Origin of the sequence: Streptomyces sp. NBC_01233 (assembly GCF_035989305.1) — a bacterium.
Lineage (GTDB): Bacteria > Actinomycetota > Actinomycetes > Streptomycetales > Streptomycetaceae > Streptomyces.
Genome location: NZ_CP108514.1, coordinates 1,463,271 through 1,578,613, shown reverse-complemented (window position 1 = coordinate 1,578,613; position 115,343 = coordinate 1,463,271). Strand labels below are relative to the sequence as shown.

The following is a 115,343-nucleotide window of genomic DNA, read 5'->3' as shown; positions in this document are numbered from 1 at the left end:
GCGGACTGGAACAGTGGTTCCGACCTTGATGAGGAAGAGGGTCTGCCTGCGCAGGAGGACCTCGACGCTGTTTATGAAGTAGCGGTGGGGAAGGTTCTGGTCGCCGATCCGCGTCTGGTCGAGACGGCGCGCTGGGCGCTCAAGGCCCTGTTCGTCTACATCACCTTGCGTACTGACGCGATGGTTGACGTCAGTGCGGTGTTCTTCCCGTCGGGCACGCGCAATACGGATGAGCTGCTGAACAGTCTGCTCGATCCCAAGGGCGATGCCGACCCCGGGCTTCTCTTCACTGCCTTCTCCTGGGCGGCTTTCCAGCATCGCTCGTCGCCTCACACGGTGAGTGCGTTGTGGGCGTCGGATCCCGGGCTGAATCCGGAGGGCGTGCCGCTGGCGCCCGCAGGCAGAGAGCCGGCGGATGTCATGGCGTGGCTGTTGCGCGTCTACAAGGCCTTGGAAATGGAGGATCCCGATCCGCTGGCATTCCGGGATTTCCTGATGGGCGTGATGCTCAGGGACAAGCGGATGAGCATGGTGGAGGCGTTCGGGGCGGCGCAGCAGGCGGGTGTGCGGGATCCGGCGGAGCCCGATGTCCGTGAGGCGGACACGGTCGCCCTCCACAGCTGGGCCGACCACGCATTCGACCCGGAGAAGCGCGCGGCGCGTCTGCGGCTCCCGGCCGGTTTCAACAAGGGGGACCTGAGTTTGCCGCACCGTGTGCGGTACGCGTTGTCGACCGGGTGGCTCACTGAGCGCCTCACGGGCGGTCCCGTCCTGGCGGAGATCGCGGCGCTGACCCGTGTTCTGGGACCGGTCGGGCGCTACGCGCAGTTCGGTGATCCGACGGCCATGACGACGGATTCACTCGGCCGGGTGGCTGCGCGGCGGGATGCTTTGCGGGCGTGGGTGTTGCGGCACGGGCACCCGTTCATCCTGCGCAACGTGCGCGTGGAGCATGTGCCTGCCCTGTATCTGGCGGCTGGTGTGGATGGGGTGTTGCTGCGGGGTGAGCTGGATGAGGGTGTGGCGGCGCTGTATCCGTTGGTGCGGTCGGTGCTGGGTGAGGCGTTCGGGTCGGGGGATGTGCGTGCTGGGGTGCCGCTGATCCTGCGGCGGCGGGGGATCGAGTACCTCGTCGTCGATCTCGTCGAGCTGCTGTTGCGGGCGGAGGCGGTTCCTGCCGTCGCGCCTGACCGGCGGGTGCTGCTGGCCGGGATAGCGGGCCGGGCGGCTGATGTGGTGCTGGGCAGGGGTGAGGGGCTGCTCGGTGAGCTGGTGCGGCACCGGGAGATGGCGGTGGAGGCGGTCGAGCTGCTGCCGGCGGTTCTGGGGCCGGTGTGGTGGGTGGGTTCCGGGGGTCAGACGGTGTCCGGGGTTCCTGCTCTGCACCGGGCGGGCACGAGCCGGGATGCGGTGCTGCGGGAAGCGGCCGATGCCGGTGCCGGTGCCGTTGCTGGTGGTGTGGATGGTCTGGTGCTGTATGAGGTCCGGGATTCCACGGCGCGTGATGTGGCGGTGTTCGCGCCGGATCCCGGTGCCCGGCCGGCGTTGTTCGCGCGGGCGACGGAGTTGCGGGAGGTGTCGCGTGGGGTGGTGTTCGACGCGGCTACGGGTCAGCGGTACACGCATGTGGTCCTTGCCGAGGTTCCCGCTCCGCTCCCGGTCCGCGAGTGGGACCGGGAGATCATCACCCGTGCCGCTACCCGCCCTGGCACCGACCAGGTCGTCGGAGCCAACGCCATGCCGCTATCACAGCAGCATGCGCTGTACAACCGTACGGCCGAGATCTTCTTCGACATACGCCACTACGATGGAATTGACGGCTCAAAACGGGTCGTCGCCCCCTCTATCCCGGTCCCGTGGAACGGATCGGGTGACGGCTTCGTCCTGAGTTCCCATACGCTGGAGGCGATGTTCTTTCCGCTCGGCTCCCGGCGTGGCTTTCGCAGCGCGACGGGCGGGGAGGTCGGCGATCACCTGCGAGAGCTCCTCAAGCGCTACCGGCCGGGAGAGAAGGGGCTCGCCCTGGTCCTCTTCGCGTGTCGGCCGGGCCAGTGGCTTCCTGGGTTTGACGCGCTGGGCCAGACGGTGGCGGACGCCAATCCGCGCCAGGTCGTGTGGGCACCGAACGTCGTCAGCAACGAATTCGAAGTGGGCACCGCCGGTGGAGTGGGATTGGGGCTGAAGCACCAATCGGGTGATCCGGAGCCGCGTTGGGTGCGGTTCACGGGGCGCGGGCCGGAGGCGATTGCCGCGGCGGCCCGGGCGGCGGATGCCGTCTTCGGTGGGCGGCCGGGGCGTTACGATGTGTTCTTCGGCTCGCAGCGGTGGCAGGAGCTGACCCGGCAGTACGAGGACGCCCTGGGCCGCGCGCTGGCCCGCACCCCGGCGCTGGTCGAGGGCGGGCGTTCCCTCCTTCAGAAGCTGTATGAGAGCTATCTGGAGGAGACGGGGGACCCGGGCCGGGCCCTGCGGATGCTGCTGCCCCAGGCAGACATGTCCGTGCGCGGCGAGGGAGTGTGGAGGGCGCACTACCTCCAGCCGGGGGCCGAGGCCACGCTGCTGCAGGTCGTCATGGTCCTGGCCGGAAGCCTGGACGGTGTCACACCGGCCACATTGAGAGACAAGAACAGTCCCCGATTCCATGAGCTGGGGACCCGGGGATTCCTCGCCGTCGCGGATCCGGCCTTGCCGATCGCGATCGTGAACGGGCTGAAGAAGCGCCTCGTTCTCACCGACCGGGACGTGTGGATCCTGCGAGCGGTGCTGATGGCCGGCCTACTCCCGGACAACCGCTATTCCCTCTACGACCTGTTCGAGGCGTCAGTAGACTCGGCCAGGGGCCTGGAGCTGTCACTGCTGTACGGGGACGCGGTGAACCTGTATGAGCGGACCGAGCAGTTCGTTCGCCCCAACGGGTTGCCGTGGACCCCGGAGCATCCGTTCGTTGATCTGCCTCACCGCACCGCGTATCTCGAGCTGGCGGGTTCGCTTACCGGGGGCCGTGCCGGGGTGGAGGTTTCCGGGAGTGTCGCGCATCGGGCTCATGTGCTGGCGCTTCATGTGGTCAGTGGTCCTGATGGTGCGTTCCTGGCTGCTGGTGGTGGTCCTGCGGGGCAGGTGCGGGAGCTTGTGCGTTCGGTGGTGCGTGCGGCGGACGGTGGGGGCGGGTTCCCGTCGCTGCTGATGCGTGACGGGGCTTTCGCCGCTCTGGCGGGTGCGCATGGTGGTGTGGCGCCGGGGTCGCGTGCTGCTTCGCGTGCTGCTTTGGTGGAGCGGGCTGGTGAGCTGGCGCAGGTCGTGCTGGGGGAGGCCGCGGCGCACCGGGCGATGGCGTTGGAGGCGCTGGCCGCGTTGCCTCCCGCCGATGGTGCTGCGGGGTCGGTGTGGGTGGCGATGGCCGGTCCGGCCGGGCCGGTGGGGAGTCTGGTGGTCGCCGGGCTCCAGGCCGGCACGCGGGATCAGCGGCAGGCGATGCGGGAGGTTGCGGCACTGCCCGGTGGGCGGCGGATGCTGGTGGAGGTGGAGGTGGGGTCCTCGCCGTCGCTGCGGGACATCTCCCGCTACGCGCAGCAGCCCGAGACGTCCCCGCACTTGTTCGCCGGGCAGACCGTGCTGACGGTCAGCGACTGGCAGGAACGCCAGGACGAGGCCGGTCCCTACACCCACGTGAAGGCGACTGAGGCCGGCCCGCAGGCTGAGCCCGACGAGGCGGACTGGAACAGTGGTTCCGACCTTGACGAGGAAGAGGGGCTGCCTTCGCAGGAGGACCTCGACGCTGTTTACGAGGCCGCGGTGGGGAAGGTTCTGATCGCCGACCCGCGTCTGGCCGGCACGGCGCGCCAGGCGCTCAAGGCCCTGTTCACCTACATCACCTCGCGTACTGACGCGACGGTTGAGGTCAGTGCGGTGTTCTTCCCGCCGGACACGCCCAACACAGATGATCTGCTGAAGAAGCTGATGGATCCCGAGGGCGATGCCGACCCCAGGGCCGTCTTCGTTGCTTTCGCCATGGCGGCTTACGCGCATCCCTCGTCGCTGAGTGCGTTGTGGGCTGCGGATCCCGGGTTGAATCCGGGGGGCGTGCCGCTGGCGCCTGCCAGTAGAGAGCCGGCGGATGTCATGGCGTGGCTGTTGCGCGTCTACAAGGCCTTGGAAGTGGAGGAGTCAAATCCGCTGGGATTCCGGGATTTCCTGATGGGCGTGATGCTCGGGGACAAGCGGATGAGCATGGTGGAGGCGTTCGGGGCGGCGCAGCAGGCGGGTGTGCGGGCTCCGGCGGAGCCCGATGTCCGTGAGGCGGACACGGTCGCCCTCCACAGCTGGGCCGACCACGCATTCGACCCGGAGGGGCGCTCGGCGCGTCTGCGGCTCCCGGCCGGTTTCAACAAGGGTGACCTGAGTCTGCCGCACCGTGTGCGGTACGCGTTGTCGACCGGGTGGCTCACTCCGCAGCTCACGGGCGGTCCCGTGCTGGCGGAGATCGCGGAGCTGACCGCTGTTCCGGGACCGGTCGGGCGCTACGCGCAGTTCGGTGATCCGACGGCTACGACGCCTGTGCGGCGGGATGCGTTGCGGGCGTGGGCGTTGCGGCACGGGCACCCGTACATCCTGCGCAGCGTGCGCGTGGAGCATGTGCCTGCCCTGTATCTGGCGGCTGGTGTGGATGGGGTGTTGCTGCGGGGTGAGCTGGATGAGGGTGTGGCGGCGCTGTATCCGCTGGTGCGGTCGGTGCTGGGTGAGGCGTTCGGGTCGGGGGATGTGCGTGCTGGGGTGCCGCTGATCCTGCGGCGGCGTGGCATCGAGGAGCTGCTGTCGCGGGCGGAGGCGGTTCCTGCCGTCGCGCCTGACCGGCGGGTGCTGCTGGCGGGGCTGGCGGGCGGGGCGGCTGATGTGGTGCTGGGCGGGGGTGAGGGGCTGCTCGGTGAGCTGGTGCGGCACCGGGAGATGGCGGTGGAGGCGGTCGAGCTGCTGCCGGCCGTTCTGGGGCCGGTGTGGTGGGTGGGTTCCGGGGGTCAGAGCGTGTCCGGGGTTCCTGCTCTGCACCGGGCGGGCACGAGCCGGGATGCGGTGCTGCGGGAAGCGGCCGTTGCCGGTGCCGTTGCCGTTGCTGGTGGTGTGGATGGTCTGGTGCTGTATGAGGTCCGGGATTCCACGGCGCGTGATGTGGCGGTGTTCGCACCGGATCCCGCTGCCCGGCCGGCGTTGTTCGCGCAGGCGACGGAGTTGCGGGAGGTGTCGCGTGGGGTGGTGTTCGACGCGGCTACCGGTCAGCGGTACACGCATGTGGTCCTTGCCGAGGTTCCCGCTCCGCTCCCGGTCCGCGAGTGGGACCGGGAGATCATCACCCATGCCACTGCCCGCCCTGGCACCGACCGCGTCATCGGAGCCGACGCCACGTCGCCGTCACAGCGGCATGTGCTGCTCCACCGTACGGTCGAGGTCTTCTTCGACATACGCCACTACGATAGAAATGACGGCTCAAACCGGGTCGTCACCCCCTCTATTCCACTCCCGTGGAACGGATCGGGTGACGGCTTCGCCTTCAGTTCCCATACGTCGCAGGCGATGTTCTTTGCGCTCGGCTCCCGGCGTGGCCTTCGCAGGGTGACGGGCGGGGAGGTCGGCGATCACCTGGGAGAGCTCCTCAGACGCTACCGGCCGGGAGAGCAGGGGCTCGCCCTGGTCCTCTTCGCGTGCCGGCCGGGCGAGTCGCTCCCCGGGTTTGACGCGCTGGGCCAGACGGTGGCGGACGCGAATCCGCGCCACGTTGTGTGGGCACCGAACGTCGTCAGCAGCACATTCGGTGTGGGCGCCGCTGGAGTGGGAGTGGGCCTGAAGCACCAATCGGGTGATCCGGAGCCGCGTTGGGTGCGGTTCACGGGGCGCGGGCCGGAGGCGATTGCCGCGGCGGCTCGGGAGGCGGATGCCGTCTTCGGTGGGCGGCCGGGGCGTTACGATGTGTTCTTCGGCTCGCAGCGGTGGGAGGAGCTGACCCGGCAGTACGAGGACGCCCTGGGCCGGGCGCTGGCCCGCAATCCGTTGCTGGTCGAGGGCGGGCGTGTCCTCCTGCAGGGTTTGTATGGGAGCTATCTGGAGGAGACGGGGGACCCGGGCCGGGCCCTGCGGATGTTGATGCCCGCGGCGGACATGTCTGAGGGCCGCGAGGAGGAGTGGAGGGCGCACTACCTCCAGCCGGGGTCCGGGGCCACGCTGGAGGAGATTGTCAGTGCCCTGGCCGGAAGCCTCGGTGGGGGCACATCGGCCAAACCGAGAGACAAGGAAACTCCCCGATTCCACGAGCTGCGGGCCCGGGGGTTCCTCGCCGTCGGGGACCCGGCCTTGGCGATCGCGATCGTGAATGGGCTGAAGAAGCGCCTCGTTCTCACCGACCTGCACATGCGGATCCTGCAAGACGTGCTGATGGCAGGCCTGCTCCCGGACAACCGCTATTCCCTCTACGACCTGTTCGAGGCGTCAGTAAGCTCCCAAACGGCCAGGGGCTTGGAGCTGTCGCTGCAGTACGGGGACGCGGTGAACCTGTATGAGCGGACCAAGCAGCTCCTCCGCCTCGACCGGTGGCCGTGGAGCCTGGAGCATCCGTTCGTTGATCTGCCTCACCGCACCGCGTATCTCGAGCTGGCCGGGTCGCTTACCGGGGGCCGTGCTCGGGTGAAGGTTTCCGGGGGTCTTCAGCATCGGTCTCATGCGTTGGCGCTTTATGTGGTCAGTGGTCCTGATGGTCCCCTTCTGGCCGCTGACGGTGGCCCTGCTGATCAGGTGCGGGAGCTTGTGCGTTCGGTGGTGCGTGCGGCGGACGGTGGGGGCGGGTTCCCGTCGCTGCTGATGCGTGACGGGGCTTTCGCCGCTCTGGCGGGTGCGCATGGTCGTACGGCGCCGGGGTCGCGTGCTGCTTCGCGGGCTGCTTTGGTCGAGCGGGCCGGCGAGCTGGCGCAGGCCGTGCTGGGGGAGGCCGCGGCGCACCGGGCGATGGCTTTGGAGGCGCTGGCCTCGTTGCCTCCCACCGCGGCCGCCGCGGCCGCCGCGGGGTCGGTGTGGGTGGCGATGGCCGGTCCGGGCGAGCGGGTGGGGAGTCTGGTGGTCGCCGGGCTTCAGGCCGGCACGCGGGATCAGCGGCTGGCGATGCGGGAGGTTGCGGCACTGCCCGGTGGGCGGCGGATGCTGGTGGAGGTGGAGGCGGAGTCCTCGCTGTCGCTGCGGGACATCTCCCGCTACGCGCAGCGGCCCAAGACGTCCCCGCACTTGTTCGCCGGGCAGACCGTGCTGACGGTCAGCGACTGGCAGGAACGCCAGGACGAGGCCGGTCCCTACACCCATGTGAAGGCGACTGAGGCCGGCCCGCAGGCTGAGCCCGAGGAAGCGGACTGGAACAGTGGTTCCGACATCGATGAGGAAGAGGGTCTGCCTGCGCAGGAGGACCTCGACGCTGTTTATGAAGTAGCGGTGGGGAAGGTTCTGACCGCCGACCCGCGTCTGGCCGGCACGGCGCGCCAGGCGCTCAAGGCCCTGTTCACCTACATCACCTCGCGTACTGACGCGACGGTTGAGGTCAGTGCGGTGTTCTTCCCGCCGGGCACGCGCAATACAGATGAGCTGCTGAAGAAGCTGCTCGATCCCGAGGGCGATGCCGACCCCAGGGTCGTCCGCGCTGCTTTCGCCGTGGCGGCTTACGGGCATCCCTCGTCGCCTCACACGCTGAGTGCGTTGTGGGCTGCGGATCCCGGGCTGAATCCGGGGGGCGTGCCGCTGGCGCCCGCCAGCAGAGAGCCGGCGGCTGCCATGGCGTGGCTGTTGCGTGTCTACAAGGCCTTGGAAATGGAGGAGCCCGATCCGCTGGCATTCCGGGATTTCCTGATGGGCGGGATGCTCAGGGACAAGCGGATGAGCATGGTGGAGGCGTTCGGGGCGGCGCAGCAGGTGGGTGTGCGGGATCCGGCGGAGCCCGATGTCCGTGAGGCGGACACGGTCGCCCTCCACAGCTGGGCCGACCACGCATTCGACCCGGAGGAGCGCGCGGCGAGTGTGCGGCTCCCGGCCGGTTTCGACAAGGGTGATCTGAGTTTGCCGCACCGTGTGCGGTACGCGTTGTCGACCGGGTGGCTCACTGCGCGCCTCACGGGCGGTCCCGTGCTGGCGGAGATCGCGGCGCTGACCCGTGTTCTGGGACCGGTCGGGCGCTACGCGCAGTTCGGTGCCCTGGCGGCTACGACGGCGGATGCGGTCGGCCGGGTGGCTGTGCGGCGGGATGCTCTGCGGGCGTGGGTGTTGCGGCACGGGCACCCGTACATCCTGAGCAATGTGCGCGTGGAGCATGTGCCTGCTTTGTATCTGGCGGCTGGTGTGGATGGGGTGTTGCTGCGGGCTGGACTGGATGAGGGTGTGGCGGCGCTGTCTGCGTTGGTGCGGTCGGTGCTGGGTGAGGCGTTCGGGTCGGGGGATGTGCGTGCTGGGGTGCCGCTGATCCTGCGGCGGCGGGGGATTGAGGAGCTGCTGTCGCGGGCGGAGGCGGTTCCTGCCGTCGGGCTGGACCGGGGGGTGGTGCTGGCCGGGCTGGCGGGCCGGGCGGCTGATGTGGTGCTGGGCGGGGGTGAGGGGCTGCTCGGTGAGCTGGTGCGGCACCGGGAGATGGCGGTGGAGGCGGTCGAGCTGCTGCCGGCGGTTCTGGGGCCGGTGTGGTGGGTGGGTTCCCAGGGTCAGAGCGTGTCCGGGGTTCCTGCTCTGCACCGGGCGGGCACGAGCCGGGATGCGGTGCTGCGGGAAGCGGCCGTTGCCGGTGCCGGTGCCGTTGCCGGTGCCGTTGCTGGTGGTGTGGATGGTCTGGTGCTGTATGAGGTCCGGGATTCCACGGCGCGTGATGTGGCGGTGTTCGCGCCGGATCCCGGTGCCCGGCCGGCGTTGTTCGCGCAGGCGACGGAGTTGCGGGAGGTGTCGCGTGGGGTGGTGTTCGACGCGGCTACCGGTCAGCGGTACACGCATGTGGTCCTTGCCGAGGTTCCCGCTCCGCTCCCGGTCCGCGAGTGGGACCGGGAGATCATCACCCGCGCCGCTACCCGCCCTGGCACCGACCGCGTCATCGGCGCCGACGCCATGTCACCGTCACAGCAGCATGTGCGGTTCCACCGCACGGCCGAGGTCTTCTTCGACATACGGCAGTATGAGCTATTTGAAGGGTCAAACCGTCTCGCCGTTCCTTCTGTTCCGCTCCCGTGGAACGAAGCGGGTGACGGCTTCGTCCTCATTTCCCATGCGACCGCTGGGATGTATTTTGCGCTCGGCTCCCGGCGTGGCCTTCGCAGCGCGACGGGCGGGGAGGTCGGCCATTACCTGCGAGAGCTCCTCAAGCGTTACCGGACCGGGGAGGAGGGGCTGCCTCTGGTCCTCTTGGCGTGCCGGCCGGGCGAGTGGCTTCCCGGGTTTGACGCGCTGGGCCAGACGGTGGCGGACGCGAATCCGCGCCACGTTGTGTGGGCATCGAACGTCGTCAGCAGCACATTCGGTGTGGGCGCCGCTGGAGTGGGAGTGGGCCTGAAGCACGAATCGGGTGATCCGGAGCCGCGTTGGGTGCGGTTCACGGGGCGCGGGCCGGAGGCCATTGCCGTGGCGGGGCGGGCGGTGGATGCCGTCTTCGGTGGGCGGCCGGGGCGTTACGACGTGTTCTTCGGCTCGCAGCGGTGGCAGGAGCTGACCCGGCAGTACGAGGACGCCCTGGGCCGGGCGCTGGCCCGCACCCCGTCGGTGGTCGAGGGCGGGCGTGTCCTCCTGAAGAGTTTGTACGAGAGCTACCTGGAGGAGACGGGGGACCCGGGCCGGGCCCTGCGGATGTTGCTGCCCGCGGCGGACATGTCTGAGGGCCGCGAGGAGGAGTGGAGGGCGCACTTCCTCCAGCCGGGGTCCGGGGCCACGCTGGAGGAGTTCGTCAGTGCCCTGGCGGGAAGCCTGGGCGGGGTCACATCGGTCAAACCGAGAGACAAGAACAGTGCCCGATTCCACGAGCTGCGGGCCCGGGGATTCCTCGCCGTCGCGGACCCGGCCTTGCCGCGCACGATCGTGGACGGGATGAAGAAGCGCCTCGTTCTCACCGACGTGCACATGCAGTTCCTGCGAGACGTGCTGATGGCCGGCCTGCTCCCGGACAACCGCTACTCCCTCTACGACCTGTTCGAGGCGTCAGTAGACTCGGTCGGGGGCTTGGAGCTGTCGCTGCAGTACGGGGACGCGGTGAACCTGTATGAGCGGACTGAGCAGCTCCTCCGCCCCGACCTGTTGCCGTGGACCCCGGAGCATCCGTTCGTTGATCTGCCTCACCGCACCGCGTATCTCGAGTTGGCGGGGTCGCTCACCGGGGGCCGTGCCGGGGTGGAGGTTTCCGGGAGTGTCGCGCATCGGTCTCATGCGTTGGCGCTTTATGTGGTCAGTGGTCCTGATGGTGCGTTCCTGGCTGCTGGTGGTGGTCCTGCTGATCAGGTGCGGGAGCTTGAGCGTGTGGTGGTGCGTGCGGCGGACGGTGGGGGCGGGTTCCCGTCGCTGCTGATGCGTGACGAGGCTTTCGCCGCTCTGGCGGGTGCGCATGGTGGTGTGGCGCCGGGGTCGCGTGCTGCTTCGCGGGCTGCTTTGGTGGAGCGGGCTGGTGAGCTGGCGCAGGGCCTGCTGGGGGAGGCCGCGGCGCACCGGGCGATGGCGTTGGAGGCGCTGGCCGCGTTGCCTCCCGCCGATGGCGCTGCGGGGTCGGTGTGGGTGGCGATGGCCGGTCCGGGCGAGCGGGTGGGGAGTCTGGTGGTCGCCGGGCTTCAGGCGGGAACGCGGGATCAGCGGCTGGCGATGCGGGAGGTTGCGGCACTGCCCGGTGGGCGGCGGATGCTGGTGGAGGTGGAGGTGGGGTCCTCGCCGTCGCTGCGGGACATCTCCCGCTACGCGCAGCGGCCCGAGACGTTCCCGTACCTGTTCGCGGGGCAGACCGTGCTGACGGTCAGTGACTGGCAGGAACGCCAGGACGAGAGTGGTCCCTACACCCATGTGAAGGCGGCCGAGGCCGGCCCGCAGGCTGAGCCCGAGGAGGCGGACTGGAACAGTGGTTCCGACCTTGACGAGGAAGAGGGTCTGCCTGCGCAGGAGGACCTCGACGCTGTTTACGAGGCCGCGGTGGGGAAGGTTCTGATTGCCGACCCGCGTCTGGCCGGCACGGCGCGCTGGGCGCTCAAGGCCCTGTTCACCTACATCACCTCGCGTACTGACGCGACGGTTGAGGTCAGTGCGGTGTTCTTCCCGCCGGGCACGCGCAACACAGATGAGCTGCTGGGCAAGCTGATGGATCCCGAGGGCGATGCCGACCTCGAGCTCGTCCTCACTGCTTTCTCCTGGGCGGCTTTCGCGCATCCCTCGTCGCCTCACACGCTGAGTGCGTTGTGGGCTGCGGATCCCGGGCTGAATCCGGGGGGCGTGCCGCTGGCGCCCGCCGGCAGAGAACCGGCTGCCGTCATGGCGTGGCTGTTGCGCGTCTACAAGGCCTTGGACGTGGCGGTGTCCGATCCGCTGGGATTCCGGGATGTCCTGATGGGCGTGATGCTCAGGGGCAAGCGGATGAGCATGGTGGAGGCGTTCGGGGCGGCGCAGCAGGCGGGTGTGCGGGATCCGGCGGAGCCCGATGTCCGTGAGGCGGACACGGTCACCCTCCACAGCTGGGCCGACCACGCACTCAACCCGGAGAAGCGCGCGGCGGGTCTGCGGCTCCCGGCCGGCTTCAACAATGAAGACCTGAGTTTGCCGCACCGTGTGCGGTACGCGCTGTCGACCGGGTGGCTCACTCCGCAGCTCACGGGCGGTCCCGTCCTGGCGGAGATCGCGGCGCTGACCCGTGTTCCGGGACCGGTCGGGCGCTACGCGCAGTTCGGTAATCCGACGGCCGCGACGGCGGATTCACTTGGCCGGGTGGCTGCGCGGCGGGATGCTTTGCGGGCGTGGGTGTTGCGGCACGGGCACCCGTACATCCTGCGCAACGTGCGCGTGGAGCATGTGCCTGCCTTGTATCTGGCGGCTGGTGTGGATGGGGTGTTGCTGCGGGGTGAGCTGGATGAGGGTGTGGCGGCGCTGTCTGCGTTGGTGCGGTCGGTGCTGGGTGAGGCGTTCGGGTCGGGGGATGTGCGTGCTGGGGTGCCGCTGATCCTGCGGCGGCGGGGGATTGAGGAGCTGCTGTCGCGGGCGGAGGCGGTTCCTGTCGCCGCGCCTGACCGGCGGGTGCTGCTGGCCGGGCTGGCGGGCCGGGCGGCTGATGTGGTGCTGGGCGGGGGTGAGGGGCTGCTCGGTGAGCTGGTGCGGCACCGGGAGATGGCGGTGGAGGCGGTCGAGCTGCTGCCGGCGGTTCTGGGGCCGGTGTGGTGGGTGGGTTCCGGGGGTCAGACGGTGTCCGGGGTTCCTGCTCTGCACCGGGCGGGCACGAGCCGGGATGCGGTGCTGCGGGAAGCGGCCGTTGCCGGTGCCGTTGCTGGTGGTGTGGATGGTCTGGTGCTGTATGAGGTCCGGGATTCCACGGCGCGTGATGTGGCGGTGTTCGCACCGGATCCCGGTGCCCGGCCGGCGTTGTTCGCGCAGGCGACGGAGTTGCGGGAGGTGTCGCGTGGGGTGGTGTTCGACGCGGCTACCGGTCAGCGGTACACGCATGTGGTCCTTGCCGAGGTTCCCGCTCCGCTCCCGGTCCGCGAGTGGGACCGGGAGATCATCACCCGTGCCACTGCCCGCCCTGGCACCGACCGCGTCATCGGAGCCGACGCCCTGCCACCGACAGAGGTGGATGTGCGGTACGGCCCCAGGGTCGAGACGTTCTTCGACCAGCGGAAGTATGAGGTATACGACGGGCTAAACCGGACCGTCGCCCCCTCTGTTCCGCTCCCGTGGAAGGGATCGGGTGACGGCTTCGTCCTGAATGCGCATGCGACCGCTGGGATGTACTTCAGACTCGGCTCCCGGCGTGGCCTTCGCAATGTGACGGGCGGGGAAGCCGGCGATCTCCTGCGAGTGTTCCTCGAGCGCTACCGGCCGGGAGAGAAGGGGCTCACCCTGGTCCTCTTCGCGTGCCAGTCGGGTCAGCGGCTTCCCGGGTTTGACGCGCTGGGCCAGACGGTGGCGGACGCCAATCCGCGCCACGTCGTGTGGGCACCGAACACCCTCGGCACGCTATCCGTTCTCCCTGGCGGTAGGTTGAGACTGGGGCTGAAGCACGAATCGGGTGATCCGGAGCCGCGTTGGGAGCGGTTCACGGGGCGGGGGCCGGAGGCGATTGCTGCGGCGGCCCGGGCGGCGGATGCCGTCTTCGGTGGGCGGCCGGGGCGTTACGATGTGTTCTTCGGCTCGCAGCGGTGGCAGGAGCTGACCCGGCAGTACGAGGACGCCCTGGGCCGCGCGCTGGCCCGCACCCCGTCGGTGGTCCAGTACGGGCGTTCCCTCCTTCAGAAGCTGTATGGGAGCTATCTGGAGGAGACGGGGGACCCGAGCCGGGCCCTGCAGATGTTGCTGCCCCATGCGGATCTGTCCAAGCACGGAGAGGGGGCGTGGAGGGCGCACTACCTCCAGCCGGGGGCCGAGGCCACGCTGCTGCAGGTCGTCATTGCCCTGGCCGGAAGCCTGGGCGGGGTCACATTGGTCACACCGAGAGACATGAACAGTCCCCGATCCCATGAGCTGCGGGCCCGGGGGTTCCTCGCCGTCGGGGACCCGGCCTTGGCGATCGCGATCGTGAACGGGCTGAAGAAGCGCCTCGTTCTCACCGACCGGGACGTGCGGGTCCTGCGAACCGTGCTGATGGCCGGCCTGCTCCCGGACAACAACCGCTATTCCCTCTACGACCTGTTCGAGGCGTCTGTGGGCTCCGAAACGGCCCAGGGCTTGGAGCTGTCGCTGCTGTACGGGGACGCGGTGAACCTGTATGAGCGGACTGAGCAGCTCCTCCGCCCCGACCTGTTGCCGTGGAGCCCGGAGTATCCGTTCGTTGATCTGCCTCACCGCACCGCCTACCTGGAGTTGGCGGGGTCGCTCACCGGGGGCCGTGCCGGGGTGGAGGTTTCCGGGGGTGTCGCGCATCGGGCTCATGTGCTGGCGCTTCATGTGGTCAGTGGTCCTGATGGTGCGTTCCTGGCTGCTGGTGGTGGTCCTGCGGGGCAGGTGCGGGAGCTTGAGCGTGTGGTGGTGCGTGCGGCGGACGGTGGGGGCGGGTTCCCGTCGCTGCTGATGCGTGACGGGGCTTTCGCCGCTCTGGCGGGTGCGCATGGTGGTGTGGCGCCGGGGTCGCGTGCTGCTTCGCGTGCTGCTTTGGTGGAGCGGGCTGGTGAGCTGGCGCAGGGCCTGCTGGGGGAGGCCGCGGCGCACCGGGCGATGGCGTTGGAGGCGCTGGCCGCGTTGCCTCCCGCCGATGGTGCTGCGGGGTCGGTGTGGGTGGCGATGGCCGGTCCGGGCGAGCGGGTGGGGAGTCTGGTGGTCGCCGGGCTTCAGGCGGGAACGCGGGATCAGCGGCTGGCGATGCGGGAGGTTGCGGCACTGCCCGGTGGGCGGCGGATGCTGGTGGAGGTGGAGGTGGAGGTGGGGTCCTCGCCGTCGCTGCGGGACATCTCCCGCTACGCGCAGCGGCCCGAGACGTCCCCGCACTTGTTCGCGGGGCAGACCGTGCTGACGGTCAGTGACTGGCAGGAACGCCGGGATGAGAGTGGTCCCTACACTCATGTGAAGGCGGCCGAGGCCGGCCCGCAGGCCGAGCCTGAGGAAGCGGACTGGAACAGTGGTTCCGACCTTGATGAGGAAGAGGGTCTGCCTGCGCAGGAGGACCTCGACGCTGTTTATGAAGTAGCGGTGGGGAAGGTTCTGGTCGCCGATCCGCGTCTGGTCGAGACGGCGCGCCAAGCACTCAAGGCCCTGTTCGTCTACATCACCTTGCGTACTGACGCGATGGTTGACGTCAGTGCGGTCTTCTTCCCGCCGGGCACGCGCAATACGGATGAGCTGCTGAACAGTCTGCTCGACCCCGAGGGCGATGCCGACCCCGGGCTCGTCTTCACTGCCTTCTCCTGGGCGGCTTTCCAGCATCGCTCGTCGCCTCATACGGTGAGTGCGTTGTGGGCTGCGGATCCCGGGCTGAATCCGGGGGGCGTGCCGCTGGCGCCCGCAGGCAGAGAGCCGGCGGATGTCATGGCCTGGCTGTTGCGCGTCTACGAGGTCTTGGAAATGGAGGAGCCCGATCCGCTGGGATTCCGGGATTTCCTGATGGGCGTGATGCTCAGGGGCAAGCGGATGAGCATGGTGGAGGTGTTCGGGGCGGCGCAGCAGGTGGGTGTGCGGGATCGGGCGGAGCCCGATGTCCGTGAGGCGGACACGGTCGCCCTCCACAGCTGGGTCGACCACGCATTCGACCCGGTGGAGCGTTCGGCGAGTGTGCGGCTCCCGGCCGGTTTCGACAAGGGTGATCTGAGTCTGCCGCACCGTGTGCGGTATGCGTTGTCGACCGGGTGGCTCACTGAGCGCCTCACGGGCGCTCCCGCGCTGGCGGAGATCGCGGCGCTGACCCGTGTTCCGGGACCGGTCGGGCGCTACGCGCAGTTCGGTGCCCTGGCGGCCATGACGGCGGATTCACTTGGCCGGGTGGCTGTGCGGCGGGATGCGTTGCGGGCGTGGGTGTTGCGGCACGGGCATCCGTTCATCCTGCGCAACGTGCGCGTGGAGCATGTGCCTGCTTTGTATCTGGCGGCTGGTGTGGATGGGGTGTTGCTGCGGGGTGAGCTGGATGAGGGTGTGGCGGCGCTGTATCCGTTGGTGCGGTCGGTGCTGGGTGAGGCGTTCGGGTCGGGGGATGTGCGTGCTGGGGTGCCGCTGATCCTGCGGCGGCGTGGCATCGAGGAGCTGCTGTCGCGGGCGGAGGTAGTTCCTGCCGTCGCGCCTGACCGGGGGGTGGTGCTGGCGGGGCTGGCGGGCCGGGCGGCTGATGTGGTGCTGGGCGGGGGTGAGGGGCTGCTCGGTGAGCTGGTGCGGCACCGGGAGATGGCGGTGGAGGCGGTCGAGCTGCTGCCGGCCGTTCTGGGGCCGGTGTGGTGGGTGGGTTCCCAGGGCCAGAGCGTGTCCGGGGTTCCTGCTCTGCACCGGGCGGGCACGAGCCGGGATGCGGTGCTGCGGGAAGCGGCCGATGCCAGCGCCGTTGCTGGTGGTGTGGATGGTCTGGTGCTGTATGAGGTCCGGGATTCCACGGCGCGTGATGTGGCGGTGTTCGCGCCGGATCCCGGTGCCCGGCCGGCGTTGTTCGCGCGGGCGACGGAGTTGCGGGAGGTGTCGCGTGGGGTGGTGTTCGACGCGGCTACCGGTCAGCGGTACACGCATGTGGTCCTTGCCGAGGTTCCCGCTCCGCTCCCGGTCCGCGAGTGGGACCGGGAGATCATCACCCGCGCGGCCACCCGCCCTGGCACCGACCGCGTCGTCGGAGCCAACGCCATGTCGCCGTCACAGCGGCATGTGCGGCACCACCGCACGGCCGAGATCTTCTTCGACATACGCCACTACGATAGAAGGGATGACTCAGACTGGGTCGTCGCCTCCTCTATCCCGGTCCCGTGGAACGGATCGGGTGACGGCTTCGTCCTGAGTTCCCATGTGTCGCAGGCGATGTTCTTTCCGCTCGGTTCCCGGCGTGGCCTTCGCAGGGTGACGGGCGGGGAGGTCGGCGATCACCTGCGAGAGCTCCTCAGACGCTACCGGCCGGGAGAGAAGGGGCTCGCCCTGGTCCTCTTCGCGTGCCGGCCGGGCCAGTCGCTTCCCGGGTTTGACGCGCTGGGCCAGACGGTGGCGGACGCCAATCCGCGCCACCTGGTGTGGGCACCTAACGTCATCAGCAGCGGATACGGTGTGGGCACCGCCGATGGGGTCGCATTGGGTCTGGTGCACGAATCGGGTGATCCGGAGCCGCGTTGGGTGCGGTTCACGGGGCGCGGGCCGGAGGCGATTGCCGCGGCGGCTCGGGAGGCGGATGCCGTCTTCGGTGGGCGGCCGGGGCGTTACGATGTGTTCTTCGGCTCGCAGCGGTGGCAGGAGCTGACCCGGCAGTACGAGGACGCCCTGGGCCGCGCGCTGGCCCGCAACCAGGCGGTGGTCGAGGACGCGCGTGTCCTCCTGCAGGGTTTGTATGAAAGCTACCTGGAGGAGACGGGGGACCCGGGCCAGGCCCTGCAGATGCTGCTGCCCGCGGCGGACATGTCTGAGGGCCGCGAGGAGGAGTGGAGGGCGCACTTCCTCCAGCCGGGGTCCGGGGCCACGCTGGAGGAGTTCGTCAGTGCCCTGGCCGGAAGCCTGGGCGGTGTCACAACGGTCAAACCGAGAGACAAGAACAGCCCCCGATTCCATGCGCTGCGGACCCGGGGATTCCTCGCCGTCGCGGACCCGGCCTTGCCGCGCACGATCGTGGACGGGATGAAGGAGCGCATCCTTCTCAACGACGAGGAAGTGCGGATCCTGCGAGCGGTGCTGATGGCCGGCCTGCTCCCGGACAACCGCTACTCCCTCTACGACCTGTTCGAGGCGTCAGTGGGCTCCGAAACGGCCCAGGGCTTGGAGATGTCGCTGCTGTACGGGGACGCGGTGAACCTGTACGAGCGGACGGAGGCGTTCCTCCGCTCCAACGGGTTGCCGTGGAGCCTGGAGCATCCGTTCGTCGATCTGCCTCACCGCAGCGCGTATCTCGAGTTGGCGGGTTCGCTTACCGGGGGCCGTGGCGGGGTGGAGGTTTCCGGGGGTCTTGAGCATCGGGCTCATGTGCTGGCGCTTTATGTGGTCAGTGGTCCTGATGGTGCGTTCCTGGCTGCTGGTGGTGGTCCTGCGGGGCAGGTGCGGGAGCTTGTGCGTTCGGTGGTGCGTGCGGCGGACGGTGGGGGCGGGTTCCCGTCGCTGCTGATGCGTGACGGGGCTTTCGCCGCTCTGGCGGGTGCGCATGGTGGTGTGGCGCCGGGGTCGCGTGCTGCTTCGCGTGCTGCTTTGGTGGAGCGGGCTGGTGAGCTGGCGCAGGGCCTGCTGGGGGAGGCCGCGGCGCACCGGGCGATGGCGTTGGAGGCGCTGGCCGCGTTGCCTCCCGCCGATGGTGCTGCGGGGTCGGTGTGGGTGGCGATGGCCGGTCCGGCCGGGCCGGTGGGGAGTCTGGTGGTCGCCGGGCTTCAGGCGGGAACGCGGGATCAGCGGCTGGCGATGCGGGAGGTTGCGGCACTGCCCGGTGGGCGGCGGATGCTGGTGGAGGTGGAGGTGGAGGTGGGGTCCTCGCCGTCGCTGCGGGACATCTCCCGCTACGCGCAGCGGCCCGAGACGTCCCCGCACTTGTTCGCGGGGCAGACCGTGCTGACGGTCAGTGACTGGCAGGAACGCCGGGATGAGAGTGGTCCCTACACTCATGTGAAGGCGGCCGAGGCCGGCCCGCAGGCCGAGCCTGAGGAAGCGGACTGGAACAGTGGCTCCGACCTTGATGAGGAAGAGGGGCTGCCTTCGCAGGAGGACCTCGACGCTGTTTACGAAGTAGCGGTGGGGAAGGTTCTGATTGCCGACCCGCGTCTGGCCGGCACGGCGCGCCAGGCACTCAAGGCCCTGTTCACCTACATCACCTCGCGTACTGACGCGACGGTTGAGGTCAGTGCGGTGTTCTTCCCGCCGGACACGCGCAATACAGATGATCTGCTGGCGAAGCTGATGGATCCCGAGGGGGATGCCGACCCCGGGCTCGTCTTCGCTGCTTTCTCCTGGGCGGCTTTCGCGCATCGCTCGTCGCCTCACACGCTGAGTGCGTTGTGGGCTTCGGATCCCGGGCTGAATCCGGGGGGCGTGCCGCTGGCGCCCGCCAGCAGAGAACCGGCGGATGTCATGGCCTGGCTGTTGCGCGTCTACAAGGCCTTGGAAATGGCGGAGCCCGATCCGCTGGGATTCCGGGATTTCCTGATGGGCGTGATGCTCAGGGACAAGCGGATGAGCATGGTGGAGGCGTTCGGGGCGGCGCAGCAGGCGGGTGTGCGGGATCCGGCGGAGCCCGATGTCCGTGAGGCGGACACGGTCGCCCTCCACAGCTGGGCCGACCACGCATTCGACCCGGAGGAGCGCGCGGCGAGTGTGCGGCTCCCGGCCGGCTTCAACAAGGAAGAACTGAGTTTGCCGCACCGTGTGCGGTATGCGTTGTCGACCGGGTGGCTCACTCCGCAGCTCACGGGCGCTCCCGTGCTGGCGGAGATCGCTGAGCTGACCGCTGTTCCGGGACCGGTCGGGCGCTACGCGCAGTTCGGTGCCCTGGCGGCCATGACGGCGGATTCACTTGGCCGGGTGGCTGCGCGGCGGGATGCTTTGCGGGCGTGGGTGTTGCGGCACGGGCACCCGTACATCTTGAGCAACGTGCGCGTGGAGCATGTGCCTGCTCTGTATCTGGCGGCTGGTGTGGATGGGGTGTTGCTGCGGGCTGGACTGGATGAGGGTGTGGCGGCGCTGTATCCGCTGGTGCGGTCGGTGCTGGGTGAGGCGTTCGGATCGGGGGATGTGCGTGCTGGGGTGCCGCTGATCCTGCGGCGGCGTGGCATCGAGGAGCTGCTGTCGCGGGCGGAGGCGGTTCCTGCCGCGGCGCCTGACCGGGGGGTGGTGCTGGCGGGGCTGGCGGGCCGGGCGGCTGATGTGGTGCTGGGCAGGGGTGAGGGGCTGCTCGGTGAGCTGGTGCGGCACCGGGAGATGGCGGTGGAGGCGGTCGAGCTGCTGCCGGCCGTTCTGGGGCCGGTGTGGTGGGTGGGTTCCGGGGGTCAGAGCGTGTCCGGGGTTCCTGCTCTGCACCGGGCGGGCACGAGCCGGGATGCGGTGCTGCGGGAAGCGGCCGTTGCCGTTGCCGGTGCCGTTGCTGGTGGTGTGGATGGTCTGGTGCTGTATGAGGTCCGGGATTCCACGGCGCGTGATGTGGCGGTGTTCGCACCGGATCCCGGTGCCCGGCCGGCGTTGTTCGCGCAGGCGACGGAGTTGCGGGAGGTGTCGCGTGGGGTGGTGTTCGACGCGGCTACCGGTCAGCGGTACACGCATGTGGTCCTTGCCGAGGTTCCCGCTCCGCTCCCGGTCCGCGAGTGGGACCGGGAGATCATCACCCATGCCACTACCCGCCCTGGCACCGACCGCGTCATCGGAGCCGACGCCCTGCCACCGACAGATGTGGATGTGCGGTACGGCCCCAGGGTCGAGACGTTCTTCGACCAGCGGAAGTATGAGGTATACGACGGGCTAAACCGGACCGTCGCCCCCTCTGTTCCGCTCCCGTGGAAGGGATCGGGTGACGGCTTCGTCCTGAATGCGCATGCGACCGCTGGGATGTACTTTCCGCTCGGTTCCCGGCGTGGCCTTCGCAGGGTGACGGGCGGGGAGGTCGGCGATCACCTGGGAGAGCTCCTCAGACGCTACCGGCCGGGAGAGAAGGGGCTCGCCCTGGTCCTCTTCGCGTGCCGGCCGGGTCAGCGGCTTCCCGGGTTTGACGCGCTGGGCCAGACGGTGGCGGACGCCAATCCGCGCCAGGTCGTGTGGGCACCGAGCACCGTCAGCACGGTAACCGTTTATTCGCGGGGTAGGTTGAGGCTGGGGCTGAGGCACGAATCGGGTGATCCGGAGCCGCGTTGGGAGCGGTTCACGGGGCGGGGGCCGGAGGCGATTGCCGCGGCGGCCCGGGCGGCGGACGCCGTCTTCGGTGGGCAGCCGGGGCGTTACGACGTGTTCTTCGGCTCGCAGCGGTGGCAGGAGCTGACCCGGCAGTACGAGGACGCCCTGGGCCGCGCGCTGGCCCGCAACCCGTCGCTGGTCGAGTACGGGCGTTCCCTCCTTCAGAAGCTGTATGAGAGCTACCTGGAGGAGACGGGGGACCCGGGCCGGGCCCTGCGGATGCTGCTGCCCCACGTGGACATGTCCGTGCGCGGCGAGGGAGTGTGGAGGGCGCACTACCTTCAGCCGGGGTCCGGGGCCACGCTGCTGCAGGTCGTCATGGTCCTGGCTGCAAGCCTCGGTGGGGGCACATCGGTCAAACCGAGAGACAAGGAAACTCCCCGATTCCACGAGCTGCGGGCCCGGGGATTCCTCGCCGTCGGGGACCCGGTCTTGGCGATCGCGATCGTGAACGGGCTGAAGAAGCGCCTCGTTCTCACCGACCTGCACATGCGGGTCCTGCAAGACGTGCTGATGGCCGGCCTGCTCCCGGACAACCGCTACTCCCTCTACGACCTGTTCGAGGCGTCAGTGGGCTCCCAAACGGCCCAGGGCTTGGATCTGTCGCTGCTGTACGGGGACGCGGTGAACCTGTACGAGCGGACCGAGCAGTTCGTTCGCCCCAACGGGTTGCCGTGGACCCCGGAGCATCCGTTCGTTGATCTGCCCCACCGCACCGCCTACCTGGAGTTGGCGGGGTCGCTCACCGGGGGCCGTGCCGGGGTGGAGGTTTCCGGGGGTGTCGCGTATCGGGCTCATGTGCTGGCGCTTCATGTGGTCAGTGGTCCTGATGGTGCGTTCCTGGCTGCTGGTGGTGGTCCTGCGGGGCAGGTGCGGGAGCTTGTGCGTTCGGTGGTGCGTGCGGCGGACGGTGGGGGCGGGTTCCCGTCGCTGCTGATGCGTGACGGGGCTTTCGCCGCTCTGGCGGGTGCGCATGGTGGTGTGGCGCCGGGGTCGCGTGCTGCTTCGCGTGCTGCTTTGGTGGAGCGGGCTGGTGAGCTGGCGCAGGTCGTGCTGGGGGAGGCCGCGGCGCACCGGGCGATGGCGTTGGAGGCGCTGGCCGCGTTGCCTCCCGCCGATGGTGCTGCGGGGTCGGTGTGGGTGGCGATGGCCGGTCCGGCCGGGCCGGTGGGGAGTCTGGTGGTCGCCGGGCTCCAGGCCGGCACGCGGGATCAGCGGCAGGCGATGCGGGAGGTTGCGGCACTGCCCGGTGGGCGGCGGATGCTGGTGGAGGTGGAGGCGGGGTCCTCGCCGTCGCTGCGGGACATCTCCCGCTACGCGCAGCAGCCCGAGACGTCCCCGTACCTGTTCGCCGGGCAGACCGTGCTGACGGTCAGCGACTGGCAGGAACGCCAGGACGAGAGTGGTCCCTACACCCATGTGAAGGCGGCCGAGGCCGGCCCGCAGGCCGAGCCTGAGGAAGCGGACTGGAACAGTGGCTCCGACCTTGATGAGGAAGAGGGTCTGCCTGCGCAGGAGGACCTCGACGCTGTTTACGAGGCCGCGGTGGGGAAGGTTCTGATCGCCGACCCGCGTCTGGCCGGCACGGCGCGCCAGGCACTCAAGGCCCTGTACCTCTATATCGCCTTGCGTACTGACGCGATGGTTGACGTCAGTGCGGTGTTCTTCCCGTCGGGCACGCGCAATACGGATGAGCTGCTGAACAGTCTGCTCGATCCCAAGGGCGATGCCGACCCCGGGCTTCTCTTCACTGCCTTCTCCTGGGCGGCTTTCCAGCATCGCTCGTCGCCTCACACGGTGAGTGCGTTGTGGGCGTCGGATCCCGGGCTGAATCCGGGGGGCGTGCCGCTGGCGCCCGCCGGCAGAGAGCCGGCTGCCGTCATGGCGTGGCTGCTGCGTGTCTACAAGGCCTTGGAAATGGAGGTGTCCGATCCGCTGGGATTCCGGGATTTCCTGATGGGCGTGATGCTCAGGGACAAGCGGATGAGCATGGTGGAGGCGTTCGGGGCGGCGCAGCAGGTGGGTGTGCGGGATCCGGCGGAGCCCGATGTCCGTGAGGCGGACACGGTCGCCCTCCACAGCTGGGCCGACCACGCATTCGACCCGGAGGGGCGCTTGGCGCGTCTGCGGCTCCCGGCGGGCTTCGACAGCGGTGAGCTGAGCCTGTCGCACCGTGTGCGGTATGCGTTGTCGACCGGGTGGCTCACTCCGCGCCTCACGGGCGGTCCCGTGCTGGCGGAGATCGCTGAGCTGACCGGTGTTCCGGGACCGGTTGGGCGCTACGCGCAGTTCGGTGGTCTGGGGGCTACGACGGCGGATTCACTTGGCCGGGTGGCTGTGCGGCGGGATGCGTTGTGGGCGTGGGTGTTGCGGCACGGGCATCCATTCATCCTGCGGAACGTGCGCGTGGAGCATGTGCCTGCTTTGTATCTGGCGGCTGGTGTGGATGGGGTGTTGCTGCGGGCTGGGCTGGATGGGGGTGTGGCGGCGCTGTCTGCGTTGGTGCGGTCGGTGCTGGGTGAGGCGTTCGGGTCGGGGGATGTGCGTGCTGGGGTGCCGCTGATCCTGCGGCGGCGGGGGATTGAGGAGCTGCTGTCGCGGGCGGAGGCGGTTCCTGTCGCGGCGCCTGACCGGGGGGTGGTGCTGGCGGGGCTGGCGGGCGGGGCGGCTGAGCTGGTGCTGGGCGGGGGTGAGGGGCTGCTCGGTGAGCTGGTGCGGCACCGGGAGATGGCGGTGGAGGCGGTCGAGCTGCTGCCGGCGGTTCTGGGGCCGGTGTGGTGGGTGGGTTCCGGGGGTCAGACGGTGTCCGGGGTTCCTGCTTTGCACCGGGCGGGCACGAGCCGGGATGCGGTGCTGCGGGAAGCGGCCGTTGCCGGTGCCGTTGCCGGTGCCGGTGCCGGTGCCGTTGCTGGTGGTGTGGATGGTCTGGTGCTGTATGAGGTCCGGGATTCCACGGCGCGTGATGTGGCGGTGTTCGCGCCGGATCCCGGTGCCCGGCCGGCGTTGTTCGCGCGGGCGACGGAGTTGCGGGAGGTGTCGCGTGGGGTGGTGTTCGACGCGGCTACGGGTCAGCGGTACACGCATGTGGTCCTTGCCGAGGTTCCCGCTCCGCTGCCGGTCCGCGAGTGGGACCGGGAGATCATCACCCGTGCCACTGCCCGCCCTGGCACCGACCGCGTCATCGGAGCCGACGCCCTGCCACCGACAGAGATGGATGTGCGGTACAGCCCCAGGGTCGAGACGTTCTTCGACCAGCGGGAGTATGAGGTATACGACGGGCTAAACCGCCTCGTCGCCCCCTCTGTTCCGCTCCCGTGGAAGGGATCGGGTGACGGCTTCGTCCTGAATGCGCATGCGACCGCTGGGATGTACTTCGACCTCGGCTCCGGGCGTGGCCTTCGCAGGGTGACGGGCGGGGAGGTCGGCCGTTACCTGCGAGTGTTCCTCGAGCGCTACCGGCCGGGAGAGCGGGGGCTCACCCTGGTCCTCTTCGCGTGCCAGCCGGGTCAGCGGCTTCCCGGGTTTGACGCGCTGGGCCAGACGGTGGCGGACGCCAATCCGCGCCACGTCGTGTGGGCACCGAGCACCCTCGGCACGATATCCCTTGATTCGCGCGGTAGGTTGAGGCTGGGGCTGACGCACGAATCGGGTGATCCGGAGCCGCGTTGGGTGCGGTTCACGGGGCGCGGGCCGGAGGCGATTGCCGCGGCGGCCCGGGCGGCGGATGCCGTCTTCGGTGGACGGCCGGGGCGTTACGATGTGTTCTTCGGCTCGCAGCGGTGGCAGGAGCTGACCCGGCAGTACGAGGACGCCCTGGGCCGCGCGCTGGCCCGCACCCCGTCGCTGGTCCAGTACGGGCGTGTCCTCCTAAAGGGGCTGTACAAGAGCTACCTGGCGGAGACGGGGGACCCGAGCCGGGCCCTGCAGATGCTGCTGCCCCATGCGGATCTGTCCAAGCACGGAGAGGGGGCGTGGAGGGCGCACTACCTCCAGCCGGGGGCCGAGGCCACGCTGCTGCAGGTCGTCATTGCCCTGGCCGGAAGCCTGGGCGGGGTCACATCGATAACACCGAGAGACAAGAACACTCCCCGATCCCATGAGCTGCGGACCCGGGGATTCCTCGCCGTCGCGGACCCGGCCTTGGCGATCGCGATCGTGAACGGGCTGAAGAAGCGCCTCGTTCTCACCGACCGGGACGTGCGGTCCCTGCGAACCGTGCTGATGGCCGGCCTGCTCCCGGACAACCGCTATTCCCTCTACGACCTGTTCGAGGCGTCTGTGGGCTCCCAAACGGCCCAGGGCTTGGATCTGTCGCTGCAGTACGGGGACGCGGTGAACCTGTATGAGCGGACCGAGCAGTTCCTCCGCCCCAACGGGTTGCCGTGGAGCCCGGAGCATGTTGTTGATCTGCCTCACCGCACCGCGTATCTCGAGCTGGCGGGGTCGCTCACCGGGGGCCGTGCCGGGGTGGAGGTTTCCGGGGGTGTCGCGTATCGGGCTTATGCGCTGGCGCTTCATGTGGTCAGTGGTCCTGATGGTCCCCTTCTGGCCGCTGAGGGCGGCCTCGCCGGGCAGGTGCGGGAGCTTGTGCGTTCGGTGGTGCGTGCGGCGGACGGTGGGGGCGGGTTCCCGTCGCTGCTGATGCGCGACGGGGCCTTCGCCGCTCTGGCGGGTGCGCATGCTGGTACGGCGCCGGGGTCGCGTGCGGGGTCGCGGGCTGCTTTGGTGGAGCGGGCCGGCCAGCTGGCGCAGGCTGTGCTGCGGGAGGCTGCGGCGCACCGGGCGATGGCGTTGGAGGCGCTGGCCTCGTTGCCCCCCGCCGAGGCTGCCGGGGCGGCCGGGGGGCCGGTGTGGGTGGCGATGGCTGGTCCGGGCGAGCGGGTGGGGAGTCTGGTGGTCGCCGGGCTTCAGGCCGGCACGCGGGATCAGCAGCAGGCGATGCGGGAGGTTGCGGCACTGCCCCGTGGGCGGCGGATGCTGGTGGAGGTGGAGGCGGGGTCCTCGCCGTCGCTGCGGGACATCTCCCGCTACGCGCAGCAGCCCGAGACGTCCCCGCACTTGTTCGCCGGGCAGACCGTGCTGACGGTCAGTGACTGGCAGGAACGCCAGGACGAGAGTGGTCCCTACACCCATGTGAAGGCGGCCGAGGCCGGCCCGCAGGCCGAGCCCGACGAAGCGGACTGGAACAGCGGTTCCGATTCGGAGGCCGACGACTCGACGGAGCCGTTCCTCTCACCCGCGGACGAAGAGTCCATGCTGACGGACATGAGCCGTACGTACGACGGTTCACTTGCCTTTGTCATAGCCAGGGATGCCAGTCTCGTCGCTCCAGCGCGGGCCTTCCTTGGCGGCCTGTCGGTGATCCTCTCCCAGGGGCATGAACGTGAGGACGTCGAGGAAGCTTTCTTCAGGTCGGGAACCGAGGAGAATCCCGAAGAGGCATTCCACCTCCTGACCGACGAGGAGGCCGACGCCACCACGCTGGACCGGGTTGTCACCGCCATCGTCGAGGCCGCATACGCGAACACCGGCTCGCCGCTCACCCTTGCCCGGTTGTGGGCCGACGATCCCGGTCTCAATGGTCATGGGTTGCCCGTCCGGCCGACGGGAGACACCCTCGGCGCGGCAGTGGAGTGGCTACTGCGTGTCCACCGGGCCCTTGACGTCGCCAAGTCGCCACCGATGGCCTTCCGGGACGCACTGATGGCCTGGTCGCTTTCCCGGGGGATGGCGCTGCCGGAGTTCCTCCAGGCGGCGCAGCGCGCGGGAGTACGGGATGCGGCGGAGCCCGATGCCGACGCGGACCCGGCGGTCCTGTACAGCTGGGCCGACCACGCCCTGAAGGGCCGGCTCGACAGCCCCCTCCTGCCCGACGACTTCGACGTAGACGATCTCGCGCTGCCGCACCGTCGCCTGTACGGGTGGTACACGGCCTGGATGAAGGACCTCATCGGAGGCGCAGACGGTCCGGACAACGTGATCATCCTGCGGTCGATCGCCGACCTCGCCGACGTACCCGGCAGTCGTGGTGACTACCGCCAGTTCACTCTGACCGGCGAGGAGGTATTCACCGAGGAGAACGACAGGACGCGCATCGAACGGCGAGAGGCGCTCTGGTCCTGGCTGTTGCGCCACGGGGACTCCGTGTTCCTGCAGAACGTGCACATCGAGCACGTTCCGGCTTTGTTCCTGGTGACGGGCCCGGATGCTCCGTTGCTGCGGGTTTCTTCGGAGGCGGGGCCGGCGGAGCTGGCCTCAGCGGTGTGGTCGGCGGCGGTCACGGCCTTGGCGAGTGAGGATGTAGGGGCGACGCTGCCGCTGCTCCTGCGTCGGCACGCGATGACCGGTGACCGCCTGGCCGAGGTACTTGGTGCGCCCGGCTCCGGCCCGGACCGGGGACTGGGAGAGCTGGCGGCCGCGATCGCCGCGCGGTTGGTTCCGAATGTCGAGGTGTTCCGGGAGGATCTGCGTCGGCATCGGGAGATGGCGCTTGAGGCGGTGGAGTTGCTGCCTGCGGTTTTGGCCCCGGTGTACTGGACGGGGCCCGCTGGGCAGTCGGTCCTGGAGGTTTCCGCGCTGCATTCCGCGACCACGAGCAAGGAGGTGGCGCTGCGGGAGGTGTCGGGCATCGGTCCGGGCCGGCCCGTGCTGTACGAGGTCCGGGAGGCGACGGCGCGTGATGTTGCCGTGTTCGCCGCGGAGCCGGGTGGTCGCCCGGCGTTGTTCCCGTACCCGACGCGGCTGCGGGAGATATCGCGCGAGGAGGTCCTGGACGCGGCGAGCGGACGGTGGCACACGCATGTCGTGCTCGCCGAGCTGCCGCGGCCGCTGCCGAAGGATGCCTGGGATCAAGAGATCATCACTCGGAATCTGATCCATCCCTCTACGGGCCGAATCATCGGCGTCACCGCACAGAGCGATTCCGAGGCTTTCCCTTTCGTGAACGCCAGCAGGCGGTTCTTCGACCGGAACGAGTACTCGGTGTGGGACGGCAGCGAGCGCGGGACGCTACCCGTCCCCTACGGGACCGCAGAGGAGGAGTTCCTATGGGTTTCCCACGGTCACAGGAACTCCCTGGCCGCCATCACCGGGTCCCGGAGGGGCGACCGGGCAGCGACCGGCGGGGAGGTCGGACGGTTCCTGCGCAACATGGTTCCGGTGTTGCGGCCCGGCGAGCCCCTGCAACTCGTTGTCATGGCCTGCTATGCGGGGCAGAGTCTTCCCGGTATCAACCCCTGGGCGCAGACCGTGGCCAACGAGAGTCGGCGGAGGACTATCGCTGCGCCTGTAAAGACTGGTTACCTCTCCCGCGATGGCGTGATGAAAACGCTGCTCTTCGACCAGTCCGGCAGGCCCGAGCCTCGCTGGCTGACGTTCGTTCCCCAGGAGAGGGCTGAGGCCGAGGCGGCCGTGCGTGCATGGGGACGCTCTTTCGCGGGGGCGCCGTACCGCTTCGCCGCGCTCTTCGGCTCGGACGACTGGGACGCGCGGATCCGTGCGCACGAGCATGCCTTGGGCCGGGCGCTCGCAGCCGATCCGCAGCTCATCGCTTCGGCGACGCAATTGGTTCGTCGCCTCATCGACGCTCAGATCGAACTGCGCGATCACGATCACGATCACGATCACGAGCACGAGCACGAGCACGAGCACGAGCACGAGCACGACGACGAGGGCGCGGAGAGCGTCTTCTTCGTGGCGGACGGTGATACGGGCGAAGCGGAGACGCAACTCGGCCGGCTGCTCGACGAGAACACGGTTGCGTTCTTGCCGGGTTACGCGCAGGCCCTGCTCGGTGCGATGGCCGGTGACATCGAGCACGAGCCGTCCGGTGAGGAAGACGTGGTCGAGCTTGAGAAGCGTGGCTTCCTCACCGTCAGTGCCCCCGACCGAGTGAGCAATGTACTGGACCGCGTAAAGTCGGCCTTGAACCTGTCCGCGCGTCAGATGGACGAACTGCGGCTGATCATGCTGGGCGGACTGCTGTACGGCAACGAGTACGGTTTGTACGACCTCGTGCAGGCAATCGTGGAGGCCGACGCCGCGTACGGCGCGGAGCGCTGGCTGCCGAGTGGCGATGCCGTCCACCTGTACGCGTGGGTTCGGATGGTGCTGCGGTCACGCGGCCTGCCGGAGGTAGCAGACGATCGCGCGTGGGAGCTGCCGCACCACGGTGCCTACCTCGACCGTCTGCGGTGGTTCACTCCCGAGGTGAGCGGGGACGGTGCTGTTCCCGATGGTGTCTGGCAGGCGCTGGCTCGGGGGGAGGCCGCGCTTGCGGCCGACGGTCCCACGCCGAAGCCGCGGTCTGGCGACACGGCTGCGCCGCTCGGCAGCTGGCGTGCACGGCAGCTCGCTCTCACCGCGTGGCACGAGCGCCACGGAGGTTCGGCGCTGGACGGGCTGCACCCCGCCCATGCTGCGGCCCTGTATCTCCTCCGCGGCCCCGACGGACCGTTCATCGCGAGCGGGGGACGGGGGGAGGAGCTGATCACGGCGGTGCGGTCGGCCGCCGCCGGCATGGGGCGGTATCCGGCTCTGCTGATGCGCGATGACGGCTTCGCCGAGCTGGCCCGCTCCCTCGACCAGGCTCCGCCCACCGGGCGACCCGTCCTGTTGAGTCAATTGTTCAACCGTGCCAATGGCCTCCTGCCGGACCTGCAGAGCGAGGTGCCGATGCACCGGGCGATGGCTGTAGAGGCGCTGGAGGCATTGCCTGAGCCGGCCTTGGGCGGCCCTCCGGTATGGCTGACGCTGCTTGTGCCCGGCGTGCTGGCGGATACGGAGCCGGCGAGGCAACCGAACGGCTTCGGCTCCTTCGTGGTGCCGGCCTTGACCGCGGCCACGCAGCACGCTCGTGTCGCGGCGACCGACCTCCTCGCCGCGGCCACCGAGTCCGGGGCCGGACCGGAGGCCTACCGGGTGCAGGCCGAGGTGGTGGCGTCCCGCCACCGTGATGTGTCGCTGTTCGCTCCGGACCCCTCCCGGGGGGAGGCCGTATTCCCCGAAGGGACCGTCCTGAAGGTCCTCGACCGCGAGGTCCGCGAGGATTTCCACGGGCCCTACGTGCACCTGCGCGTGACCGACCCGGAGGTGGACGCGCCGGGGAGCCCCGATGACCGTCCGGACCAGGGACCGGCGGAACCGGAGGAGCAGGACTGGAACTCCGGCTGGGAGGAAGACGAGCCGGACCTGCCGTCGCTGGATGACCAGAGCCTGGTATACGAAAGAGCAGTGGGCCACGTCCTGAGCGGCGACCCGCACCTGTTGGGACTGGCGCGCAATGCTGTCGCGGGCCTGGAATCCTTCTTGACGGGAGCCGTGGGAGGAACGGCCCCTGTGAGCCAGGCCTTCTTCCCGACCGGTACGGACAGCGACACCGAAACCGACCTGCGGAGACTGATCGACAGCCCTAACACGCAGATGCGTGCCCTCGTGCAGGCGTTCTCCAGCGCCGCGTACTCCCATCCCTCCTCGCCCTACACGCTGGGCGCCGTCTGGGCGGCCCACCCCGCGCTGCGTCCGCAGGGCGTGCCGCTCGCCCCCGCTGCTGCCGAGCCCGGGGCCGTCGTGGAGTGGCTGCTGCGTGCCTATCGGGCCCTGAACCTGGCCGACTCCGACTCACTGCAGTTCCGCAATGTCCTCATGGGTGTCATGCTCGGCCAGAACAGCATGACCTTCCGGCAGGTGTTGCAGGCGGCGCAGCGGGCAGGGGTGTGGGACCCGGCGGAACCGGACGCCCGAGAGGCGGAAACGGTCGCGCTCCACAGCTGGATCGACCACGCGCTGAATCCGGTGGAGCGCTCGCGCACAGCGCGGCTGCCGTGGGGCTTCGAGGCGGGCGAGCTCACGTTGCCGGACCGTCGGCGGTACGCGTTGCTCAGCGACTGGCTCACGCCGGAGTTCACCGGTGGCGAGGCCGTGCTGTGGTCGATCGCCATGCTGACCGGAGCACCGGGAAGCACCGAGTACGACGCGGTCCGGCGACAGCCCACCGTCGCCGTGCCGGCGGTGGAGACGCGGTGGGACGCGTTGCGCGCCTGGATAGTGCGCCATGGACACCCGGTCGTATTGCGGAACGTGCAGACCGAGCATCTCCCGGCCCTGTATCTGGCGGCGGGACCGGACGGGGCACTGCTGCGGGCACCGTTGGACCAGGGCCCGCAGGTGCTGGAGCCAGTGGTCAGGACGGTGGTGGCACGGGCGTTTGCCTCCAGCGACGTACTGGCGGAGCTTCCGCTGTACGCGCAGCGGCCGTCCGACGTGGCAGGTCTGGTGATGCAGGCCCAGGCGGTCGGAGCGGCCGATCCCGGTCGGCCGGCGCGGCTGACCGCGCTGGCCAACCGGACGGCGGACCTTCTGCTGGTCCAGGCCGAGCGGCTGCACCGGGAGGTGATCCGGCACCGGGAGATGGCACTGGAAGCGGTCGAGCTGCTGCCCGCCCTGCTGGCCTCCGTGTGGTGGGCCACCCGCGATGACCGGCCCGTCAGGGCGGTGCCCGCACTCCACCCGGCCCGTACAAGCAGGGAAGCGGTCCTGCGCGAGGCGGCCGCCGACGGTGAGCCGGGTGCTCTGGTGGTCTATGAGGTCAGGGAGTCGACAGCGCGCGACGTCGCCGTCTTCGCCGCGACCCCGGCGTCCGGACCCGCGCTCTTCCCCCGGCCGACCGGTTTGCGCGAGGTGTCGCGTGAGGAGGCTCTCGATGTCGCGACCGGCCAGCGGTACACGCACGTCGTCCTTTCCGAGCTGCCCGAACCATTGCCGGCCGGTGCATGGGACCGGGAGATCGTCACTCGCGCCGTCACCCGTCCCGGGACCGACCGCGTTATTGGCGTCGAGGCCATGGCACCGTCCCTCGAACCCGCCCGGACCAGGCGAGTCGTCGAGACCTTCTTCGACGCCAGGACCTACGAGGTGGTCGACCAGCGGTTCCCCCGGAGCAGCGGAGCCCGTGCTCTTCCCTGGGACGGATCGGGCGACGGCTTCGTCCTGAGCGCTCGCACGGGTCAAGGCATGTACTTCTCCGTCGGATCCGGCAGAGGACGACGCATGGTGACGGGCAGGGAACTCGGCCGTCACCTGCGGGTGCTGCTCGAACACTTCCGTCCCGGGGAGCAGCTCGCTCTGGTCCTCGACGCACCACGGTCAGGCCGGGTGCTTCCCGGCTTGGCCCCCCTCGCGCAATCGGTGGCGGCCGCGAACCCGCGCCAGACCGTGTGGGCGCCGAACTCCGGCAGCTCCACGACGATCCAGTCCGACGGCACCGTTGGACTGAGCCTCGAGAACCACTCTGCCGAGCCGGCGCCGCGGTGGCTGTCGTTCACGGCCCCTGACAGGGCTGCCGTCGACGCGGCCGCGCGGGACGCGGAAGCCGTCTTCGGGGGGGCTTCGGGGCGGTACGCCGCCCTTTACGGCACCGCGCGCTGGGAGGAGCTGGCCCGGGCGTACGAGGACGCCCTCGGCCGGACCCTGTCCGGCAACCGACGACTGGTCAGGCAGGCTCGTGCCCTCGTTCGACGGCTCTACGAGAGCTACTTGGCGGCGGAGCCGAACGACCCCGACCTGGCGCTGCGCAAACTGCTGCCGACGGCGGACCCGGCCACCCTCGACCACGCGGGCATACGAGCCCACCTCTTCGACCCGGGGTCCGCGGTCTCGCTCCGGGAGCTCGTGACCGTCCTGGCGGACAGCCTCGCCCCGGGCTTGTGGGCGCAGCTGCGAAACGAGAACAGCGGGGCCTCCAGGAACCTGCGCACACGCGGCCTCCTGGCCATCAGGAATCCCGGGCTGCCCCGTGAGATCGTGAGGGCTTTGAAGGAGCACATCAACCTGACCGAGACGGGTCTGGAGGTCGTGCGGGCCGTACTGATGGGAGGCTTGCTCCCGGACAACCTCTATTCCCTCTATGACCTGTTCGATGCCCTGCTGCCCCTCGATCCGGGTGCGGGACTGGAAATCTCCCTCCAGTACGGCGACGCTGCGAACCTCTACGGATACGTCCACCGGCTCCTGCTGCCCTACCAGCTGTGGCGGACACGCCAGGACCCGCCCGTGCTCCCGCCCCATCACACCGCCTACACCGACCTGGTCGCCCCACTGTTCCCCGGCCGCCCCCAGTCGGCGTACGCCCTGGCCCTGTCGTTGCTGAGCGGGCCGGACGCACCTTTCCTCACCGCTTCCTACGCCGGTGCCGAACACGACCGGGAAGTCGTCCGTGCGGTTCTGGCTGCGCTGGACGGTGCGGGCCGCCGCTTCCCCGTCCTGCTGATGCGCGATCCGGCTTTCGCCGAACTGGTCGACGAGTTCGCCACCGCAGCCGAGGACGTGCGCCCGGCCTTGCGGCGAGCGTTGCTCACCCGGGCCGGTCAGCTGCTCGGCGACCTGCGCCGGGAGACCCCGGCGCACCGGGCGATGGCCCTTGAGGCGCTGTCCCAGCTGGCGGCCGCGCCCGCCGGCGAGGTCGTGTGGCTGACCATGTCCGGGCCGGCGCAGCGCGTGGCCACACTGCTGGTGCCCGAGCTGTACGCCGGCACGTGGGACCGGGCACAGGCACTGCGCGATCTTGTGGGTGCAACCGCCGGAGGCGAGGGCGTGCTGCGGCTGCTGGTCGAGGTGGAGACCTCGACGGCGTACCGCGACGTGTCGGAGTTCTCGTCGGATCCCGGCCGCGGGGAGGGGCGGTTCGCGCGACCGGAGACCCTTCGCGTCCTGGACTGGCAGGAGCGGCGGGACGAGGCGGGCGGCCGGTACGTGCACGTGCGCGCCACCGCTGCCGGGACGGAAGTACAGCCGGACGAGGGTGCGGGGCAGGCGGGGGCGGCATCGCGGAACGAGCCCCTGAGCGCCCCTGTCGCGTTGACCCGCCCGCGGCTGCTCCTGCTGGGGCTGCCGCAGACGCCGATCATGGACGACGCGGCTGTGTACGGCAGTGCCCGGTGGGAGGAGCTCACCGGCCAGTACGAGGCGGCCGTCGCGCAACTCCTTGGGCAGGGAACCGAGGTAGTGGCCCAGGCACGCGCCGCGGTGGCCCGCCTCTACACGTACCTGTCCCGGAAGCACGGGGAGAGCGCCGCCCGCGGAGCCTTCTTCGACCCGGCTCCGGCCCGCTCCGGAGCCGCGGCGGCCATGCGTCGGCTGCTGGACCCCGGCGCTGGCGCGACCCTCGACGAAATGATGACCGCCTTCGCTAACGCGGCCTACGCGAACTCCACCGACACCTACACCCTGAGCCGTTTGTGGCGCGACCGCCCCGAGGGCGGCGCGGACCGCGGTGTCAGCCGCTTCTTCACCGCCTCACGGCACACACTGCGCGGTGTGGTGGCCGGCCACGCGCGGCCGGATGTGATGCCGAGGTCGGCCATCCCGGGGCCCCATCCCGAAGTGCGGACCATCCGGCTGCCCGAAGAGGGGGCGGAAGCCGGTTCGACGTCCACTACGCGTGGACTGCGGCGGAGGCCCGGGGGCGTCGACTCCGTGGAATGGCTGGTCCGGGTCTATCGGTGGCTGAACGTACCGGGCAGGGACGCCGGGCGTTTCCGCGACGCGTTGATCGCCGCCGGCCACTCCATGGTCGACGTCCTAGAAGCGTTCCAGCGCGTCGCGGGCGCGCGGTCCGTCGGGGAGCCCGATCCCGCCACGGCCGACGGCATGCAGGTGTACCAGTGGGCGGCAACCGTGCTGGTGCCTGACGGCCGGGCCACCGGCTCCTTGCCGGCACCGGGGCCGGACGAACGCCTGTGGCCGCCGCATCTGCGCCGTTACGCCGAGCTGATGGGCGAACTGGCACCCGCTACCCGCCTGCCGGGCGAGACACCGCACGAGCTGGCGCTGCGGCTGCTTGACGGGGCCGACCCGGTGCTGGCGGAGCGGCTGGGCGAGGAGTCGCCGTTGCACCGCGCGGTGGTGACGGAGGCGTTGGAGGCGCTTCCCCTGGTGGGCGGACCTGTCTGGTGGGTGGAGCGGACGCCGGGGAACCCGGCTTCCGTCGTGACGGTAGGACGTTTCCACCGTGCGGTCACGGACCCCGAAACCACCCTGCAACAGGCATTCACGCTCTCCCGGTCCGCCATCGGCCTGGCCGAGCGCGAGGGCAGCCACCCCGTGCTGTACGAGGTGGAAGGCTCCTCAGGACGCGACCTCTCCGCCGTCGGCGAGGCAGGTGCCGTTCGCTACGTGCGGCCGACGAGGTTCCGCGTGGTCTCCAGGGCCATCGCGGTAACGCAGTACGGCCAGTCGTATGTCCTCGTGAAACTCCGGGAGAGCGGCGGGACCCCGGTTTCGGCATGGTCGCGTGACGACGTAAACAACCGCGTGTCCGGTCTGGACGGGCGGTACACCGGTGAGTCCGCCCATGCCGCGCAGACGCCGCCGCAGGGGTCCGGGGCGGAGCCGGCGCGCACGCCGGCACCCGGCCGGGCGGTGCCGGTGGCGGAGCCCGACGAGGAGGACTGGAACAGCGGCTCGGACGAGGAACCCGCGGGTGATTATGACGCCGTGACCCGAGACGCTTGGATGCTCTCCAGCCGGTTCCTCGACGGCCTGCGCTTGGACCCGGGCCGTTCGGGACCGGTCCAAGACGCAGCGCGTTCCGAATCCCGCCCGGTGCCCGTACGGGAGGGTGTGGCACGGCACTTCGAGCCCTTGATACCGGCCCTGGGGGACGCGGCTGTCTACGGGAGTGCCCGGTGGGAGGAGATCACAGACGAGTATGAGGTTGCCGTCGCCGAGCTCCTGGGCGAGGACGCGAGGGTGGTGGCGGAGGCCCGGGCAGCGGTGGCCCGCCTTTACGCCTACCTGTCGGGGCAGCACGGGCAGAGGGCTGCCCGGCGGGCCTTCTTCGTCCCGGCTCCGGCGCACGGCGCTGAGGTGGCGGCGATGGAGCGGCTTCTGGATCCGGGCGCGGACGCCACCTTGGACGAGCTGATGACCGCCTTCGGCAACGCTGCCTACGTCAACCCCGAAGGCACCCACACCCTGAGCCGCCTTTGGCGCGACGGCTCCAGGGGCGCATGGCGCGGTGCCAGCCGCTTCTTCACGGCTTCGCGGGACATGCTGCGCCGCGCGTCGGCGGGCGTCACAGGTAACACACGACTGAACAACGCAGAGGCGGCCAACCCCGGTCCGTATCGGGGGAAGGTGTCCGCTCCACTCGTCAGGGAAGGTCTCGAGCTGCCGTTCCTGTCTGGTATGAGGGGGCTGCGCTGGGGGCGTGGTCGCGCCGATTCTGTGGAGTGGCTGCTCCGGGTCCACCAGTGGTTGAACGTGCCGGGTGGGGATGTGCTGCGGTTCCGTGAGGCGCTGATGGCCACCAGTGGTCACTCTCTGGCCGAGGTCCTCGCGGCGTCTCACCGTGCGGGTGTGTACAGCGTTACCGATCCTGATCCCGGTACGGTGGACGGCACGGGGTTGTACCGCTGGGCGGGGACGGTGCTGGCGCCGGTCGGCCGGGTCACCGGTTCAGGGGGCCCGAGCCGTCCGGCGAGCCAGTCGGGTTACGTTCAGCGTGTCGGTCCGGGCATGGGGGTCTCTGCCGTTTCCTCCCGGCGGCCCTCGATGGAGTCCAGGCTCCGGACACCCGTGCGGGGGAGCAGTGTTCGGCGTGCGGGGGCCGTGATTCCCTGGCCGGCGCTGGGTACGGACGAGCGGTTGTGGCCGCCGCACCTGCGTGTGTACGCGGAACTGCTCGGTGAGCTGGTGCCCACCACACGCCTGTTGGGGTCGGGTCCGGTCGATGCCGCGCGGGCCGGGGAGCTGGGCGGCCGGTCCACGCTGCCGCGTGAGACGCCGCATGGGCTGGCCCTGAGGCTTCTTGGCGGGGGTGCCGAGGTGCTCACGGACCGGCTGCGTGATGAGTCGCCGTTGCACCGTGCGGTGGCGACGGAGGCGTTGGAGGCGCTTGCGGAGGTGGCGGGGCCCGTCTGGTGGGTCGGGCAGGAGTCGGGGGATCCGGTCCTGGGGCGTCCCGGGGGGCTGGTGGTGGAGGTGGGGCGGTTCCACCGGGCGACCACGGACCGGGACGCCGCCGTGCGCGGGGCGCTCACGCTCGCGAGGTCCGGCGCGGGGTCCGGCGGGGGCGTGGGTGAGGCGCGCTATCCGGTGCTGTACGAGGTGGAACGTTCCTCGGGCCGTGACCTTTCCGACTTCGACGGGGAGGGGGTCGTGCGTTACCCGGGGCCGGTGGAGTTCCGTGTGGTGTCGTGGGCGACGGAGACGGCCGGGAGCGGGCACAGTTACGTGCTCGCGAGGATTCGGGAGGTCCCGGTGGCCGGGCGGATCCCGGTTTCGGCGTGGGCGCGTGATGACGTCAGCAGCCGCGCGCCCAGCATGGACGGCCGGCAGATCGGCGAATACACCCACGCCGCCCGGCTACTGGTGCCCGAACCCCGTGCGGAATCGGCGCACGTCCCGGCGCAGGCGCCCGATTCCGCGCCGCACTCCGCCGAGGGCACCGCGCGAGCCACCATCACGGCCAATGCCGCCCTGACGGTTGTCGTCGAGGATCTCGGCATCGATCCGGCAGAGCCGTCCGCCCTCGCCTCGACAGCCTCCGTAGGCGGCAGCCCCGCCCCGGCCGACGGCGCGCGGTCGGGGGTGGTGAGGCCCGGTTCGTGGCGGTTGCCGTCCTACTTGGAGGAGATGCGGGCCGCGGGTACGGCCCGTTTGACGGCGCCGACCGGTATGCGGTGGATCGCCGATGAGGTCCGGGCGCTGACCGCGAACGGGTCTCCCGACGCGATCCTGGACGCGATCACCGCTGGCCCGGAGGTGTTCCTGGGGCACGGGAAGCCGTTCCAGGTGCGGGGGGGCGACGGCTGGTACGACGTCACCGTCACCATGGGCCGTGACCCCCAGGAGCCCCGGACGCTGATCACCGCCGCTGACCTCGGTGGCCGGGCCGGCGATCACAACCGCGTGAAGCGGGCCACCGAGGCGGCCAGCGCGTTCGGCAGCAGCTCCACCCGGGGCGTGGGCCTGCGCTACGCGGGCATGCTTCTCCTCCCCACCGACAATCCGTTCTTCCTCGCCGGTGCCATGGCCAACGTCAACGTCCCCGTCCGCCAGTGGTCCACACGGACGGACCGGTCGCTGGCCGTCGCAGAGGGCCGGATCCTGGTCTCTCAGAACGGCCTGGTCGCGGTACCCCGCCAGGTGATGTGGCAGCTGCGCGTCCAGAAGGCCGGTGTACGGCACCCGCTGATGCGCGAGGGCCAGGGCTCGGTCGTGGCGCATGTCGCGATCGAGGAACTCGTGCCCGTCGGAGTGACGGCACGGCCGCCGCGGATGACCCCTCTCACTCCCGCTGTCGCGGCCCGTCTCAAGGTGGCCCTGTCACTCACACCGCTGTCCGCCGACACGGGGAGCCCGTACCCGGGCAACGGCAGCCTGTTCGGAGCGATCCAGAGCCAGGTCCACCCCTCCGTCATCAGCCATGGCGCACCGGGACGGACAGTGGCGTACGAGGCAGCCTCCTCCGAGAACTTCGTCCGGGACCTGCCGCGCATGCTGGCGGACTGGGTCCCCTCGCAGGACATGGCGAGCGCCCACGACACGATCACCGGTGGTTACCGCATGAGGGCAACCATCACCGCCGTTGCGCCCCTCACCCGGCTCGGTGGCGGAGCGGGAACGACCCCTGCGGCTTCGGCCGCCGACGGTCCCGCCGCCGTGGCAGGCCCCCTCTTCGAGGACAGCGCCGCCGTACCCCGGCCCCTGGTGAGCGGCTCCGACCTTCGGGGCATGGCACCCTTCCACGAGTCGGCCCTAGGCCGTACGACGCAGGTCACGAAGAGCGGTGGATGGGGCATCGCGGTCGGCCCGGGTATCGCCATCGGAGTCATGGCGGGCGGCCCGAGGGCGCGGGTGTTCCTGCAGCCGGGCCTGGAATCGAGCTGGAGCCGGTCAGCGGCATCGGGCACCCAGACCGTCGCCGTCCAGGGCAGCGAGATCCTGGCACCCCAGGTGTCCTACCAGGCCCGCGTCAGGGTCGAGGTGAGCGGCATGGGCCCGCGTCCTCGCACTCGCCCCGGCTCGGGAAACCGGCCGAGCGAGGCGGAGGTCACCGTCTGGTTCCACATGAGTGCGCAGGAGGCGGCCCATCTGGGTCTGCCGCTGCCCGAAGGCATGACCCCCTCACCACTGTTCGATCACCCCGGCTTCGACCGGGTTCTGCCCGCGGGCCCGTTGGGGAGCAGCGCGAGGCTCGTCGGGCTGGACACCAGCCAGCTCGTGGCGGCCATCGAGGGCCGGTTCCGAGAATTGCCTGCGCTGGCGGGTTACCTTCCGGGCTTCGACGCCTCCGACCAGCGGTCCACCTGGATGGCCCCCAAGGCGGACGAAACCCGCATGCGGGAGAACTATCGCGCATTGACGACCACGCTCTCCGCAGTCAACCTGATGACCCGTAAGCAGAAACTGCTCACCTCCGGCGTCGCGGTCAGGCTGCGCCGTAAGCACTGGAACGACACGGAACACCTCCTGGTCCGTGTCACGGGCCGGCTGCGCGACGACATCGCGTACCGCGGTGACATCAAGGACTGGTCGGTCCTGATGGTGTCGGGCCTGAACACCGACGTCCAGGGAGCGGCCGCGAGCCAGATGGGCGCCTCCCTCCGGGCCCGGTTCAGCGTCAAACCCGTTCCCGGCCACCTTTACCTCGCAGCCACCGGTGCCCTCGGTGCCTACAGCATGCGCGAATCGCAGTCGGCTCTGACAGCGAACCGTATGACGGGCACGACCATTGCCGGTCAGGACCCCGTGAGCGTGTTCGAGTCGGTGCTCGTCTTCGACGTGGAGATCACTTCCGTCCGGCGGCCGCGGCAGTGGCAGCGCATGGCCGTTCCGGGCGCCCCGGGCCGGGAGACCCCGGTGTCCACCGTCCATCTGGACACCACCGCCTCGCCGGAGGCCCTGTCCCTCGCGGCCGTACCCGTCATGCTGACAGCACCGACCGCGCTGACGCTCAAGCAGCCGGCGGCCGCTGCCGGGCTCGTCCGCGAGCGGCAGCTCCCGATCCCCATCGCGGTCCTCCCGGCGCGCGGTATCGCTGACATGTACGAGACCCGGTGGGCGGCCCGGCCGCAGGAGAGCAGGGTCACCGACTGGCTGTGGATGGAGGACACAGGAGCCGACCAGGCCGTGGTGGACATGGCCCGGGAACTGCTGACCGAGGCGGCGGGAGGCGACAGCGCGCTCGGCGTACCGGAGCTGGATCCTGGCATCCTCGTCGAGGACGCTTTCAGCCCCGAGGCCGTCGAGGCCGCTTTCCCGCTCGCCACCCGCAACGTCTGGGTGGTCGACGGGCTGCGCTTCGAGCGCAGGCTGGGCAGTATCCGCGGGGCGGTCGGCGTCCGCTTCCACGCGGTGCACCCCACCGTCGTGCACGTCACCGGCGGCAAGAAGGAGGCCGGTGGCAAGGAGAGCGCGGTGACGACACCGCCGCTCGACCAGGTGTACGCAGGTGGACACCGTGCGGGCTCGGCACGCGGAGGCGGGTTCACGCTCTCCGGCGGAGGGTTCGTGGGCGGCGCGGGCGTCGCGATGCCGACCCTGTGGATGTTCGGGGGGCTGGCGGCCGGCGCGGCTCGTGGCTGGTCACGGGCCTCCTCGTACGGCATCGGCGGCAGCATCGAACGCACGACCGCCTCCGTCAAGGGTGACCGAATGTTCCTGGTCCGGGCCGATCTCGATGTCCTGATGGTGGCCGAGGCCTCGCTGCGTGACGGCACCCCGTCGGTCGCCTGGGGGGGACGCAGGGTACCCGGTGCCATGTCCGCTTGGCTCTCCGAGGCCCAGGTGCGGGAGCTCGGCCTGGACGCACGACCGGACGCGCTGCTCAACACGTCGGCCACTACCTCCGCCCCGGATCCGGTGGCCCGGTTGCGCCCGCCGCACGGGGGCCCGCTGGGCTTCGGCCGGATCGCGCACGTGCCGGACTTCAGCCGGCTGCTGTCGGGCCTGCGGACACGGCTGGCGACTCTGGGCGGCAGGGACCACACGCCACTGCTGCCCGCACAACTCGTCGCGGACCGCTACCGCAACACGCAGCGGCTCACCAACCTGCTGAACACGATCGGAGGCCAGTCGAGGCTTGCCAGTGCCCTGGACGGTGGCAGCACCGTCACCCTTTACGGGAGGAACGGCAGCCCGGCTTACGTCGTCAGGTTCTCGGTGACCCGTGGCGAAGGCACCTTCGATGGCCGCCCGGACGATCGCCCGACCATGGAGCTCACGCAGAGCGCCACCCAAGAGGAGACGCTGGTCCGTGGGGCGAGCAGTGTCAAGCAGGGAGGAGCGTTCGCCCTGCCCGTCATCATTCTCAACGGTGAGGACGGCTACAGCGGTGGCTCACCGGCCCCGTTCGTCTCCGCCGGAGCGGAGACGAATCGGACGAACAGGCAGGCACTGAAACGGAAGTACGAGAACTCGGTTCGCGTCGGTGTCTCCTCCGACGTCGAAATGGTCCGCCTTCGTTACCCGGTGCAGGCGAGGCTGGAGGTGTTCAAGGCGGGCTTGGGGGTGGACTTGACGCCGGATGCGGTTGTCGAACTCGATGCTCCTGAGCAGGGGGAGGACGATCGCTATCTGCTCCAGGACATGCTGGAGTCCGACTTGCACGCGCTCACCCGCGTTCGGGCGGGTCGGGTCCCGGCCGCATCGCTCTGGCTTCCGATGAGCCGCTCGCAAGCTCTTGAGGACTGGCAGGGGCAAGGCATCCGACTGCCGGCCGAGGCCCAGGTCGACAGCAGCAGCGGTACCCCGCTGCTCCGTTCAGCTCTGCGGCAGTTGGCCGTGGGTCTGGGAACGAGGGCAGAGGTCAATACCGTCGGGACGAGTGCGTCGGAGGCGGTCGAGGGACTGTTCTCCACCGAGTGGACGACCGCGGCACTGCCCGGGCTCATCGCAGGCCAGCGGCTGCCCGACCTGTTCGTTTCCGGGCTGCTGATCGACGACGACGTGAGTGTCCGCCTGTACTCCCGCTTCACCAACGGGGAAGTTCTCGGGCCCGTCGACCGGATGGAGTTCGAGATCGTCGGCGGAGCCGGTACGGACGTACCGACGCTCGTCGAGAGCAGTTTCGGGACAGGTACCTCCGACGGGGAGTCGGGCGGCCCCTCGGCCTTCGGCGGGGGCTGGCTTCGCTACCGGGAACCGGACGTGCACGATCAGCAGAACAGTGGCGGGCCGATCCTTGGCGGTGCTGTTGGTCTGGGTTCGGGGGTTGGGTCGGGGCATAGTCCGCTTTCGCGGTTGAACACTGTTGCTGTGCTGGTCCAGTTTGATGTGGATCTGCGGTTGGAGGCGGGCCGTAGTCCGCGGCTTGGTGTCGGGTCGGGGGAGGTTCGGGGCACGGTCGAGGTTCCGCTGCCGGTTCCGGTGGTGGTCCGTATGGATCTGCGCTCGGCGGCCGCGATGGTGCGCTCCGGTGCGTTGCGGGATTCCGGGAACCGGCTTGGGCTGGGCCGGCCGGCACTGGCTCCGGCGCCGGGGTGGCCGGTGTCGGCTGTGATGCACGTGGTGCGTGATGTGAAGGGGAAGGTCCTGGGTGAGGCGTCGTTCAGCCCGGGGGAGTTCGCGCGCCGTGAGCCGGCTTTGCGGCAGGCGGCCGGGGCCGGCACGTATGTGGAGTGGAGCCGCGGTGCGGATGGCCGCCTCGTGTCCCGGCTGGTGCCGATGCCGCTGGAGTCACGTACGCGTTTCCTTCTGGCGGGGAACGGGGACAGTGATCATTTGGCCGTGGCCCTCGCCGATGGAGGAACAAGGCTTTTGCGGGGGGCGGATGTCGCGGGTGCGGTCATGGGCCGGCCGCACCTGGCGACGCTTTCCTCCGGGACGGTCATCGTGCTGCTCCAGCGTGGCACGGGAGCGGCGGATTCCGCGGTCGGTCGTTTGGTCAGTGATGCCACGGGTCTTGCGGTCATCCAGCCGCGTTGGGGGGCGGCCGCTACCGCGGCGGAGGGTGCTCAGAGCGGTTACGTGCATCTTCTTGAGGCTCCTGACGGGACGCCGGGCGGCTGGCTCGTCCATCATCCCGGCGGACGTACGCAGTCCCACATTCCGGATGCTGTGCCGGTGGTGGACTGGACGGCCCCTGGCTACCCGGCGCCCGTGTTCCACCTCGGCGCCTCCGCCTCCGCCTCCGCCTCCGCCTCCGCCTCCGCCTCCGCTTCCGTTTCCGTTTCCGCTTCCGCGGTGGTCCGTCCGTCTGCGGGGCTGGTCAACGGCCCGGTTGCAGGGGGTTTCGGGGAGCAGGGTCCGCAGCTGCGTGTTCTGGCGGACGGTGGCGGGAGGGCGTTTGTCTGGACGGTGTTCGGGGAGAGGGATTTCGGGCTGCGGGAGAAGGCGTATCGGCGTCTGCGGGAGGTGTCGCACTACGAGCAGTGGAGCGTCGCGCCGTCGGGTGAGGCTGTGGCGGTGAGGGTCGCGATGCCCGCCGGGGGGAGTGGCACCGCGTTCTTCGCGATGCACGGCCGGACGGCGGACGCCCTGGTCTCCGGGCTTTCCGTCGACGGCCCCGTCCGCCCGGAGTGGGCGTGGGCGAGGGATCTTGTGGACGGCGGGCTGGCAGCCGCGGGCTTCCACACCCTCATGTTCATCGCGTGTGCTCCGGATTTCCCCGTCGGCCGTCCGGCCGCGATGGACGCATCTTTGCGGCGGCTCGCTGAGCGTAGTGGCCTGACGGTCTTGCGGCCGCAGGGCCGCATCGCAGTCGTCCCCCCCGCGACCGCGACTTCGACCGGCGGGTCACCGGGTGTTTTGGATCTTCCTGTCGTTCACGTTCTGGAAGATGTCCGGGGGCGGGCCACGGGATGGACGGTGGTACGTCCGGGGCGGCGGCCGGAGGCGTCGCCCGTTGCGCTGCCCGCGTCCCCGGGCTCGGTGAGGTTCGCGTCGTTCTATGCGGACCGGCGGTGGCGGGCGTTGAGCTTCGAGTACGAGCAGGCGCTGGCGGAGGAGGCTGCGGGGGGTGATTCGGCCGAGGTCGTGAGCGGGGCGATCATGGGCCTGCTCGATGTTCTGACGCGGATCCATGGTGCGGACGGGGCGAATGCGGCCTTCTTCCCCGGGGGAGGCCGTGTGCCGCAGGGCGCGTGGTCCGTGCGGGAGTTCATCGGCTCCGAGCCGGGTGCGGCTGCGCTGATGGACGCGTTCGCGCGGGCGGTGTACTCGGATGCGCCCACGTCGCTGGTGTCGACTGTGCCGGGCCTGATCACCAGGCCGGCGGTGGTTTCGCCGGGCGGGGACGGCGGGCTGTACCGGTTGGCGCATGACGCGCGCGGGTTCCGTTATGCGGGGGGCAGGCGGGGGCCGGCGCTGGCGCTGATGGAGGCCTACCGGGCTTTGGGGGCGGATGCGGAGCAACAGCTTCGTTTCCGGGGGGCGGTTGTGGCCTGGGCGGTGCGCTCGGGTGTCCAGTCCCTGTCCGAGGTGCTGGCCGACGGTCAGAGCGCTGGTGTGGGCACGGCCGATGACGCGCTGACGACCGCGTTGGCGACGGACGGATCACGCCTGCACCAGTGGGCCGGACAGCACTTCGCCCCGGCCCGGACACTCCCGCACCACCGCCTGTACGCCGAGCGGTACGGCATCAACGGCGGGCGCGTGGTAGGGGACACGGCCGGCAACCACACGGCAATGGCTTCGGTGCTGGCGGGAAGCGGGTCGGCCGACGCGGTCGGCATCTCCTCCCGGCTTGTCATCCCCGCGTGGAAGACCGAGGCCCGACGCGAGCTACAGGCGCCGTACCTGACGGCGGTGAACGGGTACGTCTCTCCGGACGACCGTTTGTTCCACGCTTTCCTGCAGGCGAGCCGTCTGGGGGACCGGAACGGTGAGTGGCTGATGAGAGCCGCGATCCGGCACCTGGCGATGGAGCGGGGCCAAGGGATCTCGAACGGCGTTCCGGAATCACTGCTGACCGATCCCGACTTCAGGGCGCTGGCCGCTGACCTCGTACACCTCTTGAGCGGGCCGCCGACAGACGAACTCAGGGCGGGCATTGACCGGGCGTTGGCCGTGGTCACGGACCGTGTCCGTGCCTGGATGTCCGCACAGGCCGACCTCGCGGCCGAGGCGCTCGACCTGCTGGCGCCTTCTCAAGGTGTGAATGAGCGGACCAGTGACCGTCGCGTGTTCGTCACGATGGAGGCGATGCCGTCGCGTCCGTCTGCGGAGTTCGTCAACGTTTACGGTTTCGCTGGTCTGGTTCGGTCGGTACGTGGTCAGGACCGGAGGTCGCGGCGGCCGCAGAGCCTTGTCATCGAGCGGATTGTCGGGAGTGGTGGCATGCTGCCGACGCCTGAGTCCCGTCGTGTTCGGAGTGTCTCCGGGGACTGGGTTGTGCGTTTCGGGGGGAATGAGGTGCGTTTGCGTGAGGTGGCTGGTCTCGGCAAGCGTCTGGTTGAGGGTGTCGTGCACGCTGTGCTGTATTCGGCGCCTGAGTTGTTTGACACGGCGACCGGTCGTGAACTGGGCCTTGACCCGCAGGCGATGCTGCCTGAGAACGTTGAGGCGGTGCTGGCGTGGGTGGGCCGCTCGGTCACCGAGCCGGACATCCCGGCGGGGGCGTCCCTCCTGGAGTCCAGGCGGTCGCTCACTTTGAAGGAGCTTTTCGAGGCCGGTGTCGAGCCGAGTGTGGTCGTCCGTACCCAGGCCGCTCTCCAGGGGGGTGCGGTCACGGTCAGGGATGCGAGGCTGGGCCGGGCTGACCAGGCGCGTCTCCTGCTGGGCCGGGAGGACAGGCGGGACGGTCTGGTGAGTGAGCTCGCGGCGGACCTGATGGGCCGCAAGCTGGGGTTCCGCGTCGCCCTTGCGGAACTGGAGGACGCTTCTTCGGTGCGGCACCTGGGGGGTGCGGGGGGGCCCACTGTGCTGCTGGTCCTCCAGGACGGGCGCTACATGGTGGGTTTGATTCCGCCTGTGGGCGTCGCTGATCCCGCTGGTCTGGAGGAGGGGCCTTTGCGGGTGACCGCGGTGTCCGCGCCGCCGCGTCCGATGGAGGTGCTGGGCGACGTGCCTCCCGGGACGGAGCCGGATCCGGGGGGTCGGGAGAGGTTCGCCGGGGTGGGGTCGGCGGATCTGGGCGGGGTGCTGGGCCGGCGTGAGGTGTTCACGGATGGCACTGCCCGGCCCCGGCGGCTGGTGACTGATTACACGCTGACGTCGCCGTTCGTTGGGGGGCCGGATGTGCCCGATGCCCGGAAGCTGGCCGAGGCGCCGTCTGTGTACCGTCTGTCCAGCCGGACGGGTGTGGCCCCGGGCCAGGAGGCTGGCGATGTCTTCCCGCGGTTCGTGGCGATGCGTCCGGTGGAGGTGCAGGAGCATCCCGTGCTGGCGGTTGCGGGGGACGGGAACCTGGCTCTGGCCGTCCATGGGGGGCAGAACCGGGAGTTCTTCGCGACGGAGGAGGTGGTGGCCGACGCTCACAGGCACCTCGGCCTGACCGGCGCGAAGCTCACGCTGAAGGTTGATCACTCGACGTATGCCGAGTTCGCGCATGACGGTGTGCTGAAGCGTCTGTACAGGGTCACGCCTGAGATACGGGGTGAGAAGAGTTCCCTGACGCGTGACTTCTCCGCGAAGATCCTGGGCGGTCAGCACCAGAACCTGGTGCTGCACGACGCCCGGCCCCTCGCGGAGGGGGGTACCGCGGCCACCGCCGCGCCTCTGGCCCATTTCGGTCACGACAAGGAGATCTCCGGGCCCGCCTACCTGGCGCAGGGGCTGGTGGAGGCCTTCCACGCACCCGAAGGCCGGCGGGACGTCCTTGGAGTGGAGTGGGGCCGCGCTCTTCTGGACAATGTCTGGAACTCTGTTGAGCAGGACTGGCCTGCCGTGGGCAGGGAGTACGGGCAGGCCCTGTTCCGTGCCAAGCATGATCTGCAGGCCGCGTGGCGCTGGTGGGAGCTGATCCAGAAGATCGGTGTCAACGAGTCGGCCATCGCCCAGAAGCCCGGTGACGGCTATGTCGTCCAGGCGCTCGCGCATGCGGTGACCGATAATGTCCGCCTCTACGACGAGGACTACGCGCACGGCACCGGTCCGGACACGCCCGCGGTCCAGCAGACGGCCGGCTACCACTTCGCGCCGGTCGTGGCAGGCGACGAGAACCACCACATCGCCCTGCAGATGTTCACCTCACGAAAAAACTTCAACCAGGACATGCGCGACGCCGTCGAGGCCAACCTGGCGCACTATCCCCCCTCCGAACTCGACCGGTGGGAAGCCCCCGCGGCCCCTGCAGACCCCGCGGCCCCCGCGGCCCCCGCGGTCCCGGCGGCTCCGGCGGTCCCGGCGGCTCCGGCGGTCCCGGCGGCTCCGGCGGTCCCGGCGGTCCCGGCGGATCCCAAGCGCGCCACGCGTACGCACCTGGCCAAGACGCTGCGGCTGATCCATACCCTGCGTGGGAAGATCGCCGCTCTGGACGCGGACCCGTCGGCGCAGGCCGATCCGGTCGCGGCCAGGGACGCCCTGGTGGCGCAGGAAGCACGGACGATGACTGCGGCGATCGCGCACATGAGCAAGCTGTCCGTGGACACGTACGGCGATCCGAACGAGGGCTGGTTCTTCACCATGCACGGGCGGAGCCCGGGGGAAAGCTTCTTCGACACGTGGGCCGGCCCGGACGACTCGGTGTTCGCCAACCCCATGGTCGTCCTGGTCAAGGGCGGTCACAACGACGCCAAGATGGAGGGAACGGCCATGCCCGGCGCACCACAGGGCCTGAGCGACTTCCATCGTGAGCGCCTGGGCAAGATCGCGGAGGAGATCGCCAAGGTCGGCCTCTGGCGGATCGCCCAGGGCATACGGCCCCCGGCGATCCGGTTCACCGCCCGGATCCACGAGGAGGAGGACCTGCGGACCGCCGCCGAGCGGATCGACACCGTGCTGGGAGCCTTCCAGGAGGCCCTCGCCACGAGTCTCGCCCGGCGCCAGAACCTGGACCCGCTGCCCGGCAACACCGCCGTGGAAACCCGCCACTTCGAGCTGGTACGGGACTTCGCACTGCGCCCCGAGCGCGAGGCGTGGCAGGGCAGCACCGACGGATCACTGGACTCGGGGTACGAGCTCGCGAGCTCGACGGACGGGACGCTTGACACGGTCCTCTCCCTGACCATCGAGCAGCTGAGCACGCTCGCCGTCGACATCGGCGTGCACAAGCCGAAGAACCAGCTCTTCCGCCAGCGCGACCCGCAGGCCGTCACCCCCCGCGAAGCCCTCCAGACGAAGGAGACCGTGTACTTCGTGCGTGACGCCCTGGGCGGCAGCGGTCTTCCCGACAAGCGGCTGCTGACCGCGGGCAGGCAGCTCCAGGCACTGCTGCACCGGGAGTTCGACCAGAACGGGGCCCCACGGCCCGAACACCTCAACCCCCTGATCCACCGCGTTTTCGGCCTCGCGCCCGACACGCCGGTGTCCCAGGCACACCGCTCAGAACTCTTCGAGCTGGCCGCACAGGCCAAGATCAAGCGTGTCGGCCTCACCACGGACCGACTACGGCAGATCCACGACCGGACGGCGTCACCCCTGGCGGGCCTGGCCCCCATCCCCATGCATCCACTGATCCGCCAGGAGACCACGAGACTGCAAGCACCCGGACTCCGAGTACAGACCCAACACGACTACGGAGTAGCGATGCTGGGCCGACTGTCCACTGCTCCGTCGTTGGCACCCACCTACAACCGCGTCCACTCCATACTGGACCAGTACGCCGCTCCCTCCCTTGTAGAGCAAGAGGCGGAGACTCCCTCGCCTGACCGGGACAGCACATCGCTGTCCCAGACCTACGATCCGAGGGCCCTGGATGCGCAGCGACGCCCAGCGGTGGACGACGGCCCCCCGGATGCCATGGCTCTCATTGCCCGACTGCGGGAGCAGGCGAACCTAGTCGACGAGTGGACGGCTGCCTACATAGGCCGAGACGTAGAGGCGAACCGAGAGCTGCACCGGGTGGTGGAAGCTGTACAGCTGCGGGCGACGGAGACCCAAATGGCAGCCGTCGCCGGCCTTGGCTTCCGAGACGGCCTGAACGAGGACTTCGGCACCCTCTTCAGCGCGCTGGAGATGGGATTGCTGAGTGATCTCCTGGGACCCTTCACACCACCCCAGGTCCTTCGGAGCGGAACCCCCTCCGGAGCCCGCCCGCCCGCCGTGGGCGCCGGAGGGCGCGGCGCCGACGCGATGGCCTGGGCGTTCAACGTCCGTCCCTCCCTCGACAGTGTTCCCCTCACGGCAGGCACGGCCTACTCGCTGATGCGGTACGCCGTCGAAATGCGCCGCCAGTGGGGGATCGAGCCCGACCTCGATCTCTTGCAGCTTGCACTGATCGGGTCCCGCCCCGAGGCGACGGACGAGATCCTCCGCGGCACACGGGTCCTGTTCGACGAACTGGCCGTGGGCCACGGGACCTGGTGAACGGATTCATCGAATTGCTACACGAGGGCAGTTACCCCAGCCGTCCGGATTCGCTACGATGGCATTCGGTGGGGCGTCTGTGCGCAGCCGGGCCGGTACGGTCCCGTCTCCACACACGCTCAGCAGATCGGCCACGGACGGCACTCCGGTGGCCCCAGATCCTTCAGCGTGCCCGCGAGCCGCGGGATCGGTCTATTCCCCCACCTTCACCCCTTCACCTCCTGCGCCATCATGCGTGCGCTCTCGTGTGCGGCGCACGGCATTCCCTATCGAGTGAGGACGACGTATGAGTAACAAGACCGCCGACGAGTGGACAGACGAGGAGAGCGAGGTCGAGCAGGGGAGTGCCGTGGCCTCTGAGGCCGGCGACGGCGGTGAACCCGTAGCCGGGGCGACGGACGACATGCCGCCCATCCCGGATGAGATCCGGGAGGCGGGCCGACTTGCCCCCGACCACTGGCTCGGCATGGTCGATCCGACCTGGAAGGGGGAGGGGGAACCGCCGGAGTGGGCGATGGTGGGACGATGGCGCTCCGGCCTGAACGGCGAGATCGAGGAGTGGCAGGACAACCCCGAGTACAAGCCGTCTCCCCGGGCCTTGGGGTGGCCTGATCCGGAGGACGAGGTGGACGAGGCCATCCAACTCGCCGCGACCGGTTACGGACCCGGCGAGGCAGTGACCGAGGCGCTTGTCGACCGTCAGGTGGCGGTCCTGGTGGCGCCCGGAGGCGGCCCGCTCGTCGCCACGACGCCCAACGGGGACGCCGCCGTACCGGTGTTCACCTCACCCGTGTACCTGCACACCGCTGGTCGACTCGCCTTCGAATTGGTCGATGTCCAGGAATTGGTGGGGAGGATCGAGGCAGGGAACCTGCTGTACCTGAACCCCTCGGGACCAGTGAGCATGACTCTGGAACTCGACGTTCTACGTGAAGCCGTCGACCAGGCTGCCAATCCGGCGGCCGCCGCGACGCCGATGGTCACGGTCAGTGCCGACCAGCAGCCGCAGCCGTCCGTGACAGCGGCCATGGTCGATCTCGATCTCGACCGCGCGAGCGCCACGACTGAGGAGCGATGATGGCAAGGCATGAAAGACCAGACGAGGGTACGCCGGGGATGCCCTCCGAGGGCGGGGTGCGCAGAGCGGTGGCCTTGTCCGCCGCCAGTGCCGCGCCGGCCCTGCCCGACCCGGTGACCGCTGACCCTGCCGAGAGGCGGCCCGTGCCGGTAGCCTCCGTGGAGTCCGCGGCCGAGTCCGAGACCGAGCTTGTCGCACGGGTGGCCGCGTCCTCGGCCGCCCAGGAGAGTGCGGCCGAGAGGTCAGCCGCAGAGGGAAGGACCGCCGCCCAGGGGGCGGAGGAGTCGGAGGCCGAGTCGGTGGCCTTGTCGGCGGCCGCAGGGGCGGTAGGCGGGGCTGCCCCGCCCGATGATGAGGAGTCGTCCCCGGGGAATCCCAAGAAGCCCCTTCTGGCCGCGGCGGGCATCGCCGGAGCCATACTCCTGGCCGTTCCCCTGCTGATCTTCGTCACTGACGACGACGGCGAGGACCGTACAGACCGCGTCGCGCACGCAGCCGACTCGTTCGCCGTCGAGGATACCGAGCCGCCGTCGGGGACCTACGCCCCTGCCAAGCCCAAGTCCGTACCACCGCCCACGCCGACGGCTGCGGGCAGTCCCCAGCCGGAGGCAGCCGCGGGGGTCCCCGCGCCGCCGAACGACCCCGCCCCCCAGGAGCAGCAACCGCCGGCCGCGCCGCCGCAAACCCAGCCGCAGCAGGAGAGTCCCGCTCGGGAACAGGCGCGCAAGCCTGCGGAGTCGAGCCTCGTGGTACCTGTCTACGCTCTCACCAGCCCGGACTCGGGCAAGTGCCTCCAGGCCGCCGCCGCGCAGGTGGGCTCGCCTCTGATCATCTGGACGTGCGGCAACTCCGCGGCACAGAAGTGGGCTTTCCACAGCGACAAGACGCTGCGCAACGGCTCGCTGTGCGTCCAGCTCGCGAACGGCTCCATCGCGAACGGCACCTCCTTCGTGCTTGCCAAGTGCACCGGTTCTCCCGAGCAGCAATTCCACCTCAATCTCACCGAGGACCTGGTCGCCATGAAAGCCGGCAACAAGTGCGCCGACGTGTTCGACGGGAAAGAAGTCAACGGCACGCCGGTCAGGCTTTGGCCCTGCACCGGAACGGCGAACCAGACGTGGCGGCGAGCCTGACGCCTCTGCCGGCCGGGGCCCTGGTGATCCAGGTCCCCGGCCGGTACAGCGCGTCCGCGGTGATCGACGGGACCGACAGGCACGTGGTCGCCGATCCCGTACTCGCGGGGGATGCGCAACGGGCTGTGGCCGGAGTCCGCGTGCAGGACGACATGCTCGTCCTGGACCTGCGCCGAGTACGAGAGGGGACGGACCGGATCGTCGTCTGCGCCCTGCCGAAGCAGCCGCGCCAGTGGCAACCGCCGGGGTCCGAGCTCACGGTGAGCATCACGGGAGCAGACGGACTACTGCACGCCCGGTTCTCCGTTGTACCCACCCGTCCCGAGGGGGTGCAGCCCCTTGCGGAGATCTTCAGGTCGGCCGGTTCCTGGCAGGCGCGAGCGCTCCCCATGCGGCAGCCGGAAAGTCACGACGACGTCCCCGGTCGGGACGACGGCCTTCCGGGGCTGGTGAACGCGCTGCGCTTCCGGCTCGGGTTGCCTCCCTTGCGTACCGACGTACGTCTGGCCCGGGCCGCACAGGAACATGCGGCGGCCCTGGCCACGCGTGGTGCGGCCGGGTGGCGGGTGCCGGACGAGACGTCTCTGTTCGACAGGGTGGAGGCGGCAGGATACCGGTACCTGACGCTCACCGAGCACCTCGCAGACGGTCCCGGCACCGCTGTCGAGTTGAGCCGTCACTGCCTCTCCTCGGAGCGGACCGTACGCGCGTGGGGGGACCCGGGAGTGACGGACTTCGGGCTCGGCCATAGCGCCGGAGCGTCGGGCACCGTCGTCTGGGCCGCTCTGTGGGCCCGTCCCTTCTGCGCCGACGGACTGGCGCGCCTGCTGGCCGAGGTCGTCTCCCTCACCAACATCGAGCGTGCGGCGGCAGGGCTCCCCGCCCTCGTCGCAGACCCGCGCCTGGCGGCGGCCGCGCAGGGGCACAGCGCCGACATGGCTGCCCGTCGTTTCTACGCCCACACCAGTCCCGAGGGAGGCACGCCTGCAGACCGGGCCCTTGCCGCGGGGTGCCGGTCGGACGGCATTGGCGAGAACATCGCCTGCGGTCAGCGAACCGCCGCCGAGGTGGTGCGGGGATGGATGGACAGTCCGGGTCACCGGGCCAACATCCTGAGACGCGCTTTCACGCTCATCGGTGTCGGGTATGCCACCGGGGGGCGGGCAGGGACGTACTGGACTCAGATGTTCGGGGCCCCCGTGACGCATCGGGGCGCCGGGGGACCTGTGGGAAACCATGTATAAGGACGTGTGTAAGGGCTCGTCGTTACCCTCACGGCAGCAGCCAAAGGGCTGCGCCAGCACGAAGGGGGCGAACGACATGGGGCGTGCGCACGACGCGCTGCATCCTCCGGCGGCCACAGATGTCCTGCTGGCGGCCACCATCGCCAGGCGGTTCTACCTGGACAACCAGTCGAAGACCGAGATCGCGGACGAGTTCAGGCTGAGCCGCTTCAAGGTCGCACGCATGCTCGAAGCGGCGGTGGCCCTGGGCATCGTCCGCATCGACATCACGGTCCCGGCCAAGATCGACGCGGAGTGTTCGCTGGCCCTGCGCGAGCGTTACGGACTCCGATACGCCACCGTCATCGACGTCTGTGCGGAGGGCGGGGCGGCCTACAGCGAGCCGGAGATGATCCGGTGGCTGGGTGCCGTCGCGGCCCGTCTCGTATCCGACGTGGTCGACGAGGGAGACGTCCTCGGTCTCGCATGGGGCCGGTCCGTCGACGCGCTGGGCAAAGCCATCACAAAGCTGGCGACCTGCGAGGTGGTCCAGCTGACCGGAACCCACCCGAACCACTGGGCGAGCGAGGAGTCCATCGAATCCGTGTGCCGAGCCGCGGCGGTCGGCGGCGGAACAGCCTACCCGATCGTTGCGCCTTTGGTCGTGCCCAATGCCCTGACCGGATCCATCGTGGCCAAGCAGCCGGCCATAGCCGCCACGGTGGCGCGGTACGACCGGGTGACCAAGGCGGTCGTGGAGATCGGCGCCTGGTCTCCGACTCTCTCGACCGTCTACGACGCGCTGACAGGTCCTGAGCGCCTCGGATATCGGCAGCTGGGTGTGGTGGCCGAGGTCTGCGGCCACCTCCTCGACGCACGGGGCCGGGCTCTGCCCGCGGGCCTGCACGAACGCGTCATCTCCATCGAGATGGCCAAGCTGCAGAAGATCCCGGAAGTCATCGGCGTCGCCGGTGGCGCCGACAAGGCGGAGGCGATCGGTGCCGTCCTGGCATCGGGACTCCTGTCCGGCATCGTCACGGACCTTACCGCGGCCCGCCGCATTCTGAGCGGACCGCCTGAACGAGGCGGCGTGTTGACGCGTCCGGATCGAAAGGACGGCGTGTGAGCCGCTGGACATCAGTCCTCTCCCGCTTGAACAGGACCTCCACCGCTTCCCGCCGAAGGTCGGGCTCAGCGGGTGTGGACCGCGAACCCGGGATCGTTGGCGAGACGCTGGTCGAGGAGGTCGACGGCGTCCTGGTCCTACGCTCGTACGAGGAGGAGTTCCCCACCCTGGACGACCTGGTGGAGGTGGCGAGCGCCGCGAGCGGCGACGACGGATGCGTCACCCTCGTGGTGGGCAGCGCCGAGCTGGCGGGGGGCCAGGACCGCGAGGGCTGGGGGCCCCTCGGCGAACTCATCGACACTCTTCACCGCAAAGGCACTTCCAAGATCCAGCTCGTCCTCTCCCACGCGGGGAACACCCGGTCCGAAGACCCTTGCCTGGCCCACCGGATCGCCGAGGCCTGGGCCATGGAGGTCGTCGCACCCGATGGCACGGTGCTTATCACCCCGGGCGGCACCCTGTTCGTCCAGGGGAACGCCCAGCGTGCCGGCAACTGGTGGAGCTTCGCTGACGGAGTCGCCCCCCGTCCACTCGGCCCTCGCACCCCGGCGCCTTCGTGGCAGCAGGCATTGGGCCGGGCGCCGCTCCGCACGGCGGGCGGCTGTTCAGTGGTGCAGATCCCCGCCGGCGTACTTCTGAGCCAGGCCGGGGCCGCTGGTCCCGGAGAGGGCGACCTCGCCTACGCGGTCCCGTCCGACGCGGAGCGCCCCCTCATGCTCGTAGGTACCCCCCTTGGCGACGAGGTGGCGCCGGGCGACGTGGCCGAGGTACTGGCTGCACTTCCGGTCGCGGAGCGTGCGGCCGTTCGCCTGGCCCCCGGCAGCGGACGAGACCTGCTCGGACTCTCCCAGACCGTCGCGGACATGCTGGGCGGCGAGGTCGAGGTGCTCGCCGGGATACCGCTGATGGAGGGAGCCCCAGGCGCCGCCTCGGCGCGGACGACGGTCGTGGGCTCGGACGGGGAACCGTCCTGGCAGCCCTACCTCACAGCTGTCACGTGCCTTCCGACGGCTCCGGACGGGGTGCCAGCCAGCCCGCGGGCAGCGCACTGGCAGTCCATGGCCTCCATCGGCGAAACCGAGGAGGCGGAGGCCGCCGGCTGGCGCGTCGACGCCACTCGGGCCGGTCTCGCACTGCTGCAACGGGACGCCCCTGTTGCACCGATCACCGGGCTACCCGTGGATCCGGATTCATTCGCCCTCGAACTCGGCCAACGGGGGAGGGCCTTGGACGATGCGGCCCTGCCTCGCCTCTCGCGGCTCCTCCTGAGCCTGCCACCCGCGAATCGGGTCAGGACCACGGTGTTCGTGTACGGCACTCCGGCGAACGGGGGGAAGGACCTACGCCGTCTGGCGGCTCAGCACGGCATCGCGCGGGTCCGGTACCTGATGCGTGAGGAGTCACCGGTCACCCCACCCGCAGGCCCCATGCCCGTTCTCGCACCACCGACCGAGACGACGGGAGTTCCGGAGGCCGAGCCCTCCCGGCGGCCCACCCCCGTGTCAGTCGAAGTCTCCGTGCCCGTGGCCGTAGCCACTTCCGGGACTCCCTCCGTGACACCGCCCGTGCCTGGGGCCGAGCCAGGCACGCTGCGCTCCCGCGCCCCCGAGGCGCTCGCCTCGACCGGGGCGGCCGCTCCAGCGGGGGCGGCCCCAGAGCCAGAGCTCCAGCCCGTACCCGTGGACATTCCGGCAGAAGGATCGGCGCCGGCGTGTACCCCCGTGCCAGCGGCGGAAGCCGTTCCGGTCGCCCTCCCGACGCACGAACCAGGACGGGCGACCGCGCCCGGCCCAGCGCCCGTGCCGGACGGCCCCTCCGCAAGTGAGCGGAGCGCCGTTACCGTGGCCGAGTCCGTTGCCGCACGGGGTACGACCCCTCGGGCGGAGGCGCGCCGTCCCCCGGAGGCGCCGACCTCGCCGGGAGCCAGGCCGGACGCCCTCCTTCCCTTCGCCCCGGGTCACGTCAGCACCCCTGCGGAGCGGGCTGCCTTCCGGGCCCTGGCGGCGGATGTCTGGGAGGCGCATGGGGCGCAGGCCGCTCGCATGCTCACCCGGTCTCCCGCACTGCGCGGGCCTGAGCTCGACGAGGCGAGGACGGACCTCGTCGCCCTCCTCGCCTATCTCTCAGACCAGGAAGGGAACCTGTCAGCGGGTGAGTTGCTGCGGGACCTCGCGACCGGGGGCGGGCGCCTGTCGAGCTACGCCGCCTGCCTGACCTCCGGCCTACGGCGCCTTCCCTCCTACCGGGGAGCCACGCTGCGAGGCGGCAGCTCGCAGGGAGCGGGGGACACCCCGGGGACCGGCTCGATTCTGCGGGCTCCAGGGCCCGTCAGCACGTGGCTGAAGTGTCCCGAAATTGCAGGAGGCGCTCCTGTTCGGTACGCCTTCTGGTCGGTCACCGGGCGCAAGGTGCGCCGGCTCGTGGGTGATCAGGACACCGGACCCGAGGAAGTCGTCTTCGCCCCTGGTTCCGCCTTCCGGGTCCTCGGCACACGCGTCGTCTCCGGCTCCTCCGTGATGATGCTGCGGGAACTGCCCGGCTCGGGGGCCTCGTCCACAGCCGATGCCGGTGCGCTCGGCCCCCTGGACCGAACCGCGCTGGCCCACCTTGAGCAGGCACTCGGCGCGGACCACACAACCGATGCGCCCGGGTGGAACTGGCCGGAGCGTGGCGCTGGCTCCATCTGGCATGCCCCGTAGCGACACATACGACAATCGGCCAGCAGGCCGGGAGGTGTCATCCTCAGTGCAGACCGACTGGTCGATGCTCAAGGACGCCCACGGATCGGCCGCGGGGATTCCGGAACTCCTCGACCGGTTCGAGGCCGATCCGCAAGAGGCCTGGGCCGAGCTGATGGACCGGCTCTGTCCGCGGCTGGACACGGTGTTCTCGGCCAGCTTCGCCGCCCTGAGCCGACTGGTCGCGATTGCGGCCGCCCGGGAACCGGCGGATCGGCCTTGGGTCCTCATCGCGGCAGGACCGATCGTGGCGTGCATGCGCCGTTCGCCCGAGGGTGACACGGCGTGTGCGGTTTGGGCCGAAGAGATCGCCGAACTCGCGCGCCTCACTGCGCCGTGCCTTCGCCTGTCACTGGAACCGGAGGAGTACATATTCCTGCTCCAGGCGGCGCTGTCCTTCCAAGGCGTGGCCGTCTGGGACGAGCGGCTCGATCACCTCGCGGAGGGGGAGTACGAGGTTGACTGCCCCTACTGCGGGATGAGCCTCTTCATCGTGCTCGGCGCCCAGGGGTTCTTCTCCTGCGACGACGACTACGCCTCCACGCATGTGGTGCGCGCCCCCTTGCGGCCGGTGGGGGCGGAAGACCTGCAGGGGCCAGGGCGCCGGCTGTACGAAGAGGCAGCCTCCGCCGGACAGCACATGGTCGCCCACAGGCTGACGCACTTGTTCGGCCGGGCAACCTGTACTGGTTGCGGGACCCTGTTCTCCGTCGCGGACCGGGTCGCGGCTCCTCGGCCGTCTCTTCCGGGCCGTGTCCGGCCGGCCTGATCCATCGGTCACCACATCAGTGGTGCTGCACGGAGCACGAGGCCGCGATCACGACTGTCACCCCCCTTACGGCCTGCAGCCTCCGCGGTTCTGATGCGCCTTCCACGGCAGGCACGTCGGTGGGCTGATCGGCTGCCCGTGCGGCCCTGCTCAGCGTTGCCAAGGCCGTCCCGACCATGTCTTCGGCCGACAGCGCGCGGCCGGACGAGCGCGCATCCCCGAACTCCCGAGCGCCGAGGGCCCTTCCGCCTTGATAGCACAACTCCCGGTGCCAGCTGAGTACCGTCGGCCACCAGGCGGCGTCGACCGAGTCCCGTAGATGTGCGGCAGCTCCCGACAGGGTGGTAGCCGCCAGGTGATCGCCCCCCCGGCCGGCGATCTGACCCGTGACGAGCAGGGCCACGGACAGGCCCCAGGCCGAGGCGGCCCCCTGAAACAGACATATGCCCCTGCGAAGCCTCGCCGCGGCGCTCGGCAAGTCTCCCAGGCGGAATGCGGCAGCCCCCCCTACGACATCGAGCCAGGCGAGAACGGCAGGGTTCCCGCTCGCTTCCCGGCTGCCCGGGGCAGTCAGCGCGGCGGCCTCGTCGTAGTGCTTCAGGGAGAGGGCGTGGAGGGCTCGGACCACCGAAAACCAGAGTTCCAGCTGCGGATCGCCCTCCCCGGCAGCCAAGGCAGAGGCGCGCTGCATGAACGTTTCGGCGTAATCGTGTTCGTCGCGTGTGAGTGCCGCCAGCCCCTGATGAAGCAGTGCGGTGGCCGCCCTGGTCGGATCGCCCAGGCGGTCGAAGAGACGGCAGGCCTCCTCCGCGGCCGACAATGCGGCTCCCGGGTCATGTTGGACGATCGCCAGCCATGCCGCGCCCAGCAGGGCCCGGCCCCGTTCCGAGGGGTCCGCGGGCCCGGGCAGGGCTACTACGCTGCCCAGCAGCCGGCGTCCTTCGGCATACATTTCCCTCCTGTCCCAGAAGGGAGAGAGGGCGGCGGCCAGGCGGACGGCTGCGGCGGAGTCGCGCTGATCGACTGACCACTGGAGCGAGGCCCGAACGTTGCCATACTCAGCCTCGATCCGCCGCGTCCACGCACGGAGTTCAGCTTCATGTGCATCGTCCGGCATCGGTGTCGCGAGGGTCTCGAAGTAGGCGGCGTGACGCACGGCGACCTCGGCGCTCTCCCCGCACTTCCACAACTGCCGCCGGGCGTATACCCGCACGGGCTCCGTCAGCGCGTACCGAGCCTCTCCGCCAGCCCCTCGACCGGTCGTGACGAGTGATGCCTCGATCAGTGCGTCCAGTGACACGGCGACCTGCACCCCAGCGCCGCAGACCTGCTCCGCGGCCTCCCGCGTGAACCCGCCCTCGAAGACCGCCAGCCGATGGAACAGCTCACGCACGGCGCCGTCCAGCCGCTCGTAGCTTCGTTCCACCGCGGCGGGCAGGCTGGTGGAGACGGACGGGTCGGCAGCCGCACGCGACGCGGCTGTCTCCCGAACCGGATGCTTCTCCAGCCGCTCGGCGAGTGCCGCCACCCTCTGACCATCGACATGACCCGCGGCCAGTTCGAGGAAGAGCGGAAGGCCGTCCAGCACCCGGCAGACGCGTGCGACATGGACCGCGTTGCCATCGGTGAGGCGGAATCCCGGTCGGCCGACGGCTGCCCGGTTCACGAAGAACCGTGCCGCTGGGGAGCGGCCCACGGTGGCGGCGGTCTCGGACGTCGGCGCGGGCAGCGCCAGACCGGCCAGCGGGAAGGGACGCTCTCCGGGAACGTGCAGGGGGTGCGACCCCGCCGTCAGGACATGGACGCCGTCGGCCCGGCCCAACAGCTCGCGCACCAGCAGGCCCACAGGCTGTCTGTAGTGCTCGCAGTCGTCGAGCACTAGGAGCAGCTCCGCGTCCCGCAGCCGTTCTCCGATGAGCCGGGCGGGACGCAGTGGAGAAGGTCCTCGGACGCCGAGTGCTGCGGCGACCCTGGAGGAGGGTGACTCGCCGGCCCGCAGGCCACCGAGTTCCACCATGACCACGCCGTCGGGGAAGGATTCGGAGCAAGCGGCCACCACTTCCGACAGCAGCCGGCTCTTTCCGGCGCCCCCCGGTCCGATCACGGAGACGAGACGCTCCCGGCCGGTGAGCCGGAGCAGCGCCGCGAGCTCCGCTTCCCGACCGACGGCCTCGCCGGGCGGGCTCGCAGGGGTCGCGCGCGGTGGCCGGTAGGGCTGTGCGGGGACGGGCGGAACCTCTTGCCTGAGGATCGCCGAGTGCAGGGCTCGCAACTCCGGTCCCGGTTCCACGCCGAGGAGACCCACGAGCCGCTGACGGGCGCTCTGGTACGCCTGCAGGGCCTCGCCCTGCCTTCCGTCGCGGAACAGGGAGAGCATGAGTTGCGCCCAGAACCGTTCCCTCATCGGATGTTCACGGGTGAGGCCGCCCAACTCGGGGATCACCTCGCGGTGGCGGCCGGCGAGGATGTCCGACTCTATCCGCGCTTCCAGGGTGTCCAGGCGCAATGCTTCCAGTCGCACAGAAATCGCCTGTGCGAACGGCTCATCGGCAAACGTGCCGAAAGGCCGGCCCTTCCACAGGCCGAGCCCTTCACGCAGGACAGAACCGGCCGTGCGACTGTCGCCGCGGGCCAGTGCCCGCCGTCCCGCCAGCGCGAGCCTTTCGAATTCGGCCGCGTCGGTCGCTTCGGGCTGGGCCGCCAATACGTATCCCGATCCGTGCGTGGCCACCACCATATGGGGATCCACGGGCGCTGCCGACAACGCTTTGCGCAGTTGGGAAATCCGGACGTGCAGCATCGCCACGGCCTTGGAGGGGGGATTGTCACCCCACAGGGACCAAATCAAGCGATCTGCGGAAACGATCTGGTCGGCATGTGCCAGAAGAACGGCGAGTACGGCCCGGTGACGTGGAGGTCCCAGGGGTATCTCCACACCTGCATGCCAGGCTTGCACCGGCCCAAGAAACCGATATTCCATCAGCCGGATGGTAGCAGGGCGCGGCCTGGGAACAAGCCCCCCAACCAGCAGAGATTCACCCCAGGTAGGGGTTCACCGGAGGGTGCGGGCGAAATCAAGGCCGCCACGTCGTGTATTTGCCTAGAGTCCAGACTCTTGTTACTCGCGCGTTCGTATTCGGTCGTAGTCCGCGGAGCGAACAGTGTGGCCGACCGTCGAGAACGTGGTGGGCTTCAACCAAAGATTGAGGCAGGAGTCCTCGGGAGTGCTCCCTGGACGAGTGGCGAGTACCCATTCCGATCAGGAATGCCGGGGAAGCCGGCGCGGCACAGGCGGCCCTACGGCACAACGGCCTGAGTGGTACATGGCGCAGCGGCCCAGGTGGGACTGACCACCGCCCCGCCGCGCCCCGGGGGAGGTTTGGCGTCAGCGGGGCGGTGGGGTTCAGGCGGGCCCAGGGGCAGGGGTTAGGACGGGCACTGGCCTCGGGCGGGGCAATCAGTCAGAAAGGGAGGAAGGGAGATCGGCATCTGCCCTCCCGCATACCCACGCGGCCATCAAGGAGCCGTACCTGAGCAGTTGCGCCGCTTGCATGTGCGTGATGCTCGCGGGATCGCGGTCTACCAACCCGCCGTGCCTGGCGAGCTGGGCAAGGACCGCCGCCATGAACGCATCTCCGGCGCCAATGGTGTTGACCAGCGAGACAGGAACGGATTCAACGGACACCCGGTCTTCGAAGGGAAGGAAGGCACTGCTTCCCCGAGCCCCACGCGTCAGGACCACTAGACGTCCCTCATCAGCCATTCTGCGGCAGACCCTGTCCGGTTCTTCGCCGGGCCACAACCACGCTGCGTCCTCGTCGCTGACCTTGATGACCTGGGCGAGCGAACACAGCTCCCGTAGGCGGAAACGGCTCTGCGCCTCGTCCAGACCGCGTACTGCTCGCACGTTGGGATCCACGGCCAGTACCGACTGCTGGGCCGCCGCCTGGGCAGTGGCGAAGACCTCGTCGGCAGCCTGGGGAAGCACGGCCGCCAGCCCACCCACGTACACGGCGGCGAACTGATCGAGCCCCTCTGTCCGGGCCGGAAACCGGAACGTTGCGGTGTCTTGTACGTAAAATGAGTAGTGTGTGCCCGCATCGGTCAGGCTGGCCACGGCGACGGCTGTGGGTAGATCGCTATGTCCACACAGGTCGAGGGTGACTCCGGCCTTGCGGAGCCGCTCCTCACATTGCCCGCCGAAGCGGTCGTCACCCAGCGTGCCGACGAAGGCCACAGGTATGCCCAGGCGGGCCAACCCGGCCGCCACGTTGGCCGGTGCTCCGCCGGGCAGCGGGATGTAGGAGCCCGAGCCGTCGTTGGTCGGAACGAGGTCGGTCAGGGCCTCGCCCATGACCAGCAGGGGCGCGGTGACAGGCTTCACGGCTCCACCACGATCTTCCGCCCCTGGCCTGCCTTGAACCGCTCCATGGCCTGTGGGTACTGCTCCAGGGGCAGGCGGTCGCTGATGAAAACAGATGGATCCAGGAGCCCGGTGGCGAACAGGGCGGCGGCCCGCTCGTAGCTGTGCAGCACCGCCATGGAACCGGTGATGGTGATCTCGTGATTGTAGATCTTGTACGGCTCGATGACCGCCTCCGCCGCGTACTCGGAGACCCCGAACTGGAGGAAGGTGCCGCCCTTGGCGACGCGGCCGAGGCCGTCCTGGATGGCATTGATGTTGCCTGTGGCCTCCACCACGAAGTCCCATCCCTCCGGCCGGTCCAGCGCCTCGGCGCTGGTGGCCGACCGGCTGCAGCCCAGCAACTCCGCCGTGCTCAGGCGTTCGGTGTTGATGTCCACGACATCCACGCTGGCGGCGCCCGTACGCTTGGCCAGCTCCAGCATCATGAGGCCCATCGTGCCGGAGCCGTAGATCAGTACTTCCGCGCCGAGTGTGCTGCTGTTCAGCACGTCGTAGCCGCGTACCGCGCAGGAGAGCGGCTCGATCAGGGCGGCGTCACGCACGTCGACGTGCTCGGGCAGACGGAAGCAGTTGGCGACCGGGGCCACAGCGAACTCGGCGGCGCCGCCCGGTTCGGTCACGCCGATGGCTGCCCATCGCTCGCACAGGTTTCCACGGCCGGCCCGGCAGTAGCGGCACTCGTGACAATAGAGGGATGGGTCGACGGCCACCCGATCGCCCACGGACAGTTCGGTGACTGCGGTACCGACCGCGACGATCTCGCCGGCGAACTCATGGCCGGGTATCACAGGCAGCCGCGGAGCGAACTCACCCTGGAGAATGTGCAGGTCGGTGCCGCAAAGCCCGGTGGAGGCGACCTTGACCACCACGTCTCGCGGCCCCGGGGTGGGGTCGGGGACGGAGGTGACGCCGACCTTGCCGGGCGCCTCGATGAGTGCTGCCCTCATTTGACTGCTCCAAGGGAAAGGCCCTGGACGAGTTTGTCCTGGGCTGCGAAGCCGGCGACGAGTACCGGCAGGGAGACGACCACCGAGGCCGCGCACAACTGGGCGAGGAACAGCCCCTGACTGGTGACGAAACCGGTCAGGAAGACGGGAGCCGTCTGTGCGGCCACGCCGGTGAGCACCCGGGCGAACAGCAGCTCGTTCCAGCTGAAGATGAAGCAGATCAAGGCGGTCGCCGCGATACCGGGGCCGGCGATGGGAGCGACGATCCGGGCCAGGATGGTGGGGAGCCGGGCACCGTCCACCTGAGCGGCCTCGATGATGGAGACCGGTACGTCGGCCAGGAAGGACTGCATCATCCAGACCGCGATCGGCAGGTTCATCGACGTGTAGAGGATGACGAGCAGCCAGATATTGTCCAGCATGCCGACGTTCTTGGCGAACAGGTAGAGGGGCAGGAGCCCGGCGACTACAGGCAGCATCTTCGTCGACAAGAAGAAGAACATCACATTGGTCCACTTGCGGACCGGCTTGATGGACAGCGCGTAAGCCGCCGGCAGTGCGAGCAGCAGCACGAGAACGGTGGAGATGACGCTGGCGGTGGCCGAGTTGATCAGCGACGGCCAGGGGCTGGCTCCACCACCGGAGCCGAAGAACTCCCGGTAGCTGTCGAAGGTGATCGCAGCCGTGAAGGAGGGGGGATTGGTTGCGGCGTCGGGCTCGGAGTGGAGCGAGGTGAGCACCATCCACCCGGCCGGCAGGCAGAAGAGGATGCCCGACAGCCAGGCGACCAGCCCGAGCGCGGTGCCCCGGCGATTGGCGCGGCGGGCCGCGGGGGGAAGGGGTCGGCGCGGCGGCGCACTTCCGGTCGCGGTGGTCATGAGCGCTTCACCTCCTCAGTGAAGAGGGACGAGACCACGCGCAGGGCGAAGGTGGCGATCACCATGGTGCCGATCACGACAAGAACACCGGCGGCGGAGGCCAGCCCGTATTCGTGCGCCTGGTAGAAGGTCTGGTAGATGGTGTAAGGCAGGTTGGCGGTGCCGAGTCCGCCAGAGGTCAGAGTGAAGACGGCGTCGAAGTTCTGCACGATGTAGATGGAACCGAGCAGGATGCCGAGTTCGAGGTAGCGCCGCAGGTGCGGCACGGTGAGGTAGCGGAAGGTCTGCCAGACATTGGCGCCGTCCATCCGTGCGGCCTCCATCATATCCACCGGTCGGCTCTGCAGGCCGGCGAGCAGGATCAGCATCATGAACGGGGTCCACTGCCAGATGAGGGAGGCCGCGACCGCGAGCATCGGCATGTCGGAGATCCAGTCCGGCTGGGCCGGGGTCTCATCCCCGAAGAGCCCCGCGACCCAGGTCCACATACCGTTGAGGAGTCCGTACTCCGGGTTGTACAGGGCGTGCTTCCAGAGCAGCGCGGCGGAGACGGGGACGAGCAGGAACGGTGTGATGAGCAGGGTGCGGACGAACCCCCGGCCGAAGAACGTCCGGTCCAGCAGGAGGGCGAACAGCAGACCAAGGACCAGACTGGCGAGGACCACGGAGGCCGTCAGCAGGACCGTGGTCAGGACGGATCCCCGCAGAGCGGGGTCCGTGGCGACCGTCACGTAGTTTTCGACCCCGGCGAAACGGCGGGCGTCAGGGTCGAGGGAGTTCCAGTCGAAGGCCGAGATGCCGAGGGTGGCGACGAACGGCAGCTGGGTGACCGCGATGAGGAAGACGAGTGCGGGCAGCAGGGGGGCGCGGGTGGCCCAGCCGCTGCCCCCCTGCTTGCCGGGCCGGGGCGCGACGGGATGGTGCGCGGCAGGTTCCATCACTGTCGTGCCGGTGGCCAGTGTGGAGGTCATCGGTATTCCTTCGCCACCTTCTCCGCCATGGCCTGGGACTTCTTGAGGGCTTCCTCGACGGACTGCTTCCCAGCGATGGCGCTGGAGATCTCCTGGGAGACCTTCGTGCCCAGATCCGTGAATTCGGGAATACCGACGAATTGGACGCCTACCGTGGGGCGGGGCTGCGTACCGGGGTTGCGGGGGTCGGCCTCGGCGATCGCGCTGCGGGTGACGTCGGCGAAGGCCGCCGCCTCCTTGAGGTACTCAGGGTTGTCATACGTAGACGAACGCTTGCCGGCGGGGACGTTGGCCCAGCCCGTCTGCTCGCCAACCAGCTGCTCGTACTCCTTGCCCGAGGCCCAGGAGATGAACTTCCATGCCTGATCGCTGTTCTTGGACGCCTTCTGGACGCCCCAGGCCCAGGTGTAGAGCCAGCCCGAGCTCTTCGTCTGCTCGACCGGCGCCCGGACATAGCCGATCTTCCCCTTCACCGGCGAGTCCTTGGCTTCCAGCGACCCCGCGGCGGCGGTCGCGTCGTACCACATGGCGGACTTGCCCTGCGTCAGGTTGTTCAGACATTCGGCGTAGCCCGCCTGGGCGGCGCCGGCCTCCCCGTGCTCGCGCACCAGGTCGACGTAGAACTTGGTTGCCTTCGTGAACTCAGCTGAATCGAGATGTGCTTCCCAGTCCTTGGTGAACCACGTTCCGCCCATCGTATTGACGACGGTGGTGAGAGGCGCGGTGACCTCGCCCCATCCCGGCAGCCCCCGCAGGCAGATGCCCTTCATCCCGGGCTGTGCTCCGTCGGCCTTGGCCGCGAGATCGGCCACCTCGGCCCAGGTGGGCCGCTCGGGCATCGTCAGGCCCTTCTCGGCGAAGACGTCCTTGCGGTACATGAGGAAGGACGATTCACCGTAGAACGGCTGGGCGTACAGCTTCCCGTCCTGAGCGGTCAGTGACTCGCGCAGAGGCTTGAGGATGTCCTCCTGGTCGAAGTCCGCGTCCTTCGCCACGTAGTCGTCGAGGGGGTGCAACCACTGGTTCTTGGCGTAGATGGGCACTTCGTAGTTGCTGATGGTCGCGACGTCGTACTGAGCGGCCTGGTTGGAGAAGTCCTGGCTGATCTTGTCGCGAACGTCGTTCTCCGGAAGGACCGTGAAGTTGACCTTGATCCCGGTCTTCGGCGTGAAGTGCTCCGCGGCGAGCTTCTGAAGCTCGATCATCTGAGGGTTGTTCACCATCAGGACGTTCAGGGTCTCGCCTTCCGCGGAGCTCCCGCCCGCACCGCTGCACCCTGCGAGAAGGGCGAGCGCCGCAGCGACGGTACCGATGCGAGTTGGGAGGGCAGGTCGTCTTATGTCGGCAGGCATGGCGTCTCCAGTGAGGTACGGATGTGGCGGTGGGGATGTGGGTTCGGGGGAGGGCGGGGACCCTGCCGGGTGGGTCACACCCGGATGACCCGGGGGCCCAGCATGGAGTAGCGCTGGGCTTCGGCACTAGGGAGCCCGCTGTCGGTGACGATGGTCTCGATGTCGGAGACGTGGGCGAACCGGCAAAAGCTCGCGCAGCCGAATTTGGTATGGACTCCTGCGAAGATGTGCCGTTGCGCACTGCGCATGGCCTGGGCCTTGAGCTCATTGACAGCGGGATCAGGTGTGGTGAGCCCGTACTCGCGGGAGATGCCGTTGGCACCGATGAACGCGAGGTCGATGGCGAAGCCGGCGAGCATCTGGGTTGCCCAGTGGTCGACGGAGGCCATAGTGCCACTGCGCACGCGGCCACCGAGGAGCAGCACCTCGATCCGGTCGGCGTCAGCCAGGATGTGGGCCACGCCGAGGGACGCGGTGACGACCGTGAGCTGCCGGTCGCGCGGCATGGATTGAGCGATCAGCTGCGGGGTGTATCCCTCATCGATGAATAAGGTCTCTGCCTCACCGAGGAGTTGGGCGGCGGCGGTGGCCACACGCGCCTTCTCCGGGACGTGTCGGATGCTGCGCAGGGCGAGAGTGGTCTCGAATCCGGCACTCTCGACCGGGTGGGCCCCGCCATGGGTGCGGCGGACCAACCCGTGCCCCTCCAAAGCGTTCAGGTCCCGTCGGACCGTCTCCTTCGACACCGTGAGGTCGTTCGCGAGGTCCGTTACGTCCACATAGCCGACTTGCCGGGCCATCCGGAGGATCTCCCGTCGGCGAACTTCGGTGTCCACGGCACCCCGTCCCTTGTTGTCTCCGCACTGATGCCCGTTGTTGCTCAAGTTCGTTTGTACAAGGGCTGTGCCGTGCGTGACCAGGCCGTATACAGTCCGCAGTGCGCCCGTTGTCGAAGATACGGACGCGACGACTTACCAGGTCAGCAGGGTGAGAAGGTCCGTCTGTGAACGAACGCTCGCCCGAGACAGTCGGCTTGGTTGACTGTTTACTGCCCGATCGGTGGGAGGCTCGCCGAGTGTCGTGCGGAAGGAGTGGCTCCTGAAGGTGGATAGGTGGCGATAGCAGTCATCGTGGCTGGTCATCAACATTCTGTGGAGAATCGTTTAGGCCGCCCCAGTGGACGGCGGCTCCAAACACCAGGAGGACGGGCTGGACACGCACAGACGCAGGGCCGAGATCCTGGCTCTGGCGCGCCGCGACGGGGCTGTGCAGGTTGCACAGCTGGCGACGACGCTCGGAGTCGCGCAGGAGACAGTGCGGCGTGACCTGCGAGTACTGGAAGACAGCGGGCTGGTCCGCCGGACGTACGGGGGTGCCTACCCCGTGGAGACCGCCGCATTCGAGTCATCGCTGGCCTCACGGGCTACCCGGCACCTAGCTCAGAAGGCACGCATCGCCTCCGCAGCCGCTGCCTTGCTGGGTGAGGCGGAGACGCTGTTCATCGACGAGGGCTTCACCCCGCGACTCATCGCGGAAGCACTTCCGCGCGACCGGCGCCTTGTGGTGATCACCGCGTCGCTCGCCGTGGCGTCGGTGCTCGCCGCACGGGAGGAGACGCAGGTCCTGCTCTTGGGCGGCCGAGTCCGGGGTGGCACCATGGCGACAGTGGACCACTGGGCCACTAGCATGCTCTCGGGGTTCGTCATAGACCTCGCGTACGTAGGTGCGAACGGCATCTCGCGCGAGTACGGACTGACGACACCGGACACGGCCGTCGGGAAGGTGAAGGCCCAGGCGATCAAGTCGGCGCGGCGCAGGGTCTTCTCGGGGATCCATACGAAATTCGGTTCCGTGAGCTTCTGCCGCTTCGGTGAGGTGAATGACTTCGATACGATCATCACCGGCACCTCGCTGCCCTTGATGGAGGCACAGCGCTACGTGCGGCTGGGACCGCAAGTCGTCCGGGTCTGAAGGCTCACGGACTTCAGGAGCGAAGCCCGAGTTGTGACCGGGAACCGGGCACAACTGGGCAGGGAAATTTCCGTCAACATGCTGGCACCAGGGCGATGCCTGGCGGTAATAATGTTGTGCGAGGACGCAATTGACTTGGGTGACGGGAAAGTGGCCCTCCTTCCCGCACGCCGTCGGGCTACGCCGTGACCGAGTGCGTCCCGCAACGCTCTCTCCGCATTCTGTACGACCTCAGAGGTGATCCATGAACGTGCTCGGAATCAACTGCGTATTCCATGAGTCGTCCGCGGCCGTCGTCGTGGACGGTGTCGTGCTGGCGGAGGTCGAGGAAGAACGCTTTAACAGGGTCAAGCACGCCAAGCCCGCACGAGTCGACAACGCGCACCACCTGCCGGCCGCAGCCATTGCCCACTGCCTCCGTGTCGCGGGTCTGGAGGCCGCGGCCATCGACGTGATCGCCTGCTCGTTCGATCCCGGCATCCGGCGCAAGGCCTTTTCGAATGACCCGTGGGGTGATCCGGGTGGTTGGGGGAGCGAGGCAGGTGAGAAGGAGTTCCTGCGCTCACTCGAACGAATCCCTGCAGCTGTGTCGGAACTGCTCGCAATGGACGTGACCGACCGGTTCCGCTGGGTCCCGCACCACATGGCACATGGTGCGTCGACCTACTACTCGGCCGGCGACGACAAGGCAGCCGTGCTGGTCGTCGACGGAATAGGCGAGTTCGCCACGGCCATGCTCGCAGGCGGGTACGGAAAAGAGATCCGTCTTCTGGAAGAGCTGCATTATCCCGACTCCGTGGGGTTCGTCTGGGAAAAGCTGAGCTCCCATCTCGGCTTCTCCGAGTACGACGCCTGCAAGGTCATGGGACTCGCGGCATACGGGGACGCGACGCGCTACTCCGGGGCCTTCGAAGAGCTCACCGGCGGGGATGGCCCGCTCCGGGTCCGCTCCGATCTGTTCCGCTTTCGACTCGACGATTTCGCTGCCCTGGAGAAACTGCTGGGGCAGAGACGCGGACCGCAGGATCCCCTGGGGCAACGTCACGCTGATGTCGCCGCGGCGCTCCAGCACTGGACCGACCAGACCATCCTCAACCTTGCCGGGCGGCTCTACGACCTCCATCCGGCATCCACCTTGTGCTACGCGGGCGGAGTCGCCCTCAACTGCTCCACCAACTGGGTACTCAAGGAGAAGGGACCGTTCTCCAGGGTCCACATACCACCCGCGCCGCACGACGGGGGAACGGCCGCCGGGGCCGCGCTTTGGAGCTGCCAGCCGTCCCTGCCGGGCGCCGGGCCCAGTGAGACGGGAGCAACGGTTTACAGCGGCCCCGCGTACACCGAAACCGAGATCACAGCGGCCTTTGCCGCGGCGGGTCTGATTCCCCGCCGTTCCACGGACATCGCCGCAGAGGTGGCACGGCGCGTCGCAGACGGGCAGATCGTCGGCTGGTTCCAGGGAGCCATGGAGATCGGGCCTCGTGCCCTCGGAAACCGCTCCCTCATCGCCGATCCACGGGACCCCGGCATGCGCGAACTGCTGAACCGGAAGGTCAAGCACAGGGAGGACTTCCGGCCCTTCGCCCCCAGCGTTCTTGAGGAGCGGGCTCGGGATTGGTTCGAGCTGGGGCGGGACTCGGAGAGCTACCGCTACATGCTCTACGCGTGCCCCGCACGTCCCGAGAGGGCAGCTCGGATACCCGCCGTCCTGCACGTCGACGGTACCTCGCGTATCCAGACCGTGTCGGCGGCCCAAAATCCCCTTTACCACCGGATGATCTCCTGTTTCGAGGGGATCACGGGAGTCCCGATGGTGCTCAACACATCCTTCAACGACAGCGAACCGATCGTCTGCTCGCCCGAGGACGCACTGGCCACCTTCGCCGGAACTCGTATCGACGCGGTGGCCATCGGCGACCACATCGCCGAGCGGCACACCGCAGAAGAGTGGTGACACCGTGACCACCAGATCGGCTCTTCCTCCGGCCGTCGATCCGTGCCGCTTCGAATTGACCGGCACGGAGTCGGCCGAAATCCAGCGCATCATCGCCTCGCTTCTCCCCGACTGCAGTTCGGTCGACGTTGGTCGACTGCGGGCAGCATCCATGGCGACCCGCATACTGCCCGCTCGGCTCGTGGAGTTCCTGCAGACCTTCCGTTACGAAGAACCGGCGGGCGGCTGCGTGATCAGCGGCTGGCCGGTCGATGACGCGGGGATCGGCCCGACGCCCATGAGCTGGTCCAGTCCGCCCCGCCCGGGCGGGTCTCTGTCGCACGAGCTGTACCTTGTGGTTCTGGCGTCTGTGATCGGAGACGTCTTTGCCTGGAGCACGGTCCAGGACGGGAACCTGGTGCAGGACATACTCCCCGTGCCGGGTGAAGAGGGCGGGAAGAGCGCCGGCAGTAGCAGCAGCATCCTTGAACTGCACACCGAGGACGCGTTCTCACCGCTGCGCTGTGACTACCTCGGGCTGATGTGCTTGCGGAACGACCAGCGTGTACCGACGAGTTACGCTTCGCTGGACGCCGTCCAGCTCAGCGCCGAGCACCGGCAGGTGCTCGCACAGCCGCGGTTTGCGCTGCTCCCTGACGAGGAACATGTGCGGCGCGCAGCGGAACGCGGCGAGCAGATGCCGGATGCGTCGAAGACGGGTCTGCTCTTCGGTGACCTGCAGTCGCCCTACCTGGCCCTCGACGCTCTGTACGTCGAGGTCGGCCAAGACGATGCCGAAGCAGCGAAGGCCCTGGAGACGCTCCTCACGGGCCTGGACGCAGTCCAGTTGAACGTCACTCTCGCGCCGGGTGAGGTGTTGCTCGTGGACAACTACCGTGCTGTCCATGGTCGAGGCCCTTTCGAGGCTCGCTACGATGGCCGCGACCGCTGGCTCAAAAGGGTGAGCGTCACCCGCGACCTCCGGAGATCACGCGAGGCAAGGTCGGGTGCCGACTCGCGTGTTGTTGCCACCGGCCTGGCGTAACGCCGGCACACCGTACAGACCCTGGCCTGTGCGATGTTGCGCTTGGCAGGTAGGAGCGGATGCCGCGGGCGAGTAGGCTTTGCCCGCGGCATCCCCGCCGAGGCCTGGTGCGAGGACGGCCGGGGCACAGAGTAGTCACATGCTCGATCGACAAGTCGGCACCGTCGAGGCGATCCTGTGCCGGCTTCGGGCGGGATACACCGGACAGAACTCAATGGCTACTCGACGGTCATATCGGCGTAGGTGATCGTGATGTTCTGGCGGGCACTGTCGAGGTCGGCGTTGACCAGGGTGGCCTTGATCTCGCCGGGCCCACGCGCTCCCTGGCTGCTTGCGCGCCAGGAGTTCCCCGGTCGTAGACACCTGCCGGACCTCCACCACGTCCTGCTCGGCTCGATTTCCGACACGTCCTGGGCGGTCTCCACCCAGGGCTGATTCAAAGTCCAGATGATCATGTTGGGTTGCTGGTCAGGCCGGGTCGAGGAGGTCCAGTGGGCGTGTGAAGGGGGCGTAGGAGGTTTCCCGCAGGCCGGCGGCGATGCTGCGGTGGCCCGCGTCCCGCAGGGTGGTGATGGCGAAGTTCCGCAGCGTGGCCATGTTCTCCGGTCCGTGCCCGGCCCGGATCTTCGAAGCGTCCTCGGTGAACGTCACGTCCCTGACATGGTGCAGGGCCTCGATTTCCCATTGCGACCTGGCCAGCCGGCCGATGGCCTGTGGCGACGCCTCACGGGCCGTCATGTCGGTGATCGCGTAGACAGTCTGCCGGGTGACCGTGCCGGTCTTGATGTGTCGGTGCGGTGCCGCAGGATCTTCGCCGCCTGGACCGCGTGTGGGAAGTCCAGGCCCAGATCGGTGACCGTAAGCGTGCGGACCGAGCGTGTTTCGCGCCGGCCGTGTCCGGCCTCGCGGTCGTAGCGGCGGGAGGTCACTTCCTTCCACGGCAGCGCACGCAGCGCGGCGGCCAGACCCGGCTGGTTTCCCTTGACGATCAGCAGGCAGTGCGCCTTCTTCGCCTCCACCAGCCACTTCGCGTGTTCGCGGTGCGTGTGCAGGGCGTCGGCGGTGACGACCACGCCGGTCAGGCCGAACGGTGCCAGCAGGCGTGTAAAGCCGGTGACCTCGGTGGTCTTGTCCGGTACCCGCAGCTGGCTGACGGTGCGTCCACCGGACACGACGGCCGAGGGCAGGTGGGCGGCCGGAGCGGTATCCATGCGCGAGCCGCGCACGGTCTTGCCGTCCACCGCAACTGATGCGGCCCCCGCAGGGTCGCATCCGAGCAGGTCGGCCAGGGCGCCGGGGCATACCAGGGTCAGCACGCGGCGGAGAGTGGAGGCGGAGGGGGCGCGACGCACTGCGAACGGCCCGCCCGGACGGATGCCGAGGCGTTCGAGGGTGTCCTGGGGAGCGTGGCGGGCCCACTGGCCCACGGCCAGGTAGGAGCGGGCGCCGGCCAGGACCGCGCTGGCCGCGGTTGGCAGGACGGAGACCAGGGTGTGGCGCCGTCCGCGTCGATCACGGGGGTCGGCCAGATGACAGAGCCGCTCAGCCGGTGCGGGGATGGCGCGGTGTTGACGGGACAGCGTCTTGGTCAGACAGACGATGGCAGACTGACGACACATCGAGGCTCCGGTTGTACAGGGCGACTTGGGAAGGTCACCCTTCAACCGGAGCCTCTTTGCCTGCGTAGCGGCCGCCTCCCGCATCGTCATACGTCCGTGACCAGCCGCTTCTCGTCAAGACCACGACTTTGAATCAGCCCTGAGATTGACCGCCACCCAAAGCTGACGGCCAATCATGAAAGATCGAGGTTAACGCATACCGAAGGCCAATCGGTCACGAAACGGACTGCTCGGCGGGGCGGATCGGACACACCTTTTTCTGTTTACGTCTGTAAGCTCTTTTCCCGAGGACTGGAGCACTCCGCCCGCCGCGTACACCAAGTATCCGGAGGTACCCATCATGTCTGAGCTTTTTTATCTTGAGCGCCCGAGTTCCGAGAGGGCGCCCGAAAGCCTGGCGGATCTCACGGCCCATCTGCATGCGTAGTACGGTCAGACCAAAGAGATGGGCGAAAGCGCGTCTCACTCCAACCTTCCTCACTTATTCCTGGCCCCCAGGTTCCTCGGAGAGAATCATCTCCTGCGGCACGGAACTGATGAGCCCCCGGACCCGGGCCGTGCATACCCTGATCCGACGCCATGCGCCGTTCGTCGACGCGGACCGGCGCATGGACCAGGACATCGCCGCCGTCAAGGAGCTGATTCCATGCCCTGGGTGACCGAAACCGATCCGAAGCTCGTCGCGATCGCCGCCGAACTCCCGCGCCCCCAGTTCTCCACCGAGGAACTGATCACCGCCGCCGGAGGCCGAATATCCGACAAGCTGATGGCGATGCTTTCCAACCTCGGGGTCCACAAGCGCCACTCCATACTCGCCAACTACCCTGACGTCGTCTTCCACGAGGCGGAACCCAAGCTCGACATCGCCACAGCCGATCTCGCCGTACGCGCCGCCCGCACCTGCCTGGCCAAGGCCGACGTCGGGACGGACTCGATCGGCCTGGTCCTGGGCGTGTCCAGCAGCCCCGGACGCTTGCTGCCCAGCCTGGTCTGCGACGTCATCGCCCGTATGCCGGAGCTGCCGCGGAGCGTGGCCAACCTGAGCATCGAGTACATGGGCTGCTCGGCGATGGCGAAGGTCGTCGAGACCGTCCGGTGGTATCTGACGTGCCACCCTGACAAGCGCGTCCTCGTCTGCTTCACCGAGGCGGTCACTCCACTGACCCCGGTCCTCCCCGGCACGTACGCACACTTCTCGGAGGTCGCCGCCGAGGAGCGCCAAAGCACCGTCAACGTGCTCCACGCCTTCCTCTTCGCCGACGCCGCCGTGGCCATGGTGTTCGGCACCGAAGGCGCGGGGCCTTCCTTCGGCCCGGTTTCGAGCCTGACAAACGTCCTGCCCGAAGACACCGAACTCGGCACCGTACCCGACGGCGGATCGGACATCCCGGTCGTCCACGGACGTCGGCTCTACACGCTCAGCCCCGAGGTCACGCCGCGCGGTTCGTACTACGCGAAGGAAACCGTCCGCATGGCCCTGGAAGGCGACGGCTGCGAGCTGAAGGACCCCAGCCAGGCATCGGTCCTCCTCATGCACACCGGAAGCGTCCGCATCCTGGATTCGCTGTGTGAGGAATTCGGCGTCCGCAACGACAGCGAAACCGTCGCGTCCTCCTACCGGGTCCTGCGTGACTACGCCAACACCCTCGGCTGCTCCGTCCCCCTCATGCTGGCGGAGCCGACACGCCGTGCAGCAGGGCAGGGCATCGTCGTCGCGTTCGGACTCAGCTTCAGCTCCGGGGCGTTCACGATGACGGTCCCTGACGGCGGCTGGACCCCATGACCCCGCCGCCCCCCTGACCCCGGGGCCGCCCAGGTCACCTGGTCCAGGGTCTGCTGCGAAAGTGGATCTTGTTCGTGGGCGATTGCGCTGGCGCATGGTGATCTGACGAACGGCCAGTGGGCCTGGCTGGAACGTTGTTATCGAAGTACATCAAGCCTCGTCGTCCGCCGGGGTGGACGCGGCGGCAGCCGATCCGCGGCCCATCGTGGCCGACCCGGACCTGTTTCCCTGGCGCGATGTGCTGGAACACTAGGGGACCGTGGAACCGGGCCTATGACGACCCGTTCCGCCTCTGGCAGCGGGACAATACAAGGTTCGTGCGGCCGACCTATACCGCGCGTCCTCTCACCGGAGGTAACCGATGACCGACACTGTTCCGCTTCCTTCCCCTCAGCCCGACAGGATCGGCGGCCCGTCGACCACAGAGCTCGCGGGCATAGTCATGGAGTACCGCTACTCGACGGGCAGCCACTACCGAATGGAATTCGCCGCCGACAAGCTGACTTTCCACTTGCTCAGCGATCCTGCCGGTCACACGCGAACGTTGCCCTACCGCGCGCGCAAGCTCCACGACGACCTCTTCCTCGTCTGCTGGATCGTGAAGCCCGGGATCCACGTGGCCCTCGTCGTCGACTTCACACGGGACCAGATCCACGCGACTGCGATGATGCCGCCGAATCAGTGGGAATTCTTCGACATCGGCGACATCCTCGACGTCCGCCGCGACGATACGGAGCAGGGCTGACCGATGACCGACCAGGGCATAGGAAGCCGGCTATACCGGCGGGCGCGGATCCGTCCGTCCGGCGTGGCCCTGCAGTAGGGCGTTCGTGCGCTGACGTCCGCCGCCCTAGTTACTGAGCTTTGCGGGTTGTCGTCGGTGGTGACGGGTCATGATCCCTGCAGTATGCCGTTGGTATGCGTTATCCGGAGGGTGGGGGCCTGACCGCTGAGCGTCGGGCGTTTCGTGAGGGGATCCGGCTTCAGGCCGGCGAGAGGTTCGCGGCGGGCGAGAAGACCGCGGCGATCGCGAAGGACCTGCGGGTGAGTGTGCGGTCGGTGGAACGCTGGCGTCGTGCCTGGCGTGAAGGGGGCATGGAGGCCTTGCGTTCCGCGGGCCCGGCGAACTCCCCGACCGTCACCGATGCCCAGTTCACCGTGCTGGAGGAGGAACTCGGCAAGGGCCCATCGGCGCACGGCTTCGACGACGAACGCTGGACCCTGGCCCGGGTCCAGACGGTGATCCGCCGCCGGCTGCGGGTGAGTCTGTCGGTGCCGACGTTGTGGCGGCTGTTGAAACGGCAGGGCTGGTCCTGGCAGGCTCCTGCCCGCAGAGCACTCGAGCGCGACGAGCACGTGGTGGAGCTGTGGAAGAAGGAGGTGTGGCCGCGGGTAAGAGCCTCGCGGCGGCGTCCGGGGCATGGTTCGTCTTCGAGTTGCGCCGTGAGGCGCTGTGATTCGTGTGGAGGTGAGAGACTTTCACCGCCGACCTGTCGTAGCAGGGAGGTGGAGCTGAGGGCAGCCTGATCCGGGTGATGCCGGGGAGGGCGGGAGCGGCCCTGACAAAGCCGGGACGTGCCAGTACTGCCGGATGGTGCGGGTCCGGCGAGCGGGATGGAGAGGAGTACGCGAGGAACCGGCGTCTTTACGTCTCTTAACGACTATACCGGCTCGAACCTGGTGGATCTGGGCCGGAAGCGGTGCGCACTCGCCGTCTATTGGAGGTGGGGAACTCCTTGTCCGGTATTTCGAAGCCGGTCGGGAGGCCACGAGGAAGGTCTACGGCGTACTCGTGGCGATGCCGCAGGGACACAGTCGGGCTCCTACTCCAACGAGCGAATCACAGTGAACACGGGAACCACTCGTTCTCAACTCCCCATTCGTGCACGGCCAGTGCCGGTTGGGGATAGGCGCATCGACAGCCGAACGGTCCGGGTGGGGCGGAGCCGCCGTAGTACTCCGAGCCGGGGAAAGCCCGAGCACATGGGGAAGGGCGGCAGCGGTATCGAGAGGGGAAGGAGACTGCAATGCCGAAAGACGCACCGCTGAACAGCGGCGCTCGGCTGGAGACGGACCCGGTGGGTCCACGCCAGCGGGTATCGGAGATGCAGGCCAAGCTTCACCGTTGGACGGCGGCCGATCCCGGCCGCCGGTTCGATGATCTGTTCAACCTCGTGCACGACCCGGCGACGCTGATCGTGGCGTTTGACCGGGTCGCCGGCAACCGGGGAGCCCGTACTCCCGGCGTGGACGGCCTGACGGCCGCCGACGCCGAGGAGCGATTCGGGGTCCCCGGGTTCCTGGACGACCTACGGGCCCAGCTCAGGCAGGGCTCGTTCCGGCCGCTACCAGTGCGGGAGCGCAAGATTCCCAAACCGGGTGGTTCGGGGAAGGTTCGGCTGCTGGGGATTCCCGTGATCGCCGACCGGGTCGTCCAGGCCGCGCTGAAGCTGGTGCTGGAACCGATTTTCGAGGCCGACTTCAAGCCGGTCTCCTATGGCTTCCGGCCCAAACGGCGAGCCCAGGACGCGATTGCCGAGATCCACTTCTATGGCACCCACGGCTACCGATGGGTGCTGGACGCGGACATCGCGGCGTGCTTCGACGAGATCGACCACGTCGCGCTGATGGACCGCGTTCGGATGAGGATCAAGGACAAACGAGTACTGGCACTGGTGAAGGCATTCCTGAAGTCCGGCCTCCTCACGGAGCTCGGAGAACATCAGAAGACGTTCACCGGTACGCCACAAGGGGGCATCATCACGCCCCCAACGCAATGGGTAACTCGGGCATGAGTCACCCTCCGTAGCGTCTTGATCTTGATGCTGGTCGTCGGCGGTGCGCTCACGCACGGGTATGCGGTGCCGGATGGTGATTTTCTCGGGTCCGACGAGGACGTCTTTGACGAGGAGCCGCAGGACGCGCTGGCGCTCGGGGACCTCGGCTGTCCCAGCGTTCTCTCGGAGCTGGGCGAGGAAGCCTTCGAGGTCGTCAGCGAGCTTGAGGTAGGCGTCGCGGTCGGCGAGCTGGGCGTCCAGCGCGTCGAGTTGGCCGCGCAGGTTGCTCTCCCGGGCCCGCAGGCCGGGCATCCGGGCCCGCAGTTCGTCGATGGTGACCAGCTGTTCCTGGAACGCTTCGATCATGCGTGTGATCGCTGCGGTGGCCTTGGCCAGGGCCAGTTCGAGACGGCTGCGCTGACGGGTGGCGGGGTCGGAGGTGCGGGCGCGGTCCAGCCGCTTGTCGATCTCGGAACGGATCAGGTGCGGGTCGGCGGTCATGCCGATGATGTGGTCCCAGACGACGGTGTCGAGGTAGTCGGCGCGGACGGGCTTGTTGGTGCAGACCCGGCCGCCCGCGTAGCGGTAGTCGTCGGAGCCCAGGCACCGGTAGTAGTAGATCTTCTTGCCGGAGGAAGTAGTGGTCGAGGTGCGGTAGTAGCCGTATCCGCAGCTCACGCAGGCCGACAACCCCTGAAGCAGGGAGGGGACCTTGCTGTTGCGCGAAGCGAAGCGCTTGTTGTCGGCGAGCCGCTGGGCGGCGCGTTCGAAGGTGGCCGGGGTGACGAGCGCGGGAACGGGGATGGTGATCCACTCCTCGCGGGGGCGGTCGGTGGTCTTGACGGCGCGCGGAGTGCTGCGGCCCTCCAGGCGGGCCCGGCGGTTGAGGCCCGGGGACTCGTGGAGGATCTGGGTCTTGCCGAAGGCTGCCTGCCCTGCGTAGGCGGGGTTGCGGAGCATGCCCCAGATGACGCTTCGGTCCCAGCGGGTCTTGCCGGTGCGGGTGGGAGTGCCGCTGCCGGTGAGCCAGCGGGTCAGGTCCGCGATGGAGGCCCCGTCGTCGGTGTAGCGGCGGAACAGCTCGACCACCAGCGCCGCCTCGGACTCGACGATCTCGTAGGTGGCCCCGCACTCGGGGGTCTTGCGCAGGTAGCGGTAACCGAACGGGGCTCCGCCCAGCACGTTCACTGCCCCCGAGCGCGCCCGGTAGGTCTTCCCGCGCCGGTAGCGTTCCATCAGCTGGGCCTTCTCGTACTCGGCGAACATGCCCTGGAACTGGACCATCAGCTGGTCCTCGGGAGTGTCGCCGCGTGGGCCGCGCACGAACTCCACCCGGGTGCCGGCCCGGGCGAACTCCTCGATCAGCAGGGCCTGGTAAGCGAACTTGCGGGCGAGGCGGTCGGGCGCGTAGCACAGCACCACATCCACGCCGACCTGGGCGACCAGGTCGCGCAGCCGCTCCAGCGCGGGCCGCACCAAGGTCGCCCCGGAGTGCCCCTCGTCCTCGAACACCCACTCCTCGGGCAGCTCAAGATGCGCGGTGGCGGCGTGCGCGCGCAGGGCCGCGGTCTGCGAGCCGATCGTCTGGTCCTTCTTCTGCCGGGCCGAGGACACCCGGGCGTAGATCGCCACGCTGGTCATCGCTCACTCCTGCCTGCTCCAGGCGATCCCGTATCCGGGCTCGCCGCTGCGGAACCAACGCCGCGTAGGCCGCGGACAAGTCCGCCGCCGCATGACGGTCGAAGACCGCCTCCACCTCCACCGGCCGGCCGCTCACCTGCCTGGCCGCCCCTCCGGGGCACCCCGCTCAAGGAACTCGGCCAGGGCCTGGGCCACCACCGCGGAGATCGCCCGGTCACTCTCGTGGGCACGGGCGCGGATCTGTCCTGCCAGCGATTCCGGCAGCTTGACAGTGAACACCACGCTTGACTCGGGGACTTCGAGATGTCCAGCGGCCATGGCCTGCTCCAGATACCGGCGTGCCTGACGCACCGACACCCCGTACCTACTTGCCAACGTGCGGGCGGCTGCGGCCACGGGCACACCCGCCCCGACCAGATCCGCGGCGGCGTTGACCCGCCGGGCGTACTCGACGCTATCGACACGATCACCACGCACCATGTCACAAACCTACTACCCATTGTGACGCCCCTTACCCTCCGCTCGAGGAGTGAGTTCCAAGCGCCGGTAGCCGAGCGTCACCTCGAAGCAGAAGTTGCCCATTGCGTTGGGAGCGTGATCTCCCCGCTCCTGGCGAACATCGCCCTGTCGGCGCTCGACGAGCACCTGCACCGGCCATGGGAACCGGACGGGGAACTGTCCACCAGCAGTCGGCGTGAACGACGGGGTGCCAAGGGCCTGCCCTCGTGGCGGCTGGTCCGCTACGCGGACGACTTCGTCGTCATGGTCAAAGGGACCAGACAGGACGCCGAGGCACTGCGCGAGGAAGTCGCCCAGGTCCTCGCCCCGATCGGGTTGCGGCTCTCGGAAGCCAAGACCCAACTGGTGCACCTGAGCGAGGGTTCGACTTCCTGGGGTTCCACATCCAGTGGCGCCGCAAACGCGGAACGGACAAGTGGTACGTCTACACCTTCATCGCCGACCGGCCCGTCCGGTCGGTGAAGGCGAAGATCCGTACCCTCACCCACAGAACGTCGCAGCAGGACCTGGCCGTGGTCCTGGTGAACCTCAACCAGGTCACCCACGGATGGGCCAACTACTTCAGGCATGCCGTCGCGAAGCGCACCTTCAGCAACCTGGACAACCTCGTCTGGTGGCGAGTCATCCGGCTGCTGCAAGAGCGGCATCACTGGAACTGGACGGACGTCCGCAGACGGCTCACCACCCCCACCGGGCGGTGGCGGCCGATCAGCGCGGGCGAGATCGAGTTGCGGAAGATCAGCGCGATCCCGGTCACCCGGTATCGCTACCGCGGCAACAGGATCCCCACCCCCTGGACCCCTGCAACAACCTGACGGCAGAGACCGTGGAGAGCCCGTTGCCTAGTAATAGGCACGGCCGGTTCGGCGAGAGGTCCGGGGAAACGGACCGGGAGCAATCCCGGCACCGCGCCCCGGGCCTACTCAGCGACGAGGCCGGATTCTCCATGACGCCGCCCCGTGCCCGGACCTGGGGCCGGCGCGGACACACCCCCGTCATCCGCGTCCGCGGCCGCTCCCGCCGCCGGACCTCGGTCGCCGCCCTGTGCTGCTACAAACCTGGCGAGCCAAGCCGTCTCATCCACCGGCCCCGCACCCACCTTTTACTCAAGGGCGCCCGCAAGAGCTTCTCCTGGAAGGACTACCGCGACCTGCTGGTGAGAGCCCATATCCAACTCGGCGGCCCGATCGTGGTGGTCTGGGACAACCTCAACACCCATCTGGCCGCCGGGCTGAAGCGGTATGAGGCCGAGCACGACTGGCTCACCACTATCCGCCTGCCGCCCTATGCGCCCGATCTCAACCCCGTCGAGGCCGTCTGGTCGCTCGTGCGCAGAGCGATGGCCAACACCGCCTTCGACACCCCCGATGACCTCGACCGCACACTCCGCCGCGAGTTACGCAGAATCCAGCTCCGACCCCACCTCATCGACGGCTGCCTCACCGTCACCGGCCTGGCTATCAACCCACCGACCCCACCCTGAAATCCTCAGTAGAACTGCTATCGGAATGGCTTCAGGCGCCGCCAGCAGATGAGTGAGCACGCGAGGCTGAGGAAGGCTTCGTGGATGTCGTCTGGTACTTCCCAGCGGATCCGCAGCCGGCGGAACCAGTGGAGGTGGGCGAAGGTCCGCTCGACGACCCAGCGGTCGGTGCCGAGGCCGGATCCGTGTGGGACGCCGCGTCGGGCCGCCGGCGCGGCCGGCCGCGCTTGCCGCGGACCGGCGGGACGGCTTGGAGCAGGGGGATGAACTGGGTGACGTCGTTGCGCTTGCCGCCAGTCAGGGTGGCGGCAAGCGGAATGCCGGTGGCATCGGTGATCAGGTGGTGCTTGCTGCCATTTCTACTCCGGTCAACGGGGCTTCGCCCTGTTTTGGAGCTCCCTTTAACGCGCGTATGTGGGAGCCGTCGACCACGGCCCGTGAGAAGTCCAGGGCGTCGGCTCCGCGGAGCCGGGCCAGAAGGGTCTCGTGCAGCAGCGGCCAGACGCCGGCATCAGTCCACTCCGCCAGACGCCGCCAGCAGGTCATGCCCGATCCGAACCCCAGTTCCTGCGGGAGGTGCTCCCACGAGATCCCGGTGTGCAGAACGAACAGGATGCCCTGGAACACCAGCCTGTCCGGATGTCGCCTCCGACCAGGATAGACGAGTCCGTCGCTCCACCCGCGGCAAGAGCGGTTCGATCACCGCCCACAACTCGTCATCAGCTTCCCACGGCTTCCGCCGATCCACCCCGCACCCCCAGATCAACGTCCTCACGGCCATCCAACCAGCCCGAAGATCATTTCGTTAGGGGTTGTTAGGGGCGCACCATGACTCTGATCCTTACATGGAATCGAGCCTCCACCTCATCCGGGTCGGTTCAACTCTGATGGCCGGGACCTTGAATCCTGGACACCAAATCACACAGGAGTCGCACCGGGCCCAGGCCGCTCGCGACCTCCGGTGGTCCCGTGTCACGCTGACCCCCTTCAGCCACCGGTTCCCCGTCCGTACCGGGTACGAAGAGGCTTGCGGCCGTGTACCGCGCAGAAGTTGGCGGTGACCAGCACCTCGACCGCAGCCGTGTCGTCGGGATCCGTCCTGGTGCAGCATTCCTCGACCACCAGATAGGGCGAGCCCGGGCACCGAAGAGAACCGCCGTCCCCATCGGCGGAGGCGGCACCTCCACGACTTGGGTAACTGCCTCCGCAGTGAGACCGGTGGGATCCAGTCACTGGGGTCTGTCTTCCTCGGCCAGTTCGTCGAATAGGACCTGCGCACCGCGGAGGATCTGTGCCGTCTCCGCCGGATGGGATCCGATCAGAGCCATCACGAACAGGCTGGGGTCGAGCGGGAGCGTCCATTGGTGGCGCATCTCGACGGCGTACCGCATCAGCGAGTACGCGGTGCCCGCCGTCAGGGGAATCCCACCGATGGGGGGACGGACGTTGAAGGCCCAGGCCATCACGCGGGTGTGGTGCATGTCGGCGCCCGGGCGGCCTTCCCGGCCCCGCCCAGCTTGGGCCCGAAGCCCCTGGGGCGGTGTGATCGGCCCCAGCAGGTCCGCCAGGAGTCCGGTCTCCAGAGCAGCGAAGAGGGTGACGAAGTCCTGGCTGATGACGTCGCGGGCGCCGATCGCTTGGATGACGGCCAACGCGTCGTCCGTGGCCCGCTGCCGTACGGCTTCCACCACCCGGTGCAGCTCTCGATCCGCCTCACGGTGTCGCGCAGCGTAGGCCGCCGTCCACGCTTCGACGGGGTCCGTCTGCTCCCGTAGGTCGGCAGTGACCTCCGGAAAGTCGTCCTCCGGGTCCCGGCCCCGGTCCCCCTCCGCCGACTGCGTACCGTACGCGTCGATCAGCGACGGGCCGTACTGGTCGAGGGGGGAGGCGTCCGCCTCCGTCTCCGCCGTTGAGGCGGAGTTGTACTGGTCCAGTATGGAGTGGACGCGGTTGTAGGTGGGTGCCGACGACTTGGCGGACAGTCGGCCCAGCATCGCTACTCCGTAGTCGTGTTGGGTCTGTACTCGGAGTCCGGGTGCTTGCAGTCTCGTGGTCTCCTGGCGGATCAGTGGATGCATGGGGATGGGGGCCAGGCCCGCCAGGGGTGACGCCGTCCGGTCGTGGATCTGCCGTAGTCGGTCCGTGGTGAGGCCGACACGCTTGATCTTGGCCTGTGCGGCCAGCTCGAAGAGTTCTGAGCGGTGTGCCTGGGACACCGGCGTGTCGGGCGCGAGGCCGAAAACGCGGTGGATCAGGGGGTTGAGGTGTTCGGGCCGTGGGGCCCCGTTCTGGTTGAACTCCCGGTGCAGCAGTGCCTGGAGCTGCCTGCCCGCGGTCAGCAGCCGCTTGTCGGGAAGACCGCTGCCGCCCAGGGCGTCACGCACGAAGTACACGGTCTCCTTCGTCTGGAGGGCTTCGCGGGGGGTGACGGCCTGCGGGTCGCGCTGGCGGAAGAGCTGGTTCTTCGGCTTGTGCACGCCGATGTCGACGGCGAGCGTGCTCAGCTGCTCGATGGTCAGGGAGAGGACCGTGTCAAGCGTCCCGTCCGTCGAGCTCGCGAGCTCGTACCCCGAGTCCAGTGATCCGTCGGTGCCTCCCTGCCACGCCTCGCGCTCGGGGCGCAGTGCGAAGTCCCGTACCAGCTCGAAGTGGCGGGTTTCCACGGCGGTGTTGCCGGGCAGCGGGTCCAGGTTCTGGCGCCGGGCGAGACTCGTGGCGAGGGCCTCCTGGAAGGCTCCCAGCACGGTGTCGATCCGCTCGGCGGCGGTCCGCAGGTCCTCCTCCTCGTGGATCCGGGCGGTGAACCGGATCGCCGGGGGCCGTATGCCCTGGGCGATCCGCCAGAGGCCGACCTTGGCGATCTCCTCCGCGATCTTGCCCAGGCGCTCACGATGGAAGTCGCTCAGGCCCTGTGGTGCGCCGGGCATGGCCGTTCCCTCCATCTTGGCGTCGTTGTGACCGCCCTTGACCAGGACGACCATGGGGTTGGCGAACACCGAGTCGTCCGGGCCGGCCCACGTGTCGAAGAAGCTTTCCCCCGGGCTCCGCCCGTGCATGGTGAAGAACCAGCCCTCGTTCGGATCGCCGTACGTGTCCACGGACAGCTTGCTCATGTGCGCGATCGCCGCAGTCATCGTCCGTGCTTCCTGCGCCACCAGGGCGTCCCTGGCCGCGACCGGATCGGCCTGCGCCGACGGGTCCGCGTCCAGAGCGGCGATCTTCCCACGCAGGGTATGGATCAGCCGCAGCGTCTTGGCCAGGTGCGTACGCGTGGCGCGCTTGGGATCCGCCGGGACCGCCGGGACCGCCGGAGCCGCCGGGACCGCCGGAGCCGCCGGGACCGCCGGAGCCGCCGGGACCGCGGGGGCCGCGGGGGCCGCGGGGTCTGCAGGGGCCGCGGGGGCTTCCCACCGGTCGAGTTCGGAGGGGGGATAGTGCGCCAGGTTGGCCTCGACGGCGTCGCGCATGTCCTGGTTGAAGTTTTTTCGTGAGGTGAACATCTGCAGGGCGATGTGGTGGTTCTCGTCGCCTGCCACGACCGGCGCGAAGTGGTAGCCGGCCGTCTGCTGGACCGCGGGCGTGTCCGGACCGGTGCCGTGCGCGTAGTCCTCGTCGTAGAGGCGGACATTATCGGTCACCGCATGCGCGAGCGCCTGGACGACATAGCCGTCACCGGGCTTCTGGGCGATGGCCGACTCGTTGACACCGATCTTCTGGATCAGCTCCCACCAGCGCCACGCGGCCTGCAGATCATGCTTGGCACGGAACAGGGCCTGCCCGTACTCCCTGCCCACCGCGGGCCAGTCCTGCTCAACAGAGTTCCAGACATTGTCCAGAAGAGCGCGGCCCCACTCCACTCCAAGGACGTCCCGCCGGCCTTCGGGTGCGTGGAAGGCCTCCACCAGCCCCTGCGCCAGGTAGGCGGGCCCGGAGATCTCCTTGTCGTGACCGAAATGGGCCAGAGGCGCGGCGGTGGCCGCGGTACCCCCCTCCGCGAGGGGCCGGGCGTCGTGCAGTACCAGGTTCTGGTGCTGACCGCCCAGGATCTTCGCGGAGAAGTCACGCGTCAGGGAACTCTTCTCACCCCGTATCTCAGGCGTGACCCTGTACAGACGCTTCAGCACACCGTCATGCGCGAACTCGGCATACGTCGAGTGATCAACCTTCAGCGTGAGCTTCGCGCCGGTCAGGCCGAGGTGCCTGTGAGCGTCGGCCACCACCTCCTCCGTCGCGAAGAACTCCCGGTTCTGCCCCCCATGGACGGCCAGAGCCAGGTTCCCGTCCCCCGCAACCGCCAGCACGGGATGCTCCTGCACCTCCACCGGACGCATCGCCACGAACCGCGGGAAGACATCGCCAGCCTCCTGGCCCGGGGCCACACCCGTCCGGCTGGACAGACGGTACACAGACGGCGCCTCGGCCAGCTTCCGGGCATCGGGCACATCCGGCCCCCCAACGAACGGCGACGTCAGCGTGTAATCAGTCACCAGCCGCCGGGGCCGGGCAGTGCCATCCGTGAACACCTCACGCCGGCCCAGCACCCCGCCCAGATCCGCCGTCCCCACCCCGGCGAACCTCTCCCGACCCCCCGGATCCGGCTCCGTCCCGGAAGGCACGTCGCCCAGCACCTCCATCGGACGCGGCGGCGCGGACACCGCGGTCACCCGCAAAGGCCCCTCCTCCAGACCAGCGGGATCAGCGACGCCCACAGGCGGAATCAAACCCACCATGTAGCGCCCGTCCTGGAGGACCAGCAGCACCGTGGGCCCCCCCGCACCCCCCAGGTGCCGCACCGAAGAAGCGTCCTCCAGTTCCGCAAGGGCGACGCGGAACCCGAGCTTGCGGCCCATCAGGTCCGCCGCGAGCTCACTCACCAGACCGTCCCGCCTGTCCTCCCGGCCCAGCAGGAGACGCGCCTGGTCAGCCCGGCCCAGCCTCGCATCCCTGACCGTGACCGCACCCCCCTGGAGAGCGGCCTGGGTACGGACGACCACACTCGGCTCGACACCGGCCTCGAAAAGCTCCTTCAAAGTGAGCGACCGCCTGGACTCCAGGAGGGACGCCCCCGCCGGGATGTCCGGCTCGGTGACCGAGCGGCCCACCCACGCCAGCACCGCCTCAACGTTCTCAGGCAGCATCGCCTGCGGGTCAAGGCCCAGTTCACGACCGGTCGCCGTGTCAAACAACTCAGGCGCCGAATACAGCACAGCGTGCACGACACCCTCAACCAGACGCTTGCCGAGACCAGCCACCTCACGCAAACGCACCTCATTCCCCCCGAAACGCACAACCCAGTCCCCGGAGACACCGTCCCGGCCGTCCGCGACGAAGGCTCGTAGCATCTCGCCGTGGCGTATGCCGTCGACGAGGAACACGTCCGGCACGCCCCGCCTCTTCAGCCGGTCCAGCTCGACGCGCAGCTCCCTCGACGGCACGATCGGGTGGCGGGGTGGATGCTCGTAGGTCGATCTGAAGCTGTGGCCGCCGACGAACGCCGTGTCGTCCCAGCTGATCTCCGCCGGCAGGGGAAACTCCGGCCAGTAGGCCTCCCACGGAGATCGTTCCTCGGGCCTGGCGTAGACGGTCAGCTCGCCGTGGGGGCTCAGCTTCACCTTTTGATCGCTCGCCCATTCGAGGAACCTCGGCTCGATGCCGCGCCGTACCAGTCCCTGGGTCAGGGCCTGGCTGAGTTCTTCGGCAGCGAGAACCTGCTGCCCGTCGTCCTGGCTCACCTCACAGCTGAAGAGCACCAGGTTGAGCGGCGTCGCGGTCTTCTCGGCGAATCGCAGGAAGTCGATGAACTCGTCCATTTCCAGCAGTAGTTCTGCCAGATGCGCTGCCGTGGTGTGTACCGTCCCCTCCTCGCGTGCGTACGCGGCATCCGACACGGTGGGAGAGACGATGTCGCGCCACCCGTGGATATCGATGTAGAGGGTGGGTTCACCGCTCCAGGGGAGATCCTCCTGAACGATCCGGACCTGACCGTCCTCAGAGGTCAGGTCCGGATCGTAGGTGAACGTCGCTCCCTCCGTGGGCACATGGTTGCGCCAGGCCTCGGCATCCGCCGCCCGCTGCTCCGCCGGCAGGAAGCTCAGCACCTTGGCCAGCGGAGTTCCCGTGTCCAGCAGGCTGTACGAGATCCGGTCCAGCCCGGCCGATCCCTTGACCGGCAGCACCTTGCTGCGAGCCACCTCCCCGGCGGCCTCGGGGCCTCGCAGGTGCCCGGCGAGCGCAATGTCCAGCAGCAGCGACTGGTAGTCGTCGGGGGGCAGTTCGGTGGATGCCGGATTGTGCTCCTCCAGCACCTCTGCCGCCTGATCGAGCTGCTGGGTGAACTCCTCCTCGGTCAGCAGCCGGCCGAGCTTGTAGGCGGCGGCCGTGGTCTCGAACCGGCGCACCGCGGGGCCGGGGCCTTTCGACCACAGCGTTTCGGCCGACACCCAGGTGAGCGCGCGCGTCTCGCGCTCGCCCAGGCCCAGATCGGAGCTGAAGGACTCCGCCTTCGCGAGGAGCGCCGCCAGCTTCACTTTGGTGAGACGGGGCTCGGGTGCCTCGCCGCGCACGGAGGCGTCCTGGCTCTCCCACAGCTCGTACTCCCGCTGCCACCGCACGCGCTCCTGGTCGAGGGCGCCGCGCAACCGCTTCTCGGCCTCGCGTGCGGCGACCTCCACCATGGGCAGATACCAAGGCTCCGGGGCTTCCAGGGCTTCCAGGGAATCGGAGCGGGGTCTCTCGGTCTGTTCCACGGGCACGGAGACCAGGATCTCCGGGGTGTGCTGGTGGTGCTGGTGGTGCGGATTCGTCTGGAGATCAAGGTTGTCCAGGGTGTTCCGGACGTCCTCCGGGGTGTACTCGCTCTCGACGACCCGGCGCTGCTCTGACTGCGGGGGCGAGAGGACAGGTTCATCTCCGTCGAAGGCCACCGTCGAGGCCCTGCGCCTGGGCTGGAACCTGATCAGCGTCTCACCGCCGGGCTGCTGATGGGAGTGGAGGATGGTCTCGTATATCTGCCGGCCGAAGGAATCAGTGGGCCGCCAGTACTTGTGCGCACCGTGCATGACACCCATGCCAGCGGCCTTCATCTCCTCGATGATCGTCTCGTACTGGTCCAGGGACAGGGGCCGGCCCGTGTCCGGGCTCCGCATGTCGAAGATGTCGTGGTCGCCCGTCAAGGGCCGCTTGCCGCCCTGCTGGTCGACCGCCCACACCAGGCCGTCGGACACCTCGTACCGCCCGGTCGCGGTCAGCCGGGCCATCTCTCCGCGCAGCGTACGGTGCTCGTCCTCCCGCTGCCGGTGGCGTTTGATGATCTTGTCGGCCAGTGCTTGGTCCACCGGCAGCCGAGCAGGCATGACCGGCTCGAAGAACCCCACGAGGCCCCGGTTCTCCGCCTTCGCCCCGAGGTGTACGTCGATGGCGTTGATGGTCTTGGCCTTGATCTCCTGCGGTTTGGGCAGGGCACCTCTGTCGAGCCACTCCACGGCCTCGGCGTTCGTCGGCCGGACGTCGATGACGACGTCGTGCCGGTCCGAAATGCTCTGGAAGCGTGCCTGGTTGGCGATCGGCATGCCCCAGCCCATCTCCACTGCCTCCGGCGGTACGTCCACGGATTCGGGCGTCGGCAGCTCCAGAACGTGCTCGATGCTCGGGGAACGCTGCGTCACGGACTGCGGCGACAACTCGCTCACCCCCTCCGAGAGGATCTCCTCCGAGGACCGCCGCCGCGCGATCAGCCCTTGCCCGAAACCCATCTGAAGTGGGGAGAGGAAGGACGAGAGGTCGGAAGGCTGATCCGAACGCGCCGAGTCGAGGTCGTCCGTCGCATCGCCGTCCTCCGCGAGGAACGGCATCCACCCGTTGGTGACGATCCGCGGGAGCACGGGGAAGGTACGCGTCGTGACATCGGAGTCCGTCGCCCGGGTCTCGGGTCCGGTGGGGAACTCGACGGTCGTGGGCTCCAGTACAGGTTCCTCGTCGTGGCGCCTCGGGAGCGGCGCCCTCTGTTCCGGCACGGTGTCCGGTTCCGGTGGTGGAGTGCCACCTGACAGGCCGGTGGGAGGCGGCAGATCGAGGCCGAGGCGGAGGAAGCCCGCGAAGTCGACCACGGCTCGTACGCTGTCGGGGGTGAGCGGGCCGGCGGCGAGGTACTGGGTGAGCGCCATCGCCGTCCAGTACTCCAGGGGGCTGCGCTGCTCGAGGCCCTCGCCGTGGTCCCCGAGTGTCAGATCGAAGTGCATGGCGGACGCTACGATCCGGCGGCTCAAGAGGGCGTACTCGGGCCCCAGGTACTGGAACTCCCCGGTGGCGAAGTCCCGTAGCGCCTTGATGTCCACGAGACCTGCGAGCTGCTCCAAGGCCTCGATACTGTGCGGCGTCGGATCCACCGCCGGCACGCTCCACGATCCGAAGCCCTCGAGGTCGGACACGCCGGGCGCCGACGTGGAGCTCCCTTCGAGGCGCGTCCGGGAGATGACCTCGGCGAGCAGGGCCTCCGCGGAAGTCCGCCGGTCGGGAGGCGGGGCGATGTCCTCGTCGGGGAGCTGCGCCAGGAGCTCGTCGGGGGCAGGGGGTTCGTGCGGGGAGCCGAGTTGGCCGTCGGCGCTGTCGTCAGCCTGCTCGTCACCCCGTCCGGGGAGCTCCATCAGTGCTTCGCCGGGGCCGGGTGGATCCGTGTGCGGGTCGGTGGACCGCTTCGTCGCGGTGAACTCGGTGGGGGGTAAGGGGGGTACCTGATCCAGGACGGAGTGGTCGGGGTTGCCGGCCGGTGGCTCCCCTCGGCCGCCGGGAAGCTCACCGGGGGGTCCGGCCGAGGGGTCCGAGCCGACGGCTGCGTCCCGCCTGGCCTCGACTTTCGCCTCGAAGGACTCCATCAGTCCCAGCAGTGTGTCCATGTCGCCGCGCATGCCGGCCGCGTCGAGGGCCAGTTCGTGCATGCTGAGTTCTTCCGGACTGAAGCCGAGTTCGATCAGCTCCTTGCGCTTGGCCTTCGTGTAGGCCGCGGTTCGGGCGTCCGTCTCTCGGTCTGCCTTCCGAACACGACGGGACTCAGGCGTCGGCAGCATGCCACCACTCCCGACAATGCGCTCGATGACAAGGCTCTGCGGCCGCCGCGACCTCCGGTCCTGACCACGTACCGACCGAACCAGATCAGCGAAACCGTAAACATTGACGAACTCCACGGGCGGACGCGACGGCATCGCCTCCATCGTGACGAACACGCGACGGTCACTGGTCCGCTCATTCACACCTTGAGAAGGCGCCAGCAGGTCGAGCGCCTCGGCCGCGAGGTCGGCCTGTGCGGACATCCAGGCACGGACACGGTCCGTGACCACGGCCAACGCCCGGTCAATGCCCGCCCTGAGAGCGTCCGTTGGTGACCCTCTCAGGAGGCTCGCGGCATCACCGGCCAGCGCCCTGAAGTCGGGATCGGTCAGCAGTGATTCCGGAACGCCATCGGAGCCGCCACGGGCGTACTCGACCGCCAGGTGCCGGATCGCGGCTCTCATCAGCCACTCACCGTTCCGGTCCCCCAGACGGCTCGCCTGCAGGAAAGCGTGGAACAAACGGTCGTCCGGAGAGACGTACCCGTTCACCGCCGTCAGGTACGGCGCCTGTAGCTCGCGTCGGGCCTCGGTCGTCCAGTTCCGTGCGGGGATGACAAGCCGGGAGGAGATGCCGACCGCGTCGGCCGACCCGCTTCCCGCCAGCACCGAAGCCATTGCCGTGTGGTTGCCGGCCGTGTCCCCTACCACGCGCCCGCCGTTGATGCCGTACCGCTCGGCGTACAGGCGGTGGTGCGGGAGTGTCCGGGCCGGGGCGAAGTGCTGTCCGGCCCACTGGTGCAGGCGTGATCCGTCCGTCGCCAACGCGGTCGTCAGCGCGTCATCGGCCGTGCCCACACCAGCGCTCTGACCGTCGGCCAGCACCTCGGACAGGGACTGGACACCCGAGCGCACCGCCCAGGCCACAACCGCCCCCCGGAAACGAAGCTGTTGCTCCGCATCCGCCCCCAAAGCCCGGTAGGCCTCCATCAGCGCCAGCGCCGGCCCCCGCCTGCCCCCCGCATAACGGAACCCGCGCGCGTCATGCGCCAACCGGTACAGCCCGCCGTCCCCGCCCGGCGAAACCACCGCCGGCCTGGTGATCAGGCCCGGCACAGTCGACACCAGCGACGTGGGCGCATCCGAGTACACCGCCCGCGCGAACGCGTCCATCAGCGCAGCCGCACCCGGCTCGGAGCCGATGAACTCCCGCACGGACCACGCGCCCTGCGGCACACGGCCTCCCCCGGGGAAGAAGGCCGCATTCGCCCCGTCCGCACCATGGATCCGCGTCAGAACATCGAGCAGGCCCATGATCGCCCCGCTCACGACCTCGGCCGAATCACCCCCCGCAGCCTCCTCCGCCAGCGCCTGCTCGTACTCGAAGCTCAACGCCCGCCACCGCCGGTCCGCATAGAACGACGCGAACCTCACCGAGCCCGGGGACGCGGGCAGCGCAACGGGCGACGCCTCCGGCCGCCGCCCCGGACGTACCACCGTCCATCCCGTGGCCCGCCCCCGGACATCTTCCAGAACGTGAACGACAGGAAGATCCAAAACACCCGGTGACCCGCCGGTCGAAGTCGCGGTCGCGGGGGGGACGACTGCGATGCGGCCCTGCGGCCGCAAGACCGTCAGGCCACTACGCTCAGCGAGCCGCCGCAAAGATGCGTCCATCGCGGCCGGACGGCCGACGGGGAAATCCGGAGCACACGCGATGAACATGAGGGTGTGGAAGCCCGCGGCTGCCAGCCCGCCGTCCACAAGATCCCTCGCCCACGCCCACTCCGGGCGGACGGGGCCGTCGACGGAAAGCCCGGAGACCAGGGCGTCCGCCGTCCGGCCGTGCATCGCGAAGAACGCGGTGCCACTCCCCCCGGCGGGCATCGCGACCCTCACCGCCACAGCCTCACCCGACGGCGCGACGCTCCACTGCTCGTAGTGCGACACCTCCCGCAGACGCCGATACGCCTTCTCCCGCAGCCCGAAATCCCTCTCCCCGAACACCGTCCAGACAAACGCCCTCCCGCCACCGTCCGCCAGAACACGCAGCTGCGGACCCTGCTCCCCGAAACCCCCTGCAACCGGGCCGTTGACCAGCCCCGCAGACGGACGGACAGCCGCGGAAGCGGAAACGGAAACGGAAGCGGAGGCGGAGGCGGAGGCGGAGGCGGAGGCGGAGGCGGAGGCGCCGAGGTGGAACACGGGCGCCGGGTAGCCAGGGGCCGTCCAGTCCACCACCGGCACAGCATCCGGAATGTGGGACTGCGTACGTCCGCCGGGATGATGGACGAGCCAGCCGCCCGGCGTCCCGTCAGGAGCCTCAAGAAGATGCACGTAACCGCTCTGAGCACCCTCCGCCGCGGTAGCGGCCGCCCCCCAACGCGGCTGGATGACCGCAAGACCCGTGGCATCACTGACCAAACGACCGACCGCGGAATCCGCCGCTCCCGTGCCACGCTGGAGCAGCACGATGACCGTCCCGGAGGAAAGCGTCGCCAGGTGCGGCCGGCCCATGACCGCACCCGCGACATCCGCCCCCCGCAAAAGCCTTGTTCCTCCATCGGCGAGGGCCACGGCCAAATGATCACTGTCCCCGTTCCCCGCCAGAAGGAAACGCGTACGTGACTCCAGCGGCATCGGCACCAGCCGGGACACGAGGCGGCCATCCGCACCGCGGCTCCACTCCACATACGTGCCGGCCCCGGCCGCCTGCCGCAAAGCCGGCTCACGGCGCGCGAACTCCCCCGGGCTGAACGACGCCTCACCCAGGACCTTCCCCTTCACATCACGCACCACGTGCATCACAGCCGACACCGGCCACCCCGGCGCCGGAGCCAGTGCCGGCCGGCCCAGCCCAAGCCGGTTCCCGGAATCCCGCAACGCACCGGAGCGCACCATCGCGGCCGCCGAGCGCAGATCCATACGGACCACCACCGGAACCGGCAGCGGAACCTCGACCGTGCCCCGAACCTCCCCCGACCCGACACCAAGCCGCGGACTACGGCCCGCCTCCAACCGCAGATCCACATCAAACTGAACCAGCACAGCAACAGTGTTCAACCGCGAAAGCGGACTATGCCCCGACCCAACCCCCGAACCCAGACCAACAGCACCGCCAAGGATCGGCCCACCCGCGGTCACCTGGGCCTGTACATCCGGTTCCCGGTAGCGGCGCCAGCCGCCGCCGAAGGCCGAGGGCCCTGACGATTCCCCGTCCGTGGTGCTCGTGGAGTAGCCTCTCTCGACGAGCCGCCCTGTTCCCGGATCGCCCCCGCCAGTGACCTCGAACTGCATCCGGTCGACGCGCCCGAGAACTTCCCCGTTGGTGAAGCGGGAGTACAGGCGGACACTCACGTCGTCGTCGATCAGCAGCCCGGAAACGAACAGGTCGGGCAGCCGCTGGCCTGCGATGAGCCCGGGCAGTGCCGCGGTCGTCCACTCGGTGGAGAACAGTCCCTCGACCGCCTCCGACGCACTCGTCCCGACGGTATTGACCTCTGCCCTCGTTCCCAGACCCACGGCCAACTGCCGCAGAGCTGAACGGAGCAGCGGGGTACCGCTGCTGCTGTCGACCTGGGCCTCGGCCGGCAGTCGGATGCCTTGCCCCTGCCAGTCCTCAAGAGCTTGCGAGCGGCTCATCGGAAGCCAGAGCGATCCGGCCGGGACCCGACCCGCCCGAACGCGGGTGAGCGCGTGCAAGTCGGACTCCAGCATGTCCTGGAGCAGATAGCGATCGTCCTCCCCCTGCTCAGGAGCATCGAGTTCGACAACCGCATCCGGCGCCAAGTCCACCCCCCGGCCCGCCTTGAACACCTCCAGCCTCGCCGACACCGGGTAACGCATGCCGACCATCTCGACGTTCGGCGAGACCATGGCACGGACAGTGACCCTGTACTTGGAGCTCTCCGTCTGCTTGTTCGACCGGCGCTCCTCCGCTCCGGGGGCAAAGAGCGGGGCCGGGGTACCAGTGGAACTGTTCCCGATACTGGGAATGATGTTGGGCAGGGCAACCGGGCCACTCTGCCTGGCCCTGGCCACCCCTCGGCTCAGCTTCTCCTCGTGCGTCGCACTGTGAATGAGCTCCATGGTCCGGCGGTCCTGCGGGCGGCCGGCGAAGGCTCCCTCGCCACGGGTCACCGAGAACCTGACGACGTAAGCCGGGCTGCCGTTCCTCCGGTAGAGGGTGACGGTGCTGCCACCGTCCAGGGCACTGCTCAGCAGCGACCGCCCCCCGACCGCGTTCAGCAGGGCAGTGATCCGCTGCGTATTGCGGTACCGGTCGGCGAGGATGTGTGCGGGCAGCAGTGCGGTGTGGTCACCGCCGTCCAGGAACGCCAGCCGTGTCCGCAGGCCCGACAGCAGCCGGCTGAAGTCCGGCACGTGCCTGATCCGGCCAAAGCCCAGCGGCCCCTCGGTCGGCGGGCGCAACCCCGCCACCGGGTCGGTGACCAGCACGGCCGGGGCGACCGGCGCCTCTTGCGCGGCGGGCGCAGCCCGCTGGTTGAGCCGACCGTCCAGTTCAGCGCCCAGGCCGAGTGTCCGTACCTGGACCTCGGAGAGCCAGACCGAGACGCCGCCGGGTATTCTGCGTCCCCCCGAGGCGACCGACGGGGTGCCGTCACGCAGCGAGACCTCGGCCACCATCAGGACATCGAGATCGGCCCGGACCAGGACCATCCGCTCACTCGCCGGGGTCGCGTCCATACGCTCGATGGTGCCGCTGATGCCGTACGAGGAGGTGCGCGACGAGTCGCGGGCCGCGCCCTGCCCCAGCCCGCCGAACATCGAAAGCACTGGTGCCGCTCGGCCCACGCCAGCCAGCAGTGCGGCGCCCGAGAGCGTGAACCCGCCGCCCCGGGCCGCACCTGCCTGGTGTCCGCCGGTGTTGACTTGGTCGAGCTGAAGCGTCTTGCCGTCGGTGACGTGCACGACGGTGGGGTGCACCGCGTGGAAGCGGACGCCGACCGCCCCGCGGACACTGCCCAGCCTGCGCTCGAAGCGCAGCCCGTCGACCACCCAGACGTTGCGGGTGGCGAGCGGGAAAGCGGCCTCGACGGCCTCGGGGCTGAAAGCGTCCTCGACGAGGATGCCAGGATCCAGCTCCGGTACGCCGAGCGCGCTGTCGCCTCCCGCCGCCTCGGTCAGCAGTTCCCGGGCCATGTCCACCACGGCCTGGTCGGCTCCTGTGTCCTCCATCCACAGCCAGTCGGTGACCCTGCTCTCCTGCGGCCGGGCCGCCCACCGGGTCTCGTACATGTCAGCGATACCGCGCGCCGGGAGGACCGCGATGGGGATCGGGAGCTGCCGCTCGCGGACGAGCCCGGCAGCGGCCGCCGGCTGCTTGAGCGTCAGCGCGGTCGGTGCTGTCAGCATGACGGGTACGGCCGCGAGGGACAGGGCCTCCGGCGAGGCGGTGGTGTCCAGATGGACGGTGGACACCGGGGTCTCCCGGCCCGGGGCGCCCGGAACGGCCATGCGCTGCCACTGCCGCGGCCGCCGGACGGAAGTGATCTCCACGTCGAAGACGAGCACCGACTCGAACACGCTCACGGGCGGTGCCTGGCTGGTGGACACGGCGGCCGTGCGGTCCGCTGTCAGAGCCGTCTGCGATTCGCGCAGGCTGTATGCACCGACCCCGCCGGTAGCGATGAGGCGTAGGTAACCGGGGATGGGTTTGACGCTCAGCCGAGCCCGTAGGGAGGCGCCCATCCGGCTCGCGGCCGCTCCCTGGACGTCGGTGTTCAGGCCCGACGCCATCAGGATCGACCAGTCCTTGATGTCGCCGCGGTACGCGACGTCGTCGCGCAGCCGGCCCGTGACACGGACCAGGAGGTGTTCCGTGTCGTTCCAGTGCTTACGGCGCAGCGGGACCGCGATGCCGGAGGTCAGGAGCCTCTGCTTGCGCGCCATCAGGTTGGCCGCCGAGAGAGCGGTGGTCAGGGCACGGTAGTTCTCCCGTTCGCGGGCCTCGTCCGGCTTGAACAGGCGCCAGGTGGGCCGCAGGTCTGAGCCGTCGAAGCCCGGCAAGTAGCCCGCCAGCGCTGGCTGCTCGCGGAAGTGGCCCTCAAGGGCCGCCACCAGTTGACTGGTGTCCAGCCCGACGAGCTTCGCGCTGCTCCCCAACGGGCCCGCGGGCAGAACCCGGTCGAAGCCAAGGTGATCGAACAGTGGTGAGGGGGTCATGCCTTCGGGCAGCGGCAGACCCAGATGGGCCGCCTCCTGCGCACTCATGTAGAACCAGACGGTGACCTCCACCTCGCTCGGCCGGTTTCCCGAGCCGGGGCGAGTGCGAGGACGCGGGCCCATGCCGCTCACTTCGACCCTGACGCGGGCCTCGTAGGAGACCTGGGAATCCAGGATCTCCTTGCCCTGGAGGATGACGGTTCTACTTCCAGAGGATACCGACTGGCTCCAGCTCGACTCCAGACCGGGCTGAAGGAACACCCGCGCCATGGGGCCACCGGCCATGGCTCCGATACCGATACCGGGACCGACCGCGATGTCCCATCCACCGCTCTTGGTTACCTGCGTCCCCTGGCCGAGCGTGGACCTCTGAGTGAAGGCCATGGCCCCGAGGTGCGAGCCGCCGCTCACGGGGGGCCGGGGTGCGGCGGGACGGCCGACGGAAGAAGTCACTGCGGCGGCCGCCGCAGCTGGCGGAGTCGGCGCCCCGGCTCCGCCACCCAGCCGTGGGACGGGTGCCAGGGCGGTGATGGTGGCCCTCATCCGGTAACCACCAGTGATCATGTTGTGGGTGCTCGCCATGTCTTCCGACGGGACCCAGTCGGCCAAGACGCGCGGCAGGTTCCGGACGAAGTTCTCGGAGGAGGCTGCCTCGTACGCCACTGTCCGTCCCGGTGCGCCATGGCTGATGACGGAGGGGTGGACCTGGCTCTGGATCGCTCCGAACAGGCTGCCGTTGCCCGGGTACGGGCGCCCCGTGTCGGCGGACAGCGGGACCAGGGACTGGGCGGCCTTGAGACGGGCCGCCGTAGCGGGCGCCAGCCGGGTCATCGCCGGAGGCCGCGCCGTCACACCTTCCGGTACGAGTTCCTCGATCGCGACATGCGCCACGACCGAGCCCTGGCCCTCGCGCACCAGCGGGTACCGTACCCCGGCCTTCTGGACGCGTAGCTGCCACATCACCTGGCGGGGCACAGAGACCAGACCCTTGTGCGTGATCAGGTTCCGGCCCTCCTCGACGGCCAGCGACCGGTCCGTCTTCGCGGACCACTGGCGGACGGGGACGTTGACGTTGGCCATGGCACCGGCGAGGAAGAACGGATCGCTGGTGGGAACGAGAACAAAACCCGCGTGGCGCAGGCCGATACCCCGGGTGTAGCCGCTCCCGAGCGCAGTGCTGGACGCGGATGTCCGCTTGGCGCGGTTGTGATCGCCGGCCTGGTCACCGAGGTCAGCGGCGGTGATCAGCGTCCGGGGCTCCTGGGGGTCACGGCCCATGGTGACGGTGACGTCGTACCAGCCGTCGCCCCCCCGCACCTGGAACGGCTTCCCGTGCCCGAGGAACACCTCCGGGCCAGCGGTGATCGCGTCCAGGATCGCGTCGGGAGACCCGTTCGCGGTCAGCGCCCGGACCTCATCGGCGATCCACCGCATACCGGTCGGCGCCGTCAAACGGGCCGTACCCGCGGCCCGCATCTCCTCCAAGTAGGACGGCAACCGCCACGAACCGGGCCTCACCGCCCCTGGCTGACCGTCGGCCGGGGTCAAGGCCGGCGACGGACTTCCGCTATCGATGGCTCCCACGACAAGGCCGGACGGAGTGTGCGGCTGTGGCAGGGCCGGAGGGAGCGTCAGGATCGCGGCAGCCGCGGTGCCGGAGTTCGCGGTACCGTCCCCGGACCTCGACACGCGACCGTGCAGCGGTGCCGGATCGGCATCGGATCCGGGCAGCGGTGGCTGTGGGGTGTGGGTGTATTCGCCGATCTGCCGGCCGTCGATGCTGGGCGCGCGGCTGCTGACGTCATCACGCGCCCACGCCGAAACCGGGATCCGCCCGGCCACGGGGACCTCCCGAATCCTCGCGAGCACGTAACTGTGCCCGCTCCCGGCCGTCTCCGTCGCCCACGACACCACACGGAACTCCACCGGCCCCGGGTAACGCACGACCCCCTCCCCGTCGAAGTCGGAAAGGTCACGGCCTGAGGAGCGTTCCACCTCGTACAGCACCGGGTAGCGCGCCTCACCCACGCCCCCGCCGGACCCCGCGCCGGACCTCGCGAGCGTGAGCGCCCCGCGCACGGCGGCGTCCCGGTCCGTGGTCGCCCGGTGGAACCGCCCCACCTCCACCACCAGCCCCCCGGGACGCCCCAGGACCGGATCCCCCGACTCCTGCCCGACCCACCAGACGGGCCCCGCCACCTCCGCAAGCGCCTCCAACGCCTCCGTCGCCACCGCACGGTGCAACGGCGACTCATCACGCAGCCGGTCCGTGAGCACCTCGGCACCCCCGCCAAGGAGCCTCAGGGCCAGCCCATGCGGCGTCTCACGCGGCAGCGTGGACCGGCCGCCCAGTTCCCCGGCCCGCGCGGCATCGGCCGAGCCCGACCCCAACAGGCGTGTGGTGGGCACCAGCTCACCGAGGAGTTCCGCGTACACACGCAGGTGCGGCGGCCACAACCGCTCGTCCGTACCCAGCGCCGGCCAGGGAATCACGGCCCCCGCACGCCGAACACTGCTCCTCCGCACGGGTGTCCGGAGCCTGGATTCCACGGAGGGCCGCCGGGAGGAACCGGCAGAGACCCCCATGCCCGGACCGACACGCTGAACGTAACCCGACTGGCTCGCCGGACGGCTCGGGCCCCCTGAACCGGTGACCCGGCCGACCGGCGCCAGCACCGTCCCCGCCCAGCGGTACAACCCCGTGCCGTCAGCCGTACCGGGATCAGGATCGGTAGCACCGTACACACCCGCACGATGAGACGCCGCGAGGACCTCGGCCAGAGAGTGACCACTCGTGGCCATCAGCGCCTCACGGAACCGCAGCACATCCCCACCCGGCACGTTCAACCATTGGTGGACCCGGAGCAGCCACTCCACAGAATCGGCGCGACCACGCCCCCAGCGCAGTCCCCTCACACCAGGCGGGAAGGGCAGCTCGAGACCCTCGTCGGGGAGCCCGGTCGGCCGCGTCCCAGGATGGGGCCATTGGTGGGCTTCCTCTCCACTCAGTCGTGCATGGACCGCGGGGCCCACCAGCGCGCGGCGCAGCGTGTCCCGCGAGGCCGTGAACACGCGGCTGGCGCCGCGGCCCCCAGTAGCGTCCGGACGGTCGCGCCATAGGCGGCTCAGGGTGTGGGTGTCTTCGGGGTTGGCGTAGGCAGCGTTGCCGAAGGCGGTCATCAGCTCGTCCACGGTCGCGTCCGCGCCCGGATCCAGAAGCCGCTCCATCGCCGCCACCTCAGCGCCGCGCGCCGGAGCCGGGGCGAAGAAGGCCCGCCGGGCTGCGCTCTGCCCGTGCTGCCCCGACAGGTAGGTGTAAAGGCGGGCCACCGCTGCCCGGGCCTCCGCCACCACCCTCGCGTCCTCGCCCAGGAGTTCGGCGACGGCAGCCTCATACTCGCCAGTGATCTCCTCCCACCGGGCACTGCCGTAGACAGCCGCGTCGCCCAGGGCCGGTATCAAGGGCTCGAAGTGCCGTACCACAGCCTCCCGTACGGGCTCCACGAGGGCGTCAGCCCGTGCCAGGAGTGCTTCCCCGATCTCGTCCAACCACGCCGCACGATCGGGACCGGCCTCGATCGCGCGGGCTGCCAGTGCCAGTTCGGCGAACTCCTGGTCGCGCATTAGCAGACCGGGGAAGACGGGGTTCTCACGCGCCAGCCCTTCACGGACGGCCCTCTGGATCTCGCGGGCCAGTGCTGAGCGGCTGGGGCCCGCATCCCGGTTGGGTCCGTCGAGGAACCGGCGGGAGAGCAGTCGGGCGTCGAGGGCCTCGGCTTCGGGCCGGACCGCGAGATCCTCGTCCGTTCCCGAGTTCCGCTCGTCCTCGCGCGGCTGTGCCTCCGGCCCGGCGGACGGCCCCGGGGCAGAACCACGCGAAAGCCCTTCTGCCGCGTCCACGTCCTGATCAGCCACGCGCAGGTACACGTAGGGCCCTTGGGAGTCGTGGCGGATCTCCCGGCCGAGGACCTTAAACACGGCCCCTTCGGGCAGTACCGCCATGCCCCGGGCGGGGTCCGGTGCGTACGGCGACACGTCGCGGTAGCGGGAGGCCACCACTTCGGCCTGCACCCGGTGAACCTGCGGTCCGGCTCCCGACGAGGCCGCGAGGAGGTCCGTCGCCGCCACCCCGGCGTGCAGCGTGCCCGTGCTCAGGGGTGGCACCGCCAGAGAGCCGAAGCCGTTCGGGTGCCCCGCGGACTCCGTGTCCGCCGGCACGCCGGGCACGAGCAGGGTCAGCCACACCGGCGGCCCGCCCGAGGCCGGCTCGGGCAACGCCTCCAGTGCCTCTAGCGCCATCGCCAGGTGGAGGGGCACCTCGCTCCGCAGTCGCGCCAGGAGGCCGTTGGCGCGGTCGACCAGCTGATCCAGCAGCGCGGACTGGTCGGCGGACGGGGCCTGGTCGAGGGAGCGGGCCAACGCGCGGAAATCGTCGTCGCGCAGCAGCAGGGCCGGGTACCTGCCCGACCCGACGGCGGCCGACCGTACTGCCGTGATCAGCTCCGCGTCCGGTCCCCCACCCGCGATGAAGGGACCGTCCGGGCCACCGAGGAGGTATAGCGCCGCGACATGGGCGGGGTGCAGCCCGTCGAGCGCCGAACCCCCGTGGCGCTCGTGCCATGCGACGAGGGCGAGGTAGCGCTCACGCCGGATGGCCAGCGGCGCGGCAGCGTCGCCAGGCCGGGTCTGCGGTGTCCGGCCACCCTTCGCCAGCACGGACTCGCCCCGGGCCAGGGCCTCCCAGACGCCGTCCGGTACCGGGTCCTCCCCACTCGCCTCGGGGGGGAGCCTGCGCACGCGGTCGAGGTAGGCAGACCAGTGTGGCAGGTCCCGCGCGAGGTCGTCGGGCATCTCCGCCAAGCTGGGCGGCCGCAGCGCCGTGCGGGCCCACGTGTACAGGTGCACGGCGTCGCCACTCGGCAGCAAGCGTTCCAGGCCGTGCGCCGCCTGGGCGTTCACCAGGGCTTCGACGAGGTCGTACAGGCTGTACGCGTTGTTTTGCACCAGTCCGCCCAGCATGACCAGCCGCAGGTCGCCCAGCTCCTGAGCGGACAGCTTCAGATCCGTCACGATGCGGTTGAGTGCCCGCCTCACGCGGGTGGGGTCACTGACTGTGCGGATCCCTCGGGCCTGCAGACCAACCGCGTCCGCCGGCCCGGTCACCACGGCCGTGATGTCGCCGCCCCTGCTGTCGAGGAGGGCCTGGGCGTAATCCGTCAGGGTTGCCCCCGCGTTCGCGTCGAGCAGCCGGGCGACTTCCGCCGCGGTGTCGACGGTGTCCGGATCCACTGCGGGAACGAAGGCCTCGGCGGCCAACCGGCGATCGCCCTCAGTCAGGAGAAGGTGTGAGTCGTAGAGGCGGTGTACGAACTTCCGCGCCGAAGCGACGAGCTGCGGGTCAGCTGCGAGTGCCCGGCCGAGGGACTGCTCGTGGGCACGGATCCGCGCGTCCCAGTCGTCCGTACCGTAGAGCGCGGCAAAGCGGTACGGCGCTCCCGCGAAAGGCCGTCGCAAGGCGCGCTCGGCAGCCTCGGCCTCAGCCCGCCCCCGGGGAACGAACGTCAGCCAACGGGGCTCGGCCCCGCCGGGCTGTTCGGCGATCGCCGTGGTCAGGACACCATTGACGTGGACGTAACCGGTCGGCACGGACGCGGTGATCGTACGCTGCCCCGGATTCGCGTCGGCCACGGCCTGCGCCCAAGGGCTGATCCCGGGAAGGCTCCGCCCCGCGTGGCAGGAGTGAAGGACGATGTGCAGTAGTTCGCCGGGCCGCAACACCGGAACCCTGTTGCGCAGGAACCGTCCGACCTCCCCGCCGGTCATCGCACGTCTGCCCCTCCGGGACCCGGCGGCGGCCCCAAGGGCGTTCGGGTCGCCGTGGGCGACGAAGACGAACGCCTCGTTCGCGGTGCCGTACGGAACGGGATGCGGCCCGCTCCGCACCTCTGCGGCCATGAAATCGGCCACGACGTACTCGCGTCGGTCGAGGAACTCGCTGTCGGTCCAACGCTGGTCGCCGTTCTCCGAGTCGCTCTGGGCGATGACGCCGACGGGCCGGCCGGTGGTGGAGTCACTGAGTGTGCGGAAGACGATCTCTTGGTCCCAGGCATCCTTCGGCAGCGGCCGCGGGAGCTCGGCGAGCACGACATGCGTGTGCCACCGTCCGCTCGCCGCGTCCAGGACCTCCTCGCGCGATATCTCCCGCAGCCGCGTCGGGTACGGGAACAACGCCGGGCGACCACCCGGCTCCGCGGCGAACACGGCCACATCACGCGCCGTCGCCTCCCGGACCTCGTACAGCACGGGCCGGCCCGGACCGATGCCCGACACCTCCCGCAGCGCCACCTCCTTGCTCGTGGTCGCGGAATGCAGCGCGGGAACCTCCAGGACCGACTGCCCAGCGGGCGCCGCCCAGTACACCGGGGCCAAAACCGCAGGCAGCAACTCCACCGCCTCAAGCGCCATCTCCCGATGCCGACGCAGATCCTCCCGGAACACCTCGACATTCGGAACCAACCGCGCGGCGATCGCGGCCGCCAGCTCTCCCAGTCCCCGGTCCGGGCCGGAGCCGGGCGCACCAAGCACCTCGGCCAGGCGGTCACCGGTCATCGCGTGCCGACGCAGGAGCAGCGGCAGCGCCGCCCCTACATCCCTGCTCGCCAAGGCCGTGACCGCCGCCGACCACACCGCTGAGGCCAGCTCCGCCGGCCCCGCCTCCGAAGAAACCCGCAGCAACGGAGCATCCGGGCCCGTCACCAGGAACAAAGCCGGAACGTGCTCCACGTGCACGTTGCGTAGGAACCGAGGGTCACCGTGGCGCAGCAACCCCTCCCAAAGGGCCGCGCGCCGTTCGATGCCGGTCCTGCCCTCGTCGACGCCGGCGTGCTCGTCGGCCAGGGCGAACTGCGCGTAGTCACCGCGAGCGCCGGGCAGACCGGCGAGGTCCGCGATCGACCGCAGCAGGTTTCCGCTGCCGGCGGCATCGAAGCCTCCGGTGAGCGCGGGAACGAGCCAACCCGTGAGCCACCCGTACAGGCGGTGGTGCGGAGGGGTCAGACCGGCCGGGTCGAAGTCCCCTGGCAGCAGGCCACTGGTCAGCCGCGAGTCCAGCTTCAGGGCGTGGTCGGACCAGGCGTACAGGACCGTCGGGTCCGCGTCGGCGTCGGGCTCCGCCGCGTCCCGTACTCCCGCGCGCTGCGCCGCCTGGAGGAAGTCCGGCAGCGCCATCCCCCGGGAAAGCGACCAGCCCATCAGCGCGTCGCGGAAGGCCATGGGCTCCGGAGTGGGGACCAGGGCTTGGTAGACGCGCAGCAGCCACTCCACGGCAGCGCCGAGGGTGTCTCCGTCCGGGCCAGGAGGCAGCCCGTCCGGCTTGAGGCCGGGGTTGTCCGTCCACAGCTTGGCGAGGGTAAGGGGTGAGCCGGTGTTGGCGTACGCGGCCTCGACGATGGCGGTGACGAGCCGGTCCAGTGTGGAGGCGTCGGCCTCCTCGTCGGTCAGGGCGCTGAAGGCCTCCTCGGGATCGTCCACGGTCCCCGGTGCGAAGAAGTACTCCTCGAAGCTCGCGCTCGGGGCCCCTTCCTCCAGTCGGACCGCCAGTTCGAAGAGGGCTTCCCGCGCGGGGGGGACGAGCGCCGGGTCCCGGCTGATGAGCAGGCCGAGCACCGCATCGTACGAGCGGCTGAATTCCGTCAGCAGCGGCTCCCCTGCCCAGGGCGAGACGGCCGGTTGCGATTCCTGCCCGTCCTCCGTGTCCGAGCCGGAGTTCCGCTCGTCCTCGTGCGGCTCCTTCTCGGCCGCTTCGGCGGCGCGTACGAGTATGTACCGGCCGCCCGCGAGGTCCTGCCGCTCCTGCCAGTCCAGGACACGGAGGACCTCCGGTCGCGCAAACCGCCCCTCCCGGCGGCCGGGATCCGACGAGAACTCCGACACGTCGCGGTACGCCGTCGAGGACTTCACCTCGACCAGCAGCCGGGACGTACCAGGGGTCCCGCCCGCGACGGCGGCGAGGTCCCGCTGAGCGAGCGACATGTCGCGGGTGCCCGCGTACAGCTCGGGCACCACCAGCTCGTCCACGCGCTGCGCCGGCCCGGACATGGTCAGCCACAGGGGCGCGCCCGCAGGCACGGCCGGCAACCGGGCCAGTGCCTCGAGGGCCATCGCGCGGTGCGCGGATGCTTCCGGACCCGGGCCGTCGAGCGGGGAGCCCGTCCGGTCCAGCAGGTACAGGGACAGTGCGCGGGCCGGAGCAAGGCTGCCGTCGGGAGGTGTGACCCCGGGGCCGGCCAGGCAGAGGTAGGCGGTGTGGTGCGGGAGTTGGACAGGCGGATCGTCCCGCGTCCACGACGGCACGGCAGGTGTCACGAACCGGTGTACCCACTCGTACAGGTTCACCGCGTCGCCGTACCGGAGCGACAGTTCCAGACCGCGGGCCGAGTCACTGTCCACCAACGCCTCAAGCAGGTCGTAGGCGGAGTAGCGGTTGTCGGTGAGCAGTCCTGCCATGAACACGGTGCGCAGGGCCAGGAGGTCTGCTTCGGAGAGGTCGAGCCGCCTCTTGATCCGACGCAGGGTCCTCGCGGGCAGTTCCGGGTCGCCGATCGCCAGGATGCCGCGTGCCCGCAGGTCCCTGAAGGCCGCGCCGTTCTCGTCCCGCGGCTCCGCCTGGAGTTCGGGGGCGAGGCTGCCTGCCAGGACGGTCACGAGCTCTCCGAGCGAAACCTCGGAATCGGGGTCGAAGAGGTAGGCCCGTATCCCCTCACGGTCCAGGGTGGCCGGATCTGCCGTAGGGAGCAGCTTGCGCAGGGCCCGATCGGGGTTGTCCGGCGCCGCCGCCAAGTACGCTTCGTAGAGCCGCCGTACGAAGGCACGTGCTTGCCCGGCCAGCCACGGATCGCTTGAGAGCGCCCGGCCGAGAGCGTCCTCGTAGTCGAGGGTCAGCTCCTCCCAGCCCTCGGCCCCGTAAAGGGCGTCGTACCTGCCTCCGTGACGACCGAAGACATCGTGCGCGGCCCGTCGGGCGGTCTCGACGACCGACTGCTCCCGGGACAGGAACCGCAGCCACTGCGGGGCCGGTTCCCCGGACATGGCGATCAGCTCGTGACGCGGGTTCCCGTCGGCCCCTATCACGCGGCCGGTGAACGCGTTCGGTGCCCACACGGTGTGTCCGGGGTTCGCGTCGGCGACATGCTCCGCCAGCGCGCCGAAGCCGGGAAGATGCCGGCCCGCACTGCATGCCTGGACGAAGAGCGGAGGGCGCTTGCCGGGGCGGCGGTCAGCGAGGAACACGCGCAGGTACTGGCCGAGTTCTGCGCCGGTCGCGTTCCGAAGTCCGCGGCGGGACCCGAGGGCGAAGGACATCCCCCGGCTGGTGTGGGCTTGGAAAAAGATGCCGTCGGACGACTCGCTCCAGGGAGCCTGGACCGAGTCGGTCCGCCCATCCTGTCCCCTGCCGTCGACGAAGTAGCTCTTGTGGTCGAAGAAGGTGCCTACGGTCTGGCTGAAGCGGACGTCCCCTTCAGAAGGCGGAAGGGCGTTGGCACCGACGATCTCCCCGGTGCCAGGGTGCTCGACGGTTCGCGCGACGATCTCCCCGTCCCATGCTCGGGCCGGCAGCGGCACAGGGCGCTCGGAGAGGACGACGTGCGTGTACGAGCGGCCCGTCTCTACGTCGAAGACCTCCGTTTGCCTCTCGTGGTGCAGCGCCACTCTCCGGGGGAACAGGGCCGGGCGGGAGTCCGGATCCCCTGCGAAGACAGCCGTGTCGCGGGCCGTGGACGCCAGGACCTCGTAGACCACCAGCGGTCCCGGGTGCTCCCCGGCCGCGCGGAGTGCGATGTCCCGGCTCGTGGTCGCGGCATGCAGCGCGGGAACTTCCGTAACGGGCTGGTCCGCGGTGCCGCTCCACCACACCGAGCCCAGGGAGGCGGGAAGCAGCTCCACCGCCTCCAGGGCCATTTCCCGGTGCCGGAGCAGCTCGCGGTGCAGCCGGTCGACGTTCCGGAGCACCCCGTCGGCGGCCGTGCCGGCCAGCGCGGCCAGCCGGACCTGCCGGTCCGGGGCCGTGGCAGGGATGGTGGCGGCCTGCGCCACCAGATCGTCGAGCCCTCGCCGCCGCAGGATCACCGGCAGCGCGGCCCCTACGTCCGGGGCGGCGAAGGCCCGCTGCACCACCGACCGGACCACCGGATAGAGCACCGCCGGGCCCTCGTCCAGCGGAGCCCGCAACAGCGCCGCGTCCGCAGGATTCGTCGCCAGGAACAGGGCCGGGAGGTGCTCTGTGTGGACGTTGTGCAGGACGGCCGGTTCGCCGTGGCTCAACGTCCAGTCCTGCAGCGCCTCCTGACGTGCGCGCGTCCGCACGTCGCTGCCGGGTTCCGCCGACTGGCCGAACACGGTGTGGCTCTCGCGCGGGCCGGGGACACCGGTCAGCTCGGCGATGGACCGAAAGACGGCGCCACCGGTGAGCTCCGGAATGAGCCGTCCGACGAACAGGAAGTACCACCGCCGGTGCGGCAGGCTGAGGTCGTCCCTCCAGAAGCCCTCCGGGAGGCGCGAGCTGTCGAGGCGGCCCACCGGGTCCAGCGCGTGGTCGACCCAGGTGTGGAAGGTGGTCGGGTCCGCCTCTTCTGCGTCGGGCTCCGCCGGATCCCGTACCTCTGCCTGCTGCGCGGCCCGGAAGACGCCCGCCAGCGTCATCCGGTTGTGCACGAGCATCGTGGCCATCAGGACGTCGCGGAAGCCCAGCGGGTCCGGTACCTCCGGGTCCAAGGACCGGTAGGCCCGCAGCAACCAGGTGGTGACGGTTTCGGGAGCTCTGTCGTCCGGCCCCAAGGGCAGGTGGTGCCGGTTCAGATCGGGCCGCAGCGCCAGGGCGGCGCCGAGGGTGTAGCGCGAGGAGGCGTTTTGGGCGAAGGCTGCGTTGACGAAGGCCCTGACGAGGTCCTCCATCCCGAAGCCGCCGCGGGGGTGGGTGAGCCGGTACAGGAGTCCCTTCGTATCGGGTGTACCGGGCGGGAAGAACGCCTGACTGACCGGCGCAGTCTCGCCATGCGCCTCACGGAGCAGCTTCTCCAGGCCGGAGACCGCCTCGCGCGCGATCTGGACCAGGCGCGGGTCGCCGAGCAGGACCTGGCCCAGCGCGCTCTCGTAGACCGGGCTCAGGTCCGCCAACGACGGCAGGCCCGGTGCGTCGTCCGTCTCCGATCCGGATTTCCGCTCCTCCGCACCCGGCTCCGTCTCCGCGCCCTCAGCCGCCCCGGCGACGGCGCCCCGGATCCCCGCAGGCGCCGGGTACTGCTCGACGGGCGCGCCCTCCGAGGCCGTGACGTACCAGTACGCACCCCGCTCGTCCTCGCGCCAGGAGCCCTGGCCGAGGTGCAGCTCCGTCCTGCCCGGATAGAGGGCGAGCTGCCCGGCGGGTTGCGCCGCGGCGAAGGACACGTCCCGCGCCGACGAATCGGGTACTTCGATGAGGGCCCACTGGCCGCCCTCGCGGGCAGGCACCCCCGCGAGGGCCGAGCGTGCGGCGCCGTCGTGGAGTGACACCGCGTGGAATTGGGGGACTATGTAGGTGTCCACGCCATCTGGCAGCCACGCGCCGTACCAGACCGAAGAGCTGACGGGCGGTAGTAGCCGAAGTGCCTCGGCCGCCATGGCGAGGTGTACGGGGACGGCGTCGCGCAGCTCCGTGTCCAAGACGTCGACCTGGCGGTGTACGGCCTCTCCCGCAGCCTGCAGCCAGCCTTCGACGGCCGACTCGCCCGCCTGGACGGCTGCCGCGACCTCGTCGACCACGGCGCGGAAGCCGGGGTGGCGCATCAGAAGCAGAGGGAAGGCGGCCGGTTCCCCCGTCGCCGCCATGAAATTGAGGCCGCGTCCCACGGCCTCGTGGGCGCGCTGCCCCAGCCCCGGGTGCGGTTCGGCGAATCGCACATCCAGCAGGGCCCGGTCGCGAGGGCTGCTGAGCAGGTACAGTGCCGTGAGGTGCCCCGGCGCCAGGGCGTCCAGGGGCGAGGCACCGGAATGGCGCGCCCTCCACGCGACCACTGCGCTCTGACGGTCGGCATATCCGGATCCGCCGCGGAGCACACGCACGAGGTCGGCTGGCACGCTCTCGCCGCCGGTGAGCGTCGGCGTCAGCCAGTCGTTCCGGATGCCGTACAGCTCCTGGTACGGGGTCAGCTGCCGCCCGCCGTCGGCAGGATCCAGTGCGGCGAACGCCCATGCGTAGAGGTGGGCCGCGTCGCCCAGCGCAACGGCCTTCTCGGCGGGAGATGCAAGTACGGGCCAAGAGGAGGTCAGCGCATCGACGAGGCTGTCGAGGCCGTGGGCGAGCATCCAGCCGATCAGCACGGTGCGCGCCGCCGGAAGTTCCTCCTCGACCACCAGGGCTTGGTGAGCGATGACGAGGCTGGACACCAGATCCTGCCGGTTCGCGTCAGAGAGTGTGAACCCCCGGACGTCACGAAGGACCCGCGCGGCATCGCTCTGCGGGTCGCGGGCACCGTTCCGGAACACCACCCCAGCAGCAGCCGCGGCCTCCAGAAGGGCAGCGACGAGGGTGTCGGTGTCGGTGGTGGCGTCGTACTGCGCCGCCTGTCCACGATCCCACACCATGAGCATCCGGTGCGCGGCGTCGCGTACCGACGGGTGTGCCGTGAGCCTGCGGCCCAATTCACGTTCGTACGCGGCGCTGAGTGCGGGCCAGAGCTCATCCCGGTAGAGGCCGCGCAGCCACGCGGCGTAGGGGGCATACGCCCGCCCGCTCGCGCGGAGCCCTCCGCCGGATCCGGAGTGCGGAGGGAAGTGGTGGAAAGCCGCCCCATGTGTGGCCGTCGGTACCTTCTGTGCGAGGTAGGGCGTGCCGTCCACGGTCGTGGCGATCACTGTACTTCTCGTGGGTGCGGTGACCATCATCCCGCTGCCCGCGGCGACGCCCTGAGCCACCGGATCACCGCCGAAGACGTCGGCCCCTGCGCTGCAGGCCATCAAGACGATTCGGGAGTACGCGGGCAGCTGATGGCGGGATACCAGCCGCCGGACGTGCTGTCCCAGTTCTGTGCCAGTGACCGCTCTCGCACCGTGGGGGGACATGACCCTGATGACTTGCGCCGAGGCGTGGGCGTAGACGGTCAGTGCAGGCCGGTCCCACGGCACGTCTTCCCGCCTCGTGTGCTTCCCGGCCATCTTCCCGGCGGATTTCCCTGTCGGCACGGTGTACCAACGTTTGATCCTGTCCCAGTCCGACCTCGCCCGCGCGTGGGCGCGCCAGGCGTCGATCGGGAAGCTGGTGAAACCCATGAGGCGGTGAGGGCCGATTTCCGGCAAGGTGAGGATCTCCGGACCCCAGTGTTCGTCCCGCCGTTCGAGCTCCGTGAGGACGACGTGGACGAACTCGATCCCGGTGGCCCCGTCGACGTGTGACGTGAAGGATTCCACCCGGAACTCGGTCGGTCCCGGGAAGAGCACCGTTCCCTCCCCGGGCGTCCGGCTCACCGGACTGATGTCACGCCCGCTGGATTGGTCCACTGACCACACGACGGCCAGTTGGGGGCCGGGAGGGGCGGAAGCGAGTTCGGCAAGTGCGCCCGCCACGGTGGTCCGCGCCCGGTGGAACGGCGGCAACTGGAACTCGGACCCCGGGATCGGCCACTCGCCCGTCCATGTCGCCCAGGTGACGGGGTGCGGCACCCTGGGAAGCACGGTGAGGGCCTCGGCAGCCATCTCCCGATGTGAGGTCAGTGCCGGGCCGAGGCCATCCGCTAGGTCCATCCCCCGCTGTATCAGCCGCGCGATCTGGTCGGTGTCCCTTGCGGACGGTGTCGCGGTCGTATCCCCGAGCAACGTCCGGAAGGCGCCGTCGCCGAGCAGCAGCAAGGGGAGGTGCACTTCCGGCGATTCGTGCCGCAGTGCTTCCTGGATCACGGCGGCGGCCACGTTCCTGCGGTGCGAGGCCGCTTCAGCCCCCCTTGCGGTGAGCGCCGGGTCCATCAGCCTCCGGTCCGTACCGCTCACGACGTGCAGCGCGTTCAGGTAGGCGGCATTGAGGTTCTGGGAGAGCAGCTCGGACGATCCGTGACGCAGGATCCAGTCGGCCATCGCAGCGCGCCGCTGCCGGCGGTCTTCGACCACCCGGTACGAGAGTGGGGTCCGCGCGGTGTCCCGCGTACCGAGGGTGAGGGCACTGATTCCCGACATGATGGCGGAGCCTTCGGTCAAACCCCGGGTCAACTGCTCCCGTCGAGCCGCGTACATGCGGTGGTGGGGCGGCTGGAAGTCGGTGCTGGACAGCTGGGCGTCCGCCAACGCCTGGACAACGGCCGGATTGGCCTTGGCGCGACCGTATGGGGCCAGGACGCCGTTGACCCATCCGTACAGGGCGGCGGCGTCGTCGTGCGCCATGTCGGGCTCGGGGCCGTGGCGCACACCTGCCGCCTGAGAGCCGTGCAGCGCCTCCGCCAGCGTGAAGTCCCCCGAAACCGGAAGTCCGGCCATCAACACTTCACGGAACAGCGCGGGGTCCTCGCCCTCGATGTCCAGTGAGGTGTAGACCCGTTGCAGCCACGCGATCATCGCCACGGCCTCCGGCCGCATCCGGATGCCACGTGCGGCCTGGTTGGCGGGCGTCTGGCCGTGCGGGGGGACCGCGGGAGGCTGCAGGGCCAATGCCTGGGTGTTGGTGTCCGGGGCAGCGAGCCACATGGTGCTCAGGGTGGCGCCGGACGGGCTCTGGAAGGCCCCCATGGTGAACATGGTGACCAGCGCGTCCAGTGACAGTGTGCTGTTCGTCGGTTCCGTCCACGCCATCAGCGACGCCCGCAGGTCCGTCCATTGCTCCGACGGGCCGGGCGGTACGAAGGAGAGCGCCGCGACTTCGGGGCCGAAGTGCCGCTCCAGGGTCGCCAACAGGCCGCGTAGGGCAGCCTTGGCTCCCGTGAGCAGCTGTGGGTCGGCGGCGAGGACAGTCCTGACGGCGGCTTCATACAGCTGGCTGTACACCTCCCAAGCCTGGTCGGCGTACAGGTCCGGGAAGCGGTCTGCCCCCGTGTGTTCCGGGCTCTCCGTCTCGGCTCCGTCCTCCGGGCCGCCTGCGTTCCAGTCGGCCTCCGACGGCCAGTCCGCGCTCGGCGGACGGTCGCCGCTCTCTGGACGGTCCGCCTTCTGCGGGCGGTTCGGGACGCTGGGCGTGGGGGGCGGGGGTGTCGCATCGGGCGGCACGTTGGCGGCGGTCCGGGGCTGGAATTTCCGCCATTCGGTCGCTCTGCCCTTGTCGTCGTGTCGCATGGTGATCTGGTAGTCGCTGTCTGGCTCCGGCTGGTGCAAGGCGACTTTTCCGGTGGGGGCGTTGACGGTCAGGCCGGAGATGTCGGCGACGATCTGGGCGTCGGCGATGGTGTTGTGGGCGCCGTCGGCTCCGGCTGTGCAGGAGAAGAGGGTGATTTCCTTGAAGTCTGAGAGTTGTGGTTTGAGGTCGCGTACGAGTTCGCCGAGCTGTTGGGCGCTCATGTGGATCTGGCGGGTGCGGGGCGCTGTTCCGGGGCGGCGGGGGGTGTTGGGGTCTTCGACGACGACGACTTTGAAGCCGTGCTCGTCGTGGTGCAGGCCGAGGAAGAAGGAGTCCTTGAAGTTCGGCGGCAGGTCCTGCCAGGAGCCGTCCCCCTTTCCTTCGCTGTTCCGGACGCCCTGGTAGAACCGGGTCTGGTCCGACAGCTTTCCGTAGCTGCCTTTTCGCCGTGCCAGGTCCTTGTCGTCGAATGAGATTGCTCCCGTCACCTTGCCCTGTGCGTCGGTGATGGGCTGAACACGCGGTTTGGGTCCGGCCCAGTGGCTCGCCGGGGGCTTCGTGGACTTCTTCGGCGGTTGCCCGGGCTTGCGGGGCGGGACGACGACGTGCGTGCCTGCGGGGGAGGTTACTGCGGGGGAATGGGCTGTCTGCGTGCCGGGGGAGCCGGTTGCGGCCCCGGTGGTATCGGTGGCGGGCTGGGCGGTGGCGGGCTGCGCGGGGGTGGTGGGTGTGGGGTCGGCGGACTGGGTGGGGATCATGCCGACGGTGGGGGGCAGGCCGGGGGTGGTGGGGGCCAGGCTTGTCCTGCCTGGGGTCGTGGGCTGCTGCGTGGCTGTGGTGTTCGTGTGGGGGATGGGCTGTGTCGTCGGGGTGGAGGGGGTGGCGGTGGTGGACGTGCTGCCCGTGGTTGCGGCCGGGGGGAGCGGGGTGGCGGTGGTGGGCGGGACGGTCGTGCCTGGCACGCCCGTGGGAGCGGTGGTGACGGGGTTTGTGTGGGGAGTGGTGTGCGGCGTGCGGGTCGGGTCCTGGTCTTCTGGCCGTGCGGGGAGCCCGGCCGGGGAGCCGGTGGTGGCGGAGTGGGTGGGCAGGGGAAGGCCGGTCTGGGCGGCGGTGGGCAGGGGTCGGGTGTCCGTGGGCGCGACGGTGGGATCGGACAGGGGGTCCGGCACTCCCGTGACCGGCACGCCGGCGGCCGGGGCTCCGTGGACCGGCACGCCCGGAACCGTCGTGCCCTGAGGCAGGCCCGTGACCGGCAGACCTGCGAAGGGGGTGTCCGTGGCCGGCTGGCCTGTGACGGGCAGGTCCTGGGGTGTGTCCTGGGCCTGGGCGCCCTGGGGCAGGCCGGCCACGGGTGTGCTGTGCGGCAGGCCTGTGACCGGCAGGTCCCGGGGCTGGGTGTGGGGCGTGTCCTGGACCGGGGTGGTGGGGTCGAGGATTGCCGTGGGGTCGGGAACCGCTGCGGGATCGAAGGCCCGGGTGGGGTCGGTCGTGGACCAGGTGGGGCTGGTTCCGGCCGTGAACGCCTCGCGGCCGGGTGCCAGGGGCAGGCCGTCGGGGTCGAATCCCGTGATCGGTGAAGCGGTACCCGGGTCGGTGAAGTCGGTGGTGACGTCCTCGAGGTCGGAGAGGTTGGCGACGTCGTCCGACAGGGCGCTGACATCACTCAGGCCGGAGGGGATTCCATGGATCCCCGAGAGCGCGCTGACGTCACTGAAGACCGACTCGGTATCACTGAAGTCGTTGGTGCCGTCGTTCTGGAACCCGTCACCCGGGTCCACGACCCCCTCGGCGGGGACCTGTTGCGTGGTGTCGTCGATCCTGCCGGTGAACGGCGCAACGGGTGCGGTCCCGGCCGTGACCGCACCGGGCACCACCGGAACATCCTGCCCGACGGTGAAGGCCGGCGGGACCGTTTCCGCGGCCACGGTCGGCAGCGGCACCACCACGGGCGGCACGCCCGGCCGCGTGACACCGGCCGCGGTGCCGGGCGGCATCTCGACCCCGCCGCCCACGGGCACTTCCGGCAGATCCCCGGACGCCACCGACGGCCGGTCCACCCGACCGCCCGCACCACCCACCACCGTGTTCGTGTTCGTAACGGTGTCGGGCAGGGTGACGTCGAACTTCCGCTGGAAAATGTCGTGGACCGCCTGACCGGTCCACTCCGCCAGACCCTCCGCGACCGTGAACAGAACACCGCTGGTACCAGCACTGACGAACGTGCCGAGGTCGACGGCGAACTTGCCCTCGAACATCCACTCCACCAGGGTCTTCGCCCCGGTCTCCGCGAAACCCTCGTTGACGAACGACTCCGGGACCTCGAAGACCTCCTTCACCCACTGCGGCTTGTCCCTCAGGAAATCCTTCGTGAACTTCGCGGTGACCTCGCCCAGCCCGCCCCCCAGCACACCGGCCACCAGCCCGAACACAGCCGACTTCCCGATATCACGCCAGTCCAGCGCCGTCCGCCGACGGTCCGTGTCCTCCGGCGCCAGCATCGAGGTGACCTGCGCCAGAAACGTCACGAAGGCCTCCTGCAAAGCCTCCATCACACCCGACACAGGCGTCCCCAGCCCATGCCCCATCCGCTGGAGGATCAACAGCATCCGCAACGCCGTACGCGACTTCGCGGTGATGATCTGCGTCAGCGACGACCCACCCGTGAACACCGACAACGCCAAAATCAACGCGATCTCCAAGTTCATGAAAATGAACTCAAGGAGGATCTCGTACTTGCTCTCACTGAGCTTCCTCGACCGGTCGACCTGCGTCCAGCCCAACCCGTCAAGCTGATCAGCGAAATCCCGAAGATGATTCCGCCCACCATCATCGACAAACAAATTCAACGCGGCAATGAACTCCCGCGCCACCCGCGGCGGAAGAGAATTCCCCACCGTCGACACCGCACTCGTCAACGACGTCGACAACTCACGGAGGTCATCAGCCAGATCCTCATAAGGATACCGGCTCGCATAACCCAGGTCCTCATTGCCGGTCGCAACATTCGCACCGACCCAGACCTCAATAAACCCCCGGAGCTCGGGCGAGAAATCAATCACCGTATATTACCGCTTCACATCGTCTTCAGAAGCCGTGCCCTGCGCGACAGGTGCCACCTGTAGTACCGCTCAAACGAGACCTCAAACTGCATGTCCCGCCCGATCCGTCTCCATCCGGGCGGGCGTTCTCCCGGCCCAGCTGCTGCGCCTGCTCCCACTGGTCCTCGGCCGCCTCCTGCCGGGACTGCTGCCGCTAAGCCCAGGCATGGGTCGCCCGTGCTTACTCGGAGTTGAAGGAGATGTTCGCCGAGCCTTGGGATCACGCCGCGCTCCGCGAGTGTGGTGTTGAGTTCGTCCAGGAGCTTGCCGTACTGGCTATGGTCAACACGTTCGCGTCCGGACGAGAGGGTGTGCCGGGTGGACCCGACGTCCTGCCGTCGTTTGAGGACACCCAGCAAGCCGGTCCAGCACCATGATTCCGTTTCGTTCAGCGCCCTCTTCAGACTGCTGCATCGCCACTGGAGTTCCCCCTTCGGCTGAATTCGACTCGGCATCCCGGACGCGACATGTGACGGGCCAAACGATAGACCGCGTCAAGTCCGGGAGCAATCTTTCGGACACGGCCAACAGACGTGCTCGACTGAGCACTTGCCGCAGGAGACTGCGCTCAATCGAGCAGGCGTCGAGGCAAGACGGGGCATTCCGGGCAGCGCCCTGGATGATCGCTCCGGGTAGCGGAATCTACGCGTTAACCAGCAGCCCGGCGGCCGCGGCTGCATCACCTTGATCCATCCCGCAGCCCCGGGCAGAGCGCGCGACGAGGCCGAGCGGCGGCAGCGAGGCACTGCAGCAAGCGCCTGCCGGCATCGGCGGGCCAGCCGCGCGGCTGGTTTGCGTCGTGGTGGAGATGCCGTCAGGAGCAGGCCCGCTGGCGGCACCGACCGGCATAGCCCGCCATGACATAGCCCCCTTCAGGCAGCAGATTCGACTCTTCGGGCAGGATGCCGACTCATGGTCTGCTACGGCGATAGCGCCGGAAGAGGAGGCGGCGGCACCCGAGTCGTTCGCAGGGCTGGGTAAACGGTCAAGAACCGGGCCCTCTGAGATCGCAAACAGGCATGCGACTTCCCGCCATGCTCCGATAGGGTCCAGATCCGGCCACCTGGCCATGCACCTCCACGTCAAACTATCCATTGCCGCCCGACTCACCAGGATCCGCCCCACAGGAGCCTCGAAACCGGGCACTGGAGACCCGGAAATCCTTCGCGTGATCAGCCAACCCGGCTTCCACCACGGTTGGAAGCGCCCCCCGAGCGTGCCGTCT

Annotated in this window: 26 protein-coding genes and 5 pseudogenes (1 of these 31 only partly in view); 17 read left to right on the top strand and 14 right to left on the bottom strand. The window is 69.4% G+C overall.

Going from position 1 to position 115,343, the window contains the following annotated elements; translation table 11 throughout:
- The 7 genes from OG332_RS07310 to OG332_RS07280 all read left to right on the top strand — a co-directional run.
- Nucleotides 1-49,095 carry the 3' portion of a hypothetical protein gene (locus OG332_RS07310; protein ID WP_327412677.1) on the top strand. It extends 29,022 nt beyond the left edge of the window, so 49,095 of the gene's 78,117 nt are visible here — the last part of the coding sequence; the start codon falls outside the window, past its left edge; it ends in the stop codon at nucleotides 49,093-49,095.
- 286 nt (nucleotides 49,096-49,381) lie between these two features.
- On the top strand, nucleotides 49,382-50,173 hold the full coding sequence (locus OG332_RS07305; RefSeq protein ID WP_327412676.1) for a type VII secretion system-associated protein: 792 nt from the start codon (nucleotides 49,382-49,384) through the stop codon (nucleotides 50,171-50,173).
- Between the two features lie 143 nt (nucleotides 50,174-50,316).
- Nucleotides 50,317-51,306 (top strand): ricin-type beta-trefoil lectin domain protein, encoded by a 990-nt coding sequence (locus OG332_RS07300; protein WP_327412675.1) that lies wholly within the window; start codon nucleotides 50,317-50,319, stop codon nucleotides 51,304-51,306.
- Nucleotides 51,291-52,550, top strand: coding sequence for a CAP domain-containing protein (locus OG332_RS07295; RefSeq protein WP_327412674.1), 1,260 nt, complete (start codon nucleotides 51,291-51,293; stop codon nucleotides 52,548-52,550). Before OG332_RS07300 ends, OG332_RS07295 begins: the two co-directional genes overlap by 16 nt.
- Before the next feature lie 76 nt (nucleotides 52,551-52,626).
- Nucleotides 52,627-53,655 carry a sugar-binding transcriptional regulator gene (locus OG332_RS07290; protein WP_327412673.1) on the top strand — a complete coding sequence of 343 codons (1,029 nt, stop codon included), beginning with the start codon at nucleotides 52,627-52,629 and terminating at the stop codon, nucleotides 53,653-53,655.
- Nucleotides 53,656-53,729: 74 nt separating this feature from the next.
- Nucleotides 53,730-56,354, top strand: a complete 2,625-nt coding sequence (locus OG332_RS07285) for a hypothetical protein (RefSeq protein ID WP_327412672.1) — start codon at nucleotides 53,730-53,732, stop codon at nucleotides 56,352-56,354.
- Between the two features lie 46 nt (nucleotides 56,355-56,400).
- Nucleotides 56,401-57,162 (top strand): hypothetical protein, encoded by a 762-nt coding sequence (locus OG332_RS07280; protein ID WP_327412671.1) that lies wholly within the window; start codon nucleotides 56,401-56,403, stop codon nucleotides 57,160-57,162.
- Between the two features lie 16 nt (nucleotides 57,163-57,178).
- On the opposite strand, the gene OG332_RS07275 is transcribed toward OG332_RS07280, so the two are convergent.
- The 7 genes from OG332_RS07275 to OG332_RS07245 all read right to left on the bottom strand — a co-directional run bounded on the left by OG332_RS07275 (nucleotide 57,179) and on the right by OG332_RS07245 (nucleotide 66,572).
- Nucleotides 57,179-60,142 carry a BTAD domain-containing putative transcriptional regulator gene (locus tag OG332_RS07275; protein ID WP_327412670.1) on the bottom strand — a complete coding sequence of 988 codons (2,964 nt, stop codon included), beginning with the start codon at nucleotides 60,140-60,142 and terminating at the stop codon, nucleotides 57,179-57,181.
- A 477-nt stretch (nucleotides 60,143-60,619) separates the two neighbouring features.
- Complete coding sequence (locus OG332_RS07270) at nucleotides 60,620-61,546, bottom strand: carbohydrate kinase family protein (RefSeq protein WP_327412669.1); 927 nt, start codon at nucleotides 61,544-61,546, stop codon at nucleotides 60,620-60,622.
- Nucleotides 61,543-62,535, bottom strand: coding sequence for a zinc-dependent alcohol dehydrogenase family protein (locus tag OG332_RS07265; protein WP_327412668.1), 993 nt, complete (start codon nucleotides 62,533-62,535; stop codon nucleotides 61,543-61,545). The genes OG332_RS07270 and OG332_RS07265 overlap by 4 nt, the downstream gene beginning before the upstream one ends.
- On the bottom strand, nucleotides 62,532-63,413 hold the full coding sequence (locus OG332_RS07260) for a carbohydrate ABC transporter permease (RefSeq protein WP_327412667.1): 882 nt from the start codon (nucleotides 63,411-63,413) through the stop codon (nucleotides 62,532-62,534). The genes OG332_RS07265 and OG332_RS07260 overlap by 4 nt, the downstream gene beginning before the upstream one ends.
- Nucleotides 63,410-64,384, bottom strand: coding sequence for a carbohydrate ABC transporter permease (locus OG332_RS07255; protein WP_442816116.1), 975 nt, complete (start codon nucleotides 64,382-64,384; stop codon nucleotides 63,410-63,412). Before OG332_RS07255 ends, OG332_RS07260 begins: the two co-directional genes overlap by 4 nt.
- Nucleotides 64,381-65,736 carry an ABC transporter substrate-binding protein gene (locus OG332_RS07250; RefSeq protein ID WP_327412666.1) on the bottom strand — a complete coding sequence of 452 codons (1,356 nt, stop codon included), beginning with the start codon at nucleotides 65,734-65,736 and terminating at the stop codon, nucleotides 64,381-64,383. The genes OG332_RS07255 and OG332_RS07250 overlap by 4 nt, the downstream gene beginning before the upstream one ends.
- A gap of 74 nt (nucleotides 65,737-65,810) precedes the next feature.
- A complete protein-coding gene (locus OG332_RS07245; protein WP_327412665.1) occupies nucleotides 65,811-66,572 on the bottom strand; it encodes a DeoR/GlpR family DNA-binding transcription regulator in 762 nt (253 codons plus the stop codon).
- 373 nt (nucleotides 66,573-66,945) lie between these two features.
- Between OG332_RS07245 and OG332_RS07240 the strand changes: the two genes are divergently transcribed.
- From OG332_RS07240 to gntD, 3 genes are all read left to right on the top strand, one after another.
- Nucleotides 66,946-67,707 (top strand): DeoR/GlpR family DNA-binding transcription regulator, encoded by a 762-nt coding sequence (locus OG332_RS07240; protein WP_327419132.1) that lies wholly within the window; start codon nucleotides 66,946-66,948, stop codon nucleotides 67,705-67,707.
- A gap of 244 nt (nucleotides 67,708-67,951) precedes the next feature.
- The gene (locus OG332_RS07235; protein ID WP_327412664.1) at nucleotides 67,952-69,661 is read left to right on the top strand and encodes a carbamoyltransferase family protein; all 1,710 of its coding nucleotides are present in this window, start codon (nucleotides 67,952-67,954) and stop codon (nucleotides 69,659-69,661) included.
- Between the two features lie 4 nt (nucleotides 69,662-69,665).
- Entirely contained in the window at nucleotides 69,666-70,685 is a 1,020-nt protein-coding gene (gene gntD, locus OG332_RS07230; RefSeq protein WP_327412663.1) for a guanitoxin biosynthesis L-enduracididine beta-hydroxylase GntD, read from the top strand.
- A gap of 218 nt (nucleotides 70,686-70,903) precedes the next feature.
- Here gntD and OG332_RS07225 read toward each other — a convergent pair whose 3' ends face one another.
- Genes OG332_RS07225 through OG332_RS07215 form a run of 3 tightly spaced genes read right to left on the bottom strand, consistent with a single transcriptional unit; the run spans nucleotide 70,904 to nucleotide 72,304 of the window.
- On the bottom strand, nucleotides 70,904-71,140 hold the full coding sequence (locus tag OG332_RS07225; RefSeq protein WP_327412662.1) for a hypothetical protein: 237 nt from the start codon (nucleotides 71,138-71,140) through the stop codon (nucleotides 70,904-70,906).
- A 13-nt stretch (nucleotides 71,141-71,153) separates the two neighbouring features.
- Nucleotides 71,154-71,423, bottom strand: a complete 270-nt coding sequence (locus tag OG332_RS07220) for a hypothetical protein (protein ID WP_327412651.1) — start codon at nucleotides 71,421-71,423, stop codon at nucleotides 71,154-71,156.
- Nucleotides 71,420-72,304 carry an ISAs1 family transposase gene (locus tag OG332_RS07215; protein WP_327412661.1) on the bottom strand — a complete coding sequence of 295 codons (885 nt, stop codon included), beginning with the start codon at nucleotides 72,302-72,304 and terminating at the stop codon, nucleotides 71,420-71,422. The genes OG332_RS07220 and OG332_RS07215 overlap by 4 nt, the downstream gene beginning before the upstream one ends.
- 646 nt (nucleotides 72,305-72,950) lie before the next feature.
- Between OG332_RS07215 and OG332_RS07210 the strand changes: the two genes are divergently transcribed.
- From OG332_RS07210 to OG332_RS07195, 4 genes and pseudogenes are all read left to right on the top strand, one after another.
- On the top strand, nucleotides 72,951-74,087 hold the full coding sequence (locus tag OG332_RS07210; protein ID WP_327412660.1) for a 3-oxoacyl-ACP synthase: 1,137 nt from the start codon (nucleotides 72,951-72,953) through the stop codon (nucleotides 74,085-74,087).
- A 361-nt stretch (nucleotides 74,088-74,448) separates the two neighbouring features.
- On the top strand, nucleotides 74,449-74,832 hold the full coding sequence (locus tag OG332_RS07205) for a MoaF-related domain-containing protein (RefSeq protein ID WP_327412659.1): 384 nt from the start codon (nucleotides 74,449-74,451) through the stop codon (nucleotides 74,830-74,832).
- Nucleotides 74,833-75,005: 173 nt separating this feature from the next.
- Nucleotides 75,006-75,516: pseudogene (locus OG332_RS07200) on the top strand (winged helix-turn-helix domain-containing protein); the annotation flags it as partial.
- A 598-nt stretch (nucleotides 75,517-76,114) separates the two neighbouring features.
- A pseudogene (locus OG332_RS07195) lies at nucleotides 76,115-76,855 on the top strand (reverse transcriptase domain-containing protein); the annotation flags it as partial.
- Nucleotides 76,856-77,383: 528 nt separating this feature from the next.
- Here the strand turns inward: OG332_RS07195 and OG332_RS07190 are convergent.
- Together OG332_RS07190 and OG332_RS07185 are read right to left on the bottom strand one after the other, a co-directional pair.
- A pseudogene (locus OG332_RS07190) lies at nucleotides 77,384-78,505 on the bottom strand (recombinase family protein); the annotation flags it as partial.
- Between the two features lie 132 nt (nucleotides 78,506-78,637).
- A complete protein-coding gene (locus tag OG332_RS07185; protein ID WP_327411920.1) occupies nucleotides 78,638-78,985 on the bottom strand; it encodes a hypothetical protein in 348 nt (115 codons plus the stop codon).
- 114 nt (nucleotides 78,986-79,099) lie between these two features.
- Between OG332_RS07185 and OG332_RS07180 the strand changes: the two genes are divergently transcribed.
- From OG332_RS07180 to OG332_RS07170, 3 genes and pseudogenes are all read left to right on the top strand, one after another.
- Nucleotides 79,100-79,486 carry a reverse transcriptase domain-containing protein gene (locus OG332_RS07180; RefSeq protein WP_327412657.1) on the top strand — a complete coding sequence of 129 codons (387 nt, stop codon included), beginning with the start codon at nucleotides 79,100-79,102 and terminating at the stop codon, nucleotides 79,484-79,486.
- Entirely contained in the window at nucleotides 79,483-79,839 is a 357-nt protein-coding gene (locus OG332_RS07175; protein WP_327412656.1) for a group II intron maturase-specific domain-containing protein, read from the top strand. Before OG332_RS07180 ends, OG332_RS07175 begins: the two co-directional genes overlap by 4 nt.
- Nucleotides 79,840-79,952: 113 nt before the next feature.
- Nucleotides 79,953-80,507: pseudogene (locus tag OG332_RS07170) on the top strand (transposase); the annotation flags it as partial.
- Between the two features lie 17 nt (nucleotides 80,508-80,524).
- Here OG332_RS07170 and OG332_RS07165 read toward each other — a convergent pair.
- Both OG332_RS07165 and OG332_RS07160 read right to left on the bottom strand, forming a co-directional pair.
- Nucleotides 80,525-81,288: pseudogene (locus OG332_RS07165) on the bottom strand (IS5 family transposase).
- A 448-nt stretch (nucleotides 81,289-81,736) separates the two neighbouring features.
- A complete protein-coding gene (locus OG332_RS07160) occupies nucleotides 81,737-113,800 on the bottom strand; it encodes a hypothetical protein (protein WP_327412654.1) in 32,064 nt (10,687 codons plus the stop codon).
- Nucleotides 113,801-115,343: the final 1,543 nt, after the last annotated feature.

Excerpts from the sequence above, each read along its gene's own strand:
- OG332_RS07305 (WP_327412676.1), top strand. The coding sequence starts at position 49,382 with ATGAGTAACAAGACCGCCGACGAGTGGACAGACGAGGAGAGCGAGGTC.
- OG332_RS07290 (WP_327412673.1), top strand. The coding sequence starts at position 52,627 with ATGGGGCGTGCGCACGACGCGCTGCATCCTCCGGCGGCCACAGATGTC.
- OG332_RS07275 (WP_327412670.1), bottom strand. The coding sequence starts at position 60,142 with ATGGAATATCGGTTTCTTGGGCCGGTGCAAGCCTGGCATGCAGGTGTG.
- OG332_RS07265 (WP_327412668.1), bottom strand. The coding sequence starts at position 62,535 with ATGAGGGCAGCACTCATCGAGGCGCCCGGCAAGGTCGGCGTCACCTCC.
- OG332_RS07260 (WP_327412667.1), bottom strand. The coding sequence starts at position 63,413 with ATGACCACCGCGACCGGAAGTGCGCCGCCGCGCCGACCCCTTCCCCCC.
- OG332_RS07255 (WP_442816116.1), bottom strand. The coding sequence starts at position 64,384 with ATGACCTCCACACTGGCCACCGGCACGACAGTGATGGAACCTGCCGCG.
- OG332_RS07250 (WP_327412666.1), bottom strand. The coding sequence starts at position 65,736 with ATGCCTGCCGACATAAGACGACCTGCCCTCCCAACTCGCATCGGTACC.
- OG332_RS07235 (WP_327412664.1), top strand. The coding sequence starts at position 67,952 with ATGAACGTGCTCGGAATCAACTGCGTATTCCATGAGTCGTCCGCGGCC.
- OG332_RS07225 (WP_327412662.1), bottom strand. The coding sequence starts at position 71,140 with ATGATCATCTGGACTTTGAATCAGCCCTGGGTGGAGACCGCCCAGGAC.
- OG332_RS07220 (WP_327412651.1), bottom strand. The coding sequence starts at position 71,423 with ATGACGGCCCGTGAGGCGTCGCCACAGGCCATCGGCCGGCTGGCCAGG.
- OG332_RS07215 (WP_327412661.1), bottom strand. The coding sequence starts at position 72,304 with ATGTGTCGTCAGTCTGCCATCGTCTGTCTGACCAAGACGCTGTCCCGT.
- OG332_RS07210 (WP_327412660.1), top strand. The coding sequence starts at position 72,951 with ATGCCCTGGGTGACCGAAACCGATCCGAAGCTCGTCGCGATCGCCGCC.
- OG332_RS07205 (WP_327412659.1), top strand. The coding sequence starts at position 74,449 with ATGACCGACACTGTTCCGCTTCCTTCCCCTCAGCCCGACAGGATCGGC.
- OG332_RS07185 (WP_327411920.1), bottom strand. The coding sequence starts at position 78,985 with ATGGTGCGTGGTGATCGTGTCGATAGCGTCGAGTACGCCCGGCGGGTC.